The organism is Roseovarius sp. THAF27 (assembly GCF_009363655.1).
Taxonomy (GTDB): Bacteria; Pseudomonadota; Alphaproteobacteria; order Rhodobacterales; family Rhodobacteraceae; genus Roseovarius.
The window spans coordinates 891,727-1,003,676 of sequence record NZ_CP045393.1 but is presented as its reverse complement, the minus strand read 5'-3'; the positions used below and the strand labels follow the sequence as shown (position 1 = coordinate 1,003,676).

Below are 111,950 nucleotides of genomic sequence, written 5' to 3'. Positions count from 1 at the left end.
TCGGTGGCGGCCTTGACCGCGCCGACGTCGCCCTTGACGACAACCGAGACGAGCCCGCCGCCGACTTCGTTGCGCGCGACGATTTCCACATTCGCGGCCTTGACCATGGCGTCCGCCGCGGAAAGCGCGGGGACGTATCCCTTGGTTTCGATCATTCCGATTGCTAAGTTAGCCATGAGTATCTTCCTTCATGTTTGACTGTTATTTCTTGTCGTCGATGGAGCCGATGATCAGGGCGTCCACGGGCACCGTGTCGCCTTGAAAGTAACTGGCGGCGACAGACCCTTGCGTCACCAGGACGGTCTCGCCGGTATCGCATCCAAGCGGGTCGAAGGCGATGAGCTTGCCGCCGCCGTCCGTTTCCACCTCCAGCAGCGCGCCGCGTGGCAGCGACGTTACGCGACGGGTCGACCAGACCTTTCCGATCACACGCGCTTGTATCATGTCTTATCCCTTTCGATCCGGATGCCGCGACGCCGCGCCTCGTCGCGCGCAAGCGGCGTCAGCCGGCTTGATGGCGCGATCCGCAGGCTGCGGGCGGACGCGGAGAGCGCATTGATGTCGCGCTCTGTGATCAGCGACTTGTCCAGCCGGTCCGGCGCGGTGCGTCGGGGCCCGGTAACAATCGGCGGCGCGGCAGCGGCCGGCGCGGCCGAGGGCATCGGGGTGGCCAGGTCGAACACCAGCTCGCCCCGCGCCACGCGGTCGGCAAAGCCCGGCTCGGCGGCCCGCTGCACCAGCTCCTGGGCAAAGCGGGTCAGGTCGGCGCCGGAGGCTATACGCACCTGTTCGCGCGCGGGCGTCATGCCGCCCGCCTCGTTGCGCAGCGCGGCAACCTCCTCGCGCAGGATCGCGCGGATCTCGTCCCTCAGGGCTGACATCACGACGCTCCTGCATCACGCAATGCGCCTTCTGCCGCATTTCTCGCATTCCGGACATCGGCCTCGGTCCCGGCCATGTACAGCCGCCCGTTCGCGCCGATCATCCGCATGTCGATCAGCTTCACGTCCGCTTCCTTTTCCGCCTCGTTGCAGGCAAGGATCGCATAGGCGGCGGACTGACATTCCAGCAGGTAGATGCTGTCACCGCCAAGCACCATCGACCCCAGCTTGTTGCGGTTCATCAGAAACGCGTGCTGGTCGTCCACGTTCGTGACCAGCTTGGAGGCAAGGATCTTGGGCGGCGCCACGTCGTCAGCTGTCTTTCCAAGCGCCTCAAGAATGGCCGCGGCCCCGGAATGCACCTCGGCGGTAGAGCGCGAATGGAATTGCAGCGTGCCGAACTGGCGTTCGACCACCAGGAGGCCGGCGTGGACATCGGCGCTTTTCAGCACCGTATCGGTCAGCGCCTCGACATCCAGCCCGGGCGCGATTTCGACGATCTGCGCCGCCATCCGAAGACGCGGCAGCGTGCCCCGCATCCAGGTCGAGATATAGGCCAGCGTCTGGGGCTGAAGCTGATCGATGAAGATCGACGCACGAAGATCGGTCATGCGTCACCCCCTTTCAGGCTGCGCAGTTCTTCCAGGATAAGCCGGCGCAACTCGTCGCGACTGACGTCACCCGACCCTTGAGGGTCCGCAGGCTGCGATGAGTCGGCGGGGGCCGCAGGCATCGCGCGTCCCGACGAGACCGCATCGAGGTCTACGCCGCCAAGGTCCGCCGGCGCGTCCTTGCCATAGGCGATGCGCGTCCACTGGACCAGGTGCTGGGGCCCAAGATTCTCGCCGATCGAGGAGCGCCCGGCAAAGCCGGTCCCGATGGTGAAGGACGGCGGCAGATGCGTGGCGAACCCCGCCGCGCCTTGCGAACACGGCGCGTTGACCACCACGCGATAGACCGGCACGCCCTGCGAGAAGGCCACCAGCCGGTCGGTATCCTCGCCGTGGAACGCCGCCGAATGCCCCGCCCCGCGCCGCGTCGTGTGCTTGGCGAATGTCAGGGCCTGTTCGAAATCCCCCGCGGCGGTCAGCGTCAGCACCGGACACAGCTTTTCTCGGAAAAGCAGGTCGTCCTGGCCCGGCGTTTCCACCACCGGCACGAGGATTTTCGTCGACGGATTCACGCGCAGGCCCGCGCGCTCGGCGATCCAGGCGGCGCTCTTTCCGATGGCCTCCAGGTTGAAGCCCTTCTCGGTGAACAGGTAGTCGCGCAGCCGGTCGGTGTCGGCGGCGTTGCACACATGCGCCCCGGCGGACCGCAGCGCGCGCTCCATGTTGCCCCGGTTGCTGCCCAGCGTGATCGCGACGCTTTCGTTGGTGCAAAGCACCGAATTGTCGAACGCCTTGCTTTCGACCAGGCAGCGCGCGGCGGCATCCACCCTGGCGGTCGGGTCGATATAGGCCACGGCATTGCCCGGCCCCACCCCGAGCGCGGGATTGCCCGAGGAATAGGCGGCCCGCACCATCGCGGTGCCACCCGTGGCAAGGATGACGTTGATCCGGTCGGAGGCCATGATGTCCTGCACCAGCGGCACCGACGGGTTTTCGACGCACTGGATCAGGCCGGCGGGGGCGCCCGCGGCCTCGGCCGCCTGTGCGATATGCCGGGCCGCGGCCGCCGAAACCGACTTGGAGGCCGGATGCGGGCTGAGCACGATGGCGTTGCGGCTCAGGATTGCCAGCATCGCCTTGTAATAGACCGTCGCGACCGGGTTGGTCGCGGGCGCCAGGGCAAAGACCACGCCGGCGGGTTTCGGCAATTCGATGATCTTGCGCGCCTCGTCGACGCGGGGCGTCACCAGGTCGAGGTCGCGGTAGTAGTCCAGCAGCTCATGGGTGCAAAGACGGTTCTTGATCGTCTTGTGCTCCACCACGCCAAATCCGGTTTCGGCCACCGCCTCCTCGGCGAACTGCGCCGCTTTCTCGTAGCCTGCCTTGGCCACGGCCTCGGCGATGGCCAGCACCGCATCGCGGTTGAAATCCTTGTAGTAGCGCGCCGCCCATGCCGCGCGGCCCACTTTCATCCGGGCACGCGACAGTTCCCTGTCCGGGACCGAAAGACGCGGCGCGTCCAGTGTAGCCTGCTCGCTCATGCTGCCCGCCTCATGCTTTTCAGAAGTTCCCGTGCGCGCGGCATGGCCGCATCGAACCTGTCCATGATCTCCTGGCAGGTGTCGACATCCAGCACGACGCCCGGCTTGAACTGCAGCACGCGCTTGTCGAGCGACGAGAAGATCGCCCAGACGCCATTTTCATAAAGCGCGCGCGACACCGCGACAGCCCCTTCGGGGTGGTCGAATTCCAGCCCCAGAACGACGCCCCGCTGGCGCACGCCCACGAAGATGTCGCTGTGGCGCGCCATCATCTCTTCCATGCCGCGGGCAAAGAACTCCGCCACAAAATGCACGTTCGAAACAACCTCGGGACGTTGCAGCATCTCGATCACGTGATGCCCGACAAGACAGCCCAACTCAGAGCCGCCGGCGGTGCTGATATGGGCCGCACCGTCCTCGACCAGCCACTGGCCGCATTCCTCCGTGGCAAGGCAGGCACTGATCGGGTAGATGCCGCCGCCCAGCCCCTTGCCGCAAACGAACATGTCGGGCGTCAGGCCGTATCCCTGCCAGCCCCACATCGTGCCGGTCCGCATCAGGCCGGTCTGCACCTCGTCGGCGATGAACTTGGTGCCGTATTTCCGGCACAGATCCTGGCAGGCCTTGAGATAACCCTCCTCGGGCATGGGAAACCCGTAAGTCGCCGGGATCGTCTCGATGATGAAACCGGCCACGTCACGGTTCTTCAGCACCTGCTCCAGCGCATCGACGTCGTTGAAGGGCACCTGGATGAACTCGTCGGGTTTTTCCGACAGGAAGATCTTGGAAAAGCGTTCGTCCCCGGCCGCGACCGACAGGCCGGAATGGCCGTGATACCCCTTGATGATCGACACGATCTTGCGCCGCTTGGTGGCGTAACGCGATGTTTTCAGGGCGATTTCCACGGCCTCGGCCCCGCCTGCCCCGAAGATCGCGTATTTCGTGTGCGGCGCCGTCGCGACCAGTTTCTCGGCAAAGGCCGCGCGGGCGACGGAGGGGAACCAGTGATTGCCCATGTCGAAGTAATCGAGCCCGGACTTGAGCACTTCGACCAGCTCGGGATGACGGTGCCCGAAATTGTAGGTCCCGCCATTCAGGTGAAGGTCGATCAGCCGCTTGCCCGACATGTCGTAAAGGAAATATCCCTCGCGGCGGTCGATCACCATCGGCGTGCCGGCTTCCTTCCAGAAGCTGACCTTGCCCGGATTCCAGTATTCCGCCGCCTTCTTCAGAAGGTCGTCCTTCGAGTCGAAGGAAAAGTATCCGTAGTTGAACACGCGATTCCCCTTTGCAGTTGGTCACCACGTTAGCACCTAATTTTTGACTAACAACATTTTTTGACCGAAGTCGGTCATTTTTGTTTCGATTCCTTCCGCGAATTGCGTATATTCATGTTTGAGAGGCAGCCAACGGGCCTGAAATGTCTAAGAAAACACTGCGGCACGACCAGATTTTAAGCATTCTGGAAGTAAGCCCCTCCATACGCGTGGCCGAAATGGCGGAGGAACTCGGTGTCTCCAGCGAGACGGTGCGGCGCGACCTGACCGAGCTTGACGAGTCCGGGCGGATCAAGCGCACCTATGGCGGAGCCGTCAGGACCAGGTCGTTCGAGCCCGCGCTGGCCGAGCGGTTGCAACTGCACACGCGCGCCCGCGAACAGATTGCGCGGCTCGCGGTCGAAAGCATCGGCGACGCCGGCAGCCTTTTCATCGGCGGCGGGGCGACGACAATGCATTTCGCGCGCGCGCTGCGCGGGATCGACCGGCAGCTGACCGTCCTGACCCCCGCCTTCAGCATCGCGACCGAGTTGTCGGTCAATCCTCTGATACAGGTCCTGTCGCTCCCCGGTATCGTCGAGCCGCGCGAGGGCCTGGTCTACGGCTCCCAGACCACCGAATGCATCAAGCAGTTCCGCGCACCGATCGCCATCACCGGCGCGTCGGGCATCGACGAGAACGGCGTCAGCGAGGCCCTGCTGCACGCCGGTCAGGTCTATGCCGCGATGATCGAGGCCGCCGACGAGGCCTTCATCCTCGCCGATGCGTCGAAATTCGGAAACCGCTCCCTGCAGCAGATCGTCGACTGGAATCCCCGCCTGACCCTGATCACGGACGAGCGTCCTCCCCCCAACTTGTGGGACGCGATCCGCAAGGCCGACGCGCAAATCATCGCGGGGTGAGGGATGACGGGGCGCGCATCAGGACCGAGCCAGCAGGACGTCGCGGACGAAGGCCCGGTCACCGGCATTCGTCAGGCGGCGGGCGGCCTCGGCGGGCGTGACCCAGACGACGCTGTGCTCGGGGTGATACGGGTCGGACAGGCGGCGCACCGGCCGGGCAATGTAGATGCTGCACAGCTTTTCGGCCCACATGTCGTATTCCGGCAGGTACCCGTACTGGCGGTACCGCCCCAGAAGGCGCGGCGCGCCGACGCGCCAGCCGGTTTCCTCCAGCACCTCGCGCGCCAGGGCCCGCAGCGGCGCCTCGCCCCGGTCCACTCCGCCGCCGGGCAGTTGCAGCTCGGGAACCGGCGCACTCTGAAAGGTCAGCAGAACGCGCCCGCCGCGCGGCAAGAGCGCATAGACGCCCGGCCGCCTGTCATAGCGGCGCGTGGAGTGGGGGCGCGGGCCGTGGATCGGTATCATGCCTTCATCCTGCCAAGGGTCGCGCCCGATCGGAGCAGACCGGCCGCGACAATTCAACACCAAGACACGGCGGAAACGCTTCATCCAAGGACCGGCGCAGGGAGGCGCTACCCAAAATGAGCAACAGTTACGACGCCAACCGCTGGAAACGTTTCGACGAGTGGGATGCGCGGCCGCTGCGCCACGACCAGTTCGCGGTCGAGGATCCCGAGAACGGGTTTTCCGCCTTCAACGGGGCGGCCGACCCCGGCCCCGGCCTGAAGATCGAGAACGGCAAGGTCAGCATGATGGACGGCGTCGCGGCACAGGATTTCGACATGATCGACGCGTTCATCGCGGCGCATCACCTGGACATGGACGTGGCCGAGGAAGCGATGGCGATCCCGGCCGAGCAACTCGCGCGCATGTTGGTCGACATGAACGTGCCACGGGCCGAGCTTGTCCGCCTGGCGCGCGGCCTCACACCGGCCCGGCTGGCCGAGGCCGTGGCACAACTGAACGCGATGGAAATCGCCTTCGCCTATTCAAAGATGCGCGCCCGCAGGACGCCGGGCAACCAGGCGCATGTGACCAACGCCAAGGACGATCCCTTGCAGCTGGCCGCCGATGCCGCCGTGGCCGTGGCGCTCGGGTTCGACGAGATCGAGACGACGATGCGGGTGGCGCGCAATTCGTGGTCGAACGCGCTGGCCTGCTGCGTGGGGTCGGTCGTGGGCCGGGCCGGCACGCTCTTTCAATGCTCCAGCGAAGAGGCCGAAGAGCTCGAAATCGGCATGGCGGGGTTCACCTCCTACGCCGAAACCGTGTCGGTCTATGGCACGGAAAGCGCGTTCATCGACGGCGATGACACGCCCTGGTCCAAGGCGTGGCTGGCCGCCGCCTATGCCTCGCGCGGGATCAAGATGCGCTGCACCTCCGGCGCGGCGTCGGAACTTCTGATGGGCTATCACGAGGCCAAGTCGCTGCTCTACCTCGAGGCGCGCTGCCTGTGCATCCAGCGCGGCATGGGCTCCCAGGGCACGCAGAACGGCGGCATCGACGGCGCGCCGCTGGCCTCGTCCATTCCCGGCGGCGTGCGCGAGATCTGGGCCGAGAACCTGCTAGCGGTCTGGCTGGACCTGGAATGCGCCTCGGGCAACGATGCCAGGCATTCCGAATCCGAGATGCGGGTCGCCGCCAAGGTGCTGCCCTTCCTGATTGGCGGATCGGACCTGATCTGCTCGGGCTTCGGCAGCATCCTGAAATACGACAATTCCTTCAATCCGTCGTCGTTCAACGGCGAGGAGCTGGAGGAATTCCTGGTGCTCCAGCGCGATTTCGAGGCCGATGGCGGGCTGACCTCGATCGAGGACGCAAGCGCGCTGGACCTGCGCCGCCGCGCCATCGACGCGCTGTCGCATGTGCTGAAGGATCTGGACCTCGCCGCGCCGACCGAGATCATGAAACGCTCCGTCGCGGTCGCGTCGGGCTCGAACGACACGCAAAGCTTCGCACCGCGCGACGTCGCGGTGATCAGCGACAAGATCAGCCGCCAGCGCATCACCGTCCTGGACGTGATCCGGTCGCTGCATCGTGGCGGTTTCGTGCCCGAGGCGCAGAACCTGCTGTTCCTGGTGAAGCTGCGCGTTTCGGGCGACTACCTCCAGACCTCGGCGATCGTCCGGGACGGGCACGTCATCAGCGCCATCAACGATCCCAACGACTATACCGGCCCCGGCACCGGCTATCGGCTGACCGAGGCGCGGCGCAAGGAACTGGCGGCGATCCGCAACGTGCTGGACCGCGACGAGGTGCTGCGCCGCGAGGCGGCAAGCGAACCTGCCGAGGCCCGCGCGATCGAGTACAGCACCATGGGTCCCGCCGAGCGCGGCACCGACCCGCACGAGGTGGTCGTGGGTATCAGCCCCGGGTTCGGCACCAGGATATTCAGGACACTTTCGGGGCTTCCGCTCAGCAAGGTGTTGAAGGCGCTTCGCGACGGGATCGAAAAAGGCGGCGGACGGATGCGGCTGATGCGGATCCGGCATACCGCCGACACGTCCTTCCTGGGTCTCAGCGCCGCGCGGCTCTCGGGCTCGGGCATCGGGATCGGGATCCAGTCCAAGGGCACGGCGGTGATCCACCAGAAGGACCGCCTGCCCCACAACAACCTCGAACTGTTCTCGAACGCGCCGGTGACCAACCTGGATCACTACCGCGCGCTCGGAGAGAACGCGGCGCAATACGCCCGCGGCGACCTGCCCGCGCCGGTCGTCGTGCCGACCCAGGGCGAGGCGCTTGGCGCACGGTTCCATGCCCGCGTGGCGCTGACCTATGCGATCGAGACCAAGATGACCGAGAACAACGCCTCGCCCGAGACCGTCGATATCAATTTCCTGGGAGAAACCTGATGCCCGATCAGCCGCTCACGACCGAAAACTACCCCCTTGCGGAAACGTCGCCCGAACGGGTCACCGGCCATCGCGGCAAGTCGCTGGACGAGCTGACGCTCGAAGCGGTGCTTGCCGGCGACGTCGGGATGGAGGACTTGCGCATCACGCCGAACGCGCTCTTGCAGCAAGCCCAGATCGCGCGCTCCGCGGGCCGCGCCGCCCTGGCGCGGAACTTCGAGAGGGCCGCGGAAATGACGCGGGTGCCGCAGGACACGATCATGGAGATCTACGAACTGCTGCGCCCCGGACGGACCCGCTCGATCGAAAGCCTGCAGAACACCGCGCAAAGGCTCAGACGCGAATTCAACGCGCCCCTGCTCGCCCAGCTGGTGGAGGAAGCTGCCTCCGCATACGAAAAGCGAGGATTGTTCCGCAATCGTTACTGACGCAGGTCTGCCTTTTGGCAGGTCGGCTCCCCGATCCGTCCCCGGTTTCAGGCCGACTTCCCGCGCAGCGGGCAAGGCACCGGCGACACGCCGCGAAGCCTCGCCTTGCCTTGGGGCGGCGCGTTCCCCGCCGATCCCGGACCGGCTGTCGTCGCCCGGCTCACCGCATGACGAAGGGATTTGCCATGGGTGCGTCCGACGTGCTGATCCACACGGTCTTCGTGCAGGTATAGTCCCGGATCGCGTCCAGCCCGGCCTCGCGGCCATAGCCGGACTGATCGAACCCGCCGAACGGCGCGATGGGCGACACGGCCCTGTAGGTGTTGACCCAGCATATCCCGGCCTTCAGCCGTGACGAGACCCGGTGCGCCCGCGCGACATTCTGCGTGAAGATGCCCGACCCCAGACCGAACGGCGTGCCGTTGGCAAGGGCGATGGCCTCGTCCTCGGTCTCGAACGGCAAGAGCGACATCACCGGACCGAACATTTCGACCTTCAATGTCTCCGCGCCCGGATCGGCGCATTCGACCAGCGTCGGCGCCATGTAGTTGCCCGGACGGTCCAGCGGCGCGCCACCGAACCGCACCCGCGCCCCGCCGGATATGGCGTCGGCAAGCGTGGTCTCGATCCTGCGGATCTGGTCCGCCGTGCATAGCGGGCCGATCTGGGTGCTGGCGTCAAGCGGGTCTCCGATCACGACGCCGTTCATCTTTTCCTCGATTTTCCCCGCCACCTCCTCGAAGACCGAGCGTTGCACCAATCCACGGGTCCCCGCCACGCAGCTTTGGCCCGAGGCCCCGAAATTGCCCGCGATCAGACCGTTCGCCGCGCTTTCCAGGTCCGCGTCCTCGAACACCAGGATGGGGGATTTCCCGCCCAGTTCCAGCGTCGTGACCGCGAAATTCTCTGCCGAGTTGCGCACCACGTGCCGCGCGGTCTCGGGGCCGCCGGTGAACGCGATACGGTCCACGTCCGGGTGCCGGGTCAGGGGAATGGCGCAGTTTTCCGCGTCCCCCGTGATGACCGAAACCACACCCTCGGGAAACCCCGCCCTCTCGATCAGGCGGGCGAATTCCAGTATCGGGGCGGGCGCAATTTCCGAGGCTTTCAACACCACGGCGCAGCCCGCCGCAAGCGCGGGCCCCAGTTTCGTCGCGGTCAGGAACATCTGCGCGTTCCACGGCACGATCGCGGCGACCACACCGATCGGCTCGCGCCGCGTGTAGACATGCATGTCCGGCTTGTCGATCGGCAGGACCGCGCCTTCGATCTTGTCCGCCAGCCCCGCGTAATAGCGGTAATAGTCACCCACATAGGCCGACTGCGCCGCCGTCTCCGCCAGCAGCTTTCCACTGTCGGTGGTCTCGATCCGGCCAAGCTCGGCCGCGTGCTCCTCGATCAGCTCCGCCAGCCGGTACAGCAGCTTGCCGCGTTGCGTCTGGGTCATGTCCCGCCAGGCCGGATCGTTCAGCGCCCTGCGGGCCGCCCGCACGGCCCGGTCCACATCCGCGCCCGAAGCGCAGGCGAAACTGGCCCAGTCCTGCCCGGTCGCGGGGTTCTGCGAAGTCATCGTCTGCCCGTCCGACCCTTCGGTCCATGCCCCGTCGATAAACAGCTGGAAATGTGGTCTGTCCTGCATTCTGCACCTCATCCAAAGGCCGGCATGACGGTCTCGATGAACCGCGCCAGCGACGCCCGCTTGCGTTCGAAACTCATACCGCTGTCGATCCAGAAGGCATACTCGTCATAGCCCAGCTCTTCATACCTCTTGATCTTCTCGATCACAGCATCGGCGGTTCCGATGGTCAGGTCACGCGCCATGTTCTCGGGGCTCATCAGCGTGTTCGCCGCCATCTCCTCCTCGGACAAGGGCGCAAGCAGACCCTTCTCGACCGGGCGCTTGTTCTGGAACCAGGCGCCGAAATAGCAGTAGAAACGCGACAATTCCCGCGCCGCCAGCGCCACGTCCCCGGCATCCGAGCCGACATAGGTGTGATGCAGCAGCATGATCTTGGGCCGGGGGCCATCATGGGCGTCGCAGGCGGCGTCGAAGCGTTGCTTCAGCGTTACGATCTCGTCCAGCCCCTGCCAAAGCGGCGTGACCTGGATGTTGAACCCGTTCTTCACCCCGAATTCATGGCTGTTGGGATCGCGCGCCGCGATCCAGATCGGCGGCCCGCCCTCCTGTACCGGCGCGGGCGCGGCGGTGGTGGCGGGAAAGCTGTAGAACTCTCCGTCATGGGCACAGTCCCCGGCCCATAGCTTGGGCAGCAGCGGGGCAAGCTCGCGCATCCGCTGTCCCGCCTCCCACGCGTCCAGTCCCGGCATCAAACGCTCGTATTCATAAGAATAGGCCCCGCGCGCAATACCCAGCTCGATGCGGCCATCGGTCATCAGGTCCGCCGCCGCCGCCTCCCCGGCAAGCTTGATCGGGTGCCAGAACGGCGCGATGACGGTCCCGGTCCCCAGCTTCACATTCTTCGTGTGGTGGGCGATATTCACCAGCGACATCAACGGGTTCGGCGCGATGGTGAACTCCATGCCATGATGCTCGCCGGTCCAGACGGCGCGCATCCCGGCGTCATCGGCCATCTTGCACAGCTCGATCAGCTCGGCATTGAGCTCCTTGTGCGACTGGTCGGGCGCAAGCCGTTCCATGTGTACGAACAGCGAGAAATCCATTGCTACGTCCTTTCGAATGGCTGGTGTACGTCGCCGTGCCGCGCATCGCCGATGTAAAGGCCGAAATTGCGCGTCCGCGTCTCGACCGCGAAGCGCATCATCATGTCTCGGATGGCGGATGACGCGAATGTCTGGTCCGGGATCTCGCGGACCGGGCAGCGGGTGAACGCGTCGCTGGCACCCGTCGCGGTCGCAAGAAAGTACGAGCTTTGCGCCGCGTCGTCGCGAAACACGGAATAGGCAGGACCCAGGGTGACGGGCTGTCCGCGACGCGCAAGCTCCTGCACCAGCCGCGTGCGGGTGTTTTCGTGATCCTGCGCGACAACCTGCGGCGGCCGGAACCCCGCGTCGGTCTTCTCCAGAAGCACGTCGTCGCCAAGCGATATGATCGCGCCGCAGAGCGCCGCCCCGTCCGCGGGTTCCAGCGCCGCGCGCTCCAGCCCCAGGCTGAAGAACCGGCCTCCCGCATATCCCAGTCCACGCCCGCCCGCATGGGTGAACGCCTGCACCTCGCCGATCAGGATCGCGTGGTCGCCCGCGTCGATCACCTCATGCGTCCGGCACGAGAACCGCGACAGCGCCCCGCCGATCAGAACGTTGCCAAGCGCGTCCTCGCCGTGATCCACCCGGGCGAAACGGTCGCCCTTGTAGCTGGCAAAGGTGGTGGCGACGTCTTCCTGCCCTTCGGCCAGGACATTGACCGCGAAATGGGTGCAGCCCGCAAAGCTGTCGAAGCTCGACAGGAACTTGCCCGGGCACACCAGCAGCAGCGGAGGCTCCAGCGAGACCGAGGAAAACGAATTGGCGGTGAACCCGACGGGCCGTCCGGCGGCGTCGCGGGTCGTCACCACGGTCACGCCCGTCATGAAACTGCCGAAGGCGCTGCGCAGCGCGCGACTGTCGAGGGAAGTCATGGCCAGACCTCCCGCGCCAATGCCACCAGGGCGCCAAGAACGCGGTCCGCATGGGTCATCGGCATCATGTGCGCCGCGTCGTCGATCACCAGGGCGCGACCATCGGGCGCAAGATCGGCCATCGTCCGTGACATTTGGGGCGTCGAATTGGGGTCGAGCGCCCCCGTGGCGAAAAGCGCCGGGCACGCAATCGCACGCACGGTCTCGCGGCTCGGCGCCTCGGCGCGGGCAAAGGCGGTGTAGGCGGCCTTGTACCCGGCGGGGTCCACCGCGCGCAGCCACCTGTCGCAGGCCGCCCGCTCGGGCGAGGCCGCGTTGCCGAACCAGCGCTCCAGGGTTTGCGTCGGGTCCGGCACCGTCCTGCCGTCATGGCGGCCGGCGCGCTCCCGAATGGCCGCCGCGGCCCCGGGCGGGCGTTCGAACACCGCGTTCAGCGCCGCAACCGCGCAGACCTTCGCGAGCGCGCGCGCGGCCAGCTCGACCGCGATCAGCGCCCCCATCGAATGGCCGGCGATCACGGCAGGCTCGGTCAGGCTGTCCAACAACGGCAAGACGGCCTGCACGTAATCCTCCAGCGACGGCTGCCCGTTCAGGCGGCGGCTTTGCCCGTGGCCCGGCATGTCGGGCGCGACCACCCGGCAGGCGCCGCTCAGCCCGTCGATCTGCGCCCCCCAAGCCTCTGCGTTCAGGCCGACCCCGTGCAACAGCACCACGGGCCGCCCTGCCCCCGCCTCCAGCACGGCAAGGCCCGCGCGCTCAGACCGCGGCAGGGTTGTCGACGTCATGACCCAGATCCTTCAGATCCTGGTAGCGGTCCCCGATCCGGTGATGCGGCCGGCCCGACAGGGCCGCGCCCAGCACCACGACAACTTCGTCCGCTCGCGGGGCGTCGGGGATGGCGAACTGGATCGTCAGGTAATGCGACCGCCGCCCGGCATCGTTCTTGTCCATCAAGGGTACCATGATCGGCGCATTGGCGGGCCCGCGCGTGTTGGTGAACGCCAGATACGACCTGGCCTCGACCGCTTCGCGGTAGAAATTGCCGAAGCGCAGCGTGTGGATCAGGCCCGAGGCATGTTCGATCTCGCCGTCCAGCCCCACGACCGCCGCTTTGCCATAGGCCTCTATCGCCGCGCCGCTTCCGGCCAGGCGGATCATCCGATCCGTCATCATCTCGCCCAGCGCCGGCCCATACGCGCGAATGTCCGGGGCCAGGTCCTCGACGAAGCGGCCCGCCCACGGATTGCGCAGCACGACCGCCACCGCGAACATGCGCCACGGCGTGCGGGCGGCGCGAAACCCCTCGATGAGGACCTCTTCATCGAAGGTCACGATTTTCCTGATTTCCGGGCTCACAATGCATCCTTTCGCTTTGGTCCCAGCGTAGAAAGCCCAGAATTCTTTGACAAACGAATGGATTATGCCCTTAGGTATTACAAACACTAATGGCTGGCTTGCCCAATGACGAAATCGCTCCCGCCTCTCGGATGGCTGCGGTCCTTCGAGGCCGCGGCGCGCCACCTCAGCTTTACCATGGCGGCCGAGGAAATCGGCCTCACCCAATCGGCGATCAGCCAGCAGGTCAAGTCGCTGGAAATGCGACTGGGCGTGCAGCTTTTCGTGCGGCACGCGCGCGGGCTGGCCCTGACCGATGCGGGGCGCCGCCTGTTGCCCGAGGTCGGCGCACCGCTTCAGGCCCTTGCGAATGCGATGGTCGGCATGGACACCCGCCCCTCGCGGCACCTGTTGACGGTCGCCGCCTCGATCAGTGTCGCGCACTGGATCATCGCCCCGCGCCTGCCGGGCTTCCGCGCACGCTTTCCCGATGTCGAGGTCAGGATCCTCAGCGCGATCTGGCCGGATGATTTCCATACCACACGCGCGGATGTCGAGATACGCTTCGGCTCCGGCAAGCAGGCCGGCCCCGAGGCCCAGGCGATCCGGCCCAACGGCCTCGTCGCCATCAAGGCGCCGACGCTGCACGGCCCGATCTCCGACCTGCCGCGCATCGAAACCGTCGGAACGTCCAGCGGCTGGCAGGCCTGGTCCCGGCAGGTCGAGCCCCTGCCCGGCCCGTCGATCTATACCGACACGTATGGCATGGCGCTGCACCTGGCGGTACACGGCAACGGCGTCGCGCTGGTGAATGAATGGATGACCCGGGACGCCATCCGCACCGGGCTTGTCGACCGGGCACATCCCGCCTCGATCCCAAGCCAGGAGGGCTATTATCTCTCCGTCACCACGGACAAGCCCGAGGCGGACGCCTTCCGCGCCCTGATCCTGCAATGATCCTCCGAAGATTGGTCGCCTGAGGCCAACACCATTCCGAGGTCCAGCGCGCCGGACTGTACCGGAAATGTCGGCGGCCTTTCCCCCCTTGTCTGCCCTCGAACCAGGCCGTCGCGCACAGCCGCGCCGCGGCCACGCCAGCACCCATATTTCGCTTAAGATTCTCACATGTGCTCAACTAACATATTAGCTACGTATTACTTGCATATTGACCGTCGACCGAAAGTCGTCTACGACTTCGCGGTGCAGGTTCCCGGTGCGGTTTGGAGTCCGCCTCGGTCGACTTTTCCTTTCGAAACAATTCCGGGGCTTTTCACCCGCGGCGACATGGCCGCGACCGGCGACGCGATGACCATCGTGGGCATCCTGCGGCAAGCCCCCTACCTGTCGAACGCCCTGCGCGCGGCCGGCAAGGGCAAACGCGCCGAACGCATGGCGCCTTACATCCCGTGGCGCGATGCGCCGATGCTCATGCCCCTCGGCTCGGCCCGCGCCTCGAGGCCAGCCACCTGCCCCTGCCGGCACCGCTGGCCCATGCGTGCACCCTGCGCGGCCTCGGCGACGCGCTGACACGCCTGGCCAAGGGCCGCGACCTCTTTATCGGGAAATACAGTCGCGTGCTTCGCGCGCCGCGGTTCAAAGGGTCGCGCGGGTGAACTCGTAGATATAGTCGATCAGCCGGTCCGACGCCGTGCCCGCGCCGGCTTCGTCGCCCTCCGCGATCTTCTGCGCCACGCCCGAATGCAGGTTGGCGCAGCGCTCGAGGTCCAGCGCCACGCGGTAGTTCTGAAACCAGAACCGACGCGACAGCCCCTGCATCCGCCGCATCGAGCGTTCGATGAACTCGTTGCGGCAGGCGGCCAGCACCGCGCGGTTGAACTCCAGGTCCAGTTGCATGAACGCGTCGTAATCCCGCGCCTCGGCCGATGCCGCCAGCCTCGCGGCCAGTTCCGCGAAGAACGCGCGCTCGGCCTCGGTCGAGCGCAGCGCCGCCTTGCAGGCACAAAGCCGCTCCACCTCGCGCCGCAACTCCAGCAGCTGCAACTGCTTGGCGATGTTGATCTCGGAAACCATGACGCCGCGGCGCGGCATCACCACGACCAGCCCCTCGGCCGCCAGCCGCTGCAGCGCCTCGCGCACGGGGGTGCGCCCGATGCCCAGTTCCTCGACCAGCTGCGACTCCGACAGAACCTGCCCCGGCTCAAGGTCCAGCGCCACGATCCGCGCCTCTATCATCTCGTAGGCTCGGTCGGTCAGCGTCACGCTGTCGATCTTTCGCGCGCGCGGCGGACCGTTGTCCAACACGCTCTCAGTGTCTTTGTTCATATTCTGCCTGTCTTTGGCCTTGACCATCGCGGTCGGTCATAGGGTCTTTTGTCACCATGTGAAAACCTAAGGCGCTTCGCGCCATGCCGCAAGGCTTGGGCGCACCTTCGGCAGGCCACCGCGCCGCGCGGTACGCCCCCCGCCGCAAAGGCCGTCACGGCGGCGGGGCAACTCCGGCACGTTCCGGGCTCATATTTCCGCAGCCGCTCTCTTTGCTCCGGCTGGACCTGAATGATGGCGGCCCGGATATCGGCCTCGGTCATTTCCCAATCGTTGCCGAAATTCACGGTCACTTCGCGCATGAACGGCTCGGCCAGGCGCCTGGCCAGCCCCGCATCGCCGGTCACGTCATAGATCAGCGCAAACGCCATGGTCAGCCTAAGATATACCAATTTCATTCGTATGATATATGAAAAATATGTTTATATTAATGCAAGCCATTCCCCATGAAGCCGCAATCGCCGAACTCGGCGCCTGCCGGTCTGCGGCCCTCCGTGATTGAAAGGCAAGCGCACCGGCCCACCCCGGCGCCTCGCTCATGCACGAGGGTCGGGTCGTCGGCACCGTCACCTCGGGCGCGTGGGATATCGCGTGGGCATGAACCTGGCCAACGGCATCGTCTCCCCCGGATTGACGCAAATGGGCGCCGCGTTCGAGCTGGACATGTGCGGTGAGATGATCCCGTGCGGGTGATCGACCCCTTGCCCCTACGGCCCCGAAATGCGCCTGCCGCGCAGTTAGCAGACCCGCGCGGCGCTCACAGCGGAAAAAGGCACCTGTGCCCGCGCCCGTCCTCGTCGGTCCAGCTTGGCTCGGTCACGGCACAGGTGGCCTGCGCCCAGGGGCAGCGCGGATGAAAATCGCAGCCCGAGGGCCGGTTCACCGGGCTCGGCACCTCGCCCTCCAACGCCACCCGCTCGTGCCGCGCATCGGGGTCGGGCTCGGGGTTCGCGGCCAGCAACGCCTTGGTATAGGGATGGCGCGGATGGGCGAAAACCCGGTCTGTCGGGCCTTTCTCCACGAACCGGCCCAGGTACATGATGGCCATCTGGTCTGTGACATGCCGCACCAGGTTCAGGTTGTGGGTGATGATCACGATCGCCACGCCGCTGCGCGCCTGCACGTCGGCCAGAAGGTTCAGCACCTCGCCCTGCACCGACATGTCGAGACCCGCCGTAGGCTCGTCCGCGATCAGCAGCTTGGGGTCCAGTGCCAGCGCCCGCGCCACGCCGACGCGCCGCGCCTGCCCGCCCGACAACTGGTGCGGATAGCGCGTTGCGAACTCGGCCGGCAGCCCCACGAGGCCCAGCAGGCGCTCGGCCTCGCCGCGCCCGGCGGGCCGCCCGTGAATGCGCAGCGGTTCCGTCACCAGGGACTTGACCGTCAGCCGGGGCGACAGCGACCCCACCGGGTCCTGCCACATCATCGACATGTCGGTGCGCAGGCGGGCCCACTCGCGGGCCGAGGCCTCCGAAATTTCCGCCCCGTCAAAGCGGATCGACCCGCCCGAGGGTTTCTTCAGCCCGATCAGCGTGCGCGCGATGGTGGACTTGCCCGAGCCGCTTTCGCCCACCAGCCCCAGCGTCTCGCCCGCACCCAGCGTGAAGGACACGCCGCACACCGCCTCGAAATCATTTGGCTCGCGGCGCAACGCGGCCTTCAGACGCCCCTGCCGCGCATACCGGATGCGCAGGTCCTCGACTTCCAGAAGGCTCATGCCCTGTCCTCCGCCGGGTCGTTCAGATGGCACCGCGCCGCCTGCCCCCCGCCGGCATCGTAAAGCGGCGGATGCGCGGTACTGCAGCGCTCGAACGCCTTGGGACAGCGGGCGCGAAACGCGCATCCCGCGGGCGGGCGGCGCAGGTCCGGCAAAGTGCCGGGAATGGTCGGCAGCCGGCGCGTGGCCTCGCGGATGCGGGCCGGGTCGCACTCGAACAGCGCCTGCGTGTAGGGATGGCACGGGTCGCGGAACACCTGCGCCACGGCGCCGCGCTCCACCACTTCGCCCGCATACATCACCGCCACCTCGTCGCACAGCTCGGCCACCGTCCCCAGGTGGTGCGACACGAACAGCACCGAACAGCCGAACTTTTCCTGCAACTCGCGCAGCAGGGTGACGATCTGCATCTCCAGCGTGGCATCCAGCGCCGTCGTGGGCTCATCCGCGATCAACAGGTCCGGCCGCGTCAGCAGCGCCATGGCGATGCACACCCGCTGGCGCATCCCGCCCGAAAGCTGATGCGGATAGGCATCGAGCTTCGACGCCGCATCGGGCAATTGCACCTGTTCGAGAAACTCGATGGCGCGGGCGCGTTTTTCGGCCCGCCCGCCCGGTTCGCGATACTGGATGTCCATCATCTGCTGTCCGATGGTCGTCACCGGGTTGAGCGAGGTCATCGGGTCCTGAAAGATCATCGAGATCCGCCTGCCCCGCAGAGCGCGCCACTCCCTCGGCCTCAGCTGCGCAAGGTTCTGGCCATCCATGTCGATCCGCCCGCCCGCGATCCGCGCATTCTCGGCCAGAAGGCCGATCAGCGAATACGCGAGCGTGGACTTGCCGCACCCGCTTTCGCCGACAAGGCCCAGCACCTTGCCCCGGGGCACGTCCAGGGTGATGTCGCGCAGCGCATGGATAGCCCCGCGCGGCGTGGCGAAATCCACCGAAAGCCCGTCGATCTGCACCAGCGGCTCGGCGCCGCCTTCCGTTTGCCGGTCCGGCTCTGTCGCAACGCTGGATACCATCAGCCGGCCTTTCTCAGCTTGGGATCGAAGATGTCGCGCAGCGCCTCGCCCATGAAGGTGAACCCAAGCGTCACCAGGATGATCGGGATCGACCCGCCGATCACAGGCCAGGGCGAGTTGCGGATGAAATTGTAGCCGTCGTTCAGGATCACGCCCCAGGACGGCGTCGGCGGCCGTACCCCCATGCCAAGGAAACTCAGGCCCGCCTCGGTCGCGATCACCAGCGGCACGTCCATCGACGCCAGGATCAGCAGCGGGCCCAGCACGTTCGGCAGCACATGCACGAACAGGAGGCGCGGCGTGCCCACCCCCATCGCGCGCTCGGCCAGGATGAACTCGGCATTCTTCAGCGCCATCGTCTGGGTCCGCACGATACGGGCATAGATCGGCACCGAGGTGATCGCCACCACCAGCATCACCGTGAACAGGCTCGGGCCGATGATGGTCACCACCGCCAGGCCGAAAACGATGGTGGGAAACGAGCGCAGCGCGTCGAAGATCAACAGCAGGATATTGTCCAGCCAGCGCGGCCCCAGCCCCGCGATCAGCCCCAGAAGCAGCCCGATGCTCAGCGCCGCGGCCAGCGAGGCCGCGGCGACCAGCATCGCGATGCGCCCGCCCGCGATGACCCGGCTGAAGATGTCGCGCCCGATATTGTCGGTGCCCAGCCAGTGCTCGGCCGAGGGCGGGGCCATGCGCGGGCCGGTCATGATGGCGGCAGGATCATAGGGCACGATCCACGGCGCGAGAATGGCCGAGCCGACGATCAGCGCCACCAGCACGAAACCGATCAGGCCGGTCGGGCTGGCCGACAGAACCCGCCAGGTCCGGATCATCACACCCGGTTCGGAAACGGCCTCTTGCGTGGCGTCGGTCATGTCACATGTCCTCCCGCTGGCGCGGATCCAGCCAGGCAATCACCAGGTCCGAGATCAGCGTCGCCAGCACGATGATGCCGGTGGTCACCAGCACCGCGCCCAAGACGATGGGATAGTTGCGTTCGTTCACCGCCTGCACGATCAGCGCGCCGATCCCGGGCCGGGCAAAGATCACCTCGACGAACACCGCCGCCGAGAAAAGATGCGCCACGCCCGTGCCGATCAGGGTCACGGCGGGCTGCACCGCGATCTTCAGGATATGCGAGCGGGTGATCCACCGGTCCGGCAGGCCATAGGCGCGCGCCATGCGCACATGCGGCTGGCCCATCACCTCCAGCATCGAGGCCCGCACGATCCGGGAGACGTATCCCACCCAAGACACCCCGATGGCAAAGGACGGCAGGATCAGGTGCGTGACCCGGTCCCAGAACCCCTCGCCCGCGCCGATCGCGGGCAGCCATTGCAGCCAGACCGCAAAAACCAGCACCGAATAGAGCGCCATGACGAAGGCCGGGATCGAGATCGTGCCGACCGAGAGCACCCCGGTCAGCGTATCGAGCCACGTGTTGCGCCGCAGTGCCGAATAGCAGCCCAAGGCGATGCCCAGCACCGCGCCCCAGAGGATCGAGACGCTGATCAGGATCAGCGTGTAGGGCAGCTGCTCGAACACGATCTGCGACACCTCGCGGCCCGTGAACACGTCCTGCCCCAGGTCGCCGCGCAGGATGTTGCCGAAGAACGTCACGATCTGCACCGGCAGCGGCTTGTCCAGCCCCATCGCCTCGCGCGTCTGCTCGATCAGCTCTGGCGTGGCGCGAGGGCCCAGGATCATCACCGCCGGGTCGCCCGGCACCACGTGCAGCATGAGCGTCAGGATAGAGACCGCGACCATCACGATCACGACCGAAAGGACAAGCCTTTGGGAGGCGTATAACAGCACGGGCCGCGGTATCCTTTAGCGTCAGACTTCGCCGTCGAAGTCGATGAACAAGGGCCGCCCGTCGGGCCGCAGCGCCGGCTCCAGTCCTTCGCGGTACATCACCGGGGTGCCTTCATGGGTGATGAACTTGTAGGCCCCGGTCGCTTCCATCAGGTCCTGCATCTTGCGATACATCTCGGCGCGTTTCTCGCCATCCGCCTCGCTCAGCGCAGCGGCGTGCAACTCGTCGAACTCCGTGTTCGAGAACCGTTCCCAGTTCCAGATGCCGACCTGGTCGGTGACGAACCAGCTGGTCGCGTAATAGGGGTCCGGCAGCATCGAGAAGCGGTTCAGCACCAGCTGCATGTCCTTCCAGCGTTCGCCCTCGCTTTCCATGCCCAGCGTCCAGAAAGACCCAGAGTCCTGCACGTTGATCTGCGTCTGGATGCCGATCTGCGCCAGCTGCGCCTGGACCACCTCGGCAATGGTCTTCCACACCGTGGCATTGAGCGCGTCGATGGTCAGCGGCTCGGCCGGCGGACCGCCCGCCGCCTCCAGGTACTCGCGCGCCTTGTCCAGGTCGCCCGCCACCGGAACCGACGGGGTCTCGCGGTGGCCCGGCAGGCCGGGGGCGATCATGCCTGTGGCCGGAGCCGCCTCGCCGAAATAGGCCGCGTCGATGATCTGCTCGGCGTTGATGGCGTGCTGGATCGCCTTGCGCAGGTTCTCGTCGCCCAGCGCGGGGTTGTCCAGGTTCATGCCCAGCCAGACATAATAAAGCGACGGGTATTCCTCGATCACCGTGTTGGCGGGCACGTTGCCGCGATATTGCGCCAGCGACGACAGCGTGATCTCGGTATAATCCAGGTCGCCGGCCTCATACGCGCGCTCGGCGGTCTTGGTGTCGTCCATCGGCAGGATGCGAATCTCGTCGAACCCGGGCGCCTCGCCCTTCCAGTCGGGGTTGCGCACCAGGTGCACATACTGGTTCGGCTTCCACGCTTCCAGGATGTAGGGGCCGGAAAAGGCCGGCGGCTCCATCCCGAAATTGCCGCCGCTTTCCGTGGCTTCCATCACCGCCTTCTTCGACACGATATGCCCCGTGCCATAGGGCAGCGTGATGCTCCACAGCGGCTGGAACGGCTCTTTCAGAACGATGGTGCCCTCGTACTTGCCGGTCACCTCGACATGGTCCAGCGGGCCCCAGTCGCTTTTCACCGGGCTGTCATGCTCCAGCACGCGCTCGAACGAGAACTTGACGTCCTCTGCGGTCATCTCGCCATAACCGCCGGTGAACATCAGCCCCTCTTTCAGCTTGAAGGTGATGTGCGTGTCGTCGACCTGCTCGATGGACTCGGCGGCCTCCAACTCCCATTCCCATTCACGGCCGGGCACATAGCGCACCAGCTTGGAATAGATGCAGTTCATGACATCGACGTTATAGCCGTTCTGGTAGAAGCCGGGGTCAAGCGCGTCGATATCGGCATAGGAACTGACGCGCAGCACCTTGCCCGACTGCGCCCAGATGCGCGAGCCCAGGGGCATGGTGGTGGCGGCGAGGCCCGTCGCGGCGGCCCCGCGCAGGAACGCGCGACGCCCGATGCCGGGTTTGTTGGCGGTCATGTGATCGGTCATTCTTGTTACTCCCAGTTGTGTGGCCGTTTCGGCCTTTCGTGTTCGGCGCCGGACGATCCCGGCGCGAAAAGTGATGGTCCGTGCCACGCCGGGCGCGGAACGCGGGTCAGGCCAGGTCGCGCGGAATCTCGCAGGACCAGGTCTGTTCGTGGGCAATCGCATCGCCTTCCCTGGCGACCAGCTTGGCGTTGATGACGAAATGCGTGGCCGTGGCGGTCATCTCGGTTTCCGTGCGGCTGGACATGCGCCAGTCACCGCGCGACATGTCCAGGTCCCACACCACGTGCCCCTTGAACGAGCGCCAGTCGGTGCCGGTGAACGAATAGGTCTCGACGCAGGTCGCCCCGCGGGTCATGTCGTTGTCCTTGATCCGCAGCCGCCCGTCGGAATCGACGATCCGCACCTGCGTCTCGCCCGTGCCGAGGTCCTCGCGCACGATCCATTCGGCCTGCTCCGGTTCCAGCACTTCCTTGTCCATCGGCGGCGCGCCCTTGGGCGTGCCCAGATCGCGCGGCTGGGTCACCGCATCCATATCCCGCACCGGCAGCACAAGCCGGCTGGCGGCGGTATCGATCTGCAGCGTCACCGGCTCCGGCGCGGGCCAGGCCACGGGGAAATAGCTGGTCGAAACCGACAGCCGCAGCCGGTGCCCGGCGCGGAACGTCTGCGCGACATGCTTGAACGGCACCGTCGCGGTGTAGGTCTCACCCGGCACCAGCGCCTCCGGCGTCTCGTGGCTGTCGCGATGGGTCAGGTTCAACAACCCGTAACAGACGCGCGTCGCCGCACCGTCGGGGGCCACGTCCACAAGGCGCGCGGCCACCTGCGCCACCGGCTGATCGACCGAAAAGCTGATCTCTAGCTGCGCGTCGCCGGCAATCTCCAGCGGCGTCTCCAAAGGCTCCGTCTCGAACACCAGGCTCCCGGCGTCATCGCGGCGCTGGTCCACCGGCTGGTCGCCCGGATTGGCATAGGAACACCACTTGCCCCCGGCAATCCCGGTGCCCAGCGGCGAGCGGATATTCAGCGTCCCCTTGGGCGCGTCCTCCTGCCCCAGCGTCCCGTCGCGGCCCAGCGCGAATGGCGTCCGCGTGACGTTCGGCGACGGCCAGGACGGCTCTTCCACCCAGCGGCCCTCGCGCTCCGCGTAATAGCTGGCGGGCTCGGCGTGGTCCTGCATGAAAAGCCGCAGCTGCGGCTCGTCCATGATCCCGGTCTCGACCCCCTTCAGCCACTGGTCCCACCAGCGCAGCTCCTCGCCCAGCCAGTCGATGGCAGGCCCCGGAACGCCGATATGCGGGTACTTGTGCGACCAGGGACCAACGAGGCCCTTCTTGGGGCATTGCAGGTTTTCCATCAGCCGGAACACCGTCCGGCAATACCCGTCCGCCCAGCCCGACACGGCATAGACCGGCACCTGGATGCGGCCGATATCCTCGCAGACAGACCCGTGTTTCCAGAAATCGTCGCGGCGCTGGTGCTCGGCCCAGGTCTTCAGCCACAGGCCAGAGCCGGTCAGCCGCTGCATCCACATCTCGCGCCACTTGTCGCCCACCAGGTCGGGGTCGGGCGGCAGCGTGTTGATGGCAAACATGTGCGACGCCCAGGAGATCTGGTCGACCACCATCGTGCCGCCCATGTAATGCACGTCATCGGCATAGCGGTCGTCGGTCGAGGCGATGGACACCACTGCCTTCAGCGCGGGCGGCTGCAGCGCCGCCACCTGCAAGCCGTTGAACCCGCCCCAGGAAATGCCCACCATGCCCACGGCACCGTCGCACCAGTCCTGGGCCGCGATCCACGCGATCACGTCGCAGCCGTCCTGCAACTCCTGCGCGGTATACTCGTCCTCCATCAACCCTTCGGATTCGCCCGTGCCCCGCAGGTCGGCGCGCACATAGGCATAGCCACGCGCCGCGATGTAGGGCGCGCGCACAGAGTCGCGCGGCAGGGTGACGTCGCCCTTGCGGTACGGCAGAAACTCGAAAATGGCCGGAACCGGCGTGCCATTGGCCGGACGCCAGATGCGCGCCGCCAGGATGCAGCCATCGGGCAACGGTATTTCCACATGGCGTTCCTCGATGATATCGAGCGTCGAGCCAGCGTAATTCATCCGGGGGATCCTTGCGTGGTTTCGACGCGTATCGTGCCATGCGCAAGGCGTCGTCACAATTTCGCTTCATGACGCATGTTGACATAAAAAGTGCGTCAGGTAGCGTCAGTTCATGACCTCCGACCCCCTCTCCACCAATCTCACCTTCGCCTGCACCTTTCTGCCCTCCATCGCGCATATCTGCCGCCGGATCGGCATCAACCGGCAACAGTTCAACAAGTACCTTTCCGGCCGCGTGCGCCCGTCGCGGCACAACATGCGAAAGATCTGCGAATTCTTCGGTGTGACCGAAGGCGAGCTGCTGATGGAACCTGCGCGTTTTGCCGACCTGATCGCCCTGCGCCGCCTGCCCGGCGGCGAGGTCGAGGCCACACCCGTCGGCCCCACGCTGCGCCGCCTCAACCAGTTCTCTGGGCCGTTGGAGCGCTATTGCGGCAGCTATTTCAGGTACTTCCATTCGTTCAGCAATCCCGGCTGCATCATGCGGTCCTACGCCAGGATGACCCGCAAGGACGGCTACTACCTGTGGAAGAACATCGAACGCGACGCGGGTCCGCAGGGCGGCGCGCGCGAGGTCCACAAGTACGAAGGTTTGGTGTTCTTCCTCGGGGAGCGCATCAATGTCGTGGAAAACGAGACCACGCTGTCCTCCTCGATCACCCAGATGATCCTCTACCCGACCTACAGCGCGGGCATCGACTATCTGCTCGGCGTGCAGACCGGCGGCCCGCTGCGGCTGGGGCGCAAGCCCGCCGCCTCGCGCGTCGTGCTCGACTACCTGGGGCAGAATGTCGATCCGCGCCGCGCGATGGCGCAATGCGGGCTGTTGAAGCCCGATCAGATCGACCCGCGCATCGCGCAGCTGGTCCGCAACGAGATGCCGCCCGGCGCCTGGACCTTCGAGGTCGAGCAGCTCTAGGCGCAGGCTGTCGACCGCCTCACGCCGAAACCGGCTCGCCCGCGAAGGCCTTCAACTCCGTTCCGGCGGCTTTCAGCGCCTGCCGGACATGGCGCGCGATGTCGACGGCGGTGGGCGTGTCGCCATGCAGGCAGATCGTGTCGATCCGGGTGGGAATGCGCTTGCCGCTTTCGGTGATGATCGCGCCTGCGCCCACCATCTCGACCATTCGCGCCGCGGCGGCCTCGGGGTCGTGAATGACGGCCCCCGGCTGGCTACGGTCGACCAGCGTCGCGTCGTCGTTATAGGCGCGGTCGGCAAAGATCTCGCAGGCCGCGCGGCAGCCCAGCTCGGCCACCGCCTCCTGCTGCGCCGTGCCCGCCAGCACCATGACGATCAGCTCCGGCGCGACCGACAGCGCCGCCTCGTAACAGGCCCGCGCCACCGCCTTGTCCTCCGACGCCATGTTGGCCAGCGCCCCGTGCAGCTTCAGGTGCCGCACCTCGGCGCCTTCCGCCCGCGCCATGCCCAGCGCCGCGCCCAGCTGATAGCGCACCAGGTTGCCAAGGCTCTCCGCCGGCAGGGTCATCCGCCGCCGCCCGAAGCCCTGCAAGTCGGGAAAGCCCGGATGCGCCCCGATCCCGACACCGCGCTCCGCCGCCGCGCGCATGGTCCCGGCCATCACGTCCCAGTCGCCCGCGTGCTGGCCGCAGGCGATGTTGGCCGAGGTCACGATCTCCAGCACCGCCGCGTCGTTTCCCATCACCCAGGGGCCAAAGCTTTCGCCCATATCTGCGTTCAGATCCACCGTTCCCGTCATGTCAGGTCTCCTCCAGTTCCCGTCCCGCCGTCGCCCCGCTGATCAGCTGATAGGCAAGCAGGTCTCTGATGTTATGCGGGTCGCGCACCAGCGGTGTCAGCGCCGATCGCAGCCCGTTGCGATGCGCGGCGGCGCGGCGCTCGGCCTCCACCGCCTCTTCCAGCGTCACGAAGCGGAACCGCAGCGCCGTGCCCGGCGTGGCCTGCACCACCGTCGGCAGGTCGCAGGGCAGTACCGAGGCGATACGCGGGTACCCCCCCGTCGTCTGGCATTCGCCCAAGAGCACGAAAGGCGCGCCGTCGCCGGTGATCTGGATATCCCCCGGCACCACGACTTCTGACAACACGCTCAGGCCCGCATCGCTGTGAAAGCCCTCGCCGTCGAAATCCAGCCGTACGCCCATTCGACTGCCCCGCGCATCGCGCTTGAACCGGGTCGTCTCGAACCGCTCGATCTGGTCGGCGTCGAAGAAATCCGTCTGCAGGCTCGGCACGACGCGCACCGTGCCGCCCTCGAACCGCGGCGCGACGGGCAGCAGCCGGTTCACCTCCGCCGGCGCGGTCTCTTCACCGATCTCCAGCCGTGCCCCGGACTCCACCGCCTGTCCCAGCCCGCTCGCCACGTGCACGCTGCGCGACCCGAGCCGCACATCGCCGCCAAAACCGCCGCCCACATGCAGGTAGCCGTAACTGCCCGCCTCGGCCCCGCCGATGGTCAGCCGCGCCCCGGCGGGCAACGCGTGGCTGGCGTGCCAGGCCACCCTTGTGCCGTCGATGGCCGCCCGCATCGGCGCGCCGGTCAGGGCAATGCGCATGTCGCTCTCCGCTTCGAACTCGCCGCCCATCCCGGCCATCTCCAGCGCCGCCAACCCGTCGTCCTGACCCAACAGCGCCGCGCCCTCGGCCAGCGCCAGCCGGTCGGCAGCCCCCCCCGGCGACAGACCGAAGCCCATATAGCCCGGCCGCCCCCGATCCTGCAGCGTCAGGCCCGGCCCCGCGCGGCGCACGATCAGCGCCCGGCTCATGTCAGCTCCTTCGCGCGCGCGCCGCCATCGGGGTCGTCCTTCATCGCCTCGAACCGCTCCCGCGAGACCGGCTCGAACCGCACCGCATCGCCGGGCCGCAACACGAAGGGCGTCTCGGCCTCGGGCCGGAACAGCCGAAACCCGGTCTGACCGACATGCCGCCACCCGGTCGGGGTGGAGACCGAGAAAAGCACCAACTGCCGGATCGCCACCGCCAGCGCGCCCTCGGGAATGCGCTCGGTCAGGGCCTTTTGGCGCGGGATGTCCCATTCCGGCGCAAGCTCGCCCAGATAGGGCTGACCGGGGGCAAAGCCGATGGTCTGCACCCGCACGACGGTCTCCGAGATCGAGGCAATCGCCTCTTCCGCCGTCATCCCCGCCGCCTCTGCGGCCTCGTCCAACTGGGGCGCAAGATCCGTGCCAAAGACCGTCGGAATGCGCCATTCCCGCCGCCCCTGCGGCAGGTCGGCCTCGTACCAGTCGCGCTCCTGCACCAGCGCATCGAGGTCGGCGCGCAGGCCCGCGTGATCCCGGTGCACCGGGTTGAACCGGACATAGGCCGAGACCAGCGATGTCGACGTCTCCTCCACCCCCTCGGGCGCGGCCCGGTCCAGCGCGGCGCGGAACGCCAGCGCCGCGCGGTTCGCCGGCTCGCTCAGACGGTCGCCAAAGCTGACCAGCATCCCGTCCACCCCGACGGTGCGGATCTTCGGCCAGTCCGACGCGGCCTCCTGCCGCTCTGTGCCCGTGTCGCTCATCCTACATCTGCCCCGGCAGGAAGGTGACGATGGACGGGAAGACCGAGATGATCACCAGCGCCGCCACCATCAGCATGAAGAACGGCAAGGCCGCCCTGGCGACATAAAGGATGTCGCGCCCGGTCAGCGATTGCAGCACGAACAGGTTGAAGCCAACGGGCGGCGTGATCTGCGACATCTCCACCACGATCACCAGGAAGATGCCGAACCACATCGGGTCGATCCCGGCCTCGGTCACCATCGGCATGATGACGGACGCGGTCAGCACCACCACCGAAATCCCGTCCAGGAAACATCCCATGATGACGAAGAAAACCGTCAGCGCCGCCAGCAGCGTGAAGGTCGACAAGTCCAGCGACCCGATCCATTCCGCAAGGATGCGCGGAATGCCGGTGAACCCCATCGCCACCGTCAGGAACGACGCGCCCGCCAGGATGAAGGCGATCATGCACGATGTCACCGTCGCCCCCATCAGCCCGTCGATGAAGCTCTGTTTCGTCAGCGTGCCGGTGCTCCACGACAGGATCAGCGCCAGGACCACGCCCACCGCCGCCGCATCCGTGGGCGAGGCGAGCCCGGCATAGATCGACCCGATCACGCCGAGGATCAGCAGCATCACAGGGATCAGCCGCCGCGACCGGCGCAACCGCTCCATGAAACTTACCGCCAGCGACTCGTCGGGCAGCCGCGCGCGGTTCACCATTGCCCACAGGATCACGTAGCCAAGGAACAGCCCCACCAGCAGTACGCCGGGCAACACGCCCGCCACGAACAGCCGCGCGATGGATTGCTCGGTCGCAACGCCATAGACGATCAGGATGATCGACGGCGGGATCAGCAGCCCCAAAGTGGCCGAGCCGGCCAGCGTGCCGATCACCATCTTTTCGGGATAGCCGCGCTGCGTCAGCTCGGGGATCGACAGCTTGCCGATGGTCGCCGCCGTGGCCGCGGACGATCCCGAGACCGCGGCGAAGATCCCGCAGGCAAAGACGTTGACGTGCAAAAGCTGCCCCGGCAGCCGGTTCATCCACGGCGACAGCCCCGCGAACATGTCATCCGACAGCCGAGAGCGGAACAGGATCTCGCCCATCCAGATGAACAGCGGCAGCGCGGCCAGCGCCCAGTTGTTGCCATGCCCCCAAAGCGTGGTCGCCATGACCAGGCCCAAGGGCGCATCGCTGAACAGCGCCATTCCGGCGATGCCCACGCCCAGAAGGGCAAAGGCCACCCACAACCCCGCGCCCAGAAACGCGAACAGCAGGACCAGCAGGATGATCGAAAGAACCGTGACGGACATGGGCGTACCTCACTCCTTGAGCAGGTTTTCGCCCTTGCCGGTCCAGCTGGCAGAGCGTCCGCGCAGCAGCCCGACAAGCTCGTCGGCCAGCGCGATGGCAAGAATGATCAACCCCAGCGCCACCGGCACCTGCGGAATCCACAGCGGCACCGACACCATGCCGGAACTCTTGTCGCCGAACTCATGCGACTCCAGCACCAGCAGGATCATGTACCACGCGGCAAAGCCCGACATGCCCAGGCCGATCGCGGTGACGAGAACCTCCAACGCGTGGCGGCTGCGCTCCCCCAGCGCCTGCGTGACCAGCGACACCCGGATGTGCCCGCCGGCCCGCAGCGTATAGGCCAGCGCCAGGAAACTCGCGGCGGCCAGGAAGAACCCGGTGAAATCGGCATAGGACGGGATGGTGACCCCCAGCCCCTTGCCCGTCAGACCGACGGTGATCTTGTCGGCAAGGTTCAGCCCCACCTGCGCAAAGACCAGCACGACGATGGCGAGGATGAAAAGCGCCGCCAGCCCGCCGGCCGCACGGTAAAGCGTGTCAAGAACGCGCCGCATGAGGTGTCTCCCTGTCGGATGATGGATGGCCCGGGCGCGTCTTGGCGCGCACCTCGGGCCGGTCTGCCTGCGTCAGCCTTCGTAGGCGTCCAGAAGCTGTTGCCCGGTCTCGCCGGCCTCTTCCTTCCACGCCTCCAGCATCTGCGCACCGATCTCCTGCAGGCCGGTGGTCAGCTCCTCTGACGGCTCGACCACGGTGATGCCGTTGTCCTTCAGGACCTGCGTCATCTCCTCGGCTTCCGACTTGCTCATCTCCCAGCCGCGCGCCTCGGCGGCCTCGGCGGCCTCAAGCACGGCGGTCTGCGTGTCCTCGTCCAGACGGCGGAAGGCCCGCTTGTTCACCACGACGATATTCTTCGGAATCCACGCCTGGATGTCGGTGTAATGCGTCAGAAAATCCCACGCCTTGGAATTCACCCCGGTCGAGGGCGAGGTGATCATCGCCTCGACGCGCCCTGTGCTGAAGGCCTGCGGAATGTCCGGCACTTCCACCTGCGTCGGCGCGGCGCCCGCGAGGTTCGCGAACTGCTCCAGCGTGGCATTGTAAGTGCGGAACTTCAGGCCCGCCAGGTCATCGACCGACGTGATCTCCTTCGTGGTATAGAGCCCCTGCGGCGGCCACGGCACGGCGTAAAGCGGCATCAGCCCCTGCTCGTCCAGCAGCTGCGTGATCACCTCTTCCTGCGCGGCCCACAGCGCCTGCGCCTCGTCATAGCTGGTCGCCAGGAAGGGCAGCGAATCCGCCCCGAAGACCGGGTTGTCGTTGGCCAGCAGCGACAGGAAGAACTCGCCCGCCGGCACCTGCCCGCTGCGCACGGCCTTGCTGATCTCGGGGTGCTTGAACAGCGAGCCCGCGGAATGGACCTTGATCGCCAGATCGCCGCCGGTCGCCTCTTCGACGTCCTTGGCGAACTCCGCGATGTTGACCGTGTGGAACGTGGCATCCGGATAGGGCGTCGGCATGTCCCACGTCTCGGCCTTGATCGGCAGGGCCAGCGCCGCCACGGCAACCGCCGCGCCGCCCAGTGTCTTCATCAGTGTCATCACGTTTCTCCCTGTGACTTATTCAATGACGGAATATTGACGATACGTTTGCAATTTGTCAACGTTTTGTCACCTACGGTGTTTTTCAGGCGCAGCCCCCGCAAGGTTCGACACCGTGCCGGAGCCGCGGAAACGCCCCGGACCGGAAGAATTGCGCGGCACATCAAAATGTGAAAAAGTCAACGAAATGCCAGCGTTTCGCCAAAGAATGAGAGGCCGCAGAATGGAAAAATCCCAACCGGAAAACCGCCGCATCGTCTCCTCGCGCCACCTGGCCGAAGGAGAAGGTTGGGAACTTTCGGAGTTTGAATTCGGCCTGATCATCGCCTACAACGCGTTCTCCCGCTGGATGACCCGCTGCATGGCCGCCGCGGGCCAGGGCGAACTCAACCCGCTCGACATCCTGATTCTGCACAACACCAACCACCGCAACCGCGACAAGCGCCTGTCCGACATCTGCTTCCTGCTCAACATCGAGGACACGCACACCGTCAACTACGCCCTGCGAAAGCTGTCCAAGGCGGGGCTGATCGTGTCCGAAAAGCGCGGCAAGGAAGTGTTCTATCGCACCTCCGACGCGGGCAGCGACCTCTGCCAGTCCTACCGCGACGTGCGCCGTCAGTGCCTTTTGGACGCCTCCGGCGGCACCGGCCTCAGCGGTGAGGAACTGCGCGAGATCGCCCGCATCCTGCGCGGCCTCTCGGGCCAGTACGACCAGGCCAGCCGCGCCGCCGCCTCGCTTTAGCGGTTTCGCGGGGCCACCGCCCCGGCCCGGGCCGTCACCGACGCGACGATCCGCGCCCGCGCGCTATCCTTTGCATCCCGGCGCCGCCACGCGCCCAGACGGAGACCGACCACATGCCAGGACCGCTCAACGGCTTTCGGGTGATCGACCTGACCACCATGATCTCTGGCCCGCTGGCCACGATGACGCTGGCCGACCAGGGCGCCGAGGTGATCAAGATCGAGCACCCCAGGGGCGGCGACCACAGCCGACAGGTGACCGGGCGGCGCGGCGGCTTCTCGGCCTCGTTCCTCAACAACAACCGCGGCAAGAAATCCGTCACCCTGAACCTCAAGGATCCGCGCGGCGTCGCGGCCGCGCTGCGCCTCTGCCGGACGGCGGATGTCTTCGTGCAGAACTTCCGCCCCGGCGTGGCCGAGCGGATCGGGCTGGGCGAGGACGCGGTGCGCGCCGTGCGCCCCGACATCATCTACACCTCCATCGCCGGTTTCGGGTTTCAGGGCGACTGGGCCGGCAAACCCGTCTACGACCCGCTCATCCAGGCGCTCTCGGGTCTGGCCAGCGTGCAGGGCGGCGCCGATGCCGCCCGCCCCCGGCTGGTCCGCACCATCCTGCCCGACAAGCTGACCGCGATCCAGACCGCCCAAAGCATCACCGCCGCCCTTCTCGCCCGCAGCCGCACCGGCCAGGGCAGCCACGTGCAGATCTCCATGCTGGACACGGTCCTGGCGTTCCTGTGGAGTTCCGACATGGCCGGCTATACCTTCATCGGCGACGAGGTGACGCCCGAGAAAAGCGCCGATGCGCAGACCTTCGTGGAACTGATCTACCAGACCGCCGATGGCTGGATGGCCGTCTCGGCCCATACCGACAGCACCTGGGCGGGGCTGGCAGCCGCGGTGAACCGGCCCGACTGGCTGGACGACCCGCGCTTCGCCACCGTCGCGGCCCGCGAAGAGAACAAGCCCGCCCGCCTGGAACTGACGCAGGAGGCGCTGCTGACGGACACCACCACCAACTGGATGGAGCGTCTCGGCACCCATGACGTGCCCTGCGCCCCGGTCCTGACCCGGGCCGAGGTCTACGCCCACCCGCAGGTCGCAGCCAACGGCATCATCCTCGAACAGGGCCACCCCCAGGCCGGCCCGCTGCGCCAGGCCCGCACGCCCGCGCGGTTCTCGGCCACCCCCACGGACCGCCCCGCACCCGCCCGGCGGCTGGGCGAGGACACCCGCGCCGTTCTGGCCGAGGCGGGCTATGCCGAGCCCGAGATCGACGCCATGATAACGGACGGCGTCGCCACCGACACACAGGACCCCACCGCATGATCGACCTCTACTACGCCCCCACCCCCAACGGCTGGAAGGCCGCCATCATGCTCGAGGAAACCGGCCTCGACTACCGCCCCGTCCTGATGCGCCTCAGCGAGGGCGACCAGTTCGCTCCCGGCTTTCTTGAAATCAGCCCCAATGCCAAGATGCCCGCCATCGTCGATCACGCGCCGGGCGAGGGCTGGGGCGACGCGCCCGTGCCGGTCTTCGAATCCGGCGCGATCCTGCTCTACCTTGCCGACAAGGTGGGCCGGTTCGCCCCGCCGGAAACCGACCTGCGCGCCCGCAAGGAGCTGATGGAGTGGCTCTTCTGGCAGGTCGGCAACCAGGGGCCGATGGGCGGCCAACTCAGCCATTTCCGCAACTACGCGCCCGAGGACGAGCGCGACTACGGCTTCAAGCGCTACCTCGGCGAATACGACCGCAACCTCGGCGTGCTCGAGGCGCGGCTGGAAACCCGCGACTACATCCTGGGCGATTATTCCATCGCCGACATGCTGGCCTTTCCCTGGGCCTTCATCGCCAAACCCCTGGGGGCCTCGCTCGATGCCTTCCCCCGCGTGGCCGACTGGCGCGCGCGGATCAAGCAAAGACCGGCCGTGCAACGCGCCATCGACCTGCACAAGTCCGAACAGAATGGCGGGCGGCACCGGGTCGACAACAACAGCATCCTGTTCAACCAGTCCGCCGCGTCCTTCAAGCCCGGGTCCGGGGACTAGACGGAAGCGCCCCTGCCGGTCCTTCAACTGCGGCCGGCGCTTCTCGATGAACGCGGCCCGCCCTATCCCGCCGCCTCCCGCCCACTCCGCCCCGTGGCGCGACCGTTCCGCGCAGCCGGGCCTCTATCGCCGCCGCCATGGAACAGACCGGCGCCGCAACGGTTGGCAGTGAAAGGCGGCCCGCCCCCCGGGGCCGCGACCCTGCCCCTGCGATCGCGGAGATCCCCATGAAGACGACCCTCACCGTCAACGACCAGTCCCACGAGGTAGAGCATGATCCGCGCCGCACGCTCCTCGACACGCTGCGCGACGATCTCGGCCTGCCAGGCACCAAGAAAGGCTGCGATCACGGGCAATGCGGCGCCTGCACCGTCCTGCTGAACGGTGAGCGGGTGAATTCCTGCCTCTGCCTCACCGCGATGCATGACGGCGACGAGATCACCACCATCGAAGGCATCGGCACGCCGGAACGTCTTTCGGCCCTGCAGAAGGCCTTCGTGGAAATGGATGGTTACCAATGCGGCTACTGCACCCCCGGCCAGATCATGTCGGCCACCGCCATGCTGCGCGAAATGGCCGACGGCGCACCCTCCTACGTCAGCGACGATCTCGGCACGCCCGACCTCTCCGATCCCGAGATGGCCGAGCGCATGTCCGGCAACCTCTGCCGCTGCTCCGCCTATCCCCTGATCCGCGAAGCCATCGCCATGGCAGCAAAGGCTGACACATGAGACCGTTCGACTATCACCGCGCCACCGATTTCAGCGACGCCACCGCGGGGCAGATCATCGCCGGCGGCACCAACCTGCTGGACCTGATGAAGATCCAGGTGGTCACGCCTTCCACGCTCGTCGATATCACCCGGCTCGAGGGTCTGTCCGACATCACCGCCGACGGCGACGGCCTGCGCATCGGCGCGCTCGTCACCAACACCGCGCTGGCCCATGACGCGCGCATCCGCGCAGGTTGGCCGCTGCTCTCCCGCGCGATCCTCGCCGGGGCCTCTGCCCAGATCCGCAACAAGGCCACCACCGGCGGCAACCTACTTCAGCGCACCCGGTGCCCCTATTTCTACGACACCTCGCAGCCCTGCAACAAGCGCAGCCCCGGCGCGGGCTGCGCCGCCCAGGGCGGCGCGGGGCGCATGCTGGCGCTGTTCGGCACGTCCGAACACTGCCTCGCCGCGCACCCGTCCGACATGGCCGTCGCGCTCAGCGCCCTGCAGGCCGAGGTCGAGATCCACGGCCCCGACGGCGCGACCCGCCGCGTGCCGCTGCACGACTTCTACCGCGGTCCGGGCGACCGCCCGGATATCGAAACCGCGCTCGATGACGGCGATCTCGTGACGGCCGTCATCCTGCCCGCGCCCCGCGCCGGCAGCCGGCAATGCTATCGCAAGGTGCGCGACCGCGCCTCCTATGCCTTCGCGCTGGTCTCCGTCGCGGGCTCCGTGCACATGGACGGCGACACCATCACCGATCTCAGCCTGTCCTACGGCAGCGTCGCGCCGCACCCGTGGATGAACGACGACGTGGCCGGGATGCTGACCGGCCAGACTGCATCGACCGACCTTTTCGAACGCGCAGCGGACGTCCTGACCGTCGACCCGGCCCCGCATCCCGACACCGCGTACAAGCGCACTCTCCTGCGCCGCACCTTCATCGCCACGATGCGTCAGTTGACCGGCCTGTCGGACCCCAAGGGCACAGACATCGCAAGGAGCGCGGCATGAAAGACCACTTCACAATGGACAGCCCCCAGCCCCGCCTGCTGGACGAGACGAAACAGGGCGTGATCGGCACGCCGATGGACCGCCCCGACGGCCCGCTGAAGGTCTCCGGCTCCGCCGCCTACACCGCCGATCACACCGTCGCCGGCATGGTCCACGGCGCCCTCGTGCGCGCCACCATCGCACGCGGCAAGGTCACCGGCATGGACCGCGACGCCGCACTCGCCATCGACGGCGTGATCGACGTGATCACCGATGCGCGCCTCACCCGCAACCCCGCGCAAGGAATGGCAGGCGCCGCCCCGGTTCAGCCCGGCGACGCGGTGCACTACCACGGCCAGCCCATCGCGCTGGTGGTCGCCGAAAGCTTCGAGGCCGCGCGCGACGGCGCCCAGCGCCTCGAGGTGCAGTACGAAACCACCGAGGCCAAGGTCACACCCGACGCGCCCATGCAGACCGAGACCGGCGACCCCGAGACGGCAGGCGATTTCGACGCCGCATGGGCCTCCGCCGATGCAAAGGTCGACCGCACCTATACCACCCCCTCGCATGTCTCCGCGGCGATGGAACCCCACGCCGCCATCGCGGAATGGGACGGTGACAGGCTCACCCTGCGCAGCGCGCTCCAGATGGTCCGCTTCAACAAGCAGGAGCTGGCGGATTCCCTGGGCATCGACCCGTCGCAGGTCCGCATCCTGTCGCCCTATGTGGGCGGCGGCTTCGGCTCCAAGCTCGGCATCGGCCCCGAGGCCGTCGCGGCCGCCGTCGCGGCGCAGAAGCTGGGCCGCCCGGTGCGCGTCGTCATGCCCCGCCAGACCGTCTTCGACGCCGTGCTGCGCCGCTCGGAAACCGAACAGCACCTGCGCCTCGGCGCCACCTCGGACGGCCGGATCACCGCGATCTCGCACGATGACCGCGTCTCGAACCTCGACGACGAAGGCTTCGCCGAGCCGACAAGCCAGGCCTCGCAGTTCCTCTACGCCGCAAAGGGTCTCAGCTTCACCCAGACCGTCGCCCGCATCGCCGCCACGCCCGCAGGCTCGGTCCGCGCCCCCGGCGAGGCCGTGGGGATGCTCGCCTTTGAGGCCGCGATAGACGAACTGGCCGACACCCTGGGCGTCGACCCGCTGACCTTGCGGCTGGACAACCTGCCGCAGACGCACCCGATGAACGACCTGCCCTACAGCGCCACGCGTCTGGCCGACTGCCTGACCGACGGCGCCGAACGCTTCGGCTGGTCGGATCGCTGGGCGCCCGGCACGCGCCGCGAAGGCGACTGGCTGATCGGCATGGGCCTGGCGTCGGCGGCCCGGCTCAACATGCTGATCCAGTCCTCCGCCCGCGTCCGCCTGACCGGCGACCGGGCCATCGTCGAAACCGACATGACCGATATCGGCACCGGCACCTACGCGATCCTGGCGCAGATCACCGCCGAAATGCTGGGCCTTCCGCCCGCGCAGGTCGACGTGCGCCTGGGCGATTCCGACCTGCCCGGTGCCGCAGGCTCGGGCGGCTCCTTCGGCGCCAGCTCCGCCGGCTCGGCCACCTTCCTCGCGGCCAAAAAGCTGCGCGCGCAGATCGCCCAGCGCCTGGGCTGCGCCGAGGACGCCCTGACGCTGCAGGACGGCCGCGCGCGCGGCGACAACCAGGACGCCGCCCTGTCGGACCTCGTCACCGACGAGATCCTGGCCGAGGCGACCATCGAAAGCGGCAAGACCGCCGAAAGCCATTTCTCCGCCGGTTTCGGTGCCCATTACGCCGAAGTTGCGGTCAACGAATGGACCGGCGAGGTCCGCGTGCGGCGCATGCTGGGCGTCATCGCCATGGGCCGCATCCTCAACGAGAAAACCGCCCGCAGCCAGGCCCTGGGCGGCATGATCTGGGGCATCGGCTCGGCCCTGACCGAAGACATGCAGTCCGACCCGCGCGACGGCCATGTCGTGACCCGCGATCTTGCCAACTACCACGTTCCGGCCCATGCCGACGTGCCCGGCGACATGCAGGTCGTGTTCCTGGACGAACGCGACGACTGGGCCAACCCGATCCAGACCAAGGGCATCGGCGAGCTGGGCATCTCCGGCGCCGGCGCCGCCGTCCTCAACGCCATCGCACACGCCACCGGCCATCGCGTCTACGACTTCCCCGCCCTGCCCGACCGGGTGCTTGCGGCCATGGGTGTCTAGACCGGGTCCCGGCCTCCCGCGGCTCCGGCTCAAAAATCGGAAAGCAAGCAGCGCGCGGGCGCGGTCCTCACGCCGGGGCGCGCGTGTCGCAGCAAGCATTACTTGGCCACCGCCGAATCCTAAGCTACTGATTTCATTAGACCCACATCAGATGGCGGCCACGGACTCGTCCATTCTCCAAGCTTATGACGTCCATTTTCGACAAGCATAAGACGCCTAATTTCGAAGGTCGCTGCGGCCGATTATTTGCTGCCGGAACTCGACATCGGGGCGTATTCATACCCGAACGCATCAGACAAAAAAAGACCGCCCCTGCGGGCGGCCTTCAAAAATCGACACGATAACGGGCCGGTAAGGCCCGTTATGTTAAGCGAATAATCTGGTTTCCAAACCGTCGACACGATAGTAGTCCAAGCCGATCTCGGACTTGGTCACCACGGGGCGAACGCCCGACCGTTTCAACCGACCAATGACCTCCCCGATCTGCAGGTCATACTTTTGCGCGATCCTCGCTGTATGTGTAAACTGGGATTTGAAATCAGTCACAATTGCAGGATCGAACCGCGGTATCCTATGACCACCCGGAGGGCATACGACCCAATTGATGGCGAGGCTCACCTCTTTTGGGTATCGGTCCACCAAGCACCAGCCAATGCCCCTCGGGATCTTCAACGCCCCGAATGCCTCTGACGGCGATAGGCCAGGTGTGCAGAATCCAGCATGCCGTTTGACCTCAAGAGGATCGACCCGAAGCGCACCAATCCCGTTCTGACCAGCCAAGCGTACGGTGCGATCGAGAAAACCGCCCAAGATCATATGCAAAACGGTGACTGCCGACACCTTGGCCTTCTCCGCGGCTTTCGAAACCGGCACCAGATCATCCGTCTCGGTATCTCGTGTGGCCGATACCGCATGCAGTTTGCCAACCAGCATGGCAATCTCCTCGCGGTCCACGGCTTTCTGGGTACGCCCCTTCGCGCCCGGCCTCCCATAAAAAATGGGTGTGATTAATCTTTCAGCAAAAAGCTGATCGACGATTGGTCGGGTGCAATTCACTTCTTTACACAGTGAAATCACGTTGACGGTGCGTTTGACGCCGCTTGCAACTTCCCTGCCCTGACCAACTGGGATCGGGTAATGTGCGGGTGGCTTCTCAGGGATCACTCCTGCGGCCACCAAAACGTGGCTGAGTGTGCGCGGGTCAAGGTCCTGCTCTCTGGCCAAGGACGCGACCGTGTGAAGGCGACGCTCAGTGAGCTCGACGCCGAGCACCTTGTATCCGGCCGGAAGTGCAATGTTTTCCGTGATCACCTCTCGGAAGATCCTTGCTATATCACCTGGGTCCTTGAGCGACTTTGAATGCGCCATGGCGTTGTAGAAACACCCGAAGATCTTTCGTGCCCCTGGTGTGCCAGTCGCATCGTCAAACTTACGGAATTGCGCCATGAGCGCTTCCCGAATGCCTACCTCGCCACGCGACGTGAATTCGAAGCCAACGCGCCCCGCGTGATCCCAGTGGTCCGACGTCAGATCCGGGAGTTTTTGGGCCGGCCCGTGGGCGAGCAGCACGCCCAAGAGTTCCGTTGAACGGGTCGCCTGATCAAGTGTCTGTGCGTCCAACCATTTCGGTCCAGCATTCCCATCGAGGCGGCGCACTACATAATCCTGAAGAGGCGAGACCGATCGTTGCCCTGCCCTTTCTATCATCGCCTGAAGTTCATCGCCGCGTTCGGGCACCAGGCGATCAAGTTCATGAAATTTGTCATCCCAGGCAAGAGGTGCCTGACGCAGGAGCGGGATTTCGTGCTGCGGACATGTGCGAACGACGGAAAGCGTCCAAACCCAGCGTCCACGGCGCAAGCCGGCTTGATCGTCCTCCGCCAGGCACGCCGGGCAGAAGACCGTGTACGGGTTGGCGAGGAACTCCGCTGTAACCAACTCACCCCGGAGATCGTAGGTCCGTGTCCCGACGGGGATAGCCGCGTTGGCGCGCAGATCTCCAACGGCAACCCCGGCGATATCGGCCAGACGGCGGAGCGCCGTCTCATCGTTGATCGCCATTTTTTCAGGCCGGATTTCGAAATCGCGAAGGAGCGAGACCACGGGATCCTCGGTATGTAGCATAGCCAAACGTGCGGCATAAGACAGCGGACTCTCTTGGGCATCGAAAGGAAAATGAGGGGCCAGCATCAGCGCACGCCCTGCTCAAACAATTGCTTTTCGCCCAGATCAATTTTGGCCCAATGGCGAGCGAGAAAGACGTTCTGGCCCATGCTGCAGCCTTCCTGCATGCCCCAGCTCTCGGCGAAATGGTTGATGGTCAATTCATTGGCACCGTCCAGGGCCGCCGACTCAAGTGCTGCGAGGATGTTCTCGATGCAGCGACCGAAACGGTTGCGGCTGGCATGTACGAGCCGGTCCACCAAGTCCTCGTCCGAAGGCGGACGTAGGCCAACAGTTTTGCAGAAACTGGCAATGACCTTGTTCAGGGCCTTGCGGTCGGAATGCGGAGAAACATCCGCCAGGGGCAGCCGCCAATAGCGGCGAGAGACCTGCTCATCACATGACGCGATCTGCCAGAGGCTTTCGATGCCACTCATTACGACGCTGACCGCGCCTTCCCCCTGCATGAGATTACGGAAGGTCTTCTGGAACACGTCGGCCTTAAATTTGCTGCCAGCGCCAAACATGTCGTGCGCCTCGTCAATCCAGAGGATGGCGGTACCACGCACTTTGAAATGCTTCCGCGCCTTGTTCATGATGTCGTCCTCGGTGAGCGATCGGGAAACGGAAGGATAGCCACTTGCGTTGAGGATCTCGATCGCGAGGCTTTTGGCCGTGGCCGGGCTGGGCACCCGGACGCCGATCCACGGCTGATGCACCGCATCGCGCGGCTGCAGCGCCGGATGGGTCTTGAGGCCATGAAGGACCAGCGAGGTCTTTCCTCCGCCGGCGGGCTCCACGACCGCGATGCCGCGTGTGTCGCCGGCCTTGTTGAAAAGGCGGGGCTTCGGGAGCAGGTTACCCTGCTCATCGCGCTGCAGCAGCCGGTCCAGGTAGCTCCGGAACTGAGCGTCCCGCGGGGTTGAGAGATACTTGTCTCGCAGCCGATCCACGGCTGCGAGTTTCAAGTTGATGTTGAGATCTGATGCACTCATGGTCATTCGTCCTCCAGGGTCCAATCGTTGCCGACATCAGCCGCATCGGCATCATCGTCAGGCTGATGATCGGAAAATTGGATCGGGCCGAAATTGCCGGAAGCAGAATCTTTTGCACTGGCGTGGTTCTCATCGGCAGTGTCGTCCGAGGGAGATGAGACAGCCGTGGGAAGGCGCGTTCCCCATTCATTCCGCTCCCCGCTATAGGGGTTTTCTTGCTCGGTTTCCGAAGTGTTGAATCCAATGAACAGGCGATCTTCCTCGTAGTCGATACGCTTCTCGGACCAGTCTTCCACGATGAGCCCGACACGGGTCATGGCAGCGCTATTGGTTTCCTTGATGTAGTCGAGCGCTTGGCGGACGACCGCGAAGTCCACCTCGGCGTCGCGGGTGTTTTGAGCCCGGAGCTCTTCAGCGGCGTGAAGCCATTCCTGAGCAGAGACGCCGTGATATCGATCGAACACGGCGGGGATCTCGAACCAGCGTCCGTTCAATTCGGCCCAGATGGCGCCGATATCTTCGGAATACCACCGAACCGACACCTTGCGCTCGTGCGCCCTCGTCATGAACCGGGCCAGGACTTCTGAGTGATAACGGATCCCCAGGATGGTGATCCCCTGCCGCGTCACGGTCCGTTCCCGTTCACTGCCGAAAATCAGGCGACGGCGTCCGAGGTCTGGAGGCGGCTGAACGCCAAATTTTTCGACGAGCCGGTTCCAACAGCCCAGCGGCGTCTCACCATTCAGCCCGCTGTGCGGCGTGCGATGGTAGACGTCAACAACATAGCGAACGAGAACCGAACAAAACTCTTCTGGGTTCAATGCCGCGCGGCTCACAGAATCGTATTCGCCCCGCTCGACGCTGTTGCTGAAAGTACGGCCGCTTAGGCGCGGCATCAGTTGAGTGGCGAAAGTTCCAAAGGCTCGCTCGATACGCGCTTTCATTCTCGGATTTCCCGCCGGTGAATACCCAAAGGTAATCCCCAGATCCGAAATCCTCGCCTGGATCAGGCTTGAGAGGTTGTAGCTCGCACAGTCGGTCACGATGACCGAAGGCCAACCAAACTGGTTCCATGGCGTGAGGCCGCCGCAAGCGTCTCCCCATACCCCTTTGTCGCGCATCATCATCTCGATGACCCGAAGCGCGCTCTGTGAGTTCGGCTGTCGAGAAATGACCATTCCCACGATACAGCGAGTCGCGCAGCAGATAGCCACAGTGATCCACCAGCGCGCTTTTTTCTTGTCGAGACCGAGTGCTTTCTTTTCCTCCTCGGTCAGATGATGGAACAGGCCACCTTCCGACATGAGGGTGATGGCATCGACGGGCCACTCATCAAATTCGACACGCTGCATCGGGCGCGTGATATCGAGCCCCATGCCGACCGGGGCGAACTGCCGGTTCGCCGCTTCACGACCATACCGGGTCAGGGTCATGTCGAAGGGATTGAGCTTCCGGATAGCCTGCCGCACGGTTTCACGGGACGGGCAGACGATTTCCGGCTCGTATGCGGCCCGGCGCCGTTCGTTCTCTGCGAGGAATGCGGTTTTGACCTCCTCGAAGATGAGGCCCTGCGACGGACGCTGGTCGTTGAGATACTTGCCCACGACCTTACCCATGACCATGAGTTCGTCAGCAGACATTCGACGGTCCCGATTGCCGCGCTCAGAGATCCTGTCGTATAGACCTGCCAGACCGAAGCGCCGCTCTTTCCGTTCCCAATCGAGAACAGTCTTCGCGCCGAGCTTTTTCGGCACAAATAGACTATCGCTACCGTCTTCAGGTTGACCTTCCGCCAGTATTTCCCCGGCACGCAGCTTGATTTCTCGCAGGAAAGGTTGAACGGATGCCGCGTTCCGAACGACGTTCTTGGTTTCGTCATCCAACAGTTCCCGGAAGGCTTGAACCGTCGCCAGGCGCATCGCAGCCTTCCGCTTTGCCTTCGCGTCTTTGAGGGAAAGGAGCGCTCCATCAGGCAGAATTCGCTGACGAAGGTGCTCAGGTTGATATTGGTTCGGCGTGTACTCGAAATTGCCGACCGAAAGGTAACGGCTGATCTCGGCGTTGGTCATGACCTGAGGGAGCCCATTGCCTGTCGTAGAGACGAAGATGTGACCATCCTCGCGTGCTTCGAAAAAGCGATAAGGCTGCCCCCCGATGATGATGCCATCGTACTCGGAAAACGAAAATTTGGGCTGAACTGGGCTGGGTTTGGTCGCAATCATTTCTGGATTCTCCTGCGCACGTAGGCCTCGTGAGCGATACGCACCTTGTCGATGAGTTGGAGTTCATGAGAGCGGATCAGGCGAACTAACGCCCGGAAGCCGCGTGCGCCGAGGCCGACTGCCTCGACCAGGTCCATGATTTGGACCGAGGCGACAATCTCACCGACAACACTGCGGGCGCTTGCGTCGGCCTCGGGGTCGGGCCGGCGCATCTCGTGCATGATCTCGGCGTTAAAAAGCTCGATCGGATCCAGGTCACGTTCAGACATGACGACCACTTCGTCGGCGAAGTCCGGCGTGACCTGGGCCGCGATCTGAGCCAACTCGTCCTGCACCTTGGTCTGCCGGCGGCGATACTCAGACTTGACCATGATCGCTCGGCGCTTGCCATCTACCATCACGACACGGAAATCGAAGTGATGGGTCGCGGGTTTGCCGTCAGGCTTTACCCATTGGAACGGGACTTGGTGCTCAAGATCGACAACATCGGGTCGAGCAATGGTCACAAGAGCAACGTTGAGTTCCGTGTTGCTCTCGACGTCCATGGTCCGGCCTTCATCGGACCCGAAGGTGAATTGGCCGGTGAAGTGCTCGCGACGGCCTTTTGCCATGTTTCGGGTCGTCTTCAGTCGTTCGGGCATCACAAGCCCGCCATCTACCATGTACATCATGATCTTTCTCCTAATTGACATGACGGTATCGTTCGCCGGAATGCGCTCCGACGCTGCCAAACGGCTGCGATACTGATTTCTGGTTTCGTTTCTGGAGCCCGACTTTTCAGCTGGCTCCCGGTGCAGGCTTCATGATGTGTCCGCCTGCGGTGTCTCTTGGTCTATCCTGTTTCGGGAACTCTAATGGATTGTCTCCTCATTGTTTTGACCTCGCGCCGCCTGCCGGGCTCCGGCTTGCTCGACTGAAAGGTTGGCTGACTGCCTGTTTCACGAAGAGAAATTCGCGTCCCGGTCAGTGTGATCTACCGTTCAGCCTTCGCTTGAGGCCGAGAAACTACCCACCGCGGCCCATCCGACAACAGCTGATTTTGGCCAAAAAAAGTTTTCCAGATTCGTTATCGTCCAATGAAGAATGAACCCAGGCAGTTTTCCGAATTCATGCAAGCTACTGATACAAAATAGAATATTTTGATCCGAAGATGAATTCTTGGAAACGCCCTCGGAAGTAATTTTTTCTTCGAGTCTGTAGCTCCCCTGAAAACGGCTCCAACCCGGGATACCAAGTGTGGCATTCTCGCCACGCGCCTTCAGAAACAAGTTTTCATAGCGATGGTTCGAAACCCCGGCCGTGGCCCCTCGACGATTCGCTTTGCAGGGAAACAGTAAGTCTCGCGTGTCGATGGTGGTTGTGTAAATGTCGCGGAGCGACCTGGAAGGGTTCGGATGATTCCTGCGTTTCTGTGGAGCCAGCGCTTGCCAAAACTTTATCAGAGACCCGACTTGCTCCGTTGCTGGCCACCTTTTAGATGCATGCCTCCGAATTGATGACTTAGTGCCGTCCGACGGGCGCTACCGCCAGAACACGCGGAACCTTGGTTCGGATATTTTTGTGATGCCGACACAGGTCACAATACCCGGGCAATGGCCGAGGACAGGGTAGTTGGCGACAGCTACATTGACGCTCACCGTTTTCCGGAATGACACGAGCGCCCCGAATAAGTGCCATCTGGATCAGAACGAAAATGGATGCGGAGCGATTTCTCTGCGCAAACTCCCTTGGAGCTTCAGACGCAACCTCACCTCTTTCAAGACACAGGAATTGGAGTTTTGAGTTATTTAGCGATTGCTGCAGCAGGTCGACATATAGTGCCCCAGAGCACATGAGCACACTTTTCGGTTGAGGCCCAACACACATGCTGCGTAGATTGCAAGGGCCGTAAGCCGGTCAAGAACATAGCGATTTTCGCCGCAGCAGAGATTGTTTTGCACTCGGAGAAGGCGAAGGGACGAGAGATTTGCCTTCATCGTTCTTGACCAAAACCAAAGCTGCCGGGCACTTGGTTGTTATCAGAGATCGTTGGCCTCTCTCGAAAAATGGGCGGGAAATAGTCGTTCACTGCGTTTTGCACAGATGGCCGCTCAGCGGGACAAAGCGGAAATCGACCGGCTTTCATCGATGAATACTTGGAAGCAGCAATCTGGTAAATTTCCTCCTAAAGACTCAGGGGAGGAGACCTTATGGCGCGTCAGAGAGAACTAATATCCAACGGCAACCCGATGGAGAAAATCGTCGGGTTCAGCCGCGCGGTGCGAGTGGGAAACTTCATCGCGGTCGGTGGCACAGCGCCAGTCGGCGCAGATGGTCATACGGTGGGCGTCGGCAATGTCTTTAAGCAAACTAAACAGTGCTTTGAGATCATTAAGACGGCACTTGAAGATGCGGGTTCCGGTTTGCAAGACATCGTAAGGACGCGGGTCATCCTAACTGACATTGATAACTGGAAAGAAGCTATAGAAGCGCGAAAGCTCTTCTGTCTCGATGCGCGACCCGTTGACACAATCATGGCAATCAATCGTTTCGTGAATCCCGAATGGCTTGTTGAGATCGAGGTTGACGCGGTGGTCGCCGATTGAGCCCTGGCATACCTCAAGGGCTCTCCGCGAACCTTCGCCGCGGCCCGCGTGAGCGACGGCTGTGCGAGACGGAGCGGATTCTAACACTGATATGTCCAAGGTCCGTTTTGGTGTTGCCAACTATCGAAGGAATGTGTTGGCGTCCCTCGCAACAAGGGAGAATTCATGGATTATTCTGCATTTAGGGAAGGCGAACGCGAGGGGTGGTCAAAACGCGCGCATGTTTACTGCGACGCGACAGCACGCGCGACACTTCAGACTATCCCGAAGCTTTTGGATCACGCCAGGCTGTTCCCAGGCGCAAAAGTATTGGACGCCGGCTGCGGACCTGGCTTTGTCGCAGCGAGTGCAAAACTTCTTGGTGCAGACGTTGAAGGCATCGACTTCTCGGAAGGAATGGTCGAGCAAGCGAAAGACCGGTTCCCAGACATCAATTTCGCCGTGGCCGATGTCGAGGATTTGCCTGCGCGGGACGAAACGTTCGACGCAGTCCTAAGCAACATAGTTCTGTTTCACGTTACCGACCCCAAGAAGGCCATGTCTGAGGCAAGGCGTGTTCTCAAGCCGGATGGGAGGTTTGTGTTCAGCCAATGGCTCGGGCCAGACCGTTCAGAATGCTACAGGCTTTTGTTCGAAGTCTTGGGACGACATGCAGACATGTCGCGTGCCGACCCTGCACCAAACGCGTACATCCTCTCCGATGAAGCAAATGTTTCTGAGATGATGAGAAGCGTGGGTTTCACGAATATCAAATCCGAAATCGTTGAGAATGTTCTGCACGCTCCGGGTCCAAGCTTTTTTGACTTCTTCATGAAGTTCGGTGTTCGCGTGCCACTCATTTTGGAGCGTCAGGAACAGGATGTTCAGAAGGCAATTCAAATGGAAGTCGACGAGGTGACAGCGCCGTATCTTTCAGGGAGAATTTACAAATTGCCTATGCCCAGTGTCGTTTTTTCCGGTCGAGCGACTTAGTGCTCCGAAGGCTATAGCAGCCGTTCGTGTACATCTGCAGCATTTGGGAGGTTTGGGCTCGAAGCCGCCGTTCGCTACTACGTGCATGGATGGCCGCTCTGGGCCGTGAGCATCGACACAAGCGTTTGTGTGAACACCCGTCATCGCGCTTCCACAGGCCTGTATTGCTTTTCATTGGAGCTGTGCGGCCGCCTCCTCGATCATGTCTTGCGCGTATCGCGCTCGCGCCGACAAGCGACGGCCGCAGCGCTCGACGAGCCAGAGATCGTGCCAGCGTCGCTTGGGAAGCTGGGCGATGGAGAGGTTCTCTTTTTCGCTGAAAGCCTCCAAGCCGCTTCGAGGAAGGAGTGTGTACCCGATCCCGTTTGCCACGGCCGCAGGGATCTGACCGATTTGGTTCACTGAACCGCGCACGCTCAGTCGGTCGGCGCCAGGGTAGTCGTCCGGGAAATTCAGCCTCAGCAAGTCGTCGGCATAGCCATATCCGTCGGGATGCGCGATGAAACCGCGAGCCTCGAGGTCGGCGAAAGACACAGGCGTGTCGGCTGCGTCCGCCGGCAGGACGAGACACAGCTCCTCGCGTCCAATACGTTTGCCTTCAAGTCGCGCGTGATTGGGGTCCGCCCAGAGCACGCCCAGGTCGAAGCGTCCTTCCAGAAGCCCTGCCAGAATCTCGGCCTGCGGCGCGGCCGTGAGATGGACGCTCAGGTTGGGTGCGCCGCGCATCCAAGGCAGCAGGATAGGGTAAAGTAGCATCGCGAAGCTGCCGGAACATGCGATGTGAACCGGCCCAGTGTCCGGGTAATCTGCCTCGATGGCGTCGCGCAGATGCTTCTCCTCAGCGCGGCGCGACAGACCGAGATCGAAGACCGCTTCGCCCGCCGGGGTGAGCGTGAAGCTCTTGCCCTGCCGACTGATGAGCCCCTGTCCGACCTGCTGCTCGAGTTTCCTGAGATGCTGACTCACGCCCGGTTGGGTCATGTTCAGACGCGCCGCGGCCTGGGTGAAGTGCCCGGTTTCGCAAAGCGTGGTAAAGGTTTCGAGCCAAGTGGAGTTGAGCATTGGGAGATAAAGATTCATTCTGATTTCTATGTTGATTGATAATTTCACAAAAAAGTGCAGGCGGCCCATATCGGCGTCAACACAACACCAATGGAGATATGAGATGCCCCAGACACCACGCACCTTTTCCCACATCGGCCTGTCCGTTCCGGACCTTGACGCGGCCGTGAAATTCTACTCCGAAGTACTCGGGTTCTACGTCGTGATGGAACCCTCTGAGGCCGTAGAGGACGAGAGCGCCATCGGCATCATGTGCACGGACGTGTTCGGCCGTGGATGGGGCTCGCTGAGGATCGCGCATCTGTCGACCGCCGACGGTTCGGGATCGAGATATTCGAGTTCCCCGGCAGCTATGCGCCCGGGGACAAGCTCGAACACAAGCGCCACGGCACGTTCCACTTCGCGGTACAGGACCCGGACGTCGAAGGTTTGGCCCAACGGATTGTTGAAGCCGGCGGACGGCAGCGTATGCCGATACGCGAGTACTTCCCCGGGATGAAGCCCTACCGGATGGTTTACGTCGAAGACCCATTCGGCATCGTCTTTGAGCTCTACAGCCACAGCTATGAACTCACCTATTCCGCCGGCGCCTACGAGATCAATGCTTCGCGTGAACCAGATGAACAGCGCGAGGGCCGGGCTTAGTGGTCATTGCCAATGCCGAGGTACGCTGGACCAGCTCACGCTCAATTAAGTGGTACGTGAAATTCAGGTATGCAGCACTTGTTCCGTTCTGGGTTTTCCGAAGGGTATGGAACATTACACCCTACCTAAGATCTTCCAGGGAACCAAAGTGCGCCGGTGGTATTTATCACGTGGACAGCATCCTTTTTCCACCATGTTGGTTGTGGGTCGACAATTGCATGGGCACGTATGCCCTTCAAACGGCCACAAGGAGCCAGAAAATGCTGAAACAGATCCTCCCCGCCATCTCCGTCGCAGCCGCCATCGCTGGTGCGCCGGTCTTGGCGCAAGACACCGAAACGCTGCGCGTTGGCATGTCCGGCGGATACTTCCCCTTCACCTTCGTGCGCCAGGACGAATTGCAAGGGTTCGAAGTCGATGTGATGAATGCCGTCGGAGAAGAAGCCGGGCTCGAGATCGAGTTCGAGACGATGTCCTTTTCGGGCCTCATCGGAGCGCTTGAAGCTGAGCGGATCGACACGATCGCAAACCAGATCACGATCACGCCCGAGCGAGAGGCCAAGTTCATCTTCACGCAGCCCTACGTGATTGATGGCGCCCAGGTCGTGACGCGTGAAGGCAACTCGGAGATCGAAAGCGTCGAGGACCTTTCTGGAAAGACCGTTGCCGTCAACCTCGGCTCGAACTTCGAGCAATTGCTGCACGATCTGCCGAACGCCGATGAAATCGACATACGGACGTATGAGTCCAATATAGAGCAGGATACGGCGCTCGGGCGCGTCGATGCCTTTGTGATGGACCGCGTTTCCTCGGCGCAAGTGATCGCGGAGAGCCCTCTCCCGCTGGAACTGGCGGGCGCGCCATTTTCCGAGATCCGCAATGCGCTCCCCTTTCGCAGTGACGAGGCGGGACAGGCCATGCGCGACCGTGTCGATGCCGCGCTGACCAGTTTGCAGGAAGACGGCACGCTGACCGAGATCTCGCACAAGTGGTTCGACAGCGATATCACGAAATCGGCGGAGTGAACTGAACCATGCGGGCACTTGACCTCGACTACATGCTCGGGCTGGTGCCCGTTATCCTGGGCTACGTACCGCTCACCCTGTTCATGGCCGGGGCCGGAATGGTGCTGGCGCTCATCCTCGGGTCGCTTCTGGCGGTTGAACGGGTATTTAAAGTGCCGGTTCTGGACTGGCTGGTGATGCTTTTCATCAGCTTTTTTCGCGGCACACCACTGCTCGTTCAACTCTTCCTGTTCTATTACGGGCTGCCTCAGGTGTTGTCCCTCCTGACCCAGATCAATGGCGTGACCGCGGCGATCATGGGGCTGACGCTCCACTTCTCCGCCTACATGGCAGAGAGCATCCGCGCAGCCATTGCAGGCGTCGACCGCAGCCAATGGGAGGCCGCGCAATCCATCGGTATGACTCAGGGCCAGATGATGCGCAGAATTGTACTTCCGCAAGCAACACGGATCGCCGCGCCGACGCTGGTCAACTACTTCATCGACATGATCAAGGGCACCTCGCTTGCCTTCACTCTGGGCGTGACCGAGATGATGGGCGCAGCGCAGAAGGAGGCGGCCGGGAGCTTCCTCTATTTCGAAGCCTTCCTCGTGGTGGCAATCATCTACTGGATCATCGTTGAGATACTGAATCAAGGTCAGCAACGGCTCGAGATCTGGTTGAACAAAGGATACGTGCGATGATCAAGATCGAGGGATTGACCAAGCGATTCGATGGCACACCAGTGCTGGACAACATCGACCTGACGATCGAGGAGGGTGAGCGCGTCGTCGTGATCGGACCATCGGGCACAGGCAAATCCACCTTGTTGCGCTGCGTCAACTTTCTCGACCGGCCGCAATCCGGCAGCATCTCGATCGGCGGCCTCACGGTGGATACGGCACGTGCATCGCGCGCCGATATCCTTGCCCTTCGGCGCTGCACGGCATTCGTGTTCCAGAACTATGCCCTCTTTGCCAACAAAACCGCCAAGCAGAATATCATGGAGGCGCTGACAACCGTCCAGAAGCGTCCCCGAGACGAGGCCGAGCGTCGCGCAATGGAGGTGCTGGCCGAAACAGGGTTGGCCGAGAAGGCAGACAGCTACCCAGCAGCGCTTTCAGGCGGGCAACAGCAACGCGTCGGGATCGGCCGCGCCATGGCACTTGATGCGTCTCTGATGCTGTTTGACGAGCCGACCTCTGCGCTTGACCCCGAATGGGTGGGAGAAGTCCTCGACCTCATTCGACGGGTGGCCGAGCGTCGTCAGACCATGCTGATTGTAACCCACGAAATGCAGTTCGCGCGCGAGATCGCGGATCGCGTCATATTCATGGATGGGGGGCGTATTGTGGAGCAAGGTCCGCCCGAGGAAGTGCTGGGTCACCCGAGAGATGAGCGGTTGAAGCGTTTTTTGAGAAGAGTGAAGTGAATGCCCAGTCCCAAATGGACGACCTGCATTAAGTATCAGATGCCACATCGCATTTGCGTACCTGGTTGTTTGATATGAGGAACAGGTTTGAAAGATAGCCGGTAGACGCTTTTTTAGGATGCCTAAATTTCCATGTAAAATATTCCCGCGTTGCCATTCACTTGGGTTGCGATCAGCGCCATCAGTGACCCAACCACGACTTCGACCAACAAAGCTACTTGAGCTTTGAGCGCGCGGTCGACTTGCGTTACAAGGACGTCTCTTCACGCCCTGTCGCCAGGTACTTCCTGATAGCCGGGTCGATCTTGCGGCTATCCGCCTCGTAGATCCCGCAGGACCGCAGTACGTCGCGTGTGGATCTGTAGTCGCTCACGCGCTTCCACACAACGTCCGAGGCAAAGGGCGTCCGGCGAGGCAAGGACGCCAGGAAGGACATCTTTCCGAACAACAACTGTTTGTTGTGCCGGTGGGGCGGAATCAGGATCGACATCGTGAACGCGCCTTCGTTCTTTTCCTCGAAATCGATCACGAATATCCGCCCACTATGATAGGCCGCCTTGCCGTCGCACCGAGTCCAGCGGCGGGCGCTGGTGGCCGAGTCCGGCATGGTTTCGATAAGCCGTGTGTGCACGAGACCATCGCGCTCATCAAGAAACGCGGTATTCACCACGATGCTGCCAGGAGCCGCCGGAGATAGGAAATGCACTTGATACGTGCCCAACAGTGGACGCAGTTTGGGAAGGTCGCCGGGAAAAGCCACAGCGAACGGATCCTTGCGCCTGTCCGAAAGGGATCGCTGCCGCCTTGTGACCGCGTCGACCAGCCTGTCATGGGGGCCCAACAACTGCGCATCGTCCAGGCCAAAATACGTGCTGATCCTGCGCAGGTTATGCGCCGAAGGTCTTGCGCGCCCCGCCAGATACTTGCTGAATTGTTGGTGATTGATCCCGATCTCGCGACAGACCTGAGCGACCGAGGGTTTCTCGGCACAAAGATATCGCAGGTTCTCGGCAAGATGCTCTGTCATGAAACTTCGTCCGCAAGTCGCTTAAGGTCGCTCAAGAAAGCATAAGGCCGCTGAGTTGTTTTGCAAAAGGATTCGGCCGATCCCTTTGCAAACGAGGACGCAATGGGAGACCCCGACATGAACAAGCAACAGTATCTCAGCCTACTCGAGACCCGCCTAATTTCGCGCCAGATGGGGCGTCGTGACTTCATGCGCGGTGCATTGGCCACAGGTCTTGGTGTGGCTGCCGCAACCGGCCTCGCAGACCGCGCCGTCGCCGCCACGCCGCAAAAGGGTGGCATGCTGACCGTCGGCATCGGCCATGGGGCCACGACCGACACGCTGGACCCAGGTAGGCTCGAGGCAGGATTCCTTATCCCTCTGGCTCTCGGTGTAAACGGTTATCTGACCGAGATCGATGCCAACAGTGCCGTGCGACCCTCCATCGCCGAATCCTGGGAGGCGTCGCCGGATGCAAAGGCATGGACGTTCAAACTCCGCCAAGGGGTCGAATTCCATAACGGCAAGCCGGTTACCGTCGAAGATGTCATCGCCTCCATAAACTACCATCGTGGCGAGCAGTCCGAGTCCGCGGGAGCGCCTCTGGTGGCCAACGTCACGGAAATCCGCGCCGATGGGTCAGATACAGTCATTTTCGAACTCGACGCCGGCAACGCGGATTTTCCGGCAGCCCTCAGCGATTATCACTTTCCGATCCTGCCGTCTGCGGACGGCGAGATCGACTGGCAGTCCGGAATCGGCTGCGGCGCGTACCGTCTGGACAATTTCGATCCGGGCGTCTCGGCGGACCTGTCCCGTTTCGAAAATCATTGGACAGATGCCGTCGGACACGTCGAAAACTGGCGCCTGCTGACCCTGCTGGACACCAACGCCCGAATGACCGCCGCAGTCTCTGGCGACGTGGATATCATCAACAAGGTCGACCTGAAGACAGCAACACTCTTCGCCAGGAAACCGGGGATCAACCTTCACTCTGTCGCGGGCACCCAGCATTATTCCTTCCCGATGTTGACCAACACATCGCCCTTCGACGACAACAACGTCCGCCAGGCGATAAAGTGGGGCATCGACCGCGAGGAACTGGTCGAAAAGATCCTCTTTGGCTACGGCGGCGTGGGCAATGACCACCCCATCGGCTCGGGTCAAAGGTTCTTCAATACCGATCTGGAGCAGAAAACCTATGACCCCGACAAGGCGAAGCACTTCCTGAAACAGGCCGGTCTCGACAGCCTGGATGTCCGGCTTTCCGCCTCCGATGCTGCCTTCCCCGGGGCAATTGACGCAGCTCTCCTGATCCAGAACTCGGCCAAGGAATGTGGCATCAACGTCGAGGTCTCGCGCGAGCCCAACGACGGGTACTGGAGCGACATCTGGAAGAAAGCTCCCTGGTGCGCGAGTTACTGGGCCGGTCGTCCAGTCGAGGATCTGATGTTCTCTCTCGCCTTCAAGTCCGGGGTGTCGTGGAACGAAAGTTTGTGGTCCAACGAGCGATTCGATGCTCTGCTGGTCGAGGCCCGGGCCGAGCTTGATGAGGCCAAGCGCCGCGAGATGTATTTCGAAATGCAGGACATCGTCGCCAACAAGGGCGGCGTCGCCATACCGATGTTCGCCTCATACGTGTTTGCCACCGGCGACACGGTAGGAACGCCCGACACATTCGCCTCGAACCAAGACCTCGACGGTGCGAAGTTCATGGAGCGGTGGTGGAAGGTCTGAAAATCGGCCACGTTTTGAACAAAGTGACCGGCCGGTAGCAAACCCGGCCGGTGCGGCCCTGACAAGTTGGGCCGCAAGACATGAGACAAGACAGAAACAGGGGCCGGTGATGAAGCTCTTCATGGCGACGCTATCGACCGAGACGAACACGTTCTCGCCCATGCCGACGGCCATGTCCGGCTTCGAGGAGTTTTACCTGCGCCACGGCACGGCGACGCAAGATCCGCCCAACCTGATGACCGAGGCGCTACACCTGTGGCGCAGGCGCGCCGAAGCCCTGGGGTGGGAGGTGACGGAAAGCCTCGCCGCGATTGCCGAGCCCGCCGGGCCGACCGTCGCCTCCACCTATGATGCGCTACGGGGCGAGATCCTGTCGGATCTTGAGCAGGCCGGCGGGGCCGACGTGATCCTGCTGCAACTGCATGGCGCGATGGTTGCCCAACACGTCGAGGATTGCGAGGGCGACATCCTGCAGGCCGTGCGCAACCTTTGCCCTGATGCCATCATCGGCGTCAGCCTCGATCTGCATTGTCACCTGACCGACGCGATGCTCTCGGCAGCGAACTTGATCGTGACGTTCAAGGAATATCCGCACGACGACGCGGCCCCGCGTGCGCGGGAGCTTTTCGATCTGGCGCTTCGGATGACGCGCGAGGAAATCAGCCCCGTCAGCAGCATGTTCGATTGCCGAATGCTGGGCCTTTACCTGACCAAGGAAGGCGAGATGCAAGAGGTCGTACGCGAAATGCACGCTCTTGAAGCGCAGCCGGGCATTCTGTCTGTCTCTTTGGCCCACGGCTTTCCCTGGGCTGACGTAGCCGATGTCGGGACCCGTGTTCTGGTCATCACGGATAATGATGCCGAGCTTGCTGCGCGGACGGCCGAGAATTTCGGCAAGGCATTCTTTGCCCGGCGCGATGCTGTCAACGCTTCATACCCGGACCTCGACACGGCATTAGACCGCGCGATGACGTCGACTGACGGACCAATCGTTCTGGCCGACATGGGCGACAATTCGGGCGCGGGCGCGCCCGGCGACGCGACCTTCGTACTGCGTGAGCTTCTAAAGCGCGGACTTTCGGACGTGGCGGCAGGGTTCTACTGGGATCCGGTCGTGCTGCGCATCTGCAAGGATGCGGGTCGTGGCGCACGGTTGTCACTTCGGCTCGGCGGCAAGGTCGGGCCGGATTCGGGCGATCCAGTCGATATAGACGCCGAGGTGGTGCATGTCGCGTCAGGCCTTGGTCAGCACCTTGGCGAAGGTCTGGAGCCGCTGGGTACAATTGTCTGGCTGCGCCTCGCAAACGGCGTCGACCTGCTGGTCAATGATCTGCGCACGCAGGTTTATCACCCCGAGGCGTTCGAACAGATGGGCATTCGGCTTGCCACAAAAAAGCTGGTGGTGGTGAAATCAACCTTTCATTTCTATGCTCCGTTCCGGGCCGTAGCCAAACGCGTCATCCAGGCCGCGACGCCCGGCGGCGCGTCGCCTGACTTCACGACATTCAGATACCTTGGCCCTGGCTCCGAATGCTGGCCGTTCGTGGATAACCCTTTCGAAACTGCAAAAAACAATCTTTCAAATACGTATGATGTGGATCAGTCTGCAGTTTGAAGAAGTTGCAGTAGGTAGGAGGCTGGCCTTCAGCCAAATTGGCGCGCTCAGCTTGCAGTGAGTTTTGGCGGGCTGAAGACCGAAACCTGCTTCGATGTGAGGCGGCTCGAACTTTTGAGCCGGCAAGCCGCATCATGCTGCCAAGCCTATCTCGCCGGCAATCTGATACTGACGCACGAGCGGTCTTTCTGCCGAGTTCGCTTCCAGTCCGGGCCAGACCCGTTGGCGAACAATGCTCCGATCCGTCACCGGTTCGTCTTGTCCATCAGACGCGCGAGACCTGCTGGGCGAGCTGCGCCCTGAGAAAGGCGACATTCACCGCCAGCCCCGGCAGGAGCCCCTGGAACAATCGGACGACCGAGAGAACCTCAGCCAGAACTGCATCCTCGCGCGCAGCGGCCTGAAGCGCGCCGGGCGTCAAGCCGGTGGGGTTGGGCAAGGCAAGGGCCAGGTCGGTCGCGGCCCGGTGAACGGTCAGTACCGCATTGGAGTAGCCCGGCCCGGTCACCGCCAGCTTCAGGTCGGTCCACGCGGGGGCAAAGTAGCTCGGCCAGCGGGCAAAGGCGCGGTAATCGGTGTTCACGAAGGGGAGGCCGAGCGTCTCGCGGATATCCGCATAGACCGCCGCCGTCGACGGATCGGCATGATGCGCTTCCATCAGGGCGGGTCTGTCGCCAGCCGAAACGGGCGTTTGCCGTGGCTCGAGCGGGCCCTGCCCCGGCCAGTCGTGACCCTCCAAAAGCAGCCGGGCCACCGTGGCCATCAGGACATAGGGCATGTTGCCGTCGGAAAAGACCTCGTTGCAGGCGCGGATCTCATCCAGTTCGCGGCGGCCATAGCCGATGTGTTCCAGACGCGGCAGGATGCCGGGCGGGTCCAGCTTTGCGGCTTCGGCTTCCGCGGTGTCCCGCAGAGACTGGCAGGCCGACGCAAACGCCTCCGATCCGACGACGGGTTCCAGCGCCGCCCAGAGGCTGTCGTAGAATTTCGGATAATGCGCGAATGCCATCGCGACGACACCCATCCATGGGACGCCGAGGCCACGTTTGGTGCGTGCGTAGACGTCCCCCAGGGCGCCGCCGGCCTCGTGTTCCGGGACGGGATGGATTTCGGGCACCGGGTCCGGTTTCAGTCGTGGCAGGTCACTGGCCATCGGAGGAAAGCTCCTTCGGCAGGCCCTCGCTCCATTTGCGGAGCTCATCGAGAAAGCCAAGGGCCGAGATGCCGAACTCCGTGATCTCGTAATGCACCGAGACCGGCGAGGTATCGAGAACCTCGCGCCGCACCAGCCCCTGCGCCTCCAGTTGCCGCAGCCGTTCGGTGATCATCTTCTTCGAAGCCCCGCCCACCATGCGGGCCAGGTCGTTGAAGCGCACCGGCCCGTCCTTGAGGTGCCACAGGATCGAACCGGTCCACTTTCCGCCGATGATCCGCATACCGCGTTCGATGGCGCAGGGTTCGACACAGGCGTCGCGGACATGCCGGCGGCCTTTCTCGTCCTCTTCCACTCTCGCGTCCATGGCGTGCCTCAGGTGCTCAATTAAAGGTTACCAAAAGTATACTGGTTGCTTTTGGTTCTTTGCGCTCCCAACCTCTTCACAACATGGCTGCAAGTCAAGCGGCAACGGAACACGAACAAAGGACCGACCACATGACCAAGATCCTCATCCTGAACGGCGCACAGCCTTATGGGTTCGCCCCCGGCGGCCTGAACGCCACGCTGGCCGGGCGCGCGAAGGACCGGCTGGAGGCGCAGGGCCACGACGTGCGCCTGACCACCGTCGCAGACGGCTACGACGTCGAGGCGGAGGTCGAAAGCCACCGCTGGGCCGACACCGTGATCCTGCAATTTCCGATCAACTGGATGGGTGTGCCTTGGACGTTCAAAAAATACATGGACGAGGTCTATACGGCGGGCATGGACGGGCGCCTCTGCGCGGGCGATGGCCGCACTGCCGAGGCGCCCAAAGCGAGTTATGGCATGGGCGGCGCCCTGACTGGCACGCGCTACATGATTTCGGCCACGTTCAACGCGCCGAGCGAGGCTTTCGACGACCCCGCCCAACCGTTCTTCGAAGGCATGTCGATGGATGACCTTCTGCGGCCGGTGCACCTGAACGCCAAGTTCTTCGGCATGACGCCCCAGCCCAGTTTCGGCGCGTTCGACGTGATGAAGAACCCGCAGGTCGATGCCGATCTCGTCCGGTTCGACGCCTATCTCGACAGCCTGTTCGCGGAGGTCGGCCATGTCGCGGCCTGATATCGTTCTCTACACCGCCAATACGATGAACGGCTGGAAGCCGCTGATCTTCCTGCATGAGGCCGAGGTCGACTACGATCTGGTGAACGTCGACTTCTCGAAGAAGGAGCAGCACGCGCCCGACTACGTGAAGATGAACCCCAACGGCAAGATCCCGACGATCTATGACCGGGCCGAGGACCGCGCGACCTTCGAGTCCGGGGCGATCCTGTGGCACCTCGCCGAAAAATACGGACGGTTCCTGTCCTCCGATCCGGTCGAGCGGTCGGAAACCCTGCAATGGCTGTTCTTCCAGGTCGGCCATATCGGGCCGATGATGGGCCAGGCGATGTTTTTCCAGCGCATCGCCAAGCCCAACGGTGACGAGGTGCCCTATGCCATCAACCGCTACGTCACCGAAAGCCGCCGACTGCTCGAGGTGCTCGACACGCGTCTTCAGGGCCGCGACTGGCTGGTGGGCGATGATCTGTCGATCGCCGATATGGCGACATATCCCTGGGCGCGCAGCCATTTCTGGGCCACGGTGAACGTCGATGGGTTGGCGAACCTGCAGGCGTGGTTCGACCGGCTCGACGCACGGCCCAAGACCCAGGCCGCGCTGCAACTGCCCAAACCGCGGCCCTCGGCCTTTGGCGAGGGCGATGTCGAGGCCGCGACATCGGCCAATGCCGCCCGCTTCAAGGAGTAGGACAATGCCAATTCGTGTGGATATCGTCTCGGACGTGGTCTGCCCCTGGTGCGTGATCGGGTATCGTCAGCTGGCCAGCGCGGCCGAGGCGCGGCAAGCCCCGCTCGAGCCTTACTGGCACCCGTTCGAGCTTAACCCCGGCATGGCCGAAGAGGGCGAGAACCTGCGCGAGCACCTCGCCGCCAAGTACGGCACGACGGCAGAGGACTCTCGCAAGGCACGGGACCGGCTGACGGCGCTTGGCGCCGCGCTTGGCTTCACGTTCAACTACGCCGATGACATGCGCATGTGGAACACTTTCCGTGCCCATCAGCTGATCGACTGGGCCGGTGATCACGGCAAGGGGCATGACGTCAAGATGGCGCTTTTCGCGGCGTTCTTTACCGAGCGGCGCAACGTGTCGGACATGGATGTGCTGGCCGAGGTGGCCGCCTCCGTCGGGCTCGACCGCGACGCGGCGCGCACCGTGCTGGAACGCGGCGACCGGGCGGCGGTGGTCAGGGAGAAGGAACGCTTCTGGACATCGCGCGGCATCACAGGCGTTCCCGCCTTGGTCTTCCAGCGCCAGCACGTTGTGGTCGGCGCGCAGGGCGAGGCGGCCTATGGCCAGATATTGGACCAACTCGGCGCGGCGCAAACGGCATGAGGCCGGTCGCGCCCGCGCCCCGATAACCACGGCCATCGACAGGAGGAGACGATGAGCAAGGCACAAGTGATCCACCAGCTGGGCCCGCCAAGCGCGATGCAATGGGAAGACTGGCCCGTGCCGGACCCGGCCCCCGGAGAGGTTCGCCTGCGGCACACCGCGGTGGGCGTGAATTACGCCGACACCTACCACCGGGGCGGCATCTCGCACCCCTGGCCGGTGCCCGAGCCGCCCGTCGTGATCGGGTTCGAGGGCGTCGGCATCGTAGAAGGCGTGGGCGACGGGGTGACGGAGTTCCAGTCTGGTGATCGTGTCGCCTATGGCATCCCGCCGCTCGGCAGTTATTCCGAGGTTCGCAACTACCCCGCCGACAAGCTTCTGCACCTGCCCGATGGGCTGGACGAGCGCGAGGTCGCAGCCCTTCTGATGAAGGGGATGACGGCCCATTACCTGCTGCACCGCACCTACAAGGTGCAGCCGGGCGACACCATTCTCGTTCATGCGGCCGCCGGGGGCATGGGCCTGATCCTTTGCCAGTGGGCCAAGGCCCTCGACGCGACGGTGGTCGGTACCGTCTCGACCCCCGAAAAGGCCGAAGCGGCGCGCGCGGCGGGCTGTCATTATCCGGTCGTCCGGTCGGAACAGAGCTTCGTCGACGTGGTACGAGAGGTGACAGACGGCGAGGGCTGTGCGGTGGTCTACGAGGCGATCGGCAAGGACACGTTGCAGCAATCGCTCGACAGCCTTCGGCCGATGGGTGTCTGCGCGGCCTATGGTCATGTCTCCGGTCCGCCCGACCCGGTCGACATCATCCAAGATCTCGGCCGGCGTGGTTCGCTTTTCATCACGCGGCCGGCGATCATGCACTACGTCGCCAAAAGATCCGACCTGGAATGGACCGCCGGTGACCTGTTCAAGGCCATAGGCGACGGGCTGCTCGACGCCAATATCAACTATGAATACCCGCTTAAGGACGCCGTGAAAACTCATGAAGCCATCGAATCCGGCAAGACGTTGGGCGCGACGGTGCTGATCCCGTGAGCCTTGCCGGCATCAAGGCCCTGATCTTCATCGCTTTACACGATGTGATCAAGCGGTAGCCGTGTCTTTGGGACATTGTTGTTTGTGCGATTCCCCCGAATCTGCGGACGCAAGTCGAACATACAGCGGACACTCGCGCCGCCTGCGGCGAATGGCAATATTCCACCAACCTGCTTGAGCGACGCAGACGACCAAAAATAATCCATTGAGCTTCGCGCCGCGAACCGTAGGTTTGTCAATTGATATGTCGTCCTGACGCACCGCGCAGGATAGTTCGATGGTTTCGCTTCTCTCGATGACAAAGGCTGATGCGAAAATCCACGCCGAACGCTAATGTGAAAGAACCTGCCACCACGTTCAGGAAGGCGCGAATGCCCGAACAAACGCGAGCCGCCATACATCGGTCACCTGCACCGCGCAAATATGCCCCATCCGCCAAACGCGCGGCTCGCACCTCGGAAGCGCGTGAACGAATTCGGCATGCCGCTTGGCATGCTTTTTCCACACAAGGGCTCGACGCTGCCTCGATCGCCGGGATCGTGCGGAAGAGCGGCGTCTCGACCGGTAGCTTCTATAACCATTTCGGTTCCAAGGAGGCTCTGTTCGAGGCCTTCCTTCAGGACCTCACCGAACAGGTTCGCGACCTGACGGCGCGCGCTCGGGCCAAAGCAGACGACCTGGAGACCATGCTACGCATCTCCTTCGAGGCGTTACTTGAGCATATTGTTTCTATCGAAGGCGCACGCGGCTTCATCGAACGCAACCAGCACCATGTGCGTGCCTCGCTTCACCAGTTTGACTCAATGGAGCAGATGCTCGAGGACCTGCGGCGTGACGTGGCACGGGGGGCGGGCCGTTCCCTGTCGGCGCAGGAGCTCGACCTCGTTGCCCGGATGATTTTTGCGATGGGTCTCGAGACCATCCTGCAACTGGATGAACGTCCGGGGCCATCCAGTTCCGAAGCGGCCGCTCTGATGACTGCAATGATCGTGCGTGGCGTCGGCGGCTTGGGGCTTGCAAAAACTTGAGAGATCTATCAAATTTGTACGGCTGGCGACATCCTTTCATGGAGTGCGCCGCCACGACTTGATGCGGAGCGACACTCATGGAGAACACCCTGGCCCTCATGCGCGATGCGGCATTGGCCGAACGCATCCCGGACGCTGCCGTGCGTCGGCGACGTTTGGACGCGCTGCGCAATATGGTAAAGAAGAACCGGGCCGAGATCGCGCGCGCGATCGACACGGATTTTGGCGGTCGACCAGCGCATGAGACCGAGATCCTGGAGATCGTGCCACTGCTGGGTGCGATCCGGCATGCCCGGTCTCATGTTGCCCGCTGGATGCGGGACGAGCGGCGCCCGCCCTCACTCGCATTCCGCGGCGGGCGGGCCTGGGTGCGGCACGAGCCGCTGGGCGTTGTCGGCATCGTTTCGCCCTGGAACTTCCCTCTTTATCTCTGCCTCGGTCCGCTGGTGGATGCGCTCGCGGCAGGGAACCGCGCGATGATCAAGCCGTCGGAGCTGACGCCTCGTTTTTCCGAGCTGCTTGAAGAGCTCGTCCGCAAGACTTTCGAGTCGGATGAAGTCGCGGTGATCATGGGCGATGTGGATGTGGCACGCGCGTTCACCGCGTTGCCCTTCGATCATCTGGTGTTCACCGGCTCTACCACCGTCGGACGCCATGTCATGCGTGCGGCGGCCGAGAACCTGACGCCGGTGACGCTGGAACTGGGGGGCAAATCGCCCGCTATCGTGACCGAGGGCTATTCCCTCCACGCGGCAGCGCAGGCGATCGCGCAGGGCAAGTTCCTGAACGCCGGGCAGATTTGCATCGCGCCTGATTACGCGCTCGTGCCGGCCGGCCAGGAAGAGGCACTCGCCCGTGCGGTGCTCGCAGCCGCAGAGGGGAGCTATCCCGCTGCATCTGCCGCGCGCGACTATGCCAGCATCATCACAGAGCGGCATCGCAGCCGGCTCGAAGACGCCGTCGCCGAGGCCGAGAAGGCTGGCGCGCGTGTCCTGAGCGCCCAAGGGAACTGGGGAGGAAGGATGCCACCGACCGTGGTAATCGGGGCGCCCGAACAGGGCGTGCTGATGACGGAGGAGATTTTCGGCCCCGTGCTTCCCATCGTTCCTTATCGCAACCTGGAGGACGCGCTGACCATCGTGAACCGCCGCGACCGGCCGCTTGCGCTTTATGCTTTCGCGAAGGATCGGAAAACCCAACGGCGCATCCTCGATCGCGTCATCTCCGGCGGTGTGACCCTCAACGGCACGATTGCGCACATCGCGCAGGAGAACCTTCCCTTCGGCGGTGTCGGGGCGAGCGGCATGGGCGCCTACCACGGACGCGACGGGTTCCGGCGACTAAGCCATGCGCGCTCCGTCTTCCGCCCCGGGCCGGTCGATGCCTTCGCTCTGTTGCGTCCCCCCTTCGGGCGGTTCGCCGAGTTTGCCATCCGAACCTTCGGCCGCTGAGGAGATCGTCATGACGGAGATCACGGGACGCACGGCACTGATCACCGGGGGCGCCTCGGGCATCGGGCTCTTGATGGGCCGGATGCTTCTGGAACGCGGCGCGGCGCGCCTGATCGTCTGGGATGTAAGCTTAGCCAATATCGAGGCGGCGCGGGCCAGTCTCGCCCCCTTAGGCGCCGTCGCCTTCGACCGCGTAGACGTATCGGACACCGAGGCCGTTCTCGCCGCCGTCGCCAGGCTGGAGGCCGATGGAACAGAGATTGACCTGCTGATCAATAACGCGGGGATCGTGGTGGGCAAGCCCTTCCTCGAACATGGACACGCCGATATTGATCGAACCATTGCGATCAACACGGGAGCGCTGATGCATCTGACGCGCGCTCTACTGCCCGGCATGGTAGCGCATGGCCGGGGACACGTAGTCAATGTTGCCTCGGCAGCGGCGCTCGTTTCAAATCCGAACATGAGCGTCTACGCCGCCAGCAAGTGGGCGGTCATGGGCTGGTCGGATTCTCTCCGACAAGAGTTGGAGCGGTCAGCCACCGGCGTCCGCGTCACAACCGTGCTGCCATATTACATCCACACCGGCATGTTCGACGGGGTGCGCTCGCGCGTCATTCCGATCCTCCAGCCCGAAGATGTCGCGCGCTGCATCCTTCGGGCGTTGGAGCGCAACGCGGTCTTCCTCCACATGCCGGGCATCGTGCGTCTTCTGCCGCTCTTGAGGGGCCTTTTGCCGACAAGAGCGCTCGATTTCGTCCTCAACCGCATCTTCGGCGTGGCCAGCAGCATGGACACGTTCAAAGGGCGCGACGGCGCTGCGCAGGAGCTGCGCGAACCCAACGGCGGGCGGTCTTGAGGCGCCTCACACAAACGGTGTGGGTCGCCTTCGTATCGACTTCGCTGGATCTCTCGGGGCGCAGATCGCCCTCGCATGATTGGACGCGCGCGTTCCGCAAAATGTAACCCAGATCACAATGCGGGAACGCGCCCGCGCTTCGTCAACAGGCGCGAGGGCTGGCGATCGTCCTCACCCCAGTCTGATAAAACAACGCAATGTCGTCAAAACGTGTTGGCAATTTTGATTTGGCTGCTGAACGGCAGAGCTTGTTGGATTTTTTAGAATCTAAAGCGCAAGAATGAGACCTTCGCAGCGCTCAGGACGAGCGGCGGCCTTGCGGCCAAACCCGCTGTTGCACGAAGCGGTGTGAGTGCCCGCTGTCAATATCATTGCCGTGAAATTGACTTTAGACCGAGAAGCACCGCAGCGCCTATCATGAAGCCACCGCCGATGCGCTCCACCCAGACGCGCGCATCCCCTTTGAACCGCGCGACAATCCAGCTCGACCCAAGGCCATATGCGGAGAGAAACAGTCCATCCATGACAATATAAGTCGCAGAAAGGATCAGAAACTGCGACCAGAAGGCAGCATCCGCTGCGATGAATTGCGGGAAGAGGGCGGCGAAGAAAACGACTGCTTTCGGGTTGGCGGCAGACGTGATGAAACCTTGAATCCAAAGCGCCTTGAGCGAAGATTTCTCTCGGCGTGCTTGTTGAGATGTGTCATCTGGTTTAGCTCGTCGGATCATCCGAATGCCAAGCCAGATCAGGTATACAACTCCGGCCCACTTAATGACGGAGAGGGCCGTCGCGGAAGCGGCTATGATCGCGGCAAGCCCCAAACCTGCAGCCAGCATTTGAAGGGCATTTGCCGAAAGATCACCCGCAGCGGTTGCGAGAGAGCGCTGAAATCCATGAACTCCGCTATTCGACAGCATCAGCAGTTGGCTTGGCCCCGGTGTGCTCATAAGAGCCAGGACGGTCAGAAGATAAATGGTCCATGTTTCGATTGGCATGAGTCAACTCACTTCATTTTGGGACACACCGTTGCTGGAAAAGCAGCAAGATGCAACACGGGGCTTACTTTTGCGCTATCGACGCCGAGAGCCGACATTTATACTCGGCGCAGCGTTGGTGACTTTGGGCTCAGAGCTGTGTTCGCCGCATTCTGGTTAATTGGCTGCTTTGGACCTCCTGCAACTGCATGCAGTTCAGAAATCTCGGTGATGTTCTAAGCTGCGAAACTTGCCCCTCAGTCGGGAAAATGGGCTAAACCTGCAGCCCGTTTGCCCTTTTCACAAAGCCATCGAGTGCCTGTTGGGGTTCGATACGTTTCCTCACAAAATACCAGTCCACGCAGCCATCCAGATACTTCTTCGCAGGCCCCTTGAACGGGCGTAGGAAGTCTTTCATGCGCGAATGCAGTGCATTGACATTTTGGATGTGAAAGCTCTGCCCTATCTTGCGGGCGCCCGGTTTGGAGCCCAGCACAAAGTGGGAGATCCCGGAGGCCTGAGCGAACCTGGCATAGGCCGACAAACCGTCCGAGCAGAGGGCGGCATCCCGGCGAATAATAGGAGACAGACACTGGTAGATCGTCCGGTCCCGACGATCCGGAAGACGCTCTGCAAAGCGGTTCCCGGACCGGTCCATGGCCGTCAGCACTGGCAGCCTCCACTTGCTGAGGCCGCGTTTCATCAACGTTCCGGTCAGCTTGTATTCATACCAACGCAGGCGCGGCGGCTTGGGGTATTGAGCCGGGTCTCGCTGATGGAGTACCCATTCCCGGCTGCCTTTACGGCTCTCACGGACAAAGGTCTCGTCCAACTCTACAATTCCACTGAGAGGTTCGATGCTCTGAGACAGAGAGCGCTGGATGATCTGCCGCCAACGCCAGACAGTGTCATTACTGATGCTTAACTCTTTGGCCAGTTGGCGCACGGAGCCCGGGATTGGTGAGGCAAACATGTCCTGGACAACCCGGTAGAATAGATCGAGCCTTTGAATACGGGCGATCGAACTGTCTGTTCTCCCGTTGTAGGTCTTGCGGCATTGGGAACAACGATACCGCTGTGTTCCGGTTCGTGTGCGCCCCCATTTCTGTTTGTCTGCGGCGCTGCAATGGGGGCAACTGGCGTCTCTTGCCTTTTGGTCGATGACCCCAAGGGCGGCATTCTGCGCAGTCATGTCCTGCACTGACCGTATTAGAGCTTCCGTCTGATCGGGCGTGAGACCATGCAGTCGTTTCAGCAGGTTTTCGAAGGATTTCTGTTTCATATGACCTCTGCATGCAAATTGCAGAGGCTATATTGGCCTTTTTCTCAAGATCTGAATCCAACCAACACGCGATGAAGGCATCTCGTAAAACAATGTCACCTGTGATGCGCTTTCGGCTACTGGCGGGAGGGAAAGGCGCTGGTCGGTAACTATGCTCCGTCTTGCTCGACCGGCAGCCGGTTTCGTACCAGTTCCAGGAACCATTCGACGCCCGGGACGAGCGCCGCGTCGTTAAAATCGAATTCGGGGCTGTGGAGTGGGGCGCTGTCTCCGTTTCCGATGTTGAAGAACGCGCCCGGTGCGATCCTGAGGGCCTGTGCGAAATCCTCGGACGCGCCCATGCGCGGCGCCTCGCCGTCCACGTGCTCGGCGCCGAACACGGTCGCGGCGGCGTTCAAGCCGTGATCGGTGGCGGCGGGATCATTGACCAGTGGCACGAACACGCGCTCGTACTGGATCTCGACCTCGCAGCCATGCGCGGCGGCCACGCCTTGGGCGACCTGGCGCAGGGCTGCCTCGACCTGATGGCTCACATCGTCACTGAAGTGGCGGCAGTCGCCCTCGATGCGCGCCTCGCTCGCGATGGCGTTCTTGATGTTGTCGCCCTCGATGCCCGTGACCGAGACCACGGCGAGGTTCGCGGGGTCGATTGTGCGCGAGACGATCGTCTGCAATGCGCCGACGATCGCGCAGGCGCAGACGATCGCGTCGCGGCAATCGTGAGGGCGTGAGGCGTGTCCGCCGCGTCCGCGCACGACGATGCTGAACCCGTCCTCGGCTCCCATGAAAGCGCCCGGTCGCGTCTCGAACGACCCCACTGGCAGACCCGGCTTATTGTGCAGGCCATAGATCTCGTCGAAAGCCAGCCGGGATCCCAGCCCGTCCCGGATCATTGCCTTCATGCCCTGACCCAATTCCTCGGCGGGCTGGAAGACCAAACGCACCGTCCCGTCGAACCCGCCCTCGCTGGCCAGGGCCGCGGCCGTTCCCAGCAAGATCGTGGTGTGGCCATCATGGCCGCAGGCATGCATCAGCCCCGGCTTGGACGAGGCATATGGCAGGTTCGTCGTCTCCTGCATCCGCAGACAGTCCATGTCCGCCCGCAAGGCGAGCGTGCGTCCGCCATTGCCCTTGCGCAGCGTCGCGATGATGCCGGTTCCGCCGATGCCGGTTTCAATCTCGTCGATGCCGAAGGCGCGCAGACGCTCGACGACGAACCGGGCAGTCTCCTGTTCCTCGAAGCCGAACTCCGGGTGTCGATGCAAGTGGCGGCGCCATTCACGCATCGAGGCGGCCAACTCGGTCGGGATCATGGTGTTGCCTTTCCTGTCTCTACGGCTGTCATTCGTAGACAGGTCCGCTGGATAACACAAAGGCCCAGAGCGCTCCCTGCGCGGGTCACGAGAGCCGCGTTTGAGGCGCGAGAGCGCGGGTTACCCCGGTCTGGCGGACGGCCATACGTGCCGTGGCTGCCCTCACCGTCGGAGAGAACTGCGCCGTCGCCCAAGGCCCCTCCACGAACACGGGTGTGGCCCGAGTTCGCAAGCGGCAGGCCGGGACAGCCGTCATCCGGAGATCTCGATCCCGATCTTGCCGAGGTGGGACTTATCGAGGAAGGCCTCCTGTGCGGCGCGCAACTCGCGAAGCGGGTGACGCTCGGCCAGGACGGGGCGGATCTCGCCGGCCTCGATATAGCTCACCAGGTCGGTGAAGACCTGCGGGTCCTGCCGGGTGCTGCCGAGCAGCGTCAGGTCCTTCAGGTATAGCGTCCGCAGGTCGAGCTCGACGATCGGGCCGGCGATGGCGCCCGAGGTCACGTAGCGGCCTTTCGGCACCAGCGCGTCCAGCAATGCGGGCCAGCGCGGCCCGCCGACGAGGTCCAGCACCACGTCAAAGGCGTCCTCACGCAGGGGTGCGGTTCGGTCCAGCGTGACATCAGCGCCAAGCGCCTGCAGCGCCTCCATCTTGGCCGGCCTGGTGAGCGCGGTGACATGCGCGCCGCGTCGTTTGGCCAGCTGCACCGCTGCCGAACCGACACCGCCCGAGGCCCCCGTGATCAGGACGCGTTCGGCGCCCAGATCCGCGCGCTGGATCATGCCTTCGGCGGTCGAGAAGGCGCAGGGGAAGGCGGCAAGCTCGATATCCGACAGCGGGCTGTCGATCTTCAAGGCGTGATGGGACTCGACCGTGGTGTATTCCGCGAAGGCCCCGTCGCGTTCGGAGCCGAAGGTCACCAGTGCATCGGGCTCTGCGCCATCGGGACGATGCATCGGCCGAACCAGCACGCGTTCGCCGATGCGTGCAGCCTCCACGCCCGCACCGACCGCAACGATCCGGCCGCAGCAATCGGCGCCCTGGATGCGCGGAAAGCTCAGCGCTCCGGACCATGCGCCGTCGGCATCCGATGCGCCACCATATCCTTCCGTGGCGGCCGAGTTCGTGTCGCCCCGCACGGACTTGGAATACCAGCCGGTGCGGGTGTTCACGTCGGTATTGTTCACCGAGGAGGCGCCGGTGCGGATCAGCACCTCTCCGGCACCGGGCTGCGGCACTGGCACATCCTCGCGCCATTCCAGCTTGTCGAGACCGCCATGCCCGGTGAGCAGGACGGCGTTCATGATTGCGGGCAGGGTCATCTTGGCAGGCTCCAGTGTAGAATGATCGCTCTACTTGCGTAGGTAGAGGGATCGCTTTACATCGTCAAGCATGACGGAGATGATGCGCAGGATATCTGCCGGTCTGGAACAGGCCTTTGCCGCCCGCGGTTTTGCCGAGCCCTCGGTCGAGGATTTGCGCGACGCTGCCGGCGTCAGCCTGCGCACGCTCTACAAGTACACGCCCTCGCGGGCCGACATGGTGCTGGCGGCGCTGGAAAACCGGCATCAGCGCTACCTCTCGCATGTCTTCGACAGGCTGCCTGAGAGCCCGGACGAAGCGACGGAGGCCATTCTGGCCCGCGTCGGCACCTGGATGGCGACCGAGACCTCGCATGGCTGCCTGTTTCATGCCGCCGTGGCTGCCGACCCGAACAGCCTGCCCCTGCGCGCCCTTCTGGAACGCCACAAAGCCGAGGTCGCGTCCTGCGCGGCCGAGGCGACCGGTCTTGGTGTGGCCGAGACCGAACTGCTCGTGATCATCGAGGGCCTGACCCAGGCCTGGCCTTTGCGCGGCGACGCCGCGATCGAGGCCGCCAAGCGCCTGGCGCAGGCGCTGCGGGCCGCGCTCGGGTAGCTGTCCCGCACGGCACATGAACGGGGCTTGTCAGGTTCAGTCGTTCCGACATGCGCCCCTGAGACCCTCGCGCGCAGCGCTACGTCACGATTTCTTTCAGCCAGTCCAGAAAGACGGCCAGCCGCCGCAAGCCCGATGCGCGCGTGAGATAGAGTGCGGTCATCTCCAGCGGCTCGGCCGTGACCTCGCCGGGGAAAAGCTCGACCAGCCGGCCCGCTTTCAGATCCTCGGCGACCATGAAGTCGGAGAATCGTGCGATACCGCAGCCGGCGACCACAAGCCGCCGGACCGCTTCCCCGTTCGAGGCCTCTACAGCGGCGGGAACCTCGACGGGGCGGTCCATGCCGCGGAACTCCAGCAGGTTGATATGGGCAGGCGCCGAGAACCGCACCTGCGCCAGTCGCGCGAGATCACCCGGCATCTCTGGCCATCCCTGCGCGTCGAGATAGTGCGGAGCCGCGACAAGCTTCCACGGAGTTCGACCCAAAGGCCGCTTCAGCAGGTCACTGTCTTCCAGCGGCCCGAACCGGATGGCGACATCGGCATGGGCGCCGATCAGGTCGATCACATCGTCGGTCATGTCGAACCGCAAGCGGATCTCGGGATAGCGGGCGCGGAACTCGGGCAAGCGTGGCGCGATGGCGTGCAGCAAAAAGGGCACCGGTGCGTTGACACGCAACGGCCCGCGCGGGGTGCGCCCGCTGGTGCCCAGCTCCGCAAGCGCCTCGGCCCGGGCGAGGATGTCGCGCGCAGTGTCCAGGAAATCGCGCCCCTCGGGCGTCATTTCGATCATCCGCGTCGTGCGGCGCAGAAGCGTCACGCCCAGCTGCTGTTCCAGCCGACTCACCGTCCGGCTGAGGGTCGAGGGCGCGACCCCCAAGCGCCGGGACGCCTCGGCAAAGCCGTTATCCTCGACGATCGCGACAAAGGCCACGAGGTCCCGGGTCTGAGGTAATTCGTGCATTTGGCGCAATGACCCTTTCCGCCATCTTCTATTCCCGCAAAGGCTACGGCCTGCCATCTCTCCGGTCGAGACAAAATTCCCAATCCGGAGATCAGACCCATGCCACTTGCCCTCTGGGCGCTCACCATCAGCGCCTTTGCCGTCGGGACGACCGAGTTCGTTATCGTCGGCCTCATCCCCACCATCGCCGCAGACCTCGGCGTCTCGCTGCCCTCTGCCGGGCTGCTTGTCAGCCTCTACGCGCTTGGCGTCACAATCGGCGCCCCGGTCCTGACCGCACTGGCCGGCAAGCTGCCGCGCAAGACGCTTCTGCTTGCGCTGCTGACCCTGTTCATCGCCGGCAATGCCTTTGCCGCGGTCGCCCCGGGCTATGGCAGCCTGATCGCGGCGCGTTTCATCACCGGGCTTGCCCACGGTGTCTTCTTTGCCATTGCCTCGACCATCGCGACCGATCTGGTGGAGCGCGAGAAGGAGAGTTCGGCCATCGCCACGGTCTTTCTCGGCCTGACGGTCGCGCTTGTCACCGGGGTGCCCTTCGGCACCTGGATCGGCCAGACCTTCGGGTGGCAGTCGACCTTCCTCGGGGTTGTCGCCCTCGGCCTGATCGGCCTGATCGCGAGCGCCGTGCTGGTGCCCAACAATCTGCGCCGCGGTGCGCCCCCGTCGCTTAAGGCGCAGATGCAGGTTCTGACCTCGCCGCGACTGCTGCTTGTCTACCTGATCACGGCGGTGGGCTATGGCGGCAACTTCATCGCCTTCACCTATCTTGCGCCGATGCTGACGGATGTGTCGCGCCTGTCGGCCGGAGCGGTTAGCCTCGTGATCCTTCTCTACGGGGCTTCCGTGGCGGCGGGCAACATCCTTGGCGGCAAGCTGGCCGACCGGACCGGCCCGGTTCCGGCACTGACGCTCATCTTCGCGGGGCTCGCCGCGTCTCTCGCAGCACTTGGTGTGGCGCTCTCCTCGCCGGTCGCAGCGATCGCCGTCGTGGCGGTCTGGGGTGGCTTTGCCTTCGCCAACGTGCCGCCGCTGCAGAGCTACACCGTCGCCATCGCGCGGGAGGTCGCCCCAGGCGCGGTCGACGTGGCCTCGGGCCTCAATATCGGTGCGTTCAACCTCGGCATCGCCGTGGGGGCCTGGGCCGGTGGCCTCGTGGTCGATGGGATCGGCCTTGCCGCGACGCCCTTCATCGGCGCCGTAGTCGTCCTCGTCGGCATTGCGCTGGTCCGGCTGTCCGGCGGCCTGGCCAGGCGCAGCCACCCGGTCGCCGCCGAGTGACCGCGTCCGGTACCAAAAATCGCAAATGAAAGGAGCACCCTCATGAAACAGGTTCTGCACATTACGTGCCTTGAGGCGTGGAACGATCCCGCCCTGACCGCCGTTCCGACCACCCAAATCGAAAAGGACACCCTACAATGACGATCAAACCCGTCGGCCCCGCCGCCATCCCGAACCTTGGTCTCGGCACGTTCAAGATGCCCGAAGGCGAGACACGCGACATCGTCGCCGCCGCGCTTGCCGAGGGCTACCGGCATATCGACACCGCGCAGGCCTATGGCAACGAAGAAGAGGTAGGCGCCGGGATCCGCGCCGCGGACGTGCCCCGTGACCAGGTCTTCGTGACCACCAAGATCCTGCCCGAGCATTTCGCCGCCGGTGATTTCCGCGCCGCCACAGAGCGCTCGCTGGCCGCGCTCGGCACGGATTACATCGACCTGCTCCTGCTTCACTGGCCCGCGCGCACGGTGCCGCTGTCGGAGACTCTGCCCGTGCTCGACGCCCTCATCGCCGAGGGCAAGGTTCGCTTTGGCGGCGTGTCGAACTTCACGATCGCGCAACTGAAAGAGAGCGAGACCACCCTTGAAGCGCCGCTGGCCGCTAACCAGATTGAGCTTCACCCGTTCCTGGACCAGTCCAGGCTGCTCGCGCACATGGGCACGCGCAAAATCCCGTTCGAAGCCTATTCGCCGCTCGCCCAGGGGGCGGTGATGGAAGACAAGACATTGAAAGAGATCGCAACCGCGCACGGCACCACACCGGCGGCCATCTCGGTGGCTTGGCTACTCGCGAAACCGCTCGGCGTCGCTGTTCCCAAAACCGCAAAGTCGTCACGCCTTGCCGGCAACCTTGCCGCCGCCGAGATCAACCTCACGGCCGAAGAGATCGCGCGCATTGACGCCCTCACACGCCCGGATGGGCGCATCGTCTCGCCGGACGCACTCGCGCCCGATTGGGACTGACATTCAGCACTGAACACAAGGAGACACAAACATGTCAAAGATCCTCATTCTCTCCACCGCCCATGCCGAACTCGGCGAGACGGGCAACAAGACCGGCGTCTGGCTCGAGGAACTGGCCGCCCCCTATTTTGCGCTGAAGGATGCTGGTCACGACATCACCGTCGCAACGCTGGGCGGCGCACCCATCCCCGTGGACCCGAACTCGGAGCCGCAGGGCGACGGCGCCGATGCCCGTTTCAAGAAGGACGCGGCCGCCATGGCGCTGCTCGAGGCGCCCGCATCGCTTTCCGACCAGCGGTCGGGCGATTTCGATGCAGTCTTCATCCCCGGCGGCCACGGTGCTGTCTGGGACCTCGCCTCTTCCGACGAGGTCGCGCAATTCCTGTCGGCCGCCTGGGAGAAAGGCAAGGTGCTCGCCTCGGTGTGCCATGGTCCGGCGGCCTTCGTCGGTGTCGAGGTCAATGGCGAACCGCTCGTGAAGGGGCGCAAGGTCTCGGCATTCACCGACAGCGAAGAGAAGGGCACCGGCCTCGAGGCCGTCGTCCCTTTCCTCCTCGAAACTCGTCTGCGCGAGCTTGGCGCGGACTTCCAACCGGGCCCTGACATGGAACCGAAGGCGGTTCAGGACGGTCGCCTCATCAGCGGGCAGAACCCGATGTCCTCCGACAAGGTGGCCGAGTTGCTGATCGCTCAACTCGATTGATACGACATTGGTGCCAGCCTGGCGGGGGACCCCGCTGGGCTGGCACGGCCGCGCTGAATGCCGTCAACGGGCTTCTGCAGATGGCATTCGGAACGCTGCACTGTATGTTCGCACTGCGGCGTTGCGTTTCGCTAAGTGTAAGGTCCATGAATTTTTTCGATCAGGTCGGCAATAACATTCATTAGGCGCATTCAATGATATGTTGTATCTCCTCTTGAGCCAACTTGTTCAGGAGCGTTCTTCATGGTCCACCTCGTCAACGATCATGTCCTCATCAATGACACCCGCATCGCGCATGGCATCCACGGCGCAGGGTCTCCGGTCGTGCTGATCCACGGCACCCCATCCTCTTCATATATCTGGCGGAATATCCTGCCGGCACTGGTCGCCGCTGGCCACAAGGTGCATGTCTACGACCTCTTGGGCTACGGCCTTTCGGAACGCCCATGGGACCCGGAAATCGACACCTCGGTCACGGGGCAGGTTCCCATTTTGGATCGGCTGCTTGATCATTGGGGACTGGATGACGCCCACATCGTTGCCCACGACATCGGGGGCGCGGTCGCCCAGCGGTTTTCGATCTTCTCGCAACGGCGTGTTCGCTCACTTAGCCTGATCGATGTGGTCAGCTTCGACAGCTGGCCCTCGAAACGCACGCATCAGCAGATGCAAGCCGGTCTGGATGCGTTGATCAAGGCCTCCGATGCCGACCACAGGGCGCATTTTCGGGACTGGTTGTTGTCGACTGTGCAGCACAAGGAACGCTTTTCCGAGACATCGCTCGAGACATTTCTGGAGTTCATCTCCAACCCGATCGGACAAGGCAGCCTGTTTCACCATCAGGTCCGGCATTACGACCCGAGGCATACTGGCGAACTGACTCCCCGACTCGCTGAACTCGGCAATATCCCGGTTCAGCTGATCTGGGGGGCGGATGACGCCTGGCAGGTGGTCGCCTGGGCGCAAAAGCTACACGAGGCCATCCCAGACTCAGAACTGCACGTGTTGGAAGAGTGCGGCCATTTCGCGATGGAAGACCAGCCCGAGAAGATCTCCGGCTTGCTGGTTGAATTCCTCAAGAGGAAGGGTTGAGCCATGACCGACATCTCGCAGAGGCCGACTAACAGGCGAGACCGGCGCAGGCTAACCACGCTATTCGAGATCACAGGCTCAGTGCTGGCCATGGCCTATGCCTTGCTGATCGCATCGAACGTCGGAGCCGAGACCCTGGGATTCACTTTGTTGCTGATCTCGTCGGGTCTCTTCGCTGCATGGGCGGTCATCGACGGACGCTGGACCTTCCTGTTGCTGCAAGTGTTCTACGCTTCTTCGGCGATGATCGGCTTGGTCCGATGGGGCTGACGTCGAGCTTGCCGGCCGAACAGCCAGACGGTAACATGAAGCAGATCGCTGAAAGTTAGGTAGCCATCGATGTCATTCATGTCAGACAAATTAGTCCAACGGCTGGACATCGATGCGCTCCGTGCCCTGAGCGCGATCGAGGACCACGGGGGGGTGACCCGCGCCGCGGCGCACCTTGGACTGTCGCAATCAGCTGTGAGCCATAAGATCAAAAGGCTCGAGACCAGCCTTGATTGCGACCTTCTCAGCAGGCGCCCCGGCGCGCCCCTTTTTACGGATACGGGGCGCGACCTCTTGGGCTACGCGCGACGCATCCTTGCCATTCATGACGAGGCTTTGCGCTCGCTCTCGAAGACATCGGTGCGAGGACAAATCAGTCTCGGCCTCACCGAGGACACTACTTGTTCGGACCTCAGTCACATCCTTGGCCGGTTTTCGCGTCTGCATCCCGGCGTCTCTGTGCGGACGCGGGTGCTTCAAAGCCTCGTTCTACAAGATCTTCTTGCGGCCGGTGAGATCGACTTTTCCATCATGCAGATCTTCACGCACGAGGTCCGAGCACATGACATCGAACTGTTTCGGGAACGCCTCTTCTGGGTGAAGTCACCGGATTTCGACCTCAGCTCAGACACCACCGTTCCGTTTCTCTCATTCGATGAGAATTGCTTCTACCGCCGGTGGGCGATGGACGTTGCTCAGGAGGACGGGACAGTATTTGCGACCACACTGGAATGCGCCAGTGCCGCCGGCATCGTCTCCGGTGTGCGGAGCGGTCTTGGTGTTGCCATCTTGAATGAGCGGCACGTAACCCCGGACATGGAAATCCTGAAGGACTGCTTTGTAGAGCCGCCTGACGTCACTTATGTCGCGCGCCGTGCACGGAAACTACGCAATCCGGCGATCGATACGCTAATCGAGGAGATCAAACGAGAAGTTGCAGGAGAGAGGGCTCTCCGAATCGCATGATGACTTGGCCTTAGGAAGAGCCTCTCAAAGATGGGGCTCAGGGCCTTCACTGAAACACACGCTACGCAAGCTGCCCTCGGTGGTCTACATTCGTTCGTGCACGTCGCTGCGCGGACCAACTTTTTCGATCCGGCTGGCGATCATGTGCGGAGAAACCTAAAACCCTTCTACATCTGCAGCGCCGGGAAGCAGACGTTAGTTCCAGGTGCAGCGAATGTCGCCTTCCCGCCCATTTTGGGGGTGTTGTGAACGGCCCAAACCCGCCATTCGCGCCTTTCATTGTTAATGCCTGCTTTACCCCTATTTCCAAGTCTGGCTTAGCAAGCCCGGTCATGAAATGATTGGGAACTGGCCGTTTCTGGCTCCGCACTGATACAAGATTCCTGTTCCGAGAATGGCTTCTGCCAAGGCGCGTCCGAAAGCAAAGGCGCGCGATCAGGTCTCGTCCAGCACCTTGCGCGCTGTCCGGAAGCACTCGAGCGCCTGCGGGACGCCGCAATAGATGCCGATCACATGGATGATGGCGCGGATTTCCTCTTGTGTAACGCCATTGTTGATCGCGCCGCGGCAGTGGATCTCCCATTCGTGCATCTTGCCAAGCGCGCCGATCATGGCAAGGTTCATCATCGAGCGTGTCTTGGCGTCGATCACATCATCGCCCCAGCCGAATCCCCAGCACCACGCCGTCATCGCCTCCTGAAAGGGGCGGGTGAACTCATCGGCGGCTGCGAGGTTCTTTTCTACGTATTCCGCCCCCAGCGTGGCCTTGCGCTGTTCAAGCCCCTTGAGGAATAGGTCTTCGCCAAATGCGCTCATGTTTTAGCCTTTCAACTTGATGGCAACGTTCTTGGTCTGCACATAATTCCACAGCGCCTCGCGCCCCTTTTCCCGGCCATAGCCGGATTTGCCGAAACCGCCAAAGGGGGTTTCCACACCGCCCGCGAACCATTCGTTGACGAAAACCTGCCCTGCCCGCATCTGCCGGGCCGCGCGGGTGGCGCGGTCCAGATCGGTGGTAAAGACGCCGCCCACAAGGCCATATTGAGTACCATTGGCGATCTCCATCGCCTGCGCCTCGTCGCGGAACTTGAGCACCGACAGGACCGGGCCAAAGACCTCCTCCTGCGCGATGGTCATCTCGGGGGTGACATGCGCCATAACAGTGGGTTCAAGGAAGGCGCCGGGAATGTTCATTTTGCGCCCGCCCGTGGCCACCGTGGCTCCCTGCGCTTCGGCGTCCGAGACCATCCCGGCGGCGCGGTCGCGCTGCCCTTCGCTGACCATGGCCCCCATGTTGGCCCCCGCCTCGGTCCGTTCCATCCCCGGCCCGACAGACAGGGATTTGGCCACTTTTACTGCCCGCTCGACCAGTTCATCGTGACGCGATTCATGCACGATCACCCGGCTCATCGCGCTGCACACTTGGCCCGCGTTGAAATAGATGCCCCAGCGGATGTCATTCTCAAACGCCTCCAGATCGGCGTCCTCATGCACGATGGCCGCCGATTTCCCGCCCAGTTCCAGAACGCAAGGCACCACGTTCTGCGCCGCCGCCGTGGCGATGGCGACACCCGTGGGCACCGAGCCGGTGAAGACGATCTGATTGACATCCGGGTGGCCTGACAGGGTCGCGCCCGCCTGACGGCCCCACCCGCACAGGATATTCACCGCCCCCTTGGGCAGGCCCACCGTCTCAGCCGCATGGGCGAAAATATAATTGCTCAGCGGCGTCAGTTCAGGGGTCTTGATCACGCAAGTATTGCCCGTGGCCAAAGCCGCCGACAGCGACCGCGCGGTCATCTCGACGGGATAGTTCCACGGGATGATCTGCGCCGATACCCCATAAGGCTCGCAATCGGTGAAATCGTAATAGCCCGCGCCCAGCGGGATCGACTTGCCTTCCACCGTTGAGGCCTGATTGCCGTAATACTCGAAGTAAAGCGCCGCGCCGCGTACCTCGATCTCGGCCTCCCACAGCGGCTTGCCTTGTTCTTGGGTCAGGACATTGGCCACCTCGTCAAGGTTATCCAGCAGGTACTGCCCCATGGCCTGCACCAAGCGCCCCCGCTCAAGCGGACGCATGTCGCGCAGCACCCCCGTTTGATGCACGCGTTTGGCGGCCTGCACGGCGCGGTCCACGTCGGCCTCATCCGCCAAAGCCTGCTCCGCCAGGTTCTCGCCGGTGCCCGGGTTGATCACGTCAATCCGCGCCGCGCCGCCATCACACCACGCGCCGTCGATGTAGTTTTTCCAATACGCGCGCATCTTAGCTTTCGATTCCCTCGCGCATCCATTTTTGCAGCGTCATCACGGAGTGCTCCGAGTTCACGCCACATTCCGGATCGACAACCAGCGGACCCGGTATGTAGCCACGCGATTTAAGCCCGCGCTGCACGGACTCGACGAGGTGGATATCCTCTTCCACGGTTGTGGCCCGGTCCTGCACCGCCAGCCGGCGGATCACTTCGCTGTCCCAGCCGCCTTCGGTATACCAGCCGCGCCAGACAACCACATGATCAGGGTCGATCGCGCGCCAGTGGTAGGTGTTCAGCACGTTGCCCGGATAAACCTGAAAGCTGAACATCGGCCATAGGAACCAGCTTGAATATTCCTCGGAATGCGGCTTTGAGCGGTCGATGTCGTAGCTCATGTTCTCAAGGCTCTGACATTCCGTCGTGTGTCTCAGGCAATAGCCTTCTGGCTGGATGTCATACGTTTCGGGCTTGATGATCCCTGTCGCGAAGGTCGGATGGTTGAGCGAGCAATGGTAGCATTCGGAGTAGTTCTCGACCGAGACCTTCCAGTTGCAGTTTTCCGGGATTTCCACCCACTCAAGCGGTTTCAGGCTTTCCCAGTGCGGCAGCCATTGAATCAACTCTTCGCGCACCCCCGGGAACCACGCGTCCATCGGGGCCGCGTCAGGATCGAGATTGACGAAGATGAAGCCCAGGAAAAGTTCGGTGCGCACCTCGGTCAGGCAGACAGCGGACTTGTCGAAGCCTGGAACGGACTTGGTGTTCGGCGCCGCGCGCAGTTCTCCGGTCAGCTCGTAAGTCCAGGCGTGGTAGGGGCAGACCACGACGCGGGTGGAGCCTTCGCCATTGACAAGCTGATGCGCCCGGTGCTGACAGACATTGTAGAACGTGCGGATCTCGCCGTCGCGTCCCTTGATACAGAACAGGCTTTCGCCCGCCATTTCGAAAGCGAAGTAATCGCCGGGGTGCTCCAGTTGGCTGCCGTGGCCGGCGAACTGCCATGTCCGGGCCAAAACACCCTTTCGTTCCGCCTCGAAGATGGCTGGATCGGTGTAGTAACGCGCATCAAGCGAATGTGTGAGCGGTGCGTTCATTCGGGCTCCTCCTGATAGAGGCCGAGCTGGTGCCGGCGACGGTGGAATTTCTCGACCCGTTCCACGATCTCATCGCTGGCAACGGAGATGACGAAGCTGAGCAGGGTTTCGAGCAGGGCAACGGTTGCCACGGATGACGGAAAGAACTGCGGCGTGTCGACCGCCACGGTGAAGCTGTGGTTGGCGGCAAGGCTAATCGGGCTGGCCGGGCTGTCAGAGATGGCGATGACGGTGACGCCCTGATCGCGGGCGATGCGCACCGCGTCGATGACTTCGGTACGGTAAGGTTTCATCGTCATCGCGATCAACACATCGCGGCCATCAGCCCAGGCCAGGTCGTCCACCGGGGTGGAGCCGGGGCGCGGTATGGCGTGGAACTGGGTCATGCCGGTGGACGCCAGATAGGTGAAGTTGCGCGCGTTCGAATTGTGAACGCCCACGCCAAGGGTGAAGACTTGGCGCGATGCCCAGATCGCTTCGGCGGCTGCCTTGAGCGCCTCTTCGGATATCCCCGCGAAGGTCTCATCTATATTGCGCACGGCGGCACCGATCATATCGGCATAAAGCCCGCCAATCTCACCGGACTTGCGAATATCCTGAAGCCAGCGGGCGCGGTCAGGAAAACTGACGCCGCCCCGCCGGATCGCCTCGCGGAAGGGCGCGCGAAAATCCTCGTAGCCTTCGAACCCGACCTGCCGGGCCATGCGAACAAAGGTGTTGGGTTTGACATTCGCCGCAACGGCGATCTCGCGCACGGTGGAAACGCCTACATCTGCAGGGTTTTCCAGTACGTAGCGCGCAGCCTTCTGCGCCTCGGGAGTCAGCTTGTCCCATTCGGCCGTAAGGCGATCAAGGATCGTATTTGATACATATGTGTCATTCATGATTGACGATGGTACAAATGTTCTTTTAATCTGTCCACAGAAAATGCGACTCTGCGAACAGGAAAACCGCCATGTCCGAATCCAACTTCCCCACACAGGCCCGCGTCGTCATCGTCGGGGGTGGCGTCATGGGCGTTGGCCTGGCCTATCATCTGGGCCACGAAGGCTGGGGGCCTGACACCGTACTTTTGGAAAAGGCGGAACTGACCAGCGGGTCGACATGGCACGCGGCGGGACAGATCACGCATTCGACATCGAGCTTCAGCCTCGGCAAATGCGTGGACTACAACATCGACCTTTATTCCGGCGCCCTGGAGGCCGAGACGGGGCAGCCTGTCACGTGGCATGGCTGCGGCTCTTTCAGGCTGGCCTATACCGAGGACGAGATGGACTGGCTGCGCCATACCCTATCGGTCGGTCGCACTCTGGGGTTCAACATCGAGCTTGTCGGCCCCGACCGCGTGGCCGAACTGCATCCGTTCTACAATCTCGATGGGGTCCTTGGCGCGCTGCACACGCCCGACGACGGGCATGTAGATCCGACCAACGTGACCATGGCCATGGCCGCCGGCGCGCGCCAGAAAGGCGTGCGTATCATCCGCCGCGGCCGCGCCACCAACATCACCCGGCAGGGCGACAACTGGGTGGTTGAAACCGAGAAAGGCACGATTCGCTGCGAGCATGTGGTCAACGCGGGCGGCACCTATGCCCGCCAGATGGGCGAATGGTCGGGCCTGCAACTGCCCATGACCTCCATGACCCACCACTATTTCGTGACCGATACTGTACCGGAATTCGAGCAACTGGACCGCGAATTACCCGTGATCCGCGATGACAAGCTGGTGTCCGGCTATATCCGGATGGAGCAGAAGAAAGGCCTGATCGGGATTTATGAAAAGGAGAACCCCAATACCGTTTGGGAGGATCATTGCCCCTGGGACGCCGAGAATGAGTTGTTCGAGGCCGATTACGACCGGGTCATGCCGTGGCTGGAAAACGCGCTGGACCGGATGCCAATATTTGCCGAACTGGGAATCACCCGCGATGTGCACGGCGCCATCAGCCATCCGCCCGACGGCAACCCGCTGATCGGCCCCGCACCCGGCGTGCGCAACTACTGGTGCTGCTGCGGAACGCAGATCGGCATCGGATGGGGTCCCGGGCTCACGCGCGAATTGGCCCGCTGGATGGTGCATGGCGCGGCCGATATCTCGATGCGCGACTATGACCCGCGCCGCTTCGGCAACTACGCCACCAAGGACTGGCAAGTCATCAAAGCCAAGGAAGATTACTGCCTGCGCCACGAAATCCCCTTTCCACATTTCAACCGTTTGGCGGGGCGGCCGGTGAAACCCTCCCCGCTCTATGAGCGCCTCAAGGACAAGGGCGCGGTCTTTGAAGAGGTCTATGGACACGAACGCCCCCGCTGGTTTGCCCGCGATGGCGTGGCGCAGGAAGATCACTACTCCTTCCGCCGCAACGCGGTACACGATGTTGTGGGTGCCGAGTGTAAAGCCGTGCGCGAGGCGGTGGGCATCATGGACATTTCCGCTTTCACCAAGGTCGAGGTGACCGGCCCGGGTGCCGAAGCCCTGCTGGATCGCCTGGTCGCGAACCGCCTGCCACAGAAGGTGGGCGGTATCGCGTTGACCCACATGCTCAACCGGCGGGGGCGGATCGAGTTGGAAACCACGGTGGTCCGGTTGGCCGAGGACCGCTTCTATCTCGTCTGCGCCGCGTTTTTCGAGCAGCGCCTGCTGGACCATCTCGAACAGAACCGCGCGGATGAAGACTCGCGGGTCACCCTACGCTCCAACGACTGGGCTGCTCTTGCTCTCAACGGCCCGGCCTCCCGTGCGGTTTTGGCCCAATGCACCGATGCCGACCTGTCGAATACCGGGTTCCGCTGGCTGACGGCACAACAGATCATCGTGGCCGGTGCGCCGGTCTGGGCCTTCCGCATGTCCTACGCCGGTGAGTTGGGGTGGGAATTCCACATCCCCCGCGAACATGCTCTGGCCGTTTACGACGCGCTTTGGGCGGCGGGTGAGGCGCATGGCATCGCCGACTATGGCAGCTTTGCGATGAACGCCCTGCGGATGGAAAAGGGCTTCAAAGGCGCGGGTGAATTGACCAACGAAGTCACCCTGCCCGAGGCCGATGTCATGCGCTTTGCAAAGCTCGACAAAGAGTACCTGGGGGTTGAGGCCACCCGAGAAAGCGCTGCTCAGGCCGAGGCCGGGCAGCACCCCTGGACCTGCGCCTACCTCGAGATCGAGCCGGATGGCGAGATTGACGGACATGGCGGCGAAGCCGTGCTGCTGAATGGGGAAGTTGTCGGGTCTACCGCTTCGGTGGCTTATGGCCACACCGTCGGCAAGATCCTCGCCTTCGCATACGTCAAACCGCGCGCCGCCAGTCCCGGCACCGAATTGCAGGTGGTGATCCATGGAGCGCCCCGCTCCGCCCATGTTCTGGGTGAACCGGCCTATGACCCTCAGAGCCTCCTGCCGCGCACCGACGCCGTAGCAGAGCCCGCCGAATGAAGATCGCGCGCCTCTCGCTATGGCATGTGCCGCTGACCAGTCACACGACCTATTACATGGCCGACGGCAAAACCTGCGACACGGTGGAAACCGTGGTGATCGCGGTCGAGACTGACACCGGACTGACCGGCTGGGGCGAGGTTTGCCCGATCCCCCATTACCTGCCCGCCTATGCGCGCGGGGTTGCCCCGGCCCTGAGCGAACTGGCACCCGTCATCCTTGGCGGTGACCCTCTGGGGGCCGAGGCCCTGATGGCCCGCGCCGATACCTGGCTCACCGGCCACGCCTATGCCAAGTCCGCGCTGGATATCGCGCTTTGGGATATCACCGGTAAAGCCGCAGGGTTGCCACTTTATGCGCTTCTGGGTGGCAGGCAAGTGGCCGACCTGCCGCTTTATCATTCGATCACCTGCGTCGCGCCTGATGAAATGGCGCGTATCGCCCGCGACGCGCAGACCGGCGGCATCACGCAGTTTCAGGCCAAGCTGGGCGCCTCGGGCGATTGGCAAACGGATGTTGAACGCTTGACCAAGGTCCGCGAGGCCGTAGGCCCCGGCCCGCTGGTCTATGGAGACTGGAACTGCGGCGCGACGACACTCTGGGCCACGCGAGTCGGCCGGGCCGTGGCCGACCTTGACGTCATGCTGGAGCAGCCCTGCGCCACGTTCGCCGAATGCGCCCAGGTGCGCGCCGCCACGGGCCTACCCATGAAAATGGATGAATTGTCGTATGATACGGCCACGCTTTTGCAGGCGCATAGCCTTGGCATCATGGATGCGGTGGCGCTGAAGCTGTCGAAATTTGGCGGGCTTTCGGCCCTGAGAAGGGCGCGCGACCTCTGCCTGCATCTCGGCGCCAAGATGTGCATCGAATGCACTTGGGGCTCGGATATCGCCACAGCCGCCGCACTTCACCTTGCTGCAGCCACAAATCCCGCCCGGGTGCTCAATGTGTGCGATCTCTCGGGCTATGTCAGTCCGCGCATTGCACCCGACGGCCCCGTCCGGGCCAATGGGCGCATCACCCCGCCCGAAGGCCCGGGCCTTGGCGTCACGCCAGATCGCGATCTTCTGTGCACGCCTGACCTGATACTGGATTGAACACATGAACAAACAGCACACCCAAGCCGAATGGGCCGAGCGCGCCCGCGCCGTGCTTCCCGCCGGGGGCTTTGGCAATTTCGACCCCTCGATCGTGATCCGCGAAGGCCGCGGGTCTCGGGTCTGGGATGAGGACGGCAAAGAGTACGTCGATTACCTCATCGGATCGGGCCCCATGCTTTTGGGCCATGGCCACCCCGAGGTGTTGGACGCGGTGTTCGAACAACTCCCCAAAGGCCAGACATTCTTCGCCAACAACGTGCTCGGCATCGAACTGGCCGAGGAAATCTGCCGCGCCGTCCCTTGTGCCGAACAACTTCGCTATGTCTCGTCTGGCGGCGAGGCGGATATGTACGCAATGCGCCTCGCCCGCGCCTTCACCGGGCGCGACAAGATCGTCAAATTCGAGGGCGGCTACCACGGCATGTCAGCCGAGGCGCAGATGAGCCTTGCCCCCTCACGGCGTGAGAATTTTCCGCAAGCGGTGCCCGACAGCGCCGGCATCCCTCAAAGTGTGGCCGACGAAATGCTGATCGCGCCTTTCAACGATTTCGACTACATCCGCTCGCTTCTCGCCGAGTATGAGGGGCAGATTGCCGGTCTGATCGTGGAGCCGCTGCAGCGCATCATCCCGCCCGCGCCGGGCTTTCTTGAATTGTTGCGCGAGGAGTGCACCCGATACGGCATCGTCCTGATCTTTGACGAGGTCGTAACGGGCTTTCGTTTTGCCTACGGCGGTGCACAGGAACACTACTTCGTTACGCCCGACCTATGTACCTTGGGCAAGGTGATCGGCGGCGGCTTCCCCCTCGCGGCGACAGTGGGGCGGGCCGACATCATGGGGCATTTCGACAAGGCCGCCGTGGGTGAGGAAGGCTGGCTCATGCAACTCGGGACGCTCTCGGGCAACCCGGTGGCGGCAGCGGCAGGGCTCAAAAGCCTCGAAATCCTGCGCCGCGACGGACAATATGCGCGGCTTCGCGAACTTGGTGACAGGGTCGGGGGCATGATCCGCGACGCGCTTGAGCCAACGGGTATTCCCTATCGCATCGTGGGCGATGCGACGCTGTTTGAAGTTGTCTTCACTGCGCAGGATGCGCGGGACTACAGGGCCGTGCAAGCAGCCGACGCCGGCCGCGCAAAACTCTGGAACGACGCGTTGCGACACCACGGGATCTTCAAATCTCCAGGCAAGACATATCCAAGCCTCGCCCTGACCGAGGACGACCTTGCCGTGACGCTTGAAGCGATCCAATCTGCGGCTGCGGCGATTGAAGCAAAGGCCTGACCGCGCCGTCTAAACGGGGTCGGCTTTTGCTTTGGCATCGGGTCAGAAGGCACAGACACTGGGTGAAAGATGCAGCAGATCCAACCGAAGCGGATGTTGGCAGGTTCCGCAGCGAATGGTTGCTCTCCGCCCTTCCTGCTGGTGACCCTCGCAGGTGCGACAAGAATTGAGTAAGCGCGGCGAAGGTCCGAGAGGTCCCACGAGGCTGTCGCCCTCAAGTTTGGACCGCCTACTGTATTTTCCGTGGATATTAGAGAAATCCTTTGGGACGCCTGCTCCAACGGCGAAGATCGGCAATCGGCATCATGGGGCCGATTGAAGACCCTGGAAGCGAGATTTCCGGGAGCGCCGAAAAAACTGAAGTTTTTGCTTCGTGCCGCCGGCGAATGGCCAATCTCCATATCAAGACACCGAAACAACGACCATTCAGCCGAGGCAGCAAAAAGGAGGATCATCTCGGAGAAACAACATGCGGACGGGCTTGATGCTGCCACGAACGGCAGATGCGCAACCGAGGAGGACCACCATGCTGCGCAACTTACCTACGAAGACCCTGTCCGCAGACCTGCAACTTGCTGCCGCACGGGCGCATTTCGACAAGCACGGATCGGCTCTTTGCAACGCCGCGGGGCTAATCGACGGCGAGGCCGGAACGGCCCGCGTCCTGCGTTTGATGACCGGCTTGCGCGAAGCGTCGCGACTTGACCGGGCGACGCGGCGCAGGCTCGTCGATCTGCACCGGCTCCTGTCCCTCGACCCCGTCATCGACGAGCTCGAACCGGACCTGTCACACTGGAGCCTCCTCGATCCCGCGAGCATCGAGGTGGAAGAGCTCTGCCTGCTCACCGACCGGCTCTATGACCTCCTCGTCGAGATCGGAGAACTGGACGACGAGCGCGATGCGCTGGCGCTTGCCCTCCCGGCGCGGGACGCCGCTTGACCTGCGGCGCCGGCCATGCGCGGTTTGCACGGTCGGCGTCATGCCCTCGGATGAATACAAGGTCCGATACCCAGCCTTCCACCGTCGTGGAAAGTCTTCGCCGATGCAGCGCGACAGCAGAAAAAATCAGCGCCCAGTAGATTTCTTCTTCGTCATCCCGATGAACGACCAATGTTCTCATCACCAGCACCGAACACCAGCAGTTGAGAACAACCGAAAGGAACCTGCCAACGCCCACCTTCTCCCTGCGACGGAACATGACGCCGATGAACCAGGCACACCAGCACCGTTTCCGCCACTGCATGAAGGGAGAACATCATGCTCAATACCACAACCCTCAACACCACCACCCTCGACATCGCCGAGGCGCGTCTCGGCGCGGCTTACTCTGTGGAGCAACACCTCCGCCGCCACGGCGCGAGCCTCTGCGAGCTGCTGGATACGCTCGATGATCCGATTGGGTTCGCGGCGCTCTGTGACCTGCATGCCGCCTTCGGTCAGCCGATCCCGGATACAGATGCCGTCGAGGCCGCGCTGCGCGACATTCACAGCGTCCTGGCAGACCAGACGCCCTCGTCGCTCGACCGGATCGGTCGCGAACGGGGTTTACCAGCCTCAGGCATGACCCTCTGGCACGGAGCGCGCGTCAGCGAGCTCCTCGCGCGGTTCCCTCGAGCCGAGTGAAATCGGAGCAAGCAATGTACTTCAGGTGGCGCGCAAGCGCCGCCTGAACATCTATGCTGACGAATTCGGGATGGAGCATGATATCTGCGACATGACTCTATGGCTCATCGAGAAGCACAGCCTTTCTCGGGTCCGCGTCTGGGTAGGCCGGCACTACACGCGGATCGGTCGGAATGATCGAAAATACTTGCGAAGACACTTACGGTCACCAGTTCTGCGACGGGTATTACTCGAAACACGAAGCCATTCTGGCGCATGCGCGAGTCGAAGTTGCACTGCAGCGCTGGCGATCTGCATGAAAAACCAAATGGTTCTCGAAGAAGGGCGGCGAAAGCCGCCCTTTTTTTCATGCGCGCCATTTCGTGGGTCGTCGTTCCAGTGTTGCCTATCGCCTCACCCAATAGCTTCAAAAAATGGCTGACGCACTCATCTCGGTGAACTGGAGAAAGATAACTGCTGCGCGCAAGCCCAAGAGCGCTGTCGGCCCTGACCAAACCCAAGAACAATCCCCAGTGACGCTTCTGTTGCGGGTTTCCACTTACCAAACCCCTCTGGTCGGACTCTAACCCTCGCTCGCGCAAGAAACCGCATTAATACCGGAAAATCCAGCGCCTACGCCCGATTGACCTTTTTCGCTTGCAAAATGGACATTTCAAGCCCGCCGGTGGCCATTAATTGGTAGTCAGAACAGCGCGGTCCCTCTGCCCGCCTCACGCGCATTTCGAATGACCGCAGGACGCACAGGTCAGGCAGCCTTCGACCTTGCGCATGTCATAGCTGCCGCAGGACGGACAGGCCGGGCCGCGCGGCGCCTCCAGGTTCACCACGTTGGCCGTCGGGTCTTCCTTCAGGCCCAGCCCCTCGCCTTCGAGAAAGCCGATATTGATCATGTGGTTCTCCAGCACGCCGCCGATCGCGGCCAGCATCGAGGGGATGTACTTGCCGTTCATCCACGCGCCGCCGCGCGGATCGAACACCGCCTTCAGCTCCTCGACCACGAAACTCACGTCGCCGCCCCGCCGGAACACCGCACTGATCATCCGCGTCAGCGCCACGGTCCAGGCGAAATGCTCCATGTTCTTGGAGTTGATGAACACCTCGAAGGGCCGCCGCCGCCCGTCCAGCACGATATCGTTCACGGTGACGTAAATCGCATGACTGCTGTCGGGCCATTTCAGCTTGTAGGTCGCGCCCTCCAGCTCCGTCGGCCGGTCCAGCGGCTCGGACATATAGACCACCTCGCCGCCCTCCACGGGCATCGGCACCTTGTCCTCCGACTCCACGCTCAGCACGCTGCCGGTGATGTCGTTGGGCCGGTAGGTCGTGCACCCCTTGCAGCCGGTGTCCCAGGCCTGCATGTAGACTTCCTTGAACGCCTCGAACCCGATATCGGCGGGCACGTTGATCGTCTTGGAAATGCTCGAGTCGACCCATTTCTGCGCGGCGGCCTGCATCTTCACATGCGCCTGCGGCTCCAGCGTCTGGGCATTGACGAAATACTCCGGCAGCTCCGCATCGCCTTTCGTCTCGCGCCACATCTGCACGGCGTAATCCACCACCTCTTCCTCTGTGCGGCTGCCATCCTTCTGCAACACCTTGCGGGTGTAGGAATAGGCAAAGACCGGCTCGATCCCTGAACTCACGTTGCCAGCATAAAGGCTGATCGTCCCGGTAGGCGCCACGCTGGTCAACAGCGCGTTGCGGATGCCGTGCTCGGCCACCGCCGCGCGCACGTCCTCGTCCATCGCCTGCATCATGCCGCTTTGCAGGTACGGCTCCGCCTCGAACAGCGGAAACGCCCCCTTCTCCTTGGCCAGCTCGACCGACGCCAGGTAAGCCGCCCGCGCAATCGCCTTCATCCACGCCTCGCACTGCGCCGCCGCCTCGTCATCGCCATAGCGCAGCCCGCACATCAACAGCGCGTCGGCCAGCCCGGTGACCCCCAGCCCGATCCGCCGCTTGGCCTGCGCCTCGGCGCGCTGCTCGGGCAGCGGAAATTTCGACACGTCCACCACGTTGTCCATCATCCGCACCGCCGTGCCCACCAGCTCGGCCAGCGCGTCCTCGCCGATGCCCGCGCCCGCCTGGAACGGCTCCGTCACCAGCCGCGCCAGGTTGATCGACCCCAAAAGGCACGCGCCATAGGGCGGCAACGGCTGCTCGCCACAGGGGTTCGTCGCCGCGATCGTCTCGGCATAATGCAGGTTGTTGGCCTTGTTGATCCGGTCGATGAAGATCACGCCCGGCTCGGCGAAATCGTAGGTCGCCCGCATGATCCGGTTCCACAGGTCCCGCGCCTGCACCGTCTTGTAGACCTTGCCGCCAAAGACCAGTTCCCACGGCCCGTCCGCCTTCACGGCCTCCATGAAATCATCGGTCACCAGAACGCTCAGGTTGAACATCCGCAGCCGCGCCGCGTCGCCCTTGACCGCGATGAACTCCTCGACATCCGGGTGATCGCAGCGCATCGTCGCCATCATCGCCCCGCGCCGGCTGCCGGCACTCATGATCGTGCGGCACATCGCGTCCCACACATCCATGAAGCTCAGCGGCCCGCTGGCATCGGCCGCCACACCCTCGACCAATGCGCCCTTCGGCCGGATGGTCGAGAAGTCGTACCCGATCCCGCCGCCCTGCTGCATGGTCAGCGCCGCCTCGCGCAGACCTTCGAAGATGCCGCTCATGCTGTCGGGGATCGTGCCCATCACGAAACAGTTGAACAGCGTCACCGCCCGGCCCGTGCCAGCGCCCGCCGTGATCCGCCCCGCGGGCAGGAACCTGAAATCCTCCAGCGCGCGATAGAACCGCTCTTCCCAGATCCCGGGGTCGTCCTCGGCCTGCGCCACCGCCCGCGCGATCCGGCGCCAGCTGTCCTCCACCGTGCCATCCATGGGCGTCCCGTCCGCCTCTTTCAGGCGGTACTTCATATCCCAGATGGCCTCGGCGATAGGAGCGGCGAATCGAGTCATGCGAGGACCTGTTTTGTCTAGTGTTTTTGGGCAGCGATAGTGGCGAGCGAGACGTAACACACTAGTCGTTGTAGCCGCTCGGGTCAATCCATCCGAACCATCTTCTACCACCCTGCAGCCCTTTCCTCTGGCCGAAAATATCCCAGGGGGCATGGGGGACTGGTCCCCCATATCAGGCCGGGGGCATGGGGGACTGGTCCCCCATAAAAAGGGGGTTTGGGGGCCCCGCCCCCAAGGCCTGCGTGGCCCGAACGCAAATCAACCCTGCGTGCCATCGGCACACCACAAGGTGGCACCCGCTTGAATTCCCCCGCCCCGACCATAGGATATGAAACTGGTGGACATGGGGACAGTCGTGGCAGATCCGAAAATACATCTCGTCAAGCTCTCGGTCGGCTCGGAAACCGTCGAAAGCCTGATCGAATGGCAATCCAACAAACAGGCCCACGGCCCCGACGGCCTGCCGCGCCACGTCACCCGCATGTGGCCCCGGCGCGAGGCCGAGCTGCTCGAGGGCGGCTCGATCTACTGGGTCATCCAGGGCCTCATCCAGTGCCGCCAGCGCATCCTGCGCCTTGACGAGGTGACCCGCGCCGACGGGATCCGCCGCTGCGGCATCGTGCTGGACCCTCAGATCATCCGCACCACCACCGCCCGCAAGCGCCCGTTCCAGGGCTGGCGCTACCTCGCGCCCGCCGACGCCCCCGCCGACCTGCCGCAAAACCGCCAGGACGAAGACGCGCTGCCGGCGGATCTCAGCGCTGCGCTGGCCGATATCGGCGTGCTCTGACCGCGGCCCTCCGCCCCGCAACCGACCGACGCAGCCCGGCCCGCGCCCTGCACCAGCGCACACCGCATGATCATGTGCGAACAACGCCGCCTGAAACCGGCGAATATCCGCGCCTACACCCTGATAAAAAGGTGTTTTTCAGCGGCTTTCCGCCCGAAAAACGCCCCGTTTCCGGCACCTGGCCGCCACTCACGCGCAGGTGATCGAACGTGCTCCGGCACCCCCCTTGCGGTGTCGGCGGTCAAGGCCATATCTGCCCGACACAGCGCCGTTAAGACGCGCTGCGGAACGAAGCAGAACTTGCTGAAAGGATAGCATGATGAAACGAGCAACACCAATCCTCGCGACCGCCCTTGCCCTTGGCGCCGCCCCCGCATTCGCAGGCAACACCACGCCCCCGCTGGAAGACAACACCGTCGCGGCCCCCGCCCCGGTGGCCCCGGTCCCGACCAATGTCGGCCCCGACTGGACCGGCTTTTACGGTGGTGCCCAGCTGGGCTATGGCGATGTCGACTCCAACGTTGGTGGCAGCGATGACGGCGTGATCGGCGGTGTGACCGCGGGTTACGATTACGACTTCGGCACATTTGTGCTCGGTGGCGGCCTGGACTACGACTTCGCCGACATCGGCGTGGCCAACAATGCCGCCACGGTCGAAAACGTGTTCCGCGCCAAGGCCCGCGGCGGCTACAAGCTGGGCGACGGCCTGCTCTATGCCACCGGCGGGTATGCCCAGGCCGATACCGACACCCTCGGCAGTGACGACGGCTACTTCGTCGGTGCCGGCTACGAGCACATGATCACGCAGAACTTCTCGATGGGCGGCGAACTGCTCTATCACGAGTTCGACGACTACAACAGCACCGCGGTCGACGTCGAAGCCACGACGCTCCAGGTGCGCGGCACGTTCCGCTTCTAAACCTGCAGACGCGCGCCAGCGCGTTCCCCGAACAGGCAAGGCCCGGACCGACACAGATCGGCCCGGGCCTTTTTCGTGCCGGCTTTGTCCGCGCCGAAGAAAAACCCCTTTGAACGCGGGTCGCGCGGCTTTGTTCCAAGTCTCGCCCTGGGCGACTAAAAACAAGCGGCTTTTCGCTTAGGGTGTATCTCTTCCGCATCGGCCACTTAAAAAGAGGTGGCGCCGGGGCTGTCTTTCACCGCCCGCTCTTGCAGTCTGGACCCATGACGCCATATGCCCGGCGTAATGGCGCCCCCGCAGATGTTCGCGCCACATCGCAAGTAATATGTCCTGAAAGGATAAGTACCAATGAAACGCACTGCCCCTCTCTTCGCGGCCGCCTTCGCACTTGTCGCCGCGCCCGCATTCGCCGGCAACCTGACGCCGGTACAAGACGACGTCGTCGCACCGCCGCCGCCGCCCCCGGCCGCCGTGACCCCCAACTGGACCGGCCTCTACGGCGGTGTGCAACTGGGCTACAACAACCTCGATTCCAACATCTCCGGCGGCGACGAAACCGTCATCGGCGGTCTCTTCGTCGGCTACGACTACGATTTCGGCGACTTCGTGCTCGGCAGCAGCATCGACTACGACTTCACCGATGCCGAAGTCTCGACCGCGCCGAACCCGCAGGTCGACCTGGAGAACATCTTCCGCGCCAAGCTGCGCGCCGGCTACAAGCTGGGCAACGGCCTGATCTACGGCACCGGCGGCTATGCCAAGGCGTACACCGACAACCTCGGCGACGATGACGGCTATTTCGTCGGCGCAGGCTACGAGACGATGGTCACCGACAACTTCTCGCTCGGCGGCGAACTGCTCTACCACGAGTTCGACAACTTCAACGGCACCAACGCCGATGTCGAGCCGACCACGGTTCAGCTGCGCGGCACCTTCCGCTTCTGATCGGGCAGCAACGATCCCGCCCGGCACGCATGCCGGGCCGGACTGACAGATCAAGGCGCCTGCCGTCCCCGAACGGCAGGCGCCTTTTTCATGCGCGGCGGACAGGGTCTCGGCGCTGCGCACCGCGCGGTTCGCTCATGCCGCGGATCCGGATAAACCGCACCGTCGCGATACCACCCGGATACCGACGCGATACCGACGTGCCGGTTTCGCCGGTTTCCACGGCATTAACCCGTGATTCGAAAAACCGTCAGAGGATCTCCAGGACCGCGGCCGGCGGCCGGCCGATTGCAGCCTTGTCACCCGCGAAAACGACCGGGCGCTCGATCAGGATCGGATGCGCGGCCATGGCGGCCAGCAACACCTCTTCCGGGCTGTCCGGGGTCAGGCCCAGCTCCTTGAACCGGGATTCTCCCTTGCGGATCAGATCCTTGGCGCGAATGCCCAGACGGTCGAGCACGTCGCGCAACTCCGCGACTTCCGGTGCATCCTCGAGATAGCGGCGCACCCGCAGGTCGCAGCCACGCTCCTGCAACAAGGCCAGTGTCTGCCGCGATTTCGAACAGCGTGGATTGTGCCATATCTCGATCAAAGCCATGCGTCCCGTCCCGTTCCAACTGCATCTGAAATGTTGGAATAACCCTTATCTTCCAAAAGCTTGTCAAGTCCCAGCGCGATCCGTTCGACCAGTCCAATCCCCTCGTAGACCAGCGCCGAATACAGCTGGACCGCACTCGCCCCGGCTCGGATTTTCTCCAGCGCCTGCCCGGCACTTCCGATCCCGCCCACACCGATCAACGGCATCCGCCCGTCGGTCAGTTCGGACAGCCGCGCCAGTACCCTCGTCGACCGCTCGAACAGGGGCGCCCCGGACAGCCCGCCCGCCTCGTCCCGCATCGGGCTTTGCAACCCGCTTCGGTCAAGCGTCGTATTGGTGGCGATGATTGCGGCGACACCACCCGCCTGCGCCACATCGGCCACCTCGGACAGCTCCAAGTCACTGAGATCAGGCGCGATTTTCAGGAACACCGGGATCGGGCGCTCCAGCCAGTCGCGCGCCTCCATCACGCCTTTCAGCAGCGCCGACAGGGCCTCGGCCCCTTGCAGATCGCGCAGCTTCTCGGTGTTGGGGCTCGATACGTTGACGGTGGCGAAATCCAGGTGCGGGCCGCACCGCGACAGCACGCGGGCAAAATCCTCGGCCCGGTCGGCGCTGTCCTTGTTGGCCCCGAGGTTCAACCCCAGCACAGCGTCGCGCGGACGTGCCGCCAGCCGTGCGACGACATCCTCCATCCCCTTGTTGTTGAACCCGAAACGGTTGATGACGGCGCGATCGTCGGACAGCCGGAACAGCCTCGGCTTGGAGTTGCCCGCCTGCGGCTTCGGCGTCACGGCCCCCGCCTCGACGAACCCGAATCCGGCCCGCGACAGCGGCGAAAGGGCCACCGCGTTCTTGTCGAACCCGGCCGCCAGCCCGATCGGATTGGCCAGCCGCAGGCCCGCCACCTCGCAGCGCAACCGCGCCGACGTGACCAGTCCCGGCAACGGCACCAGCCCCGCCCGCAACGCCTGCAGCGCCAGTCCGTGCGCGCGTTCCGGATCCATCCGGTGCATCAGCCCCAGACCGATCCGGTCGGCCAGTCTCATACCGCGCCCGCCGGAAACTGATGCGCGCCGTCGACCAGCGGCAAAGGTTGCGCCCAGACCACGTCGTCCAGTCGCAAAACCCTGTAAAGATGGGGAAACTTGTCACCTCCGCGGGACATCTCCCAGGTCAGGTCATCGCCCAGCCGGTCGGTCTCGACCGCCACCAGCACAAGGTCGTCTTCCCCCTTGAAATGCCTGGCCGCCGTCTCGGGCGCCTGGGCGGGCGTCGAGAAATGGATATAGCCATCGGCCACGTCCACCTGTGCCCCGCGGGTTTCCCCGTCGGACCGCAACGCGGCCCATTCGTCTGCGCGAAAAATCTTGTAAATTAGCATGCCTCGGTGATGCCCCGCCGCCGTGCCATGGTCAAGCAGATTGGCTTTGACGCCCTGCGCTCCCTGCCGCACTCTGGCTGCATTCATCCAGGAGACTTGCCGATGCGCTTCATTCCCCTTGCCCTGTCCGGCCTTCTGACCGCCACCGCGGCACAGGCCGAGTATACGCTCAACATCTTGCACACCAACGATTTTCACGCCCGGTTCGAGCCGATCAGCAAGTACAATTCCACCTGCGCGCCAGAAGACAACGAGGCCGGCGAGTGCTTCGGCGGTTCCGCGCGGCTTGCCACGGCGATCGAGCAGGCCCGTGCCGACGCGCCCAACCCGGTGCTCTTCGATGGCGGGGACCAGTTCCAGGGCACGCTTTTCTACAACTATTACAAGGGCAAGCTGGCCGCCGAGATGATGAACCGCCTGGGCTACGACGCGATGACCGTGGGCAATCACGAATTCGACGACGGACCCGAGGTGCTGCGCGGTTTCATGGACGCGGTCGACTTTCCCGTGCTGATGTCCAACGCCGATGTCAGCCGCGAGGGCCTGCTCAAGGATGTCCTGCAGAAGTCGACCATCATCGAGCGCGGCGGCGAAAAGATCGGCCTGATCGGGCTCACGCCGCAGGACACCGACGAACTGGCCAGCCCTGGCCCCAACATCATCTTCACCGATCCCGTCGATGCCGTGCAGCACCAGGTCGACAGGCTGACCGAAGAGGGCATCGACAAGATCATCGTGCTGTCGCATTCCGGCTATGGCGTCGATCAGCGCGTGGCGCGCGAAACCACCGGCGTCGACGTGATCGTGGGCGGCCATTCCAACACATACCTGGCCAATGACGACCCCGACGCCGCAGGTCCCTACCCCACGATGGTGGGCGATACCGCCATCGTGCAGGCCTATGCCTACGGCAAGTTCCTGGGCCGTTTGGACGTTGTCTTCAACGACGCGGGCGAGGTCATCTCCGCCATAGGCAATCCCCTGATCATGGACGCCGCCGTGGCCGAGGATGCCGACATCGTCTCGCGCATCCAGGAGGCCGCCAAGCCGCTGGAAGAGATCCGCAACAAGGTCGTGGCAGAAGCCGCCGACGCCATCAGCGGCGACCGCGACGCCTGCCGCGTGGCCGAATGCGCCATGGGCAATGCCGTGGCCGAGGCGATGCTGGCCCGCGTGGCCGATCAGGGCGTTCAGGTCGCACTGATGAACGGGGGCGGCGTGCGCGCATCGATCGACGCGGGTCCTGTCACGATGGGCGAGGTGCTGACCGTGCTGCCCTTCCAGAACACGCTCTCGACCTTCCGCATCGACGGCGCCACGCTGAAAGAGGCGCTGGAAAATGGCGTCAGCCAGGTGGGCGAGGGTGCGGGACGCTTTCCGCAAGTGGCCGGGATGACCTTCGTCTTCGATCCCTCCGCCGAGGTCGGCAGCCGCATCACGGAGGTAACCGTCGACGGCGAACCTCTTGATCCCGAACGCGATTATCTCGCCGTGTCGAACGATTACCTCCGCAACGGGGGCGACGGCTATTCGATGCTGCGCGACGCCGCCGACGCCTATGATTTCGGCCCCGACGTGGCCGATGTGCTGGCCGAGTATTTCGCGCAGAACTCTCCCGTCTCGCCCATGACGGACGGCCGCATCCGACAGACCGGACAGTGACGTGACGCGCGCCGGTTCGGCTTTGCAATCCGGGCGGCACGCGGCATAAAAGGCGCCATGAACAAGGTGCGCGACCAGTACGAGGCCTTTCCCTATCCCGAGCGGGATCCGAGGGACGAGAAAAAGCGCCTGATCACCGGCTCGCCCTCGCTGCCGCAGGAGATCGACCATTACGTCTTCGGCGGTCAGCGGGACTGGTCGCAGCCGCTGCGCATCCTCGTGGCCGGTGGCGGCACCGGCGACGGGCTGATCCAGCTGACGACGCTGCTCACGCAATACGGCAAGCCTTTCGAGGCAACCTATATCGACCTCTCCAGCGCCTCGCGAAAGGTGGCCGAGGCACGGGCAAAGACCCGCGGGCTGAACAGCCTCACCTTCGTCACCGGCAGCCTGCTGGACGCGGGCGATCATGGCCCGTTCGATTACATCGACTGTTGTGGCGTGCTGCACCATCTGCCCGACCCCGATGCGGGCTTCAACGCCCTGCGCGCGGCCCTCGCCCCCGGCGGCGGCATGGGCTTCATGGTCTATGCCCCCTATGGCCGCTCTGGCGTCTACCCCCTGCAAGAGGCGTTCGCCGCGCTTTACAGCGACAGCCCTCCGAAAGACCGGCTGAAGGCTGCAAGAAAGGTCGTCGAAAGCTTGCCCGCGGGCCATCCCTTCAAGTCGAACCCCAATCTCAACGATCACAAGAACGGCGACGCGGGGTTTTACGACCTGCTGCTGCACAGCACCGACCGCGCCTATGACGTGCAATCGCTGGCCGACACGCTCGACCGCACAGGCTGGTCCTTTGCGGGCTTCACCGTTCCGATCCTCTATGACCTCGCGCGTTTGGCACCCGTGCCTGCGGGGATGGACCCGGTCGCGGCGATGGCCGTGGCCGAAAAGCTGAACGGCACGATCCGCACTCACACGGGTTATGCCACCGATAGGCGCCGCCCGGTGGCCTCGGGAAAGACGCGCACGCTGGTACCGCATCTGAAGGGCGTGCACCCCGCGCAACTGGCGCGCGCCGTGGCGCAAGGGCAGGCGCCCGCGCTCGACACCGACGGGATCAAGGGCAAGCTCGCCCTGCCCCGACAGGCCGCCGCCCTGCTTGCCGCCATCGACGGTCGCCGCAGACTGCAGGATATCGCAGCGCATGCCGGCCTGGACCCGATCACCTTTGGCGGGCTCTGGAGCCAGGTCGAAAAGGCGCTGTTGCCCTGGGGCATGCTGCTCTACTCGAACGTGCTGAGGTAGGCCGATGTGCGGACGTTTCGCCGTCACCCTGCCGCAGGACGCCATGGCCCAGCTCTTTGCCGCGCGCCCCGTTAACGATTTGCCAGCGGTTCCCAATTACAACGTCTGTCCGACCAACGATGTGCACGTAGTGACCTCGGACGGCACCGACCGGCAGCTCGGGTCGATGCGCTGGGGCTTCCTCCCGCACTGGTACAAGACACCCAATGACGGCCCGCTGCTGATCAACGCGCGCGCCGAGACCATCGCGGAAAAGCCCGCCTTCCGCGCGGCGGCCCGCGAGCGGCGCTGCCTGATCCCGGCCAGCGGCTTTTATGAATGGACCAAGGACGCGGACGGCAATCGCCTGCCCTGGTTCATCCATCCGGCCCGGGGCGAGGCGCTGGCCTTCGCCGGGGTCTATCAGTCCTGGGACAAGGGCGATGCGCCGCTGACCACCTGCGCCATCGTCACCACCGGGGCCAATGGGCCGATGTCGAAGATCCATCACCGCATGCCGGTGATCCTGGCCGAAAAGGACTGGCCGCTCTGGCTCGGCGAAGCGGGCCACGGCGCCGCGACCTTGATGACGGCGGCCCCGGATGACGCGCTGGACTTCTACCGCGTGGACCAGAAGGTCAATTCCAACCGCGCCAGCGGGCCGGACTTGATCGACCCGCTCGACGACTGATCCTTCGTCGGAATGGTCGGCACGCAACACCGCGCGCGGCCTGCCCCGAGATTACTCGTACGAATAATCTCGTCACCGCGCCGCCATCCGTCGGGCCATGTCCAGCATCCGGCATGAAAAACCCCATTCGTTGTCGTACCAGCCGAATACCCGCAGCAACCCGCCCGCCGACACGCTGGTTTCCGGGCCGACCAACACGAGCGACTCCGCCCGCCCGCGCAGATCGGAACTGACCAAGGGCTGCTCCGTCCAGCCGAATACGCCGCCCGGTTGCGCCGCCGCTTTCAGAACGTCGTTCACCCCGTCCGACGTGACCGCCTCGCGCGTCTGGACCGTCAGGTCGATGCAAGACACGCTGGCGGTGGGCACGCGGATGGCCCGCGCCTCGATCCGGCCTTTCAGATGCGGCAGGACAAGCCCCGTCTGGTCCTGCGCACTGGTCGTCGTGGGCACCATCGACAGAGCCGCGGCGCGGCTCCGCTCGGGCGCGGCGCGGGGTTTGTCGACCGTGGGCTGGCTGCCGGTATAGCAATGTACCGTGGTCATCTGACCGCTTACCAGTCCGAACGCCTCGTCCAGCAGCCGCGCCAGCGGGGCCAGAGCGTTGGTCGTGCAGGACGCGTTCGAAACGATGCGTTCATCGCCCAGGTGTTCGTCATTGGCGCCCATGACCAGCGTTACGTCCGCCTCCGCAGAGGGGCCCGAGACCAGGACCTTGCGCGCGCCGGCGTCCAGCCCGCGTTCCGCCACGGCGCGTTTTCCGCCCATTCCTGTGCATTCCAGCACGACATCGACCCCCTGCAAATCGATACGTCGCAGGTCCGGCTCGGCGTGGAAGGGAATGCGCCGGCCGCCCACGACCAGGACTTGACCGTCCGTGCGCACCTCTTCCGGCCATGGCCCGAACACGCTGTCGAACTGGAAGAGGTAGGCGCAGGTGCTCAAGGGCTCGATGTCGTTGATCGCGACCAGTTCGAAGTCCCTGGCGTCGCGCAGCAGGATCCGCAGCAACGTCCGGCCAATACGTCCAAAGCCGTTGATGGCAACGCGGATCGGCGGTTGGGGCATGACGGTATCTCCTGGAGGTGTTTGGTCCGCGAACCATTGCCGCGACCGTAAAGGTTTTCCAGACGTGAAATATTATTTGATCAAATTTCTACCGCGCGGCGGCGGCCCTGGCCTGCGGTCCCGGCGCGACCGACGTTTCGAGCGCGGGATACCGCATCCACAGCGTTACACCCCGCGCCACGAAGCTGATCAACAGCGCCAGCCACAGCCCGTGATTGCCCAGCCAAGGTACCAGCAACAGGGCCGACATGACGTAGATCGCAAGGCTTATCGCCATCATGTTGCGCATGTCTCCCGCCCGGGTCGCGCCGATGAAGATACCATCCAGCATGAACGGCGCCACCCCAACCACCGGCGCGATACAGACATAGACCAGGTACGTTCTTGCCTCGGCTTGCACCTCCGGCGCCTTGGCCATCAGGTCGACGATCGCGCCACCCCAGACGGCAAACGCGACCGCGATCAGCAGAACGATGGTCAGAGCCCAGATGCTGGCCAGCACCGCACCCCGCCGCAGCCGCGCGACGCTGCCTTGCCCGTATGCCTGCCCCACGAGCGCCTCGGCGGCGAAGGCGAAACCGTCCAGCGCGTGCGACGATATGTTCAGGAATTGCAACAACACCTGGTTCGCGGCCAGCGTGACATCCCCCAAGTCCCCTCCGATCAGCAGGAAGGAGATGAAAATGCCCTGCAGCACCAGTGACCGTAGCAGGATATCGCGGTTCACCGCCATCATCCGGGCCAGCCGTACGCGGTCGAAGACCCGCCCCCAGTCGCGCCAAGCCGGCACGGCCCACGCATCGCGGCACAGCCACAGGCCAAGCAGCAGGCCTGACCATTCGGCGATGAACGTCGCCCAGGCCACCCCGGTTACGCCAAGCTCCAGCCCCAGCACGAACCATAGATCCAGAAGGATATTGACTCCGTTCATCACGACCTGAAGCGCCAGAACGGCGCGCGTGCGTTCCAGCGCGATCAGCCAGCCCGTGACGCCGTAGAGCCCGATCAGGGCCGGTGCGCTCCAGACCCGGACAATCATATAGTCCCGCGCCAGCGCCTCGACTTCGGCGCTGGCCGGCGACACAAGGAAGGCACCCGCGAACATGGGACCTTGCAGCGCGATGATGCAAAGGCCGGCTGCCAGCCCGATCATCAACGCGCGTGTCAGCATGGCCGCCACCTCGCCGCTGCGCCCCGCACCGTGCGCCTGGCTGGTCAGACCCGTCGTGCCCATCCGCAGGAACCCGAAGACCCAGTAAACCCCGGTCAGGATGATCGCACCGATACCAACCGCGCCGATCGGCACAGCCTCGCCCAACTGCCCCACGACGCCCGTGTCCACCGCGCCCAGAATAGGCACGGTGGCGTTGGACAACACGATCGGTACGGCGATCTTGAGAACACGCCTATGCGTGATCGCCAGCGGCGTCTCAGCCATCGCGGCGCGGCATCAGGAAATGCCCCGTGGCCTGCGCGAAGGCACGGGCGCGATTGTCCTGCCACGCCTCGGCCCGTACGGACGCATAGCGCCGGCCCGACCGCGTCACCACAGCGCGGGCATAGGCATCCCGTGGCAGGCCCGACCGCAGGTAGTCCACGGTGAAGTCGATGGTCTTGGGCAATCGCGGCAGGGATCCTGCCTCGAACGTCTCTAGGGACAGTTCGCCCGACTCCATCTCGTCCCACAGCATGGCCCAGCTCAGCGTGATGATCGACGTCACTTCCAGAAAGGCCGAAGTGGCGCCACCGTGCAAGGCCGGCAACAGCGGATTGCCGATCAGCTTTTCGTTGAACGGCATGACCCCCGTCAGCTCGTCGCCGCGACGATCGAACTCGATCCCCATGAAGCGGATGTATGGCACGCCATCGACCAGCGCGCGCAGGGCCGCGTCACGTCGCTGCTTGACCACCTGCACGGGTTCCGGGCGCCCGCGGCTCATGGCTTGTCCGCCACGGTAAAGGTGCCGGTGGCCTGCGCGACGGGCCGGTCGGCATCGTCGTCCAGAGTCTGCGCCCGCACGAAGGCGACCGACCGGGTGATGTGATAGCACTCCGCGCGGGCCCGGATCGCCTGCCCCGGTCGGGCCGGGCGCATGTAGTCTATGCGCAGGTCGATCGTCGCCGTGGCGCCGGGCGAGTCCGGGTGGCTCATCACGGCAGCACCGCAACAGGTATCCATCAGTGCCGACACCGCACCGCCGTGTATCACGCCGGTCTTCGGATCGCCCACCAGGTGGTCGGCATAGTCCATCTGCATCTCGGCCACGCCTTCGCCGACATGGGTGATCCGCATACCCAGCGCCTTGGCGTGGGGAATGGCGCCCATGAATTCCGCGGCCATCTTGTTCTTTTCGGTCATTGAAGGTCCTGCGACTTGGTGGCCTCTTTATGGTCCCGAATGCGGACGCGCCGCAAGGGTGCCTGTTGCGCGATCCGCCCTATGTCTCTTAAGTAGACGTAAGGAGGACCAGCGATGCCAGAGCAACGCCTGTCATTCAAGGAGATGTGCGCCAGGTTCGATGTGACGCCGCGCACGCTGCGGTACTACGAATATATCGAGTTGCTCAGTCCCACGCGCGAGGGGCGTTCGCGCTATTACGGCCCGCGGGAAGTGGCCCGCATGACCCTGATCCTGCGCGGCCGCCGCTGGGGTTTCGCGCTGGAAGACATCCGCCAGTGGCTGGAAATCTACGAGGAAAAGGGCACCGACGCGCAGTTGCGCACCTGGATCGACCTCGCGGACCGTCAGCTGGAAGAGCTGCGCAGCCAGAAGGAACAGCTGGAACAGTCCATCGCGGAGCTGAAAAAGGCTCGCGATTCGACCGAGAAGTCGCTCGGCTAGACCTTGGGCCGCTCGGCCCAGCCTCTGCATTTCCGCAAAATAATTGCGCGCCCCGCAGGTTGACCTTGCCTGATCTTACGTAAAGCTCAAAGTGACGTTACGTATTGGTTACGTAAACCAGTCTACGTGTTGTACCGATAGCCATCGCCTCACATGTTCCGGCCACGCAACGAGATTTACGGAAAGCGACATGACCGACGAAACGATGACAATTCGCGAGATGTGCGACGCGTTCAACGTGACGCCGCGAACCTTGCGTTTCTACGAGGCGAAAGAACTGCTCTTCCCCCGTCGGGAAGGACAGAAGCGACTGTTCACGAAAAGCGACCGCGCCCGTCTGAAACTGATCCTGCGCGGCAAACGCTTCGGCTTCAGCCTCGAGGAAATACGCCAGCTTCTGAACCTTTATGACCGGGGCGATCAGCAGCTGACGCAGCTGGAGAGCACATATGAAATCGCCAAGGACCGTCTGGAAGAACTGGAGCGTCAGCGCGACGAGCTGACCGCGGCCATCGACGACCTGCGCGACCAGATGAAATGGGGCGAGAGGATGATCTCCTCGCTCCGCCAGACCCCCAAAGCCGCGGAATGACTTCCCGGCCCGACACTGTGATGATGTAGGGAGACCACCACATGCCGAGCTACACCCCGCCCACCAAGGACATGCAATTCATCCTTCACGATGTCCTGAAGGTCAGCACCACCGACACCCCCGGCTATGCCGAGCTGGACCGCGACTTCACCGCCGCCGTTCTGGAAGAGGCCGGCAAGCTCTCGTCCGAGGTTCTGGCACCTTTGAACGTCGTCGGTGATACCGAGGGCTGCAAGCTGGAGAACGGCGTGGTCCGCACGCCCACCGGCTTCAAGGCGGCCTTCGACCAGGTGCGGGAGGGCGGCTGGACCGCGCTCGACCTGCCCGAGGAATTCGGCGGGCAGAACATGCCCTATATCCTCGGCACCGCGGTGGGCGAGATGTTCTCGGCCGCCAACCAGGCCTTCACCATGTACCAGGGCCTGACCCATGGCGCCGCCTCGGCGATCCTGGCCCACGGGTCCGAAGACCAAAAGGCCACCTACCTTCCCAAGATGGCGTCGTGCGAATGGACCGGCACGATGAACCTGACCGAGCCGCATTGCGGCACCGATCTGGGCCTGATGCGCACCAAGGCGGAACCGCAGGGCGACGGCAGCTACAAGATCACCGGCCAGAAAATCTTCATCTCGTCAGGCGAACACGACATGGCCGACAACATCATCCACCTCGTGCTGGCCAAGATCCCCGGCGGCCCCGAGGGCATCAAGGGTGTCAGCCTCTTCATCGTGCCCAAGTTCATCGTCAAGGAAGACGGCAGCTTGGGTGAGCGCAACGGCGTCGCCTGCGGCAAGATCGAAGAAAAGATGGGCATTCACGGCAACTCGACCTGCGTCATGAACTATGACGAGGCGACGGGCTACCTGCTGGGCGAGGAACACAAGGGAATGCGCGCCATGTTCACCATGATGAACGAGGCCCGCATCGGTGTCGGGATGCAGGGCCTCGCCCAGGCCGACGTGGCCTACCAGAACGCGCTGGAATACGCCAAGGACCGGCTTCAGGGCCGCGACGTGACCGGCGTCAAGAACCCCGATGGCCCGGCCGACCCGCTGATCGTGCACCCGGATATCCGCCGCGCGCTGCTTGACCAGAAAAGCTTTGTCGAAGGCGCCCGCGCGTTCCTTCTGTGGGGCAGCCAGATGATCGACCAGTCACATCGCGGCAATGACGAGGCCGCCGAGGGCATGGTCAGCCTGCTGACCCCGATCATCAAGGGCTTTCTGACCGACGAGGGCTTCGACATGACGATCCTCGCCCAGCAGATCTATGGCGGCCATGGCTATATCGAGGAATGGGGCATGTCCCAGTTCGCCCGCGACGCCCGGATCGCCATGATCTACGAAGGCGCCAACGGTGTTCAGGCGCTCGACCTCGTCGGCCGCAAGCTGGCGCAGGATGGCGGCAAGCACGTCATGGCGTTCTTCGACATGGTCAAGGCGTTCATCAAGGAGAACGAGGGTCACCCGGCGCTGAAGCAGGACTTCCTCGACCCGCTCAAGGAAAGCTCCAAGCACCTGCAACAGGCCGGAATGTTCTTCATGCAGAACGGCATGAAGAACCCCAATGCGGCGCTGTCGGGGTCGTATGACTTCATGCACCTCTTCGGCCATGTCTGCCTGGGCCTGATGTGGGCACAGATGGCCAAGGCCGCGCACGCGGCGATCGAGGCCGGCGAAGGCGACACGGCCTTCTACAAAACCAAGATCGCCACGGGCCGCTTCTACATGAAGCGCCGCCTGCCCGCGACGGGGATGCACCTTGCACGCATCGAGTCCGGCGCCGAGCCCGTGATGGAGCTTGAATCCGAGGCATTCTGAACCCCTTAGGGTGGGTTTCAAACCCACCCTACGCCCGCCACGATGACTGGGAGGACATCATGCCGAAACGCTTTCGCCTGACCCGCCGCTTCAACGCCGCGATGACCGAGGACGGCTATCGCCGCTTGCGAAAATTCGCGCAGGAAGCGGGGCTCGACGAAGGCGAGGCCTTGTCCTTTCTCTTCGAGAATTTCGACAGCGTGATCGACGAAGACACGTTCGGTCACCGTCTGCGCATCTTCAATTCCGAACTCGACGCCCGCAAACGCTAGGGAGGCTCCTCATGTCCGCATGGATGACCGACGAGCACGAAATGCTCACCGAGATGACGGCCAAGTTCATCACCGAGGAATGGGGCCCGCATTTCGAGCGCTGGCGCAAGGCCGGCATCATGGACCGCGAGATCTGGCAGCAGGCTGGCGAACTGGGCCTGCTCTGCCCCTCGATCCCCGAGGAATACGGCGGCGCTGGCGGCGATTTCGGCCATGAGGCGGTGATCTGCATCGAGCAGAGCCGCGCAAATCTTGCAAGCTGGGGCAACCCGATCCACTCCGGCATCGTGGCGCATTACCTATTGGCCTATGGCAGCGAGAAACAGAAGAAACGCTGGCTGCCCAAGATGGTCTCGGGCGACTTGGTCGGCGCGCTTGCCATGACCGAACCGGGTGCAGGCTCGGACCTGCAAGGCATGAAGACCAAGGCCCTGCGCGAGGGCAATTCCTATCGTTTGACAGGCCAGAAGACCTTCATCACAAACGGCCAGCACGCCGACCTGATCATCGTCGCCGCCAAGACCGATCCCAAGCAGGGTGCCAAGGGCATCTCGCTCGTGGTGGTCGAAACCGAGGGGGCCGAGGGCTTCAGCCGCGGCCGCAACCTCGACAAGAATGGGCTGAAGGCCGGCGACACCTCCGAGCTTTTCTTCGACAATGTCGAGATCCCGCCCGAGAACATTCTCGGCGGCGAAGAGGGTCGCGGCTTTTACCAAATGATGGAGCAGCTCCCCCAGGAACGGCTGATCATCGCCTGCGGCGCACAAGGCGCGCTGGAAGGTGGCGTTGCACGTACCATCGCCTACACCAAGGAGCGCGAGGCGTTCGGCGCACCGATCTTCGACAAGTTCCAGACCATCCGTTTTACCCTGACCGAGTGCCTGACCAAGACCAAGGTCTGCCGCGCGTTCCTGGATGAATGTATCGAGGAACACCTGCACGGAAAGCTGAGCGTCGAGAAGGCCGCGATGGCCAAGTATTGGCTGACCGACACGCAATTCGAGGTGCTGGACGCCTGCGTGCAACTGCATGGCGGCTACGGCTACATGGCCGAGTACGACATCGCAGAAATGTGGGCCGACGCACGGGTGCAACGCATCTACGGCGGCACCAACGAGATCATGAAAGAACTGATCTCGCGGTCGCTGTGACGCGCAAAGCACCGGCCACGACGATGACATTGGGAGTGAGAACATGACGATCAAGCTTTACTGCTTCGGTGAAAGCGGCAACGCCTACAAGGCGGCGCTGGCACTGGAACTTTCCGGGCTCGACTGGGAGCCTGTGAAGGTCGATTTCTTCGGCGGTGAGACCCGCGGAGATGCGTACCGAAAAGACGTCAACGAGATGGGCGAAGCGCCGGTCATGATCGACGGCGATATCCGCCTGACCCAGTCGGGCGTGATCCAGCAATATGTCACCGACAAGACCGGCAAGTTCGGCGGTCGGGATCAGGCGGAAGAATACGAGGTTCTGCGCTGGGTGCTGTGGGACAATCACAAGCTTAGCAGCCAGGCCGGGATGACGCGTTTCCTGATGAACTTCCTGCCCGAGGAGAAGCGCCCGGCAGAGGTCATCAAATTCACCCAAGGGCGCCTCAAGGCTGCCTACACCACGCTGAACGACCGGCTGGAGGGGCGCGACTGGATCGTCGGTGACGGGCCGTCCAATGCCGACATCTCCTGCTGCGCCTACCTTTTCTATCCCGAGCCCTTCGGCTTTGCCCGCGCCGAATGGCCCAATATCGACAGATGGCTTTCCAACATCGAGGCCCTGCCCGGCTGGAAACACCCCTATGACCTGATGCCGGGCTCTCCGGCGGACCGTGCCTGAGCCCGGCTCAGCGCGCACACAAGCCAAAAACAGACACGACAGGACAACCAAAGGAGTCCGGACATGACCGAAGCCTATATCTATGACGCGGTCCGCACGCCGCGCGGCAAGGGCCGCAAGGACGGCGCGCTGCACGAAGTGACCGCCGTGCGCCTCAGCACCCACGTACTGAACGCGCTGAAAGAGCGTAACGGCCTTGAGGGTCACGCCGTCGAGGACGTGATCTGGGGCAACGTCACGCAGGTGATGGAACAGGGCGGCTGCCTGGCACGGACCGCCGTACTGGCCTCCGACCTCGACGAATCCATCCCCGGCCTGGCCATCAACCGCTTCTGCGCGTCCGGCATGGAAGCCGTGAACCTGGCCGCGAACCAGGTCAAGGGCGGCGCGGGCGAGGCCTATATCGCCGGCGGCGTCGAGATGATGGGCCGCGTGGCCATGGGCAGCGACGGTGCGGCGATTGCCGTGGATCCCAGCGTGGCGATGGACAGCTATTTCGTCCCACAGGGTATCTCGGCGGACATCATCGCCACCGAGTACGGTTTCAACCGCGACCAGGCCGATGCGCTGGCCGTGGAAAGCCAGAACCGCGCGGCGGCGGCATGGAAGGACAACCGTTTCGAGAAATCCATCATCGAGGTGAAGGACCAGAACGGTCTGACCATCCTCGACCACGACGAATACATGCGCCCCGGCACCGACATGCAGGCGCTTGGCGCGCTCAATGCCAGCTTCCAGCAGATGGGCGAGGTGATGCCCGGCTTCGATGCCGTGGCAAAGCTGAAATACCCGCACCTTGAGAAGATCAACCACATTCACCACGCCGGCAACAGCTCGGGCATCGTGGACGGCTCGGCCGGTGTGCTGATCGGCAGTAAAGAATTCGGCGAGAAATGGGACCTGAAGCCCCGCGCCCGCATCCGCCAGACCTGCAAGATCGGCACCGATCCCACCATCATGTTGACCGGCCCGGTGCCCGCGACGCAGAAGATCCTCGCGGATAGTGGCATGAACATCGGCGACATCGACCTGTTCGAGGTAAACGAGGCCTTCGCCTCGGTCGTGCTGCGCTTCATGCAGGCCTTTGATGTCGATCCCGAACTTGTCAACGTGAACGGCGGCTCCATCGCCATGGGCCACCCGCTGGGCGCCACCGGCGCGATCATCATCGGCACGCTCTTGGACGAGCTGGAGCGCTCCGACAAGGAAGTCGGGCTCGCAACGCTCTGTATCGCGTCGGGCATGGGCGCGGCCACGATCATCGAGCGCGTGTGATGCCAAAGGTCGATATCAGCAAGGCGCCGGTTTCACGGGGGGCGGATTACCCCTCCCCCCTGCAAGAGGAGTTTGCGGATCGCACGCGCATCCGGCTTGGCGACGCGGTCGGGATCACCGGGTTTGGTCTGAACCTGACAACCCTGCCACCGGGCTGCCGGTCGTCTCTGCGCCACTGGCACGAGGTCGAGGACGAAATGGTCTATGTTCTGTCGGGGACGCTGACGCTGATCGACGATGACGGAGAGACCGAAATCGGACCCGGCGAGGCCGCCGGATTTCCCGGCGGAGCAGCGAATGCCCATCACTTCGTCAATCGCGGCACCGAAGAGGCGGTCTTGTTGGAGATCGGCACGCGACCTGACCAGGACCAATGCCACTATTCGGATCACGATTTGGTCGCACATGACCGCGACGGCACGACCTGGTTCACCACACGCAACGGCACACCGGTCACGGCGTCAAAGAAACGGTTCGAGTGACAGGGAAAGCCCCTTGCCGCTCGGCCAAGCAGAATATCGCGGGCAGATGCCCGGACCAAACCCTACACGGGAGACGAAAAATGACTGATTTCACGATGGAAAAAGGCGACGACGGCGTCGCGATCATCACCTGGGACACCCAAGGCAAGTCCATGAACGTGATGAACATGGAAGGCTGGCCGCTGCTGGAAAGCCTGGTGGACGACGCGCTGGCCGACGATGCGGTCAAGGGCATCGTCATCACCTCCGGCAAGGAAGGCACCTTTGCCGGGGGCATGGACCTCAACGTCATCGCCAAGATGAAGGAAATGGCCGGCGACAACCCGGCACAGGGCCTGATGGACGGGCTAATGAACATGCACTCGATCCTGCGCAAGATCGAGCGTGGCGGCATGGACGACAAGAACAAGGGCGGCAAGCCCATCGCCGCTGCCCTGCCCGGCACGGCGCTTGGCATCGGGCTGGAAATTCCGCTGGCCTGTCACCGTATCTTTGCCGCCGACAATCCGAAGGCCAAGATCGGCCTGCCCGAGATCATGGTCGGCATCTTCCCCGGCGCGGGCGGCACCACCCGCCTCGTGCGCAAGCTGGGCGCCATGGGCGCGTCCCCGCTCCTGCTTGAAGGCAAGCTGAACGATCCCCAAAAAGCCAAGTCCGCCGGCGTGGTGGACGAGGTCGTGCCCGCGGGCGAGTTGATCGCAAAGGCCAAGGAATGGGTCCTGAGCGAGCCCAGCTTCGTCAAGCCGTGGGACGAGAAAGGCTACAAGATGCCCGGCGGCGCGCCGTATCACCCGGCAGGCTTCATGACCTTCGTCGGTGCCTCGGCCATGGTCAACGGCAAGACCCAAGGCGCTTTCCCGGCGGCCAAGGCGCTCTTGTCTGCTGTCTATGAAGGCGCGCTGGTGCCCTTCGACACCGCCCTCAAGACCGAGGCGCGCTGGTTCACCAACGTCCTGATGAACCCGTCCTCGTCGGCCATGATCCGCAGCCTCTTCATCAACAAGGAAGCACTGGAAAAAGGCGCCAACCGCCCCGACGTGCCCGACCAGAAGGTCAAGAAGGTGGGCGTCATGGGCGCGGGCATGATGGGCGCGGGCATCGCGCTCGTCTCGGCCATGGCGGGGATGGAGGTCGTGCTGATCGACCAGAAACAGGAGGCTGCCGACAAGGGCAAGGCCTACACCGCCGATTACATGGACAAGGGCATCAAGCGCGGCAAGGCCACCGAAGAGAAGAAGGCGGCGACGCTGGACCTCATCACCGCGACCACCGACTACACCGCGCTGAAAGGCGCCGACCTGATCATCGAGGCCGTGTTCGAGGATCCGGGCGTGAAGGCCGAGGTCACGAAAGAGGTGCTGCAAGTCGTGGGCGACGATTGCATCTTCGCCACCAACACCTCGACCCTGCCGATCACCGAATTGGCCAAGGCGTCGGACAATCCCGAGCAGTTCATCGGCATCCACTTCTTCTCGCCCGTCGAGAAGATGATGCTGGTCGAGATCATCAAGGGTGCGGAAACCGGGCCGCGCGCCGTCGCCAAGGCGCTGGATTACGTCCGGCAAATCCGCAAGACGCCCATTGTCGTAAATGACGCGCGGTTCTTCTACTGCAACCGCTGCATCATCCCCTACATCAACGAGGGGATCCGCATGGTGGCCGAAGGCGTGACGCCCGCGCTGATCGACAACGCCGCGCGTCAGCTGGGCTTCCCGGTTGGGCCGCTGCAACTGGTCGACGAGACCTCGATCGACCTCGGCGCCAAGATCGCCCGTGCCACGAAGGCCGCCATGGGGGATGAGTACCCCGATGCTGCGGTGGATGAGGTGATCTTCTGGATGGAAGAAGAAGGCCGGCTGGGCCGCAAGTCGAACGCCGGCTTCTTCGACTATGACGACAAGGGCAAGCGTCAGGGCTACTGGCCGGGGCTGGAGGAGAAATACCCCCATGCCGAAGACCAGCCCGACCTGACCGAAGTGCAGCATCGCCTGATGTTCGCGCAAGTGCTGGAAGCCGTCCGCGCGCTGGAGGAAGGCGTGTTGGAAGACATCCGCGAAGGCGACGTGGGCGCAATCCTCGCCTGGGGCTTTGCACCGTGGTCGGGCGGACCGTTCTCGTGGCTCGATATCATCGGCACGCCCTACGCCGCCGAGCGCTGTGACGAGCTGACCGCCAAGTTCGGCGAGCGGTTCACCACGCCCGAGTTGCTGCGCGAGATGGCCGGCAAGAACCAGTCATTCTACGGGCGCTTCGGCACCCAGGCAGAGGCTGCATAACCGCGACCTTTCGAGCAAAAACGCAACCCGCGCGGCCACGCAACCGCGCGGGTTTTCTTGTTCCGGTGGGATAACCTGCGCCGCTACGCCGGAGCGGCCGCCGCCCAGATGTCCTTGGGTGAGTTACAGCAGGCCGCGGCAATCTCTTCCTCGATCTGCACGGCCAAGAACCGCGCCTCGTCCATCGACAGGATGGAGTAGAACGGGCGGGCCTCTTCGGCGAAGGCCGCATCGACCATGTCGGCAAAGGCGGGGCAGAAAAGCAGCGCCCCGTTTTCCGCGAACACCACCTGATCGGCGGCGAAATGCAGAACCACGATGTTCACGTCGCCCTCGGGCGGCGTGCGGGCGACGCCATAAAGCCCCTCGATCGCTTCGGCGGGCATCAGGGTGAAGGGATCACCGTAAAGGTTCTCTGCCGCGTCGCTTTCCACCATGATGTTCTGCCCCGGCAGCACATGCATCACCTCGCGGTTGCCCAACGCACCGGCCGGGACCTCGAGCGGCCAGAACTGGCGCGGGCAATTGTCCTGCCCGCTCCACAAACGGACGCGGCTTACTTTCGTGATCGTCTGAAGCCCACCATCGAAAGTCAGCACCTTGTCGCCTTCGGCAATCGCCTCGACGGGGCGCCAGCCCATGCCCGTCGCCACTTTCGTGCCGGAAATCAGCCCTGATTTGACGGCGGATGCATCCGCATTGCCATAGCTTTCGCGCGTCCCGACCGTGGAATTCCATCCGAACATTGACCATTTCCCCTCTTGTGCCGTTGGCAGACGGCGTCAGCAGACAAGATTCATGTGGCGTGATTCTCAGGACGCTGCTTGGTCGGAAAAGTGTCACGAATAGGGCATTGTTTCCGGCGCGAGGCCATTCGCAACAGTTTCCGAAAACAAGGCTAAAATCTGAAACGAAATCGGTTCAAAATCGGTAACCGAACCTTTCGATGTCACGTGCGCACATCCGGCTCACCAGTTCGGCATCGGCCTCGGTATAGTATTCGCGGTAGTCGGCGGATCGGGCCGAACGATTTTCATGCGGCAAGGCAAGCCGGAATCCCAGATGCTGCCACAAGGGCTCCGCATCGGTCTCGAAATGCTCCAGTCGGATGAAAAGCGTCGCACGTTCCGCACCATTTGCCAGACGCATGTAGCTTGCATAATCCGCGGCCCGGATCGAGGCCTGCATGTCCGGCGCGTTCAGAAACCCGCTGAAATCGGTGGCTTTGGCGCGGGCGACCGCCCGGTGATCGAAGTCTTGCACCCGCAGCCAGTGGTAATAGCTGACCATCCTGTCCCAAGGGTTACGCACCAGCGTAAATGAAAAAGCCGATGCCACGAAGTCGCGCGTCACCAGCCCGTCGATATCCGCCAGGGTGGAATGTTTCCACAAGCGGCCCGCGCTCTTCACATCCTTGATCCGTCTCCGCCGCTTTCTGGCTTTCGGGGTGTCGCCGATCAGGATGTCATCCCGCATCGTGCGCCCCTCCAGCGCCAGCGCCAGCGACGTGCCGCCCGTCTTGGGGATATGCACGAAGATATAGTTCCGACCGGGAGAGATGATCATGCCGCAACGCTAGGCGATCGCGCAGGACTTGGAAAGATTGCCCCGTGCACGAAACGGCTTTGCGTTCGGCATGGAAATACGCGATACCTCCTGCCGATCAGACTGTATGCGCCACAAGGGAGCCTGACATGGGTTGGATGAAGGATGAGACCGGCCTCGAAAAGCATCACGCGAACTACGTCCCGCTGACACCCCTGTCGCATCTGCGGCGCGCGTCCCATGTGTTCGCCGATCACGAAGCGCTGGTCTACGGCAGTTTCAGAAAGACCTACGCCCAGTACTACGAGCGCGTGACCCGCCTTGCCTCCGCCCTGCAGAAGATCGGCGTCGAACCCGGCGACGTGGTGGCGACAATCCTGCCGAACATCCCCGCCCATGCCGAGGCGCATTTCGGCGTGCCGGCCTGCGGGGCCGTGCTGAACGCCATCAACACCCGGGTCGAGGCCGACACCATCGCCTATATTCTCGATCACGGCGAGGCGAAGGTGGTGCTGGTCGATCCGCAATTCCTGTCCACCACGCTCGAGGCGATCGACAAGATGGACGGACCCGCGCCAAAGATCATCGAGGTGCCTGATGATGAGGCCGGCGTGAAACCCTATGGCGATCACCAGCTCTACGAGGATTTCCTTGAAACCGGCGATCCCGACTTCCGGTGGACTATGCCCGAGGATGAATGGGAAAGCCTCGCGCTGAACTATACTTCCGGCACCACCGGGCGGCCCAAGGGCGTGGTCTACAGCCATCGCGGTGCCTACCTTCTGACCATGGGCACCGCGGTGACGTGGCCCCTGCCCCGCCACGCGCGTTACCTGACCATCGTGCCTTTGTTTCACTGCAACAACTGGAACCACACCTGGGCCATACCGATGATCGGCGGCACCGTGGTGTGCTGCCGCGACATCACCGCGGCCAATATCTATAACGCCATCGCGGACGAAGGTGTCACCCATTTCGGCGCCGCGCCCATCGTGCTGAACATGATCGTCAACGCCAAGGATGCCGAGCGGCGCGAGTTCGACCATGCGGTCAGCGTGTTCACCGCCGGCGCGCCGCCCCCCGCCGCCACGCTACGTGCCATCGAGCCGCTGGGCTTTGACGTGACGCAGGTCTACGGCCTGACCGAAACCTATGGCCACGTCACCGAATGCATGTGGCACAGCCGGTGGGACGACCTGCCCGACGACGAACGCTATGCCATCAAGGCCCGCACCGGGATCCTGATGCCCTTCATGGACGACATCACCGCGCTCGATCCCGAGACCATGGAACAGGTTCCGATGGATGGCGAGACGCAGGGCGAGGTCATGATCCGCGGCAACGCGGTGATGAAAGGCTATCTCAAGAACCCCAAAGCCACCGAGGACTCCTTCCGCGGCGGATACTTCCATTCCGGCGATATCGCCTACCAGCATGACGACGGCTACCTGAAGATCGCCGACCGGGCCAAGGACATCATCATCTCGGGCGGCGAGAACATCAGCTCGGTCGAGGTCGAAGGCGCGCTTATGATGCATCCGGCCGTGCTGCTCTGCGCGGTGGTGGCCATGCCCGACGAGAAATGGGGCGAGGTGCCCTGCGCCTTCGTCGAGATCAAGGAAAGCGCCACGGTGACCGAGGACGACCTGATCGCCTTCTGCCGCGAACGGCTGGCGGGCTTCAAGTGCCCCAAGAAGATCGTGTTCGAGGAATTGCCCAAGACATCGACCGGCA

Annotated in this window: 108 protein-coding genes and 1 pseudogene (2 of these 109 only partly in view); 55 read left to right on the top strand and 54 right to left on the bottom strand. The window is 63.7% G+C overall.

Annotated elements, in window-relative coordinates; translation table 11 throughout:
* The 6 genes in view from FIU89_RS05075 to FIU89_RS05050 are tightly spaced (at most 25 nt apart) and all read right to left on the bottom strand, a layout consistent with a single transcriptional unit that may run on beyond the window.
* Window positions 1-176, bottom strand: the 5' portion of a protein-coding gene (locus tag FIU89_RS05075) for a BMC domain-containing protein (RefSeq protein WP_152491589.1). 112 nt of this gene lie to the left of the window's left edge; the window shows 176 of its 288 coding nt (coding positions 1-176); its start codon is at window positions 174-176; its stop codon lies off the left edge, out of view.
* Window positions 177-201: 25 nt separating this feature from the next.
* The gene (locus FIU89_RS05070; protein ID WP_152491588.1) at window positions 202-444 is read right to left on the bottom strand and encodes a EutN/CcmL family microcompartment protein; all 243 of its coding nucleotides are present in this window, start codon (window positions 442-444) and stop codon (window positions 202-204) included.
* Window positions 441-881: a hypothetical protein gene (locus FIU89_RS05065; RefSeq protein ID WP_152491587.1), complete on the bottom strand. Its 441-nt coding sequence runs from the start codon at window positions 879-881 to the stop codon at window positions 441-443. Before FIU89_RS05065 ends, FIU89_RS05070 begins: the two co-directional genes overlap by 4 nt.
* Complete coding sequence (locus FIU89_RS05060) at window positions 881-1,492, bottom strand: BMC domain-containing protein (RefSeq protein ID WP_152491586.1); 612 nt, start codon at window positions 1,490-1,492, stop codon at window positions 881-883. The genes FIU89_RS05065 and FIU89_RS05060 overlap by 1 nt, the downstream gene beginning before the upstream one ends.
* On the bottom strand, window positions 1,489-3,033 hold the full coding sequence (locus tag FIU89_RS05055) for an aldehyde dehydrogenase family protein (protein ID WP_152491585.1): 1,545 nt from the start codon (window positions 3,031-3,033) through the stop codon (window positions 1,489-1,491). Before FIU89_RS05055 ends, FIU89_RS05060 begins: the two co-directional genes overlap by 4 nt.
* Complete coding sequence (locus FIU89_RS05050) at window positions 3,030-4,310, bottom strand: aspartate aminotransferase family protein (protein ID WP_152491584.1); 1,281 nt, start codon at window positions 4,308-4,310, stop codon at window positions 3,030-3,032. The genes FIU89_RS05055 and FIU89_RS05050 overlap by 4 nt, the downstream gene beginning before the upstream one ends.
* A 143-nt stretch (window positions 4,311-4,453) precedes the next feature.
* Between FIU89_RS05050 and FIU89_RS05045 the strand changes: the two genes are divergently transcribed.
* Window positions 4,454-5,212 carry a DeoR/GlpR family DNA-binding transcription regulator gene (locus FIU89_RS05045; protein ID WP_152491583.1) on the top strand — a complete coding sequence of 253 codons (759 nt, stop codon included), beginning with the start codon at window positions 4,454-4,456 and terminating at the stop codon, window positions 5,210-5,212.
* 18 nt (window positions 5,213-5,230) lie between these two features.
* On the opposite strand, the gene FIU89_RS05040 is transcribed toward FIU89_RS05045, so the two are convergent.
* On the bottom strand, window positions 5,231-5,677 hold the full coding sequence (locus FIU89_RS05040; protein ID WP_152491582.1) for an NUDIX domain-containing protein: 447 nt from the start codon (window positions 5,675-5,677) through the stop codon (window positions 5,231-5,233).
* A 116-nt stretch (window positions 5,678-5,793) separates the two neighbouring features.
* On the opposite strand from FIU89_RS05040, the gene FIU89_RS05035 reads away from it, so the two are divergent.
* Together FIU89_RS05035 and FIU89_RS05030 are read left to right on the top strand one after the other, a co-directional pair.
* Window positions 5,794-8,067, top strand: coding sequence for a propanediol/glycerol family dehydratase large subunit (locus FIU89_RS05035; protein WP_152491581.1), 2,274 nt, complete (start codon window positions 5,794-5,796; stop codon window positions 8,065-8,067).
* The gene (locus tag FIU89_RS05030; RefSeq protein ID WP_152491580.1) at window positions 8,067-8,495 is read left to right on the top strand and encodes a diol dehydratase small subunit; all 429 of its coding nucleotides are present in this window, start codon (window positions 8,067-8,069) and stop codon (window positions 8,493-8,495) included. The genes FIU89_RS05035 and FIU89_RS05030 overlap by 1 nt, the downstream gene beginning before the upstream one ends.
* 160 nt (window positions 8,496-8,655) lie before the next feature.
* On the opposite strand, the gene FIU89_RS05025 is transcribed toward FIU89_RS05030, so the two are convergent.
* Genes FIU89_RS05025 through FIU89_RS05005 form a run of 5 tightly spaced genes read right to left on the bottom strand, consistent with a single transcriptional unit; the run spans window position 8,656 to window position 13,447 of the window.
* Entirely contained in the window at window positions 8,656-10,134 is a 1,479-nt protein-coding gene (locus tag FIU89_RS05025) for an aldehyde dehydrogenase (RefSeq protein ID WP_152491579.1), read from the bottom strand.
* An 8-nt stretch (window positions 10,135-10,142) separates the two neighbouring features.
* Entirely contained in the window at window positions 10,143-11,177 is a 1,035-nt protein-coding gene (locus FIU89_RS05020) for an LLM class flavin-dependent oxidoreductase (RefSeq protein ID WP_152491578.1), read from the bottom strand.
* Between the two features lie 2 nt (window positions 11,178-11,179).
* Window positions 11,180-12,091, bottom strand: a complete 912-nt coding sequence (locus FIU89_RS05015) for a flavin reductase family protein (RefSeq protein WP_152491577.1) — start codon at window positions 12,089-12,091, stop codon at window positions 11,180-11,182.
* Window positions 12,088-12,876 carry an alpha/beta fold hydrolase gene (locus FIU89_RS05010; RefSeq protein WP_152491576.1) on the bottom strand — a complete coding sequence of 263 codons (789 nt, stop codon included), beginning with the start codon at window positions 12,874-12,876 and terminating at the stop codon, window positions 12,088-12,090. The genes FIU89_RS05015 and FIU89_RS05010 overlap by 4 nt, the downstream gene beginning before the upstream one ends.
* Window positions 12,848-13,447: an amino acid synthesis family protein gene (locus tag FIU89_RS05005; protein ID WP_152491575.1), complete on the bottom strand. Its 600-nt coding sequence runs from the start codon at window positions 13,445-13,447 to the stop codon at window positions 12,848-12,850. Before FIU89_RS05005 ends, FIU89_RS05010 begins: the two co-directional genes overlap by 29 nt.
* Before the next feature lie 105 nt (window positions 13,448-13,552).
* Between FIU89_RS05005 and FIU89_RS05000 the strand changes: the two genes are divergently transcribed.
* Both FIU89_RS05000 and FIU89_RS04995 read left to right on the top strand, forming a co-directional pair.
* Window positions 13,553-14,383, top strand: coding sequence for a LysR family transcriptional regulator (locus FIU89_RS05000; RefSeq protein WP_152491574.1), 831 nt, complete (start codon window positions 13,553-13,555; stop codon window positions 14,381-14,383).
* Window positions 14,384-14,710: 327 nt separating this feature from the next.
* Window positions 14,711-14,953: a hypothetical protein gene (locus FIU89_RS04995; protein WP_152491573.1), complete on the top strand. Its 243-nt coding sequence runs from the start codon at window positions 14,711-14,713 to the stop codon at window positions 14,951-14,953.
* A gap of 66 nt (window positions 14,954-15,019) precedes the next feature.
* Here FIU89_RS04995 and FIU89_RS04990 read toward each other — a convergent pair whose 3' ends face one another.
* The 8 genes from FIU89_RS04990 to FIU89_RS04955 all read right to left on the bottom strand — a co-directional run bounded on the left by FIU89_RS04990 (window position 15,020) and on the right by FIU89_RS04955 (window position 23,996).
* Window positions 15,020-15,709 (bottom strand): GntR family transcriptional regulator, encoded by a 690-nt coding sequence (locus FIU89_RS04990; RefSeq protein ID WP_152491572.1) that lies wholly within the window; start codon window positions 15,707-15,709, stop codon window positions 15,020-15,022.
* On the bottom strand, window positions 15,706-16,080 hold the full coding sequence (locus FIU89_RS22905; RefSeq protein WP_368373303.1) for a DUF6166 domain-containing protein: 375 nt from the start codon (window positions 16,078-16,080) through the stop codon (window positions 15,706-15,708). Before FIU89_RS22905 ends, FIU89_RS04990 begins: the two co-directional genes overlap by 4 nt.
* A 386-nt stretch (window positions 16,081-16,466) precedes the next feature.
* On the bottom strand, window positions 16,467-17,426 hold the full coding sequence (locus FIU89_RS04980; protein ID WP_152491570.1) for an ABC transporter ATP-binding protein: 960 nt from the start codon (window positions 17,424-17,426) through the stop codon (window positions 16,467-16,469).
* Window positions 17,423-18,451 carry an ABC transporter ATP-binding protein gene (locus tag FIU89_RS04975; RefSeq protein WP_152491569.1) on the bottom strand — a complete coding sequence of 343 codons (1,029 nt, stop codon included), beginning with the start codon at window positions 18,449-18,451 and terminating at the stop codon, window positions 17,423-17,425. Before FIU89_RS04975 ends, FIU89_RS04980 begins: the two co-directional genes overlap by 4 nt.
* Window positions 18,451-19,329 carry an ABC transporter permease gene (locus FIU89_RS04970; protein ID WP_172978028.1) on the bottom strand — a complete coding sequence of 293 codons (879 nt, stop codon included), beginning with the start codon at window positions 19,327-19,329 and terminating at the stop codon, window positions 18,451-18,453. Before FIU89_RS04970 ends, FIU89_RS04975 begins: the two co-directional genes overlap by 1 nt.
* Before the next feature lies 1 nt (window position 19,330).
* Window positions 19,331-20,269, bottom strand: a complete 939-nt coding sequence (locus tag FIU89_RS04965) for an ABC transporter permease (protein ID WP_152491568.1) — start codon at window positions 20,267-20,269, stop codon at window positions 19,331-19,333.
* A 21-nt stretch (window positions 20,270-20,290) separates the two neighbouring features.
* Window positions 20,291-21,883 (bottom strand): ABC transporter substrate-binding protein, encoded by a 1,593-nt coding sequence (locus FIU89_RS04960; RefSeq protein WP_254701795.1) that lies wholly within the window; start codon window positions 21,881-21,883, stop codon window positions 20,291-20,293.
* 106 nt (window positions 21,884-21,989) lie between these two features.
* Entirely contained in the window at window positions 21,990-23,996 is a 2,007-nt protein-coding gene (locus tag FIU89_RS04955; protein WP_152491567.1) for a CocE/NonD family hydrolase, read from the bottom strand.
* Window positions 23,997-24,108: 112 nt separating this feature from the next.
* Here FIU89_RS04955 and FIU89_RS04950 point away from each other — a divergent pair, with 112 nt between their 5' ends.
* Window positions 24,109-24,915 carry a helix-turn-helix transcriptional regulator gene (locus FIU89_RS04950; RefSeq protein ID WP_152491566.1) on the top strand — a complete coding sequence of 269 codons (807 nt, stop codon included), beginning with the start codon at window positions 24,109-24,111 and terminating at the stop codon, window positions 24,913-24,915.
* A gap of 19 nt (window positions 24,916-24,934) precedes the next feature.
* On the opposite strand, the gene pxpA is transcribed toward FIU89_RS04950, so the two are convergent.
* From pxpA to FIU89_RS04920, 6 genes are all read right to left on the bottom strand, one after another.
* Window positions 24,935-25,714: a LamB/YcsF family protein gene (gene pxpA, locus FIU89_RS04945; RefSeq protein WP_152491565.1), complete on the bottom strand. Its 780-nt coding sequence runs from the start codon at window positions 25,712-25,714 to the stop codon at window positions 24,935-24,937.
* 1 nt (window position 25,715) lies between these two features.
* Window positions 25,716-26,738, bottom strand: a complete 1,023-nt coding sequence (locus FIU89_RS04940) for a biotin-dependent carboxyltransferase family protein (protein WP_152491564.1) — start codon at window positions 26,736-26,738, stop codon at window positions 25,716-25,718.
* Window positions 26,735-27,496, bottom strand: coding sequence for an allophanate hydrolase subunit 1 (locus FIU89_RS04935; protein WP_152491563.1), 762 nt, complete (start codon window positions 27,494-27,496; stop codon window positions 26,735-26,737). Before FIU89_RS04935 ends, FIU89_RS04940 begins: the two co-directional genes overlap by 4 nt.
* A 1-nt stretch (window position 27,497) precedes the next feature.
* Complete coding sequence (locus FIU89_RS04930) at window positions 27,498-28,793, bottom strand: TRAP transporter large permease (RefSeq protein WP_152491562.1); 1,296 nt, start codon at window positions 28,791-28,793, stop codon at window positions 27,498-27,500.
* Between the two features lie 9 nt (window positions 28,794-28,802).
* A complete protein-coding gene (locus FIU89_RS04925) occupies window positions 28,803-29,351 on the bottom strand; it encodes a TRAP transporter small permease (protein ID WP_152491561.1) in 549 nt (182 codons plus the stop codon).
* A 72-nt stretch (window positions 29,352-29,423) separates the two neighbouring features.
* A complete protein-coding gene (locus FIU89_RS04920) occupies window positions 29,424-30,395 on the bottom strand; it encodes a TRAP transporter substrate-binding protein (protein WP_152491560.1) in 972 nt (323 codons plus the stop codon).
* A gap of 223 nt (window positions 30,396-30,618) precedes the next feature.
* Here FIU89_RS04920 and FIU89_RS04915 point away from each other — a divergent pair, with 223 nt between their 5' ends.
* The 6 genes from FIU89_RS04915 (at window position 30,619) to FIU89_RS04890 (ending at window position 37,102) form a co-directional block, all read left to right on the top strand.
* Entirely contained in the window at window positions 30,619-31,140 is a 522-nt protein-coding gene (locus FIU89_RS04915; RefSeq protein WP_152491559.1) for a winged helix DNA-binding protein, read from the top strand.
* 113 nt (window positions 31,141-31,253) lie between these two features.
* On the top strand, window positions 31,254-32,468 hold the full coding sequence (locus FIU89_RS04910; RefSeq protein ID WP_152491558.1) for a CaiB/BaiF CoA-transferase family protein: 1,215 nt from the start codon (window positions 31,254-31,256) through the stop codon (window positions 32,466-32,468).
* On the top strand, window positions 32,465-33,190 hold the full coding sequence (locus FIU89_RS04905) for a glutathione binding-like protein (RefSeq protein WP_152491557.1): 726 nt from the start codon (window positions 32,465-32,467) through the stop codon (window positions 33,188-33,190). The genes FIU89_RS04910 and FIU89_RS04905 overlap by 4 nt, the downstream gene beginning before the upstream one ends.
* A 227-nt stretch (window positions 33,191-33,417) precedes the next feature.
* On the top strand, window positions 33,418-33,921 hold the full coding sequence (locus tag FIU89_RS04900) for a (2Fe-2S)-binding protein (protein ID WP_152491556.1): 504 nt from the start codon (window positions 33,418-33,420) through the stop codon (window positions 33,919-33,921).
* Window positions 33,918-34,922: a xanthine dehydrogenase family protein subunit M gene (locus FIU89_RS04895; protein WP_152491555.1), complete on the top strand. Its 1,005-nt coding sequence runs from the start codon at window positions 33,918-33,920 to the stop codon at window positions 34,920-34,922. The genes FIU89_RS04900 and FIU89_RS04895 overlap by 4 nt, the downstream gene beginning before the upstream one ends.
* Window positions 34,919-37,102 carry a xanthine dehydrogenase family protein molybdopterin-binding subunit gene (locus tag FIU89_RS04890; protein WP_152491554.1) on the top strand — a complete coding sequence of 728 codons (2,184 nt, stop codon included), beginning with the start codon at window positions 34,919-34,921 and terminating at the stop codon, window positions 37,100-37,102. The genes FIU89_RS04895 and FIU89_RS04890 overlap by 4 nt, the downstream gene beginning before the upstream one ends.
* Window positions 37,103-37,468: 366 nt before the next feature.
* Here FIU89_RS04890 and FIU89_RS04885 read toward each other — a convergent pair whose 3' ends face one another.
* The 4 genes from FIU89_RS04885 to FIU89_RS04870 are packed head-to-tail and all read right to left on the bottom strand — an operon-like array spanning window position 37,469 to window position 43,153.
* Window positions 37,469-39,292 carry a TniQ family protein gene (locus FIU89_RS04885; protein ID WP_152491553.1) on the bottom strand — a complete coding sequence of 608 codons (1,824 nt, stop codon included), beginning with the start codon at window positions 39,290-39,292 and terminating at the stop codon, window positions 37,469-37,471.
* A complete protein-coding gene (locus FIU89_RS04880) occupies window positions 39,292-40,266 on the bottom strand; it encodes a TniB family NTP-binding protein (protein WP_152491552.1) in 975 nt (324 codons plus the stop codon). Before FIU89_RS04880 ends, FIU89_RS04885 begins: the two co-directional genes overlap by 1 nt.
* Window positions 40,263-42,482, bottom strand: a complete 2,220-nt coding sequence (locus tag FIU89_RS04875; RefSeq protein WP_152491551.1) for a Mu transposase C-terminal domain-containing protein — start codon at window positions 42,480-42,482, stop codon at window positions 40,263-40,265. The genes FIU89_RS04880 and FIU89_RS04875 overlap by 4 nt, the downstream gene beginning before the upstream one ends.
* Window positions 42,479-43,153 carry a hypothetical protein gene (locus FIU89_RS04870; protein ID WP_152491550.1) on the bottom strand — a complete coding sequence of 225 codons (675 nt, stop codon included), beginning with the start codon at window positions 43,151-43,153 and terminating at the stop codon, window positions 42,479-42,481. Before FIU89_RS04870 ends, FIU89_RS04875 begins: the two co-directional genes overlap by 4 nt.
* Before the next feature lie 1,518 nt (window positions 43,154-44,671).
* On the opposite strand from FIU89_RS04870, the gene FIU89_RS04865 reads away from it, so the two are divergent.
* Together FIU89_RS04865 and FIU89_RS04860 are read left to right on the top strand one after the other, a co-directional pair.
* Window positions 44,672-45,067: a RidA family protein gene (locus FIU89_RS04865; RefSeq protein WP_254701794.1), complete on the top strand. Its 396-nt coding sequence runs from the start codon at window positions 44,672-44,674 to the stop codon at window positions 45,065-45,067.
* A gap of 165 nt (window positions 45,068-45,232) precedes the next feature.
* Complete coding sequence (locus tag FIU89_RS04860; protein WP_152491549.1) at window positions 45,233-46,039, top strand: class I SAM-dependent methyltransferase; 807 nt, start codon at window positions 45,233-45,235, stop codon at window positions 46,037-46,039.
* Window positions 46,040-46,210: 171 nt separating this feature from the next.
* Here FIU89_RS04860 and FIU89_RS04855 read toward each other — a convergent pair whose 3' ends face one another.
* A complete protein-coding gene (locus FIU89_RS04855; RefSeq protein ID WP_152494404.1) occupies window positions 46,211-47,101 on the bottom strand; it encodes a LysR family transcriptional regulator in 891 nt (296 codons plus the stop codon).
* A gap of 103 nt (window positions 47,102-47,204) precedes the next feature.
* Here FIU89_RS04855 and FIU89_RS04850 point away from each other — a divergent pair.
* The 4 genes and pseudogenes from FIU89_RS04850 to FIU89_RS04835 all read left to right on the top strand — a co-directional run bounded on the left by FIU89_RS04850 (window position 47,205) and on the right by FIU89_RS04835 (window position 50,182).
* A pseudogene (locus tag FIU89_RS04850) lies at window positions 47,205-47,746 on the top strand (lactoylglutathione lyase family protein).
* Between the two features lie 260 nt (window positions 47,747-48,006).
* Window positions 48,007-48,771, top strand: coding sequence for an amino acid ABC transporter substrate-binding protein (locus FIU89_RS04845; RefSeq protein WP_152491548.1), 765 nt, complete (start codon window positions 48,007-48,009; stop codon window positions 48,769-48,771).
* 8 nt (window positions 48,772-48,779) lie between these two features.
* A complete protein-coding gene (locus FIU89_RS04840) occupies window positions 48,780-49,454 on the top strand; it encodes an amino acid ABC transporter permease (RefSeq protein WP_152491547.1) in 675 nt (224 codons plus the stop codon).
* Window positions 49,451-50,182, top strand: a complete 732-nt coding sequence (locus tag FIU89_RS04835; RefSeq protein WP_152491546.1) for an amino acid ABC transporter ATP-binding protein — start codon at window positions 49,451-49,453, stop codon at window positions 50,180-50,182. Before FIU89_RS04840 ends, FIU89_RS04835 begins: the two co-directional genes overlap by 4 nt.
* A 247-nt stretch (window positions 50,183-50,429) precedes the next feature.
* On the opposite strand, the gene FIU89_RS04830 is transcribed toward FIU89_RS04835, so the two are convergent.
* Window positions 50,430-51,209, bottom strand: coding sequence for a helix-turn-helix domain-containing protein (locus FIU89_RS04830; RefSeq protein ID WP_152491545.1), 780 nt, complete (start codon window positions 51,207-51,209; stop codon window positions 50,430-50,432).
* Between the two features lie 117 nt (window positions 51,210-51,326).
* On the opposite strand from FIU89_RS04830, the gene FIU89_RS04825 reads away from it, so the two are divergent.
* Window positions 51,327-52,925, top strand: coding sequence for an ABC transporter substrate-binding protein (locus tag FIU89_RS04825; RefSeq protein WP_152491544.1), 1,599 nt, complete (start codon window positions 51,327-51,329; stop codon window positions 52,923-52,925).
* The gene (locus FIU89_RS04820) at window positions 52,891-54,540 is read left to right on the top strand and encodes a M81 family metallopeptidase (RefSeq protein ID WP_152491543.1); all 1,650 of its coding nucleotides are present in this window, start codon (window positions 52,891-52,893) and stop codon (window positions 54,538-54,540) included. The genes FIU89_RS04825 and FIU89_RS04820 overlap by 35 nt, the downstream gene beginning before the upstream one ends.
* Before the next feature lie 265 nt (window positions 54,541-54,805).
* Here FIU89_RS04820 and FIU89_RS04815 read toward each other — a convergent pair whose 3' ends face one another.
* Together FIU89_RS04815 and FIU89_RS04810 are read right to left on the bottom strand one after the other, a co-directional pair.
* Entirely contained in the window at window positions 54,806-55,693 is an 888-nt protein-coding gene (locus FIU89_RS04815) for a hypothetical protein (protein WP_172978027.1), read from the bottom strand.
* Window positions 55,683-56,060, bottom strand: a complete 378-nt coding sequence (locus tag FIU89_RS04810) for a helix-turn-helix domain-containing protein (protein WP_152491541.1) — start codon at window positions 56,058-56,060, stop codon at window positions 55,683-55,685. The genes FIU89_RS04815 and FIU89_RS04810 overlap by 11 nt, the downstream gene beginning before the upstream one ends.
* A 131-nt stretch (window positions 56,061-56,191) precedes the next feature.
* On the opposite strand from FIU89_RS04810, the gene FIU89_RS04805 reads away from it, so the two are divergent.
* The 7 genes from FIU89_RS04805 to FIU89_RS04775 all read left to right on the top strand — a co-directional run bounded on the left by FIU89_RS04805 (window position 56,192) and on the right by FIU89_RS04775 (window position 62,513).
* Window positions 56,192-56,800 (top strand): NAD(P)H-dependent oxidoreductase, encoded by a 609-nt coding sequence (locus FIU89_RS04805; protein WP_152491540.1) that lies wholly within the window; start codon window positions 56,192-56,194, stop codon window positions 56,798-56,800.
* Window positions 56,787-57,488, top strand: coding sequence for a glutathione S-transferase family protein (locus FIU89_RS04800; RefSeq protein ID WP_152491539.1), 702 nt, complete (start codon window positions 56,787-56,789; stop codon window positions 57,486-57,488). Before FIU89_RS04805 ends, FIU89_RS04800 begins: the two co-directional genes overlap by 14 nt.
* A gap of 4 nt (window positions 57,489-57,492) precedes the next feature.
* The gene (locus FIU89_RS04795; RefSeq protein ID WP_152491538.1) at window positions 57,493-58,134 is read left to right on the top strand and encodes a DsbA family oxidoreductase; all 642 of its coding nucleotides are present in this window, start codon (window positions 57,493-57,495) and stop codon (window positions 58,132-58,134) included.
* Window positions 58,135-58,185: 51 nt separating this feature from the next.
* The gene (locus tag FIU89_RS04790; RefSeq protein WP_152491537.1) at window positions 58,186-59,175 is read left to right on the top strand and encodes a quinone oxidoreductase; all 990 of its coding nucleotides are present in this window, start codon (window positions 58,186-58,188) and stop codon (window positions 59,173-59,175) included.
* Window positions 59,176-59,546: 371 nt separating this feature from the next.
* On the top strand, window positions 59,547-60,203 hold the full coding sequence (locus FIU89_RS04785) for a TetR/AcrR family transcriptional regulator (protein WP_172978026.1): 657 nt from the start codon (window positions 59,547-59,549) through the stop codon (window positions 60,201-60,203).
* A 77-nt stretch (window positions 60,204-60,280) separates the two neighbouring features.
* Window positions 60,281-61,654 carry a coniferyl aldehyde dehydrogenase gene (locus FIU89_RS04780; protein WP_152491535.1) on the top strand — a complete coding sequence of 458 codons (1,374 nt, stop codon included), beginning with the start codon at window positions 60,281-60,283 and terminating at the stop codon, window positions 61,652-61,654.
* A 10-nt stretch (window positions 61,655-61,664) separates the two neighbouring features.
* Entirely contained in the window at window positions 61,665-62,513 is an 849-nt protein-coding gene (locus FIU89_RS04775; RefSeq protein ID WP_152491534.1) for an SDR family NAD(P)-dependent oxidoreductase, read from the top strand.
* A gap of 368 nt (window positions 62,514-62,881) precedes the next feature.
* On the opposite strand, the gene FIU89_RS04770 is transcribed toward FIU89_RS04775, so the two are convergent.
* The 4 genes from FIU89_RS04770 to FIU89_RS04755 form a co-directional block, all read right to left on the bottom strand.
* Window positions 62,882-63,511 (bottom strand): LysE family translocator, encoded by a 630-nt coding sequence (locus FIU89_RS04770; protein ID WP_152491533.1) that lies wholly within the window; start codon window positions 63,509-63,511, stop codon window positions 62,882-62,884.
* Window positions 63,512-63,764: 253 nt separating this feature from the next.
* Window positions 63,765-64,772, bottom strand: coding sequence for an IS1595 family transposase (locus FIU89_RS04765; protein WP_152491532.1), 1,008 nt, complete (start codon window positions 64,770-64,772; stop codon window positions 63,765-63,767).
* A 149-nt stretch (window positions 64,773-64,921) separates the two neighbouring features.
* Window positions 64,922-66,085, bottom strand: coding sequence for an amidohydrolase (locus tag FIU89_RS04760; protein ID WP_152491531.1), 1,164 nt, complete (start codon window positions 66,083-66,085; stop codon window positions 64,922-64,924).
* 252 nt (window positions 66,086-66,337) lie between these two features.
* Window positions 66,338-67,408: an alcohol dehydrogenase family protein gene (locus tag FIU89_RS04755; protein ID WP_152491530.1), complete on the bottom strand. Its 1,071-nt coding sequence runs from the start codon at window positions 67,406-67,408 to the stop codon at window positions 66,338-66,340.
* 70 nt (window positions 67,409-67,478) lie between these two features.
* Here FIU89_RS04755 and FIU89_RS04750 point away from each other — a divergent pair, with 70 nt between their 5' ends.
* Window positions 67,479-68,003 carry a TetR/AcrR family transcriptional regulator gene (locus FIU89_RS04750; protein WP_152491529.1) on the top strand — a complete coding sequence of 175 codons (525 nt, stop codon included), beginning with the start codon at window positions 67,479-67,481 and terminating at the stop codon, window positions 68,001-68,003.
* A gap of 79 nt (window positions 68,004-68,082) precedes the next feature.
* Here FIU89_RS04750 and FIU89_RS04745 read toward each other — a convergent pair whose 3' ends face one another.
* Complete coding sequence (locus FIU89_RS04745; protein WP_152491528.1) at window positions 68,083-68,967, bottom strand: LysR family transcriptional regulator; 885 nt, start codon at window positions 68,965-68,967, stop codon at window positions 68,083-68,085.
* A 99-nt stretch (window positions 68,968-69,066) separates the two neighbouring features.
* Here FIU89_RS04745 and FIU89_RS04740 point away from each other — a divergent pair, with 99 nt between their 5' ends.
* From FIU89_RS04740 to FIU89_RS04715, 6 genes are all read left to right on the top strand, one after another.
* Window positions 69,067-70,245 carry an MFS transporter gene (locus FIU89_RS04740; RefSeq protein ID WP_152491527.1) on the top strand — a complete coding sequence of 393 codons (1,179 nt, stop codon included), beginning with the start codon at window positions 69,067-69,069 and terminating at the stop codon, window positions 70,243-70,245.
* A 137-nt stretch (window positions 70,246-70,382) separates the two neighbouring features.
* Complete coding sequence (locus FIU89_RS04735) at window positions 70,383-71,207, top strand: aldo/keto reductase (RefSeq protein ID WP_152491526.1); 825 nt, start codon at window positions 70,383-70,385, stop codon at window positions 71,205-71,207.
* A gap of 31 nt (window positions 71,208-71,238) precedes the next feature.
* Window positions 71,239-71,910, top strand: coding sequence for a type 1 glutamine amidotransferase domain-containing protein (locus tag FIU89_RS04730; protein ID WP_152477343.1), 672 nt, complete (start codon window positions 71,239-71,241; stop codon window positions 71,908-71,910).
* Between the two features lie 243 nt (window positions 71,911-72,153).
* Entirely contained in the window at window positions 72,154-73,002 is an 849-nt protein-coding gene (locus tag FIU89_RS04725) for an alpha/beta fold hydrolase (RefSeq protein WP_152491525.1), read from the top strand.
* A 3-nt stretch (window positions 73,003-73,005) separates the two neighbouring features.
* Complete coding sequence (locus FIU89_RS04720; RefSeq protein ID WP_152491524.1) at window positions 73,006-73,272, top strand: hypothetical protein; 267 nt, start codon at window positions 73,006-73,008, stop codon at window positions 73,270-73,272.
* Window positions 73,273-73,350: 78 nt separating this feature from the next.
* Window positions 73,351-74,238, top strand: coding sequence for a LysR family transcriptional regulator (locus tag FIU89_RS04715; protein WP_152491523.1), 888 nt, complete (start codon window positions 73,351-73,353; stop codon window positions 74,236-74,238).
* 435 nt (window positions 74,239-74,673) lie between these two features.
* Here FIU89_RS04715 and FIU89_RS04710 read toward each other — a convergent pair whose 3' ends face one another.
* From FIU89_RS04710 to FIU89_RS04695, 4 genes are read right to left on the bottom strand one after another with little or no spacing between them, the layout of a single operon-like run.
* A complete protein-coding gene (locus tag FIU89_RS04710) occupies window positions 74,674-75,054 on the bottom strand; it encodes a carboxymuconolactone decarboxylase family protein (protein ID WP_152491522.1) in 381 nt (126 codons plus the stop codon).
* 3 nt (window positions 75,055-75,057) lie between these two features.
* Complete coding sequence (locus FIU89_RS04705; protein ID WP_152491521.1) at window positions 75,058-76,503, bottom strand: aldehyde dehydrogenase family protein; 1,446 nt, start codon at window positions 76,501-76,503, stop codon at window positions 75,058-75,060.
* Between the two features lies 1 nt (window position 76,504).
* Window positions 76,505-77,587 (bottom strand): aromatic ring-hydroxylating dioxygenase subunit alpha, encoded by a 1,083-nt coding sequence (locus FIU89_RS04700; protein WP_152491520.1) that lies wholly within the window; start codon window positions 77,585-77,587, stop codon window positions 76,505-76,507.
* Window positions 77,584-78,471, bottom strand: a complete 888-nt coding sequence (locus FIU89_RS04695; RefSeq protein WP_152491519.1) for a MurR/RpiR family transcriptional regulator — start codon at window positions 78,469-78,471, stop codon at window positions 77,584-77,586. The genes FIU89_RS04700 and FIU89_RS04695 overlap by 4 nt, the downstream gene beginning before the upstream one ends.
* A gap of 71 nt (window positions 78,472-78,542) precedes the next feature.
* Here FIU89_RS04695 and FIU89_RS04690 point away from each other — a divergent pair, with 71 nt between their 5' ends.
* The 4 genes from FIU89_RS04690 (at window position 78,543) to FIU89_RS04675 (ending at window position 84,345) form a co-directional block, all read left to right on the top strand.
* Entirely contained in the window at window positions 78,543-81,017 is a 2,475-nt protein-coding gene (locus FIU89_RS04690; RefSeq protein ID WP_152491518.1) for an FAD-dependent oxidoreductase, read from the top strand.
* On the top strand, window positions 81,014-82,117 hold the full coding sequence (locus FIU89_RS04685) for a mandelate racemase/muconate lactonizing enzyme family protein (protein ID WP_152491517.1): 1,104 nt from the start codon (window positions 81,014-81,016) through the stop codon (window positions 82,115-82,117). Before FIU89_RS04690 ends, FIU89_RS04685 begins: the two co-directional genes overlap by 4 nt.
* Window positions 82,118-82,121: 4 nt before the next feature.
* Window positions 82,122-83,405, top strand: coding sequence for an aspartate aminotransferase family protein (locus tag FIU89_RS04680; protein WP_152491516.1), 1,284 nt, complete (start codon window positions 82,122-82,124; stop codon window positions 83,403-83,405).
* 526 nt (window positions 83,406-83,931) lie between these two features.
* A complete protein-coding gene (locus FIU89_RS04675) occupies window positions 83,932-84,345 on the top strand; it encodes a hypothetical protein (protein WP_152491515.1) in 414 nt (137 codons plus the stop codon).
* Between the two features lie 152 nt (window positions 84,346-84,497).
* Here FIU89_RS04675 and FIU89_RS22200 read toward each other — a convergent pair whose 3' ends face one another.
* Window positions 84,498-84,671: a hypothetical protein gene (locus FIU89_RS22200; protein ID WP_172978025.1), complete on the bottom strand. Its 174-nt coding sequence runs from the start codon at window positions 84,669-84,671 to the stop codon at window positions 84,498-84,500.
* On the opposite strand from FIU89_RS22200, the gene FIU89_RS04670 reads away from it, so the two are divergent.
* Window positions 84,664-85,029, top strand: a complete 366-nt coding sequence (locus tag FIU89_RS04670; RefSeq protein ID WP_152491514.1) for a hypothetical protein — start codon at window positions 84,664-84,666, stop codon at window positions 85,027-85,029. The two genes, FIU89_RS22200 and FIU89_RS04670, sit on opposite strands and share 8 nt — an antisense overlap.
* A 710-nt stretch (window positions 85,030-85,739) precedes the next feature.
* Here FIU89_RS04670 and FIU89_RS04665 read toward each other — a convergent pair.
* A complete protein-coding gene (locus tag FIU89_RS04665) occupies window positions 85,740-87,998 on the bottom strand; it encodes an adenosylcobalamin-dependent ribonucleoside-diphosphate reductase (protein ID WP_152491513.1) in 2,259 nt (752 codons plus the stop codon).
* A gap of 328 nt (window positions 87,999-88,326) precedes the next feature.
* Here FIU89_RS04665 and FIU89_RS04660 point away from each other — a divergent pair, with 328 nt between their 5' ends.
* From FIU89_RS04660 to FIU89_RS04650, 3 genes are all read left to right on the top strand, one after another.
* Window positions 88,327-88,788 carry a DUF1489 family protein gene (locus FIU89_RS04660; protein ID WP_254701793.1) on the top strand — a complete coding sequence of 154 codons (462 nt, stop codon included), beginning with the start codon at window positions 88,327-88,329 and terminating at the stop codon, window positions 88,786-88,788.
* Window positions 88,789-89,107: 319 nt separating this feature from the next.
* The gene (locus tag FIU89_RS04655) at window positions 89,108-89,707 is read left to right on the top strand and encodes an outer membrane protein (protein ID WP_152491512.1); all 600 of its coding nucleotides are present in this window, start codon (window positions 89,108-89,110) and stop codon (window positions 89,705-89,707) included.
* Between the two features lie 348 nt (window positions 89,708-90,055).
* Window positions 90,056-90,652, top strand: coding sequence for an outer membrane protein (locus tag FIU89_RS04650; RefSeq protein WP_152491511.1), 597 nt, complete (start codon window positions 90,056-90,058; stop codon window positions 90,650-90,652).
* 250 nt (window positions 90,653-90,902) lie between these two features.
* Here FIU89_RS04650 and arsC read toward each other — a convergent pair whose 3' ends face one another.
* From arsC to FIU89_RS04635, 3 genes are read right to left on the bottom strand one after another with little or no spacing between them, the layout of a single operon-like run.
* On the bottom strand, window positions 90,903-91,244 hold the full coding sequence (gene arsC, locus FIU89_RS04645; protein WP_152494402.1) for an arsenate reductase (glutaredoxin): 342 nt from the start codon (window positions 91,242-91,244) through the stop codon (window positions 90,903-90,905).
* Window positions 91,241-92,299 (bottom strand): quinone-dependent dihydroorotate dehydrogenase, encoded by a 1,059-nt coding sequence (locus FIU89_RS04640; RefSeq protein ID WP_152491510.1) that lies wholly within the window; start codon window positions 92,297-92,299, stop codon window positions 91,241-91,243. The genes arsC and FIU89_RS04640 overlap by 4 nt, the downstream gene beginning before the upstream one ends.
* Window positions 92,296-92,634 (bottom strand): DUF952 domain-containing protein, encoded by a 339-nt coding sequence (locus FIU89_RS04635; RefSeq protein ID WP_152494401.1) that lies wholly within the window; start codon window positions 92,632-92,634, stop codon window positions 92,296-92,298. The genes FIU89_RS04640 and FIU89_RS04635 overlap by 4 nt, the downstream gene beginning before the upstream one ends.
* Before the next feature lie 102 nt (window positions 92,635-92,736).
* On the opposite strand from FIU89_RS04635, the gene FIU89_RS04630 reads away from it, so the two are divergent.
* Genes FIU89_RS04630 through FIU89_RS04620 form a run of 3 tightly spaced genes read left to right on the top strand, consistent with a single transcriptional unit; the run spans window position 92,737 to window position 96,211 of the window.
* The gene (locus FIU89_RS04630; RefSeq protein ID WP_152491509.1) at window positions 92,737-94,296 is read left to right on the top strand and encodes a bifunctional UDP-sugar hydrolase/5'-nucleotidase; all 1,560 of its coding nucleotides are present in this window, start codon (window positions 92,737-92,739) and stop codon (window positions 94,294-94,296) included.
* Window positions 94,297-94,353: 57 nt separating this feature from the next.
* The gene (locus tag FIU89_RS04625; protein WP_152491508.1) at window positions 94,354-95,541 is read left to right on the top strand and encodes a bifunctional 2-polyprenyl-6-hydroxyphenol methylase/3-demethylubiquinol 3-O-methyltransferase UbiG; all 1,188 of its coding nucleotides are present in this window, start codon (window positions 94,354-94,356) and stop codon (window positions 95,539-95,541) included.
* 4 nt (window positions 95,542-95,545) lie between these two features.
* Window positions 95,546-96,211, top strand: coding sequence for an SOS response-associated peptidase (locus tag FIU89_RS04620; protein ID WP_152491507.1), 666 nt, complete (start codon window positions 95,546-95,548; stop codon window positions 96,209-96,211).
* A 72-nt stretch (window positions 96,212-96,283) separates the two neighbouring features.
* Here the strand turns inward: FIU89_RS04620 and FIU89_RS04615 are convergent, their stop codons facing one another.
* The 4 genes from FIU89_RS04615 to FIU89_RS04600 all read right to left on the bottom strand — a co-directional run bounded on the left by FIU89_RS04615 (window position 96,284) and on the right by FIU89_RS04600 (window position 99,638).
* Window positions 96,284-97,279 (bottom strand): type I glyceraldehyde-3-phosphate dehydrogenase, encoded by a 996-nt coding sequence (locus FIU89_RS04615; protein ID WP_152491506.1) that lies wholly within the window; start codon window positions 97,277-97,279, stop codon window positions 96,284-96,286.
* A gap of 88 nt (window positions 97,280-97,367) precedes the next feature.
* Entirely contained in the window at window positions 97,368-98,717 is a 1,350-nt protein-coding gene (locus tag FIU89_RS04610) for an MATE family efflux transporter (protein ID WP_152491505.1), read from the bottom strand.
* Complete coding sequence (locus tag FIU89_RS04605; protein ID WP_152491504.1) at window positions 98,710-99,219, bottom strand: PaaI family thioesterase; 510 nt, start codon at window positions 99,217-99,219, stop codon at window positions 98,710-98,712. Before FIU89_RS04605 ends, FIU89_RS04610 begins: the two co-directional genes overlap by 8 nt.
* Complete coding sequence (locus tag FIU89_RS04600) at window positions 99,216-99,638, bottom strand: PaaI family thioesterase (protein WP_152491503.1); 423 nt, start codon at window positions 99,636-99,638, stop codon at window positions 99,216-99,218. The genes FIU89_RS04605 and FIU89_RS04600 overlap by 4 nt, the downstream gene beginning before the upstream one ends.
* A 114-nt stretch (window positions 99,639-99,752) precedes the next feature.
* On the opposite strand from FIU89_RS04600, the gene FIU89_RS04595 reads away from it, so the two are divergent.
* The 9 genes from FIU89_RS04595 (at window position 99,753) to FIU89_RS04555 (ending at window position 108,671) form a co-directional block, all read left to right on the top strand.
* The gene (locus FIU89_RS04595; protein WP_152491502.1) at window positions 99,753-100,121 is read left to right on the top strand and encodes a MerR family DNA-binding transcriptional regulator; all 369 of its coding nucleotides are present in this window, start codon (window positions 99,753-99,755) and stop codon (window positions 100,119-100,121) included.
* A 190-nt stretch (window positions 100,122-100,311) separates the two neighbouring features.
* A complete protein-coding gene (locus FIU89_RS04590) occupies window positions 100,312-100,713 on the top strand; it encodes a MerR family DNA-binding transcriptional regulator (protein WP_152491501.1) in 402 nt (133 codons plus the stop codon).
* Between the two features lie 41 nt (window positions 100,714-100,754).
* Window positions 100,755-102,533 carry an acyl-CoA dehydrogenase C-terminal domain-containing protein gene (locus FIU89_RS04585; protein WP_152491500.1) on the top strand — a complete coding sequence of 593 codons (1,779 nt, stop codon included), beginning with the start codon at window positions 100,755-100,757 and terminating at the stop codon, window positions 102,531-102,533.
* Window positions 102,534-102,592: 59 nt separating this feature from the next.
* The gene (locus FIU89_RS04580; protein ID WP_057796430.1) at window positions 102,593-102,805 is read left to right on the top strand and encodes a hypothetical protein; all 213 of its coding nucleotides are present in this window, start codon (window positions 102,593-102,595) and stop codon (window positions 102,803-102,805) included.
* Window positions 102,806-102,816: 11 nt separating this feature from the next.
* A complete protein-coding gene (locus tag FIU89_RS04575; RefSeq protein WP_152491499.1) occupies window positions 102,817-103,956 on the top strand; it encodes an acyl-CoA dehydrogenase family protein in 1,140 nt (379 codons plus the stop codon).
* Between the two features lie 43 nt (window positions 103,957-103,999).
* Window positions 104,000-104,638 (top strand): glutathione S-transferase family protein, encoded by a 639-nt coding sequence (locus FIU89_RS04570; RefSeq protein WP_152491498.1) that lies wholly within the window; start codon window positions 104,000-104,002, stop codon window positions 104,636-104,638.
* Window positions 104,639-104,701: 63 nt separating this feature from the next.
* The gene (locus tag FIU89_RS04565) at window positions 104,702-105,913 is read left to right on the top strand and encodes an acetyl-CoA C-acetyltransferase (protein WP_152491497.1); all 1,212 of its coding nucleotides are present in this window, start codon (window positions 104,702-104,704) and stop codon (window positions 105,911-105,913) included.
* Entirely contained in the window at window positions 105,913-106,395 is a 483-nt protein-coding gene (locus FIU89_RS04560) for a cupin domain-containing protein (RefSeq protein ID WP_152491496.1), read from the top strand. Before FIU89_RS04565 ends, FIU89_RS04560 begins: the two co-directional genes overlap by 1 nt.
* Before the next feature lie 80 nt (window positions 106,396-106,475).
* Entirely contained in the window at window positions 106,476-108,671 is a 2,196-nt protein-coding gene (locus FIU89_RS04555; RefSeq protein WP_152491495.1) for a 3-hydroxyacyl-CoA dehydrogenase NAD-binding domain-containing protein, read from the top strand.
* An 83-nt stretch (window positions 108,672-108,754) separates the two neighbouring features.
* Here the strand turns inward: FIU89_RS04555 and FIU89_RS04550 are convergent, their stop codons facing one another.
* Together FIU89_RS04550 and FIU89_RS04545 are read right to left on the bottom strand one after the other, a co-directional pair.
* Entirely contained in the window at window positions 108,755-109,417 is a 663-nt protein-coding gene (locus FIU89_RS04550) for a Hint domain-containing protein (protein ID WP_152491494.1), read from the bottom strand.
* Window positions 109,418-109,592: 175 nt separating this feature from the next.
* Window positions 109,593-110,237 carry a sulfotransferase family 2 domain-containing protein gene (locus FIU89_RS04545; RefSeq protein WP_152491493.1) on the bottom strand — a complete coding sequence of 215 codons (645 nt, stop codon included), beginning with the start codon at window positions 110,235-110,237 and terminating at the stop codon, window positions 109,593-109,595.
* 128 nt (window positions 110,238-110,365) lie between these two features.
* Here FIU89_RS04545 and FIU89_RS04540 point away from each other — a divergent pair, with 128 nt between their 5' ends.
* Window positions 110,366-111,950 carry the 5' portion of an AMP-binding protein gene (locus FIU89_RS04540; protein ID WP_152491492.1) on the top strand. Its footprint extends 38 nt past the window's final position, so only the first 1,585 of its 1,623 coding nucleotides appear in the window; its start codon is at window positions 110,366-110,368; its stop codon lies beyond the right edge, outside the window.

Bases quoted from the DNA above. Each gene is read 5' to 3' on its own strand.
- FIU89_RS04910 (WP_152491558.1), top strand. From the start codon at position 31,254: ATGCCAGGACCGCTCAACGGCTTTCGGGTGATCGACCTGACCACCATG.
- FIU89_RS04955 (WP_152491567.1), bottom strand. From the start codon at position 23,996: ATGAATTACGCTGGCTCGACGCTCGATATCATCGAGGAACGCCATGTG.
- FIU89_RS04875 (WP_152491551.1), bottom strand. From the start codon at position 42,482: ATGATTGCGACCAAACCCAGCCCAGTTCAGCCCAAATTTTCGTTTTCC.
- FIU89_RS04565 (WP_152491497.1), top strand. From the start codon at position 104,702: ATGACCGAAGCCTATATCTATGACGCGGTCCGCACGCCGCGCGGCAAG.
- FIU89_RS04960 (WP_254701795.1), bottom strand. From the start codon at position 21,883: ATGACCGATCACATGACCGCCAACAAACCCGGCATCGGGCGTCGCGCG.
- FIU89_RS04690 (WP_152491518.1), top strand. From the start codon at position 78,543: ATGTCCGAATCCAACTTCCCCACACAGGCCCGCGTCGTCATCGTCGGG.
- FIU89_RS04810 (WP_152491541.1), bottom strand. From the start codon at position 56,060: ATGGACGCGAGAGTGGAAGAGGACGAGAAAGGCCGCCGGCATGTCCGC.
- FIU89_RS04630 (WP_152491509.1), top strand. From the start codon at position 92,737: ATGCGCTTCATTCCCCTTGCCCTGTCCGGCCTTCTGACCGCCACCGCG.
- FIU89_RS04610 (WP_152491505.1), bottom strand. From the start codon at position 98,717: ATGGCTGAGACGCCGCTGGCGATCACGCATAGGCGTGTTCTCAAGATC.
- FIU89_RS04750 (WP_152491529.1), top strand. From the start codon at position 67,479: ATGACGGAGATGATGCGCAGGATATCTGCCGGTCTGGAACAGGCCTTT.
- FIU89_RS04950 (WP_152491566.1), top strand. From the start codon at position 24,109: ATGACCTCCGACCCCCTCTCCACCAATCTCACCTTCGCCTGCACCTTT.
- FIU89_RS04970 (WP_172978028.1), bottom strand. From the start codon at position 19,329: ATGACCGACGCCACGCAAGAGGCCGTTTCCGAACCGGGTGTGATGATC.
- FIU89_RS04550 (WP_152491494.1), bottom strand. From the start codon at position 109,417: ATGTTCGGATGGAATTCCACGGTCGGGACGCGCGAAAGCTATGGCAAT.
- FIU89_RS04730 (WP_152477343.1), top strand. From the start codon at position 71,239: ATGTCAAAGATCCTCATTCTCTCCACCGCCCATGCCGAACTCGGCGAG.
- FIU89_RS05010 (WP_152491576.1), bottom strand. From the start codon at position 12,876: ATGACGTCGACAACCCTGCCGCGGTCTGAGCGCGCGGGCCTTGCCGTG.
- FIU89_RS04705 (WP_152491521.1), bottom strand. From the start codon at position 76,503: ATGCGCGCGTATTGGAAAAACTACATCGACGGCGCGTGGTGTGATGGC.
- FIU89_RS04840 (WP_152491547.1), top strand. From the start codon at position 48,780: ATGCGGGCACTTGACCTCGACTACATGCTCGGGCTGGTGCCCGTTATC.
- FIU89_RS04790 (WP_152491537.1), top strand. From the start codon at position 58,186: ATGAGCAAGGCACAAGTGATCCACCAGCTGGGCCCGCCAAGCGCGATG.
- FIU89_RS04830 (WP_152491545.1), bottom strand. From the start codon at position 51,209: ATGACAGAGCATCTTGCCGAGAACCTGCGATATCTTTGTGCCGAGAAA.
- FIU89_RS04575 (WP_152491499.1), top strand. From the start codon at position 102,817: ATGTCCGCATGGATGACCGACGAGCACGAAATGCTCACCGAGATGACG.
- FIU89_RS04795 (WP_152491538.1), top strand. From the start codon at position 57,493: ATGCCAATTCGTGTGGATATCGTCTCGGACGTGGTCTGCCCCTGGTGC.
- FIU89_RS22905 (WP_368373303.1), bottom strand. From the start codon at position 16,080: ATGGCGTTTGCGCTGATCTATGACGTGACCGGCGATGCGGGGCTGGCC.
- FIU89_RS04655 (WP_152491512.1), top strand. From the start codon at position 89,108: ATGAAACGAGCAACACCAATCCTCGCGACCGCCCTTGCCCTTGGCGCC.
- FIU89_RS04980 (WP_152491570.1), bottom strand. From the start codon at position 17,426: ATGAGCCTTCTGGAAGTCGAGGACCTGCGCATCCGGTATGCGCGGCAG.
- FIU89_RS04555 (WP_152491495.1), top strand. From the start codon at position 106,476: ATGACTGATTTCACGATGGAAAAAGGCGACGACGGCGTCGCGATCATC.
- FIU89_RS05070 (WP_152491588.1), bottom strand. From the start codon at position 444: ATGATACAAGCGCGTGTGATCGGAAAGGTCTGGTCGACCCGTCGCGTA.
- FIU89_RS04660 (WP_254701793.1), top strand. From the start codon at position 88,327: ATGAAACTGGTGGACATGGGGACAGTCGTGGCAGATCCGAAAATACAT.
- FIU89_RS04865 (WP_254701794.1), top strand. From the start codon at position 44,672: ATGGCGCGTCAGAGAGAACTAATATCCAACGGCAACCCGATGGAGAAA.
- FIU89_RS05065 (WP_152491587.1), bottom strand. From the start codon at position 881: ATGTCAGCCCTGAGGGACGAGATCCGCGCGATCCTGCGCGAGGAGGTT.
- FIU89_RS04680 (WP_152491516.1), top strand. From the start codon at position 82,122: ATGAACAAACAGCACACCCAAGCCGAATGGGCCGAGCGCGCCCGCGCC.
- FIU89_RS04670 (WP_152491514.1), top strand. From the start codon at position 84,664: ATGCTCAATACCACAACCCTCAACACCACCACCCTCGACATCGCCGAG.
- FIU89_RS04860 (WP_152491549.1), top strand. From the start codon at position 45,233: ATGGATTATTCTGCATTTAGGGAAGGCGAACGCGAGGGGTGGTCAAAA.
- FIU89_RS04975 (WP_152491569.1), bottom strand. From the start codon at position 18,451: ATGGTATCCAGCGTTGCGACAGAGCCGGACCGGCAAACGGAAGGCGGC.
- FIU89_RS04870 (WP_152491550.1), bottom strand. From the start codon at position 43,153: ATGATGTACATGGTAGATGGCGGGCTTGTGATGCCCGAACGACTGAAG.
- FIU89_RS04905 (WP_152491557.1), top strand. From the start codon at position 32,465: ATGATCGACCTCTACTACGCCCCCACCCCCAACGGCTGGAAGGCCGCC.
- FIU89_RS04545 (WP_152491493.1), bottom strand. From the start codon at position 110,237: ATGATCATCTCTCCCGGTCGGAACTATATCTTCGTGCATATCCCCAAG.
- FIU89_RS04880 (WP_152491552.1), bottom strand. From the start codon at position 40,266: ATGACCATGAGTGCATCAGATCTCAACATCAACTTGAAACTCGCAGCC.
- FIU89_RS04900 (WP_152491556.1), top strand. From the start codon at position 33,418: ATGAAGACGACCCTCACCGTCAACGACCAGTCCCACGAGGTAGAGCAT.
- FIU89_RS04995 (WP_152491573.1), top strand. From the start codon at position 14,711: ATGGCCGCGACCGGCGACGCGATGACCATCGTGGGCATCCTGCGGCAA.
- FIU89_RS04595 (WP_152491502.1), top strand. From the start codon at position 99,753: ATGCCAGAGCAACGCCTGTCATTCAAGGAGATGTGCGCCAGGTTCGAT.
- FIU89_RS05020 (WP_152491578.1), bottom strand. From the start codon at position 11,177: ATGGATTTCTCGCTGTTCGTACACATGGAACGGCTTGCGCCCGACCAG.
- FIU89_RS04620 (WP_152491507.1), top strand. From the start codon at position 95,546: ATGTGCGGACGTTTCGCCGTCACCCTGCCGCAGGACGCCATGGCCCAG.
- FIU89_RS04570 (WP_152491498.1), top strand. From the start codon at position 104,000: ATGACGATCAAGCTTTACTGCTTCGGTGAAAGCGGCAACGCCTACAAG.
- pxpA (WP_152491565.1), bottom strand. From the start codon at position 25,714: ATGACGGGAACGGTGGATCTGAACGCAGATATGGGCGAAAGCTTTGGC.
- FIU89_RS04920 (WP_152491560.1), bottom strand. From the start codon at position 30,395: ATGACACTGATGAAGACACTGGGCGGCGCGGCGGTTGCCGTGGCGGCG.
- FIU89_RS04685 (WP_152491517.1), top strand. From the start codon at position 81,014: ATGAAGATCGCGCGCCTCTCGCTATGGCATGTGCCGCTGACCAGTCAC.
- FIU89_RS04560 (WP_152491496.1), top strand. From the start codon at position 105,913: ATGCCAAAGGTCGATATCAGCAAGGCGCCGGTTTCACGGGGGGCGGAT.
- FIU89_RS04665 (WP_152491513.1), bottom strand. From the start codon at position 87,998: ATGACTCGATTCGCCGCTCCTATCGCCGAGGCCATCTGGGATATGAAG.
- FIU89_RS04815 (WP_172978027.1), bottom strand. From the start codon at position 55,693: ATGGCCAGTGACCTGCCACGACTGAAACCGGACCCGGTGCCCGAAATC.
- FIU89_RS04745 (WP_152491528.1), bottom strand. From the start codon at position 68,967: ATGCACGAATTACCTCAGACCCGGGACCTCGTGGCCTTTGTCGCGATC.
- FIU89_RS05000 (WP_152491574.1), top strand. From the start codon at position 13,553: ATGACGAAATCGCTCCCGCCTCTCGGATGGCTGCGGTCCTTCGAGGCC.
- FIU89_RS04835 (WP_152491546.1), top strand. From the start codon at position 49,451: ATGATCAAGATCGAGGGATTGACCAAGCGATTCGATGGCACACCAGTG.
- FIU89_RS04855 (WP_152494404.1), bottom strand. From the start codon at position 47,101: ATGCTCAACTCCACTTGGCTCGAAACCTTTACCACGCTTTGCGAAACC.
- FIU89_RS04640 (WP_152491510.1), bottom strand. From the start codon at position 92,299: ATGAGACTGGCCGACCGGATCGGTCTGGGGCTGATGCACCGGATGGAT.
- FIU89_RS04765 (WP_152491532.1), bottom strand. From the start codon at position 64,772: ATGAAACAGAAATCCTTCGAAAACCTGCTGAAACGACTGCATGGTCTC.
- FIU89_RS04780 (WP_152491535.1), top strand. From the start codon at position 60,281: ATGGAGAACACCCTGGCCCTCATGCGCGATGCGGCATTGGCCGAACGC.
- FIU89_RS04725 (WP_152491525.1), top strand. From the start codon at position 72,154: ATGGTCCACCTCGTCAACGATCATGTCCTCATCAATGACACCCGCATC.
- FIU89_RS04760 (WP_152491531.1), bottom strand. From the start codon at position 66,085: ATGATCCCGACCGAGTTGGCCGCCTCGATGCGTGAATGGCGCCGCCAC.
- FIU89_RS05025 (WP_152491579.1), bottom strand. From the start codon at position 10,134: ATGCAGGACAGACCACATTTCCAGCTGTTTATCGACGGGGCATGGACC.
- FIU89_RS04825 (WP_152491544.1), top strand. From the start codon at position 51,327: ATGAACAAGCAACAGTATCTCAGCCTACTCGAGACCCGCCTAATTTCG.
- FIU89_RS04650 (WP_152491511.1), top strand. From the start codon at position 90,056: ATGAAACGCACTGCCCCTCTCTTCGCGGCCGCCTTCGCACTTGTCGCC.
- FIU89_RS04740 (WP_152491527.1), top strand. From the start codon at position 69,067: ATGCCACTTGCCCTCTGGGCGCTCACCATCAGCGCCTTTGCCGTCGGG.
- FIU89_RS04800 (WP_152491539.1), top strand. From the start codon at position 56,787: ATGTCGCGGCCTGATATCGTTCTCTACACCGCCAATACGATGAACGGC.
- FIU89_RS05045 (WP_152491583.1), top strand. From the start codon at position 4,454: ATGTCTAAGAAAACACTGCGGCACGACCAGATTTTAAGCATTCTGGAA.
- FIU89_RS04845 (WP_152491548.1), top strand. From the start codon at position 48,007: ATGCTGAAACAGATCCTCCCCGCCATCTCCGTCGCAGCCGCCATCGCT.
- FIU89_RS05030 (WP_152491580.1), top strand. From the start codon at position 8,067: ATGCCCGATCAGCCGCTCACGACCGAAAACTACCCCCTTGCGGAAACG.
- FIU89_RS04890 (WP_152491554.1), top strand. From the start codon at position 34,919: ATGAAAGACCACTTCACAATGGACAGCCCCCAGCCCCGCCTGCTGGAC.
- FIU89_RS04590 (WP_152491501.1), top strand. From the start codon at position 100,312: ATGACCGACGAAACGATGACAATTCGCGAGATGTGCGACGCGTTCAAC.
- FIU89_RS04710 (WP_152491522.1), bottom strand. From the start codon at position 75,054: ATGAGCGCATTTGGCGAAGACCTATTCCTCAAGGGGCTTGAACAGCGC.
- FIU89_RS05035 (WP_152491581.1), top strand. From the start codon at position 5,794: ATGAGCAACAGTTACGACGCCAACCGCTGGAAACGTTTCGACGAGTGG.
- FIU89_RS04895 (WP_152491555.1), top strand. From the start codon at position 33,918: ATGAGACCGTTCGACTATCACCGCGCCACCGATTTCAGCGACGCCACC.
- FIU89_RS04775 (WP_152491534.1), top strand. From the start codon at position 61,665: ATGACGGAGATCACGGGACGCACGGCACTGATCACCGGGGGCGCCTCG.
- FIU89_RS04635 (WP_152494401.1), bottom strand. From the start codon at position 92,634: ATGCTAATTTACAAGATTTTTCGCGCAGACGAATGGGCCGCGTTGCGG.
- FIU89_RS04700 (WP_152491520.1), bottom strand. From the start codon at position 77,587: ATGAACGCACCGCTCACACATTCGCTTGATGCGCGTTACTACACCGAT.
- FIU89_RS04770 (WP_152491533.1), bottom strand. From the start codon at position 63,511: ATGCCAATCGAAACATGGACCATTTATCTTCTGACCGTCCTGGCTCTT.
- FIU89_RS04915 (WP_152491559.1), top strand. From the start codon at position 30,619: ATGGAAAAATCCCAACCGGAAAACCGCCGCATCGTCTCCTCGCGCCAC.
- FIU89_RS05060 (WP_152491586.1), bottom strand. From the start codon at position 1,492: ATGACCGATCTTCGTGCGTCGATCTTCATCGATCAGCTTCAGCCCCAG.
- FIU89_RS04580 (WP_057796430.1), top strand. From the start codon at position 102,593: ATGCCGAAACGCTTTCGCCTGACCCGCCGCTTCAACGCCGCGATGACC.
- FIU89_RS04785 (WP_172978026.1), top strand. From the start codon at position 59,547: ATGCCCGAACAAACGCGAGCCGCCATACATCGGTCACCTGCACCGCGC.
- FIU89_RS04885 (WP_152491553.1), bottom strand. From the start codon at position 39,292: ATGCTGGCCCCTCATTTTCCTTTCGATGCCCAAGAGAGTCCGCTGTCT.
- FIU89_RS04715 (WP_152491523.1), top strand. From the start codon at position 73,351: ATGTCAGACAAATTAGTCCAACGGCTGGACATCGATGCGCTCCGTGCC.
- FIU89_RS05040 (WP_152491582.1), bottom strand. From the start codon at position 5,677: ATGATACCGATCCACGGCCCGCGCCCCCACTCCACGCGCCGCTATGAC.
- FIU89_RS05055 (WP_152491585.1), bottom strand. From the start codon at position 3,033: ATGAGCGAGCAGGCTACACTGGACGCGCCGCGTCTTTCGGTCCCGGAC.
- FIU89_RS04675 (WP_152491515.1), top strand. From the start codon at position 83,932: ATGCTGCGCAACTTACCTACGAAGACCCTGTCCGCAGACCTGCAACTT.
- FIU89_RS05015 (WP_152491577.1), bottom strand. From the start codon at position 12,091: ATGACTTCCCTCGACAGTCGCGCGCTGCGCAGCGCCTTCGGCAGTTTC.
- FIU89_RS04935 (WP_152491563.1), bottom strand. From the start codon at position 27,496: ATGAGCGACACGGGCACAGAGCGGCAGGAGGCCGCGTCGGACTGGCCG.
- FIU89_RS04925 (WP_152491561.1), bottom strand. From the start codon at position 29,351: ATGCGGCGCGTTCTTGACACGCTTTACCGTGCGGCCGGCGGGCTGGCG.
- FIU89_RS04940 (WP_152491564.1), bottom strand. From the start codon at position 26,738: ATGAGCCGGGCGCTGATCGTGCGCCGCGCGGGGCCGGGCCTGACGCTG.
- FIU89_RS04735 (WP_152491526.1), top strand. From the start codon at position 70,383: ATGACGATCAAACCCGTCGGCCCCGCCGCCATCCCGAACCTTGGTCTC.
- FIU89_RS04615 (WP_152491506.1), bottom strand. From the start codon at position 97,279: ATGCCCCAACCGCCGATCCGCGTTGCCATCAACGGCTTTGGACGTATT.
- FIU89_RS04990 (WP_152491572.1), bottom strand. From the start codon at position 15,709: ATGAACAAAGACACTGAGAGCGTGTTGGACAACGGTCCGCCGCGCGCG.
- FIU89_RS04930 (WP_152491562.1), bottom strand. From the start codon at position 28,793: ATGTCCGTCACGGTTCTTTCGATCATCCTGCTGGTCCTGCTGTTCGCG.
- FIU89_RS04805 (WP_152491540.1), top strand. From the start codon at position 56,192: ATGACCAAGATCCTCATCCTGAACGGCGCACAGCCTTATGGGTTCGCC.
- FIU89_RS04605 (WP_152491504.1), bottom strand. From the start codon at position 99,219: ATGAGCCGCGGGCGCCCGGAACCCGTGCAGGTGGTCAAGCAGCGACGT.
- FIU89_RS04695 (WP_152491519.1), bottom strand. From the start codon at position 78,471: ATGAATGACACATATGTATCAAATACGATCCTTGATCGCCTTACGGCC.
- FIU89_RS04720 (WP_152491524.1), top strand. From the start codon at position 73,006: ATGACCGACATCTCGCAGAGGCCGACTAACAGGCGAGACCGGCGCAGG.
- FIU89_RS04755 (WP_152491530.1), bottom strand. From the start codon at position 67,408: ATGACCCTGCCCGCAATCATGAACGCCGTCCTGCTCACCGGGCATGGC.
- FIU89_RS04625 (WP_152491508.1), top strand. From the start codon at position 94,354: ATGAACAAGGTGCGCGACCAGTACGAGGCCTTTCCCTATCCCGAGCGG.
- FIU89_RS04585 (WP_152491500.1), top strand. From the start codon at position 100,755: ATGCCGAGCTACACCCCGCCCACCAAGGACATGCAATTCATCCTTCAC.
- FIU89_RS04600 (WP_152491503.1), bottom strand. From the start codon at position 99,638: ATGACCGAAAAGAACAAGATGGCCGCGGAATTCATGGGCGCCATTCCC.